This is a genomic window from Bradyrhizobium sp. SZCCHNR3119, from assembly GCF_032487775.1.
Taxonomy (GTDB): Bacteria; Pseudomonadota; Alphaproteobacteria; order Rhizobiales; family Xanthobacteraceae; genus Bradyrhizobium.
The window spans coordinates 5472485-5583981 of sequence record NZ_JAUEUV010000001.1; the positions used below are offsets into that span (position 1 = coordinate 5472485).

General features: G+C 63.2%; 115 protein-coding genes and 4 tRNA genes (2 of these 119 running past the window's edge). 53 read left to right on the forward strand and 66 right to left on the reverse strand.

What is annotated here, in order from left to right; genetic code table 11:
* The 4 genes from QX034_RS25145 to QX034_RS25160 all read right to left on the reverse strand — a co-directional run.
* Positions 1-578 carry the 5' portion of a crotonase/enoyl-CoA hydratase family protein gene (locus tag QX034_RS25145; protein WP_316195910.1) on the reverse strand. The gene continues 313 nt to the left of window position 1, outside the view, so only the first 578 of its 891 coding nucleotides appear in the window; the start codon lies at positions 576-578; the stop codon falls past the left edge of the window.
* Positions 579-750: 172 nt separating this feature from the next.
* Positions 751-2169 carry an amidase gene (locus QX034_RS25150; RefSeq protein WP_316195911.1) on the reverse strand — a complete coding sequence of 473 codons (1419 nt, stop codon included), beginning with the start codon at positions 2167-2169 and terminating at the stop codon, positions 751-753.
* Between the two features lie 6 nt (positions 2170-2175).
* On the reverse strand, positions 2176-3336 hold the full coding sequence (locus QX034_RS25155; protein WP_315704985.1) for a M20 aminoacylase family protein: 1161 nt from the start codon (positions 3334-3336) through the stop codon (positions 2176-2178).
* A 33-nt stretch (positions 3337-3369) separates the two neighbouring features.
* Positions 3370-4866: a M81 family metallopeptidase gene (locus QX034_RS25160; protein WP_315704986.1), complete on the reverse strand. Its 1497-nt coding sequence runs from the start codon at positions 4864-4866 to the stop codon at positions 3370-3372.
* Between the two features lie 421 nt (positions 4867-5287).
* On the opposite strand from QX034_RS25160, the gene QX034_RS25165 reads away from it, so the two are divergent.
* Complete coding sequence (locus QX034_RS25165; RefSeq protein ID WP_315701447.1) at positions 5288-6244, forward strand: IS110 family transposase; 957 nt, start codon at positions 5288-5290, stop codon at positions 6242-6244.
* Between the two features lie 56 nt (positions 6245-6300).
* On the opposite strand, the gene QX034_RS25170 is transcribed toward QX034_RS25165, so the two are convergent.
* From QX034_RS25170 to QX034_RS25190, 5 genes are all read right to left on the reverse strand, one after another.
* Positions 6301-7947, reverse strand: coding sequence for an ABC transporter ATP-binding protein (locus tag QX034_RS25170; RefSeq protein WP_315741397.1), 1647 nt, complete (start codon positions 7945-7947; stop codon positions 6301-6303).
* Between the two features lie 118 nt (positions 7948-8065).
* Positions 8066-8953: an ABC transporter permease gene (locus tag QX034_RS25175; RefSeq protein WP_315704988.1), complete on the reverse strand. Its 888-nt coding sequence runs from the start codon at positions 8951-8953 to the stop codon at positions 8066-8068.
* A gap of 12 nt (positions 8954-8965) precedes the next feature.
* Positions 8966-9907: an ABC transporter permease gene (locus QX034_RS25180; protein ID WP_315704989.1), complete on the reverse strand. Its 942-nt coding sequence runs from the start codon at positions 9905-9907 to the stop codon at positions 8966-8968.
* Between the two features lie 164 nt (positions 9908-10071).
* Complete coding sequence (locus QX034_RS25185; RefSeq protein ID WP_315704990.1) at positions 10072-10758, reverse strand: DNA-3-methyladenine glycosylase I; 687 nt, start codon at positions 10756-10758, stop codon at positions 10072-10074.
* 84 nt (positions 10759-10842) lie between these two features.
* The gene (locus QX034_RS25190; RefSeq protein ID WP_316195913.1) at positions 10843-11973 is read right to left on the reverse strand and encodes a M20/M25/M40 family metallo-hydrolase; all 1131 of its coding nucleotides are present in this window, start codon (positions 11971-11973) and stop codon (positions 10843-10845) included.
* A gap of 256 nt (positions 11974-12229) precedes the next feature.
* Here QX034_RS25190 and QX034_RS25195 point away from each other — a divergent pair, with 256 nt between their 5' ends.
* Entirely contained in the window at positions 12230-13843 is a 1614-nt protein-coding gene (locus tag QX034_RS25195) for an ABC transporter substrate-binding protein (protein ID WP_316167110.1), read from the forward strand.
* A gap of 86 nt (positions 13844-13929) precedes the next feature.
* Here the strand turns inward: QX034_RS25195 and QX034_RS25200 are convergent, their stop codons facing one another.
* On the reverse strand, positions 13930-14070 hold the full coding sequence (locus QX034_RS25200) for a hypothetical protein (RefSeq protein WP_316190388.1): 141 nt from the start codon (positions 14068-14070) through the stop codon (positions 13930-13932).
* A 296-nt stretch (positions 14071-14366) separates the two neighbouring features.
* Here QX034_RS25200 and QX034_RS25205 point away from each other — a divergent pair, with 296 nt between their 5' ends.
* From QX034_RS25205 to QX034_RS25230, 6 genes are all read left to right on the forward strand, one after another.
* On the forward strand, positions 14367-15974 hold the full coding sequence (locus tag QX034_RS25205; protein ID WP_315704993.1) for an ABC transporter substrate-binding protein: 1608 nt from the start codon (positions 14367-14369) through the stop codon (positions 15972-15974).
* A 129-nt stretch (positions 15975-16103) separates the two neighbouring features.
* Positions 16104-16436 carry a metalloregulator ArsR/SmtB family transcription factor gene (locus QX034_RS25210; protein WP_315704994.1) on the forward strand — a complete coding sequence of 111 codons (333 nt, stop codon included), beginning with the start codon at positions 16104-16106 and terminating at the stop codon, positions 16434-16436.
* Entirely contained in the window at positions 16429-16908 is a 480-nt protein-coding gene (locus QX034_RS25215; protein ID WP_315704995.1) for an SRPBCC family protein, read from the forward strand. Before QX034_RS25210 ends, QX034_RS25215 begins: the two co-directional genes overlap by 8 nt.
* A gap of 14 nt (positions 16909-16922) precedes the next feature.
* Positions 16923-17582, forward strand: a complete 660-nt coding sequence (locus QX034_RS25220; protein WP_315704996.1) for a glutathione S-transferase family protein — start codon at positions 16923-16925, stop codon at positions 17580-17582.
* 220 nt (positions 17583-17802) lie between these two features.
* Positions 17803-19527 (forward strand): tyrosine-type recombinase/integrase, encoded by a 1725-nt coding sequence (locus QX034_RS25225; protein WP_316195915.1) that lies wholly within the window; start codon positions 17803-17805, stop codon positions 19525-19527.
* Between the two features lie 173 nt (positions 19528-19700).
* On the forward strand, positions 19701-20255 hold the full coding sequence (locus QX034_RS25230) for a hypothetical protein (protein ID WP_316195917.1): 555 nt from the start codon (positions 19701-19703) through the stop codon (positions 20253-20255).
* 214 nt (positions 20256-20469) lie between these two features.
* On the opposite strand, the gene QX034_RS25235 is transcribed toward QX034_RS25230, so the two are convergent.
* From QX034_RS25235 to QX034_RS25270, 8 genes are all read right to left on the reverse strand, one after another.
* The gene (locus QX034_RS25235) at positions 20470-20829 is read right to left on the reverse strand and encodes a hypothetical protein (protein ID WP_316195919.1); all 360 of its coding nucleotides are present in this window, start codon (positions 20827-20829) and stop codon (positions 20470-20472) included.
* A gap of 278 nt (positions 20830-21107) precedes the next feature.
* Positions 21108-21320, reverse strand: a complete 213-nt coding sequence (locus QX034_RS25240; RefSeq protein WP_316195921.1) for a hypothetical protein — start codon at positions 21318-21320, stop codon at positions 21108-21110.
* 306 nt (positions 21321-21626) lie between these two features.
* Entirely contained in the window at positions 21627-22598 is a 972-nt protein-coding gene (locus QX034_RS25245; RefSeq protein ID WP_316195923.1) for a hypothetical protein, read from the reverse strand.
* Positions 22599-22707: 109 nt separating this feature from the next.
* The gene (locus tag QX034_RS25250) at positions 22708-24912 is read right to left on the reverse strand and encodes a hypothetical protein (protein WP_316195925.1); all 2205 of its coding nucleotides are present in this window, start codon (positions 24910-24912) and stop codon (positions 22708-22710) included.
* Positions 24909-25247, reverse strand: a complete 339-nt coding sequence (locus QX034_RS25255) for a gene transfer agent family protein (RefSeq protein WP_316195927.1) — start codon at positions 25245-25247, stop codon at positions 24909-24911. Before QX034_RS25255 ends, QX034_RS25250 begins: the two co-directional genes overlap by 4 nt.
* Positions 25244-25636 (reverse strand): HK97-gp10 family putative phage morphogenesis protein, encoded by a 393-nt coding sequence (locus QX034_RS25260; protein WP_316195929.1) that lies wholly within the window; start codon positions 25634-25636, stop codon positions 25244-25246. The genes QX034_RS25255 and QX034_RS25260 overlap by 4 nt, the downstream gene beginning before the upstream one ends.
* Positions 25637-25639: 3 nt before the next feature.
* The gene (locus QX034_RS25265) at positions 25640-27166 is read right to left on the reverse strand and encodes a terminase large subunit (RefSeq protein ID WP_316195930.1); all 1527 of its coding nucleotides are present in this window, start codon (positions 27164-27166) and stop codon (positions 25640-25642) included.
* A gap of 43 nt (positions 27167-27209) precedes the next feature.
* Positions 27210-27560 (reverse strand): phage terminase small subunit P27 family, encoded by a 351-nt coding sequence (locus QX034_RS25270; RefSeq protein WP_316195932.1) that lies wholly within the window; start codon positions 27558-27560, stop codon positions 27210-27212.
* Between the two features lie 101 nt (positions 27561-27661).
* On the opposite strand from QX034_RS25270, the gene QX034_RS25275 reads away from it, so the two are divergent.
* On the forward strand, positions 27662-28321 hold the full coding sequence (locus QX034_RS25275) for a hypothetical protein (RefSeq protein ID WP_316195934.1): 660 nt from the start codon (positions 27662-27664) through the stop codon (positions 28319-28321).
* A gap of 5 nt (positions 28322-28326) precedes the next feature.
* Here QX034_RS25275 and QX034_RS25280 read toward each other — a convergent pair whose 3' ends face one another.
* From QX034_RS25280 to QX034_RS25345, 14 genes are all read right to left on the reverse strand, one after another.
* Positions 28327-28644, reverse strand: a complete 318-nt coding sequence (locus QX034_RS25280; RefSeq protein WP_316195935.1) for a head-tail adaptor protein — start codon at positions 28642-28644, stop codon at positions 28327-28329.
* Positions 28644-29069, reverse strand: a complete 426-nt coding sequence (locus QX034_RS25285) for a DUF3168 domain-containing protein (protein WP_316195937.1) — start codon at positions 29067-29069, stop codon at positions 28644-28646. Before QX034_RS25285 ends, QX034_RS25280 begins: the two co-directional genes overlap by 1 nt.
* Positions 29057-29338: a head-tail connector protein gene (locus QX034_RS25290; protein WP_316195939.1), complete on the reverse strand. Its 282-nt coding sequence runs from the start codon at positions 29336-29338 to the stop codon at positions 29057-29059. The genes QX034_RS25285 and QX034_RS25290 overlap by 13 nt, the downstream gene beginning before the upstream one ends.
* A 15-nt stretch (positions 29339-29353) precedes the next feature.
* Positions 29354-29737: a hypothetical protein gene (locus QX034_RS25295; RefSeq protein WP_316195941.1), complete on the reverse strand. Its 384-nt coding sequence runs from the start codon at positions 29735-29737 to the stop codon at positions 29354-29356.
* Entirely contained in the window at positions 29712-30014 is a 303-nt protein-coding gene (locus QX034_RS25300; protein WP_316195942.1) for a hypothetical protein, read from the reverse strand. Before QX034_RS25300 ends, QX034_RS25295 begins: the two co-directional genes overlap by 26 nt.
* On the reverse strand, positions 30011-30352 hold the full coding sequence (locus tag QX034_RS25305; protein ID WP_316195943.1) for an HNH endonuclease: 342 nt from the start codon (positions 30350-30352) through the stop codon (positions 30011-30013). Before QX034_RS25305 ends, QX034_RS25300 begins: the two co-directional genes overlap by 4 nt.
* Entirely contained in the window at positions 30352-30939 is a 588-nt protein-coding gene (locus QX034_RS25310) for a hypothetical protein (protein ID WP_316195945.1), read from the reverse strand. The genes QX034_RS25305 and QX034_RS25310 overlap by 1 nt, the downstream gene beginning before the upstream one ends.
* A 14-nt stretch (positions 30940-30953) precedes the next feature.
* On the reverse strand, positions 30954-32093 hold the full coding sequence (locus tag QX034_RS25315) for a phage major capsid protein (RefSeq protein ID WP_316195946.1): 1140 nt from the start codon (positions 32091-32093) through the stop codon (positions 30954-30956).
* A 14-nt stretch (positions 32094-32107) separates the two neighbouring features.
* Entirely contained in the window at positions 32108-32599 is a 492-nt protein-coding gene (locus QX034_RS25320) for an HK97 family phage prohead protease (RefSeq protein ID WP_316195947.1), read from the reverse strand.
* A 2-nt stretch (positions 32600-32601) separates the two neighbouring features.
* The gene (locus QX034_RS25325) at positions 32602-32874 is read right to left on the reverse strand and encodes a hypothetical protein (protein ID WP_316195948.1); all 273 of its coding nucleotides are present in this window, start codon (positions 32872-32874) and stop codon (positions 32602-32604) included.
* A complete protein-coding gene (locus QX034_RS25330) occupies positions 32875-33189 on the reverse strand; it encodes a gene transfer agent family protein (protein ID WP_316195949.1) in 315 nt (104 codons plus the stop codon).
* The gene (locus QX034_RS25335; protein ID WP_316195950.1) at positions 33186-33872 is read right to left on the reverse strand and encodes a hypothetical protein; all 687 of its coding nucleotides are present in this window, start codon (positions 33870-33872) and stop codon (positions 33186-33188) included. Before QX034_RS25335 ends, QX034_RS25330 begins: the two co-directional genes overlap by 4 nt.
* Entirely contained in the window at positions 33869-35071 is a 1203-nt protein-coding gene (locus QX034_RS25340; protein WP_316195951.1) for a phage portal protein, read from the reverse strand. Before QX034_RS25340 ends, QX034_RS25335 begins: the two co-directional genes overlap by 4 nt.
* Before the next feature lie 235 nt (positions 35072-35306).
* A tRNA-Leu gene (locus QX034_RS25345) sits at positions 35307-35393 on the reverse strand.
* Between the two features lie 262 nt (positions 35394-35655).
* Here QX034_RS25345 and QX034_RS25350 point away from each other — a divergent pair.
* Positions 35656-36138: a hypothetical protein gene (locus tag QX034_RS25350; protein WP_315705080.1), complete on the forward strand. Its 483-nt coding sequence runs from the start codon at positions 35656-35658 to the stop codon at positions 36136-36138.
* Positions 36139-36165: 27 nt separating this feature from the next.
* Here QX034_RS25350 and QX034_RS25355 read toward each other — a convergent pair whose 3' ends face one another.
* On the reverse strand, positions 36166-37368 hold the full coding sequence (locus QX034_RS25355) for an FAD-dependent monooxygenase (protein WP_315705081.1): 1203 nt from the start codon (positions 37366-37368) through the stop codon (positions 36166-36168).
* Between the two features lie 7 nt (positions 37369-37375).
* A complete protein-coding gene (locus QX034_RS25360; protein ID WP_315705082.1) occupies positions 37376-37618 on the reverse strand; it encodes a zinc-finger domain-containing protein in 243 nt (80 codons plus the stop codon).
* Positions 37619-37896: 278 nt separating this feature from the next.
* Between QX034_RS25360 and QX034_RS25365 the strand changes: the two genes are divergently transcribed.
* Together QX034_RS25365 and QX034_RS25370 are read left to right on the forward strand one after the other, a co-directional pair.
* Complete coding sequence (locus QX034_RS25365) at positions 37897-39036, forward strand: hypothetical protein (RefSeq protein ID WP_315705083.1); 1140 nt, start codon at positions 37897-37899, stop codon at positions 39034-39036.
* Positions 39037-39079: 43 nt separating this feature from the next.
* On the forward strand, positions 39080-39832 hold the full coding sequence (locus tag QX034_RS25370; RefSeq protein WP_315705084.1) for an alpha/beta hydrolase: 753 nt from the start codon (positions 39080-39082) through the stop codon (positions 39830-39832).
* A 1-nt stretch (position 39833) separates the two neighbouring features.
* Here QX034_RS25370 and QX034_RS25375 read toward each other — a convergent pair whose 3' ends face one another.
* The gene (locus QX034_RS25375) at positions 39834-41222 is read right to left on the reverse strand and encodes a hypothetical protein (RefSeq protein WP_315705085.1); all 1389 of its coding nucleotides are present in this window, start codon (positions 41220-41222) and stop codon (positions 39834-39836) included.
* A gap of 524 nt (positions 41223-41746) precedes the next feature.
* On the opposite strand from QX034_RS25375, the gene cysE reads away from it, so the two are divergent.
* Together cysE and QX034_RS25385 are read left to right on the forward strand one after the other, a co-directional pair.
* Positions 41747-42574, forward strand: a complete 828-nt coding sequence (gene cysE / locus QX034_RS25380; RefSeq protein WP_315705086.1) for a serine O-acetyltransferase — start codon at positions 41747-41749, stop codon at positions 42572-42574.
* Between the two features lie 249 nt (positions 42575-42823).
* Positions 42824-43036, forward strand: a complete 213-nt coding sequence (locus tag QX034_RS25385; protein ID WP_006611186.1) for a DUF3126 family protein — start codon at positions 42824-42826, stop codon at positions 43034-43036.
* A gap of 55 nt (positions 43037-43091) precedes the next feature.
* Here the strand turns inward: QX034_RS25385 and QX034_RS25390 are convergent, their stop codons facing one another.
* Positions 43092-43811, reverse strand: a complete 720-nt coding sequence (locus QX034_RS25390; protein WP_315705087.1) for a hypothetical protein — start codon at positions 43809-43811, stop codon at positions 43092-43094.
* Between the two features lie 209 nt (positions 43812-44020).
* On the opposite strand from QX034_RS25390, the gene QX034_RS25395 reads away from it, so the two are divergent.
* Together QX034_RS25395 and QX034_RS25400 are read left to right on the forward strand one after the other, a co-directional pair.
* On the forward strand, positions 44021-44347 hold the full coding sequence (locus QX034_RS25395) for a DUF6949 family protein (protein WP_315705463.1): 327 nt from the start codon (positions 44021-44023) through the stop codon (positions 44345-44347).
* Between the two features lie 85 nt (positions 44348-44432).
* Positions 44433-44963, forward strand: a complete 531-nt coding sequence (locus QX034_RS25400; RefSeq protein WP_315705088.1) for a gamma carbonic anhydrase family protein — start codon at positions 44433-44435, stop codon at positions 44961-44963.
* A gap of 11 nt (positions 44964-44974) precedes the next feature.
* On the opposite strand, the gene QX034_RS25405 is transcribed toward QX034_RS25400, so the two are convergent.
* Complete coding sequence (locus QX034_RS25405; RefSeq protein WP_315705487.1) at positions 44975-45145, reverse strand: hypothetical protein; 171 nt, start codon at positions 45143-45145, stop codon at positions 44975-44977.
* A 978-nt stretch (positions 45146-46123) separates the two neighbouring features.
* Between QX034_RS25405 and QX034_RS25410 the strand changes: the two genes are divergently transcribed.
* Both QX034_RS25410 and QX034_RS25415 read left to right on the forward strand, forming a co-directional pair.
* Positions 46124-46516: a hypothetical protein gene (locus QX034_RS25410; protein ID WP_315705089.1), complete on the forward strand. Its 393-nt coding sequence runs from the start codon at positions 46124-46126 to the stop codon at positions 46514-46516.
* A 123-nt stretch (positions 46517-46639) separates the two neighbouring features.
* Positions 46640-46774, forward strand: coding sequence for a hypothetical protein (locus tag QX034_RS25415; RefSeq protein WP_315705488.1), 135 nt, complete (start codon positions 46640-46642; stop codon positions 46772-46774).
* Between the two features lie 75 nt (positions 46775-46849).
* Here the strand turns inward: QX034_RS25415 and QX034_RS25420 are convergent, their stop codons facing one another.
* The 6 genes from QX034_RS25420 to QX034_RS25445 form a co-directional block, all read right to left on the reverse strand.
* Complete coding sequence (locus QX034_RS25420) at positions 46850-47662, reverse strand: dienelactone hydrolase family protein (protein WP_315705464.1); 813 nt, start codon at positions 47660-47662, stop codon at positions 46850-46852.
* Between the two features lie 381 nt (positions 47663-48043).
* Positions 48044-48562, reverse strand: a complete 519-nt coding sequence (locus QX034_RS25425) for a hypothetical protein (protein WP_315705090.1) — start codon at positions 48560-48562, stop codon at positions 48044-48046.
* A 246-nt stretch (positions 48563-48808) separates the two neighbouring features.
* Positions 48809-49087, reverse strand: a complete 279-nt coding sequence (locus tag QX034_RS25430) for a hypothetical protein (protein ID WP_315729722.1) — start codon at positions 49085-49087, stop codon at positions 48809-48811.
* Positions 49088-49411: 324 nt separating this feature from the next.
* Complete coding sequence (locus QX034_RS25435; protein WP_315705092.1) at positions 49412-50038, reverse strand: transglutaminase-like cysteine peptidase; 627 nt, start codon at positions 50036-50038, stop codon at positions 49412-49414.
* Between the two features lie 331 nt (positions 50039-50369).
* Positions 50370-50984 (reverse strand): PilZ domain-containing protein, encoded by a 615-nt coding sequence (locus QX034_RS25440; protein WP_315705093.1) that lies wholly within the window; start codon positions 50982-50984, stop codon positions 50370-50372.
* Positions 50985-51205: 221 nt separating this feature from the next.
* A complete protein-coding gene (locus QX034_RS25445) occupies positions 51206-51763 on the reverse strand; it encodes a PAS domain-containing protein (protein WP_315705094.1) in 558 nt (185 codons plus the stop codon).
* 493 nt (positions 51764-52256) lie between these two features.
* Between QX034_RS25445 and QX034_RS25450 the strand changes: the two genes are divergently transcribed.
* Positions 52257-53057 carry a rhomboid family intramembrane serine protease gene (locus QX034_RS25450; RefSeq protein WP_315705095.1) on the forward strand — a complete coding sequence of 267 codons (801 nt, stop codon included), beginning with the start codon at positions 52257-52259 and terminating at the stop codon, positions 53055-53057.
* 226 nt (positions 53058-53283) lie between these two features.
* Entirely contained in the window at positions 53284-53712 is a 429-nt protein-coding gene (locus tag QX034_RS25455; protein ID WP_315705096.1) for a CBS domain-containing protein, read from the forward strand.
* Here the strand turns inward: QX034_RS25455 and QX034_RS25460 are convergent.
* Positions 53699-54715: a patatin-like phospholipase family protein gene (locus tag QX034_RS25460; RefSeq protein ID WP_315705097.1), complete on the reverse strand. Its 1017-nt coding sequence runs from the start codon at positions 54713-54715 to the stop codon at positions 53699-53701. The two genes, QX034_RS25455 and QX034_RS25460, sit on opposite strands and share 14 nt — an antisense overlap.
* A 329-nt stretch (positions 54716-55044) precedes the next feature.
* Here QX034_RS25460 and QX034_RS25465 point away from each other — a divergent pair, with 329 nt between their 5' ends.
* From QX034_RS25465 to QX034_RS25475, 3 genes are all read left to right on the forward strand, one after another.
* A complete protein-coding gene (locus QX034_RS25465; RefSeq protein WP_315728607.1) occupies positions 55045-56124 on the forward strand; it encodes a hypothetical protein in 1080 nt (359 codons plus the stop codon).
* Positions 56125-56487: 363 nt separating this feature from the next.
* Complete coding sequence (locus QX034_RS25470; protein WP_315728609.1) at positions 56488-58962, forward strand: putative bifunctional diguanylate cyclase/phosphodiesterase; 2475 nt, start codon at positions 56488-56490, stop codon at positions 58960-58962.
* 890 nt (positions 58963-59852) lie between these two features.
* Positions 59853-60935: a YncE family protein gene (locus tag QX034_RS25475; RefSeq protein ID WP_315728611.1), complete on the forward strand. Its 1083-nt coding sequence runs from the start codon at positions 59853-59855 to the stop codon at positions 60933-60935.
* Positions 60936-61058: 123 nt separating this feature from the next.
* Here QX034_RS25475 and QX034_RS25480 read toward each other — a convergent pair whose 3' ends face one another.
* Positions 61059-61682: a TetR/AcrR family transcriptional regulator gene (locus tag QX034_RS25480; protein WP_315705102.1), complete on the reverse strand. Its 624-nt coding sequence runs from the start codon at positions 61680-61682 to the stop codon at positions 61059-61061.
* A gap of 133 nt (positions 61683-61815) precedes the next feature.
* On the opposite strand from QX034_RS25480, the gene QX034_RS25485 reads away from it, so the two are divergent.
* Positions 61816-62697 (forward strand): alpha/beta hydrolase, encoded by an 882-nt coding sequence (locus QX034_RS25485; RefSeq protein WP_315728613.1) that lies wholly within the window; start codon positions 61816-61818, stop codon positions 62695-62697.
* An 8-nt stretch (positions 62698-62705) separates the two neighbouring features.
* Here QX034_RS25485 and QX034_RS25490 read toward each other — a convergent pair whose 3' ends face one another.
* Positions 62706-63269 carry a nitroreductase gene (locus tag QX034_RS25490; RefSeq protein ID WP_315728615.1) on the reverse strand — a complete coding sequence of 188 codons (564 nt, stop codon included), beginning with the start codon at positions 63267-63269 and terminating at the stop codon, positions 62706-62708.
* Positions 63270-63468: 199 nt separating this feature from the next.
* Positions 63469-65544, reverse strand: a complete 2076-nt coding sequence (gene thrS / locus QX034_RS25495; protein ID WP_315728617.1) for a threonine--tRNA ligase — start codon at positions 65542-65544, stop codon at positions 63469-63471.
* A 190-nt stretch (positions 65545-65734) separates the two neighbouring features.
* Here thrS and QX034_RS25500 point away from each other — a divergent pair, with 190 nt between their 5' ends.
* From QX034_RS25500 to QX034_RS25510, 3 genes are all read left to right on the forward strand, one after another.
* Entirely contained in the window at positions 65735-67003 is a 1269-nt protein-coding gene (locus QX034_RS25500) for a hypothetical protein (protein WP_315728619.1), read from the forward strand.
* A 103-nt stretch (positions 67004-67106) separates the two neighbouring features.
* On the forward strand, positions 67107-68282 hold the full coding sequence (locus tag QX034_RS25505) for an MFS transporter (protein WP_316195954.1): 1176 nt from the start codon (positions 67107-67109) through the stop codon (positions 68280-68282).
* Between the two features lie 227 nt (positions 68283-68509).
* Positions 68510-68878, forward strand: a complete 369-nt coding sequence (locus QX034_RS25510) for a hypothetical protein (RefSeq protein ID WP_315766575.1) — start codon at positions 68510-68512, stop codon at positions 68876-68878.
* A 63-nt stretch (positions 68879-68941) separates the two neighbouring features.
* Here QX034_RS25510 and QX034_RS25515 read toward each other — a convergent pair whose 3' ends face one another.
* Entirely contained in the window at positions 68942-70228 is a 1287-nt protein-coding gene (locus QX034_RS25515) for an alpha/beta hydrolase (RefSeq protein WP_316195956.1), read from the reverse strand.
* Positions 70229-70644: 416 nt separating this feature from the next.
* Here QX034_RS25515 and QX034_RS25520 point away from each other — a divergent pair, with 416 nt between their 5' ends.
* Together QX034_RS25520 and QX034_RS25525 are read left to right on the forward strand one after the other, a co-directional pair.
* Entirely contained in the window at positions 70645-72021 is a 1377-nt protein-coding gene (locus QX034_RS25520) for an APC family permease (RefSeq protein WP_316195958.1), read from the forward strand.
* Positions 72021-73256, forward strand: a complete 1236-nt coding sequence (locus tag QX034_RS25525) for a hypothetical protein (protein WP_316195959.1) — start codon at positions 72021-72023, stop codon at positions 73254-73256. Before QX034_RS25520 ends, QX034_RS25525 begins: the two co-directional genes overlap by 1 nt.
* A 5-nt stretch (positions 73257-73261) precedes the next feature.
* On the opposite strand, the gene QX034_RS25530 is transcribed toward QX034_RS25525, so the two are convergent.
* Together QX034_RS25530 and yidD are read right to left on the reverse strand one after the other, a co-directional pair.
* On the reverse strand, positions 73262-73444 hold the full coding sequence (locus QX034_RS25530; RefSeq protein WP_315705112.1) for a hypothetical protein: 183 nt from the start codon (positions 73442-73444) through the stop codon (positions 73262-73264).
* A gap of 124 nt (positions 73445-73568) precedes the next feature.
* Positions 73569-73919 (reverse strand): membrane protein insertion efficiency factor YidD, encoded by a 351-nt coding sequence (yidD, locus tag QX034_RS25535; protein WP_315768153.1) that lies wholly within the window; start codon positions 73917-73919, stop codon positions 73569-73571.
* A gap of 268 nt (positions 73920-74187) precedes the next feature.
* Between yidD and QX034_RS25540 the strand changes: the two genes are divergently transcribed.
* On the forward strand, positions 74188-75084 hold the full coding sequence (locus tag QX034_RS25540) for a hypothetical protein (protein WP_315705114.1): 897 nt from the start codon (positions 74188-74190) through the stop codon (positions 75082-75084).
* Positions 75085-75297: 213 nt separating this feature from the next.
* Here QX034_RS25540 and QX034_RS25545 read toward each other — a convergent pair whose 3' ends face one another.
* Positions 75298-75765, reverse strand: coding sequence for an iron-sulfur cluster assembly scaffold protein (locus tag QX034_RS25545; RefSeq protein ID WP_315705115.1), 468 nt, complete (start codon positions 75763-75765; stop codon positions 75298-75300).
* Between the two features lie 185 nt (positions 75766-75950).
* Here QX034_RS25545 and folE point away from each other — a divergent pair, with 185 nt between their 5' ends.
* From folE to QX034_RS25565, 4 genes are all read left to right on the forward strand, one after another.
* Positions 75951-76661 (forward strand): GTP cyclohydrolase I FolE, encoded by a 711-nt coding sequence (gene folE, locus QX034_RS25550; RefSeq protein ID WP_315705116.1) that lies wholly within the window; start codon positions 75951-75953, stop codon positions 76659-76661.
* Between the two features lie 38 nt (positions 76662-76699).
* Complete coding sequence (gene hisI, locus QX034_RS25555; RefSeq protein WP_315705117.1) at positions 76700-77131, forward strand: phosphoribosyl-AMP cyclohydrolase; 432 nt, start codon at positions 76700-76702, stop codon at positions 77129-77131.
* 151 nt (positions 77132-77282) lie between these two features.
* Entirely contained in the window at positions 77283-78275 is a 993-nt protein-coding gene (locus tag QX034_RS25560) for a transglycosylase SLT domain-containing protein (protein WP_315705118.1), read from the forward strand.
* A gap of 287 nt (positions 78276-78562) precedes the next feature.
* Positions 78563-79738, forward strand: coding sequence for a DUF2336 domain-containing protein (locus tag QX034_RS25565; RefSeq protein ID WP_315705119.1), 1176 nt, complete (start codon positions 78563-78565; stop codon positions 79736-79738).
* Positions 79739-79861: 123 nt separating this feature from the next.
* Here the strand turns inward: QX034_RS25565 and QX034_RS25570 are convergent, their stop codons facing one another.
* The 5 genes from QX034_RS25570 to QX034_RS25590 form a co-directional block, all read right to left on the reverse strand.
* Positions 79862-80446, reverse strand: a complete 585-nt coding sequence (locus tag QX034_RS25570; protein ID WP_315705120.1) for an Hpt domain-containing protein — start codon at positions 80444-80446, stop codon at positions 79862-79864.
* Positions 80447-80572: 126 nt separating this feature from the next.
* On the reverse strand, positions 80573-81118 hold the full coding sequence (locus QX034_RS25575; protein ID WP_316167206.1) for a response regulator: 546 nt from the start codon (positions 81116-81118) through the stop codon (positions 80573-80575).
* A gap of 121 nt (positions 81119-81239) precedes the next feature.
* Entirely contained in the window at positions 81240-82019 is a 780-nt protein-coding gene (locus QX034_RS25580; protein ID WP_315705121.1) for an NAD kinase, read from the reverse strand.
* A gap of 226 nt (positions 82020-82245) precedes the next feature.
* Entirely contained in the window at positions 82246-84399 is a 2154-nt protein-coding gene (locus QX034_RS25585) for an adenylate/guanylate cyclase domain-containing protein (protein ID WP_315741372.1), read from the reverse strand.
* 13 nt (positions 84400-84412) lie between these two features.
* Complete coding sequence (locus tag QX034_RS25590) at positions 84413-85075, reverse strand: hypothetical protein (protein WP_315705123.1); 663 nt, start codon at positions 85073-85075, stop codon at positions 84413-84415.
* Between the two features lie 251 nt (positions 85076-85326).
* Here QX034_RS25590 and QX034_RS25595 point away from each other — a divergent pair, with 251 nt between their 5' ends.
* Positions 85327-86901, forward strand: coding sequence for a S10 family serine carboxypeptidase-like protein (locus QX034_RS25595; protein WP_316195961.1), 1575 nt, complete (start codon positions 85327-85329; stop codon positions 86899-86901).
* Positions 86902-87061: 160 nt separating this feature from the next.
* Here the strand turns inward: QX034_RS25595 and QX034_RS25600 are convergent, their stop codons facing one another.
* A complete protein-coding gene (locus tag QX034_RS25600) occupies positions 87062-87613 on the reverse strand; it encodes a tetratricopeptide repeat protein (RefSeq protein ID WP_315705125.1) in 552 nt (183 codons plus the stop codon).
* 292 nt (positions 87614-87905) lie between these two features.
* On the opposite strand from QX034_RS25600, the gene QX034_RS25605 reads away from it, so the two are divergent.
* From QX034_RS25605 to QX034_RS25620, 4 genes are all read left to right on the forward strand, one after another.
* Positions 87906-88319, forward strand: a complete 414-nt coding sequence (locus QX034_RS25605; protein WP_315705126.1) for a hypothetical protein — start codon at positions 87906-87908, stop codon at positions 88317-88319.
* A 189-nt stretch (positions 88320-88508) separates the two neighbouring features.
* Positions 88509-88904 carry a hypothetical protein gene (locus QX034_RS25610; RefSeq protein ID WP_315741368.1) on the forward strand — a complete coding sequence of 132 codons (396 nt, stop codon included), beginning with the start codon at positions 88509-88511 and terminating at the stop codon, positions 88902-88904.
* Positions 88905-89206: 302 nt separating this feature from the next.
* Positions 89207-89920 carry a porin family protein gene (locus QX034_RS25615; RefSeq protein WP_316195962.1) on the forward strand — a complete coding sequence of 238 codons (714 nt, stop codon included), beginning with the start codon at positions 89207-89209 and terminating at the stop codon, positions 89918-89920.
* A 206-nt stretch (positions 89921-90126) separates the two neighbouring features.
* Complete coding sequence (locus QX034_RS25620; protein WP_315705128.1) at positions 90127-90366, forward strand: hypothetical protein; 240 nt, start codon at positions 90127-90129, stop codon at positions 90364-90366.
* A 147-nt stretch (positions 90367-90513) separates the two neighbouring features.
* Here the strand turns inward: QX034_RS25620 and QX034_RS25625 are convergent, their stop codons facing one another.
* Positions 90514-90768 carry a hypothetical protein gene (locus QX034_RS25625; RefSeq protein ID WP_315705129.1) on the reverse strand — a complete coding sequence of 85 codons (255 nt, stop codon included), beginning with the start codon at positions 90766-90768 and terminating at the stop codon, positions 90514-90516.
* Between the two features lie 360 nt (positions 90769-91128).
* Complete coding sequence (locus tag QX034_RS25630; RefSeq protein WP_315729721.1) at positions 91129-91683, reverse strand: hypothetical protein; 555 nt, start codon at positions 91681-91683, stop codon at positions 91129-91131.
* Between the two features lie 333 nt (positions 91684-92016).
* Here QX034_RS25630 and QX034_RS25635 point away from each other — a divergent pair, with 333 nt between their 5' ends.
* From QX034_RS25635 to QX034_RS25645, 3 genes are all read left to right on the forward strand, one after another.
* Positions 92017-92595 carry a TetR/AcrR family transcriptional regulator gene (locus tag QX034_RS25635; RefSeq protein WP_315705131.1) on the forward strand — a complete coding sequence of 193 codons (579 nt, stop codon included), beginning with the start codon at positions 92017-92019 and terminating at the stop codon, positions 92593-92595.
* 168 nt (positions 92596-92763) lie between these two features.
* Positions 92764-93426, forward strand: coding sequence for a DUF3313 domain-containing protein (locus tag QX034_RS25640; protein WP_315705132.1), 663 nt, complete (start codon positions 92764-92766; stop codon positions 93424-93426).
* Positions 93427-93430: 4 nt separating this feature from the next.
* Complete coding sequence (locus QX034_RS25645) at positions 93431-94063, forward strand: DUF2147 domain-containing protein (protein WP_316195964.1); 633 nt, start codon at positions 93431-93433, stop codon at positions 94061-94063.
* An 850-nt stretch (positions 94064-94913) separates the two neighbouring features.
* Here the strand turns inward: QX034_RS25645 and QX034_RS25650 are convergent.
* Complete coding sequence (locus tag QX034_RS25650; RefSeq protein ID WP_315705468.1) at positions 94914-95132, reverse strand: helix-turn-helix transcriptional regulator; 219 nt, start codon at positions 95130-95132, stop codon at positions 94914-94916.
* A gap of 121 nt (positions 95133-95253) precedes the next feature.
* Here QX034_RS25650 and QX034_RS25655 point away from each other — a divergent pair, with 121 nt between their 5' ends.
* Positions 95254-95583: a hypothetical protein gene (locus tag QX034_RS25655; RefSeq protein ID WP_315768144.1), complete on the forward strand. Its 330-nt coding sequence runs from the start codon at positions 95254-95256 to the stop codon at positions 95581-95583.
* Positions 95584-96074: 491 nt separating this feature from the next.
* On the opposite strand, the gene QX034_RS25660 is transcribed toward QX034_RS25655, so the two are convergent.
* Positions 96075-96149 (reverse strand) — tRNA-Thr (locus QX034_RS25660).
* 193 nt (positions 96150-96342) lie between these two features.
* The gene (locus QX034_RS25665; RefSeq protein ID WP_316190366.1) at positions 96343-96837 is read right to left on the reverse strand and encodes a hypothetical protein; all 495 of its coding nucleotides are present in this window, start codon (positions 96835-96837) and stop codon (positions 96343-96345) included.
* A 342-nt stretch (positions 96838-97179) separates the two neighbouring features.
* On the opposite strand from QX034_RS25665, the gene QX034_RS25670 reads away from it, so the two are divergent.
* Both QX034_RS25670 and QX034_RS25675 read left to right on the forward strand, forming a co-directional pair.
* Entirely contained in the window at positions 97180-97638 is a 459-nt protein-coding gene (locus QX034_RS25670) for a hypothetical protein (RefSeq protein ID WP_316195967.1), read from the forward strand.
* Positions 97639-97699: 61 nt separating this feature from the next.
* A complete protein-coding gene (locus QX034_RS25675; RefSeq protein WP_316195968.1) occupies positions 97700-98161 on the forward strand; it encodes a hypothetical protein in 462 nt (153 codons plus the stop codon).
* 36 nt (positions 98162-98197) lie between these two features.
* On the opposite strand, the gene rlmB is transcribed toward QX034_RS25675, so the two are convergent.
* Positions 98198-99037, reverse strand: a complete 840-nt coding sequence (rlmB, locus tag QX034_RS25680; RefSeq protein WP_316195969.1) for a 23S rRNA (guanosine(2251)-2'-O)-methyltransferase RlmB — start codon at positions 99035-99037, stop codon at positions 98198-98200.
* Between the two features lie 213 nt (positions 99038-99250).
* Between rlmB and QX034_RS25685 the strand changes: the two genes are divergently transcribed.
* Positions 99251-99336, forward strand: a tRNA-Tyr gene (locus tag QX034_RS25685).
* A gap of 196 nt (positions 99337-99532) precedes the next feature.
* Complete coding sequence (locus QX034_RS25690) at positions 99533-101431, forward strand: acyltransferase family protein (protein WP_316167064.1); 1899 nt, start codon at positions 99533-99535, stop codon at positions 101429-101431.
* Between the two features lie 2 nt (positions 101432-101433).
* Here QX034_RS25690 and QX034_RS25695 read toward each other — a convergent pair whose 3' ends face one another.
* Positions 101434-103329, reverse strand: coding sequence for an acyltransferase family protein (locus tag QX034_RS25695; RefSeq protein WP_316195970.1), 1896 nt, complete (start codon positions 103327-103329; stop codon positions 101434-101436).
* Between the two features lie 235 nt (positions 103330-103564).
* Between QX034_RS25695 and QX034_RS25700 the strand changes: the two genes are divergently transcribed.
* The 5 genes from QX034_RS25700 to QX034_RS25720 all read left to right on the forward strand — a co-directional run bounded on the left by QX034_RS25700 (position 103565) and on the right by QX034_RS25720 (position 108391).
* Positions 103565-104356: a hypothetical protein gene (locus QX034_RS25700; RefSeq protein ID WP_316167062.1), complete on the forward strand. Its 792-nt coding sequence runs from the start codon at positions 103565-103567 to the stop codon at positions 104354-104356.
* Positions 104357-104506: 150 nt separating this feature from the next.
* Complete coding sequence (locus QX034_RS25705; protein ID WP_315705141.1) at positions 104507-105109, forward strand: TMEM175 family protein; 603 nt, start codon at positions 104507-104509, stop codon at positions 105107-105109.
* Between the two features lie 354 nt (positions 105110-105463).
* Positions 105464-105537 (forward strand) — tRNA-Gly (locus QX034_RS25710).
* Positions 105538-105844: 307 nt separating this feature from the next.
* The gene (locus tag QX034_RS25715; protein ID WP_315705142.1) at positions 105845-107827 is read left to right on the forward strand and encodes an autotransporter domain-containing protein; all 1983 of its coding nucleotides are present in this window, start codon (positions 105845-105847) and stop codon (positions 107825-107827) included.
* A gap of 123 nt (positions 107828-107950) precedes the next feature.
* On the forward strand, positions 107951-108391 hold the full coding sequence (locus tag QX034_RS25720) for a hypothetical protein (protein WP_315705143.1): 441 nt from the start codon (positions 107951-107953) through the stop codon (positions 108389-108391).
* A 177-nt stretch (positions 108392-108568) separates the two neighbouring features.
* Here the strand turns inward: QX034_RS25720 and QX034_RS25725 are convergent, their stop codons facing one another.
* Positions 108569-109762: a urate hydroxylase PuuD gene (locus QX034_RS25725; RefSeq protein ID WP_316167059.1), complete on the reverse strand. Its 1194-nt coding sequence runs from the start codon at positions 109760-109762 to the stop codon at positions 108569-108571.
* An 89-nt stretch (positions 109763-109851) separates the two neighbouring features.
* Between QX034_RS25725 and QX034_RS25730 the strand changes: the two genes are divergently transcribed.
* Positions 109852-110124, forward strand: coding sequence for a hypothetical protein (locus tag QX034_RS25730; protein WP_315705145.1), 273 nt, complete (start codon positions 109852-109854; stop codon positions 110122-110124).
* A gap of 35 nt (positions 110125-110159) precedes the next feature.
* Here the strand turns inward: QX034_RS25730 and QX034_RS25735 are convergent, their stop codons facing one another.
* Positions 110160-111497: the end of a molybdopterin-dependent oxidoreductase gene (locus QX034_RS25735; RefSeq protein ID WP_315705146.1), read on the reverse strand. It continues 1386 nt past the right edge of the window; only the last 1338 of its 2724 coding nucleotides appear in the window; its start codon lies beyond the right edge, outside the window; its stop codon occupies positions 110160-110162.

Sequence of the window (111497 nt, forward strand, 5' to 3'; positions counted from 1 at the left end):
CGCCCCGCAAGTGCCTCCTGCGCCGGGAAGACGCGGCCGGTGTAGCACCATTCCAAGGCTTGCGAGATGCCGACGATGCGCGGCAGGAACCAGCTGGACGCCGCCTCCGGCACGATGCCGCGCTGGGAGAACACGAAGCCGAAGCGCGCCGCTTCCGAGGCGATGCGGATGTCCATCGCGAGCTGCATGGTGACGCCGATGCCGACGGCAGGGCCGTTGACCGCGGCGATGACGGGCTTCAGCGACTTGAAGATGCGAAGAGTGACCTGTCCGCCGCCATCGCGGACCTGCGGATCGGAATAGTCGACGCGGCCGTCGGCATGGCGCTTGACGGGTCCGCGCCTGGCGTCGCGATCGAAGGTGTCGGCACCGGAGGACAGATCGGCGCCGGCGCAGAAGGCGCGGCCCGCGCCGGTGACGATGATCGCTCTGACCTCGTCGTCCCGGTCGGCGCGATCGAAGGCGTCGATCAGTTCCTTCTGCATCGTCGGCGTGAAGGCGTTCAGCTTCTCGGGACGGTTGAGCGTGATGGTCAGGATCTGGTCGGCGACGTCGTAGAGAATGGTCTCGTAGGCCATGGGCGTTTCCTCGCGCTTGTTTGCTTTTGTTGTCGTCGTTGTAGCTGCTCACGTCGTCATTCCGGGGCGGCGCGAAGCGACGAGCCCGGAATCCATAACCACCATTGTGAATTGGCTAGCATGGATTCCCGGCTCGTCGCTTCGCATCGCCCCGGAATGACGGCGGAAATATCTATGCCTTCGGCGGCGCCGGCCAGGGGCGCTGCTCGCCGCGCAGGCCCTCGAAGGTCTTCGCCAGGCCGAGCACGCCGAGATCGTCGAAGCGGCGGCCGACGATCTGCAGCCCGATCGGGAAGCCGTGGGCGTCATAGCCGGCGTTGATCGAGACCGCCGGGTTCTCCGACATATTCCACGGCACGGTGTAGGTGATGTGCTCGAACGGCAGCTGCGGGTCGTTGATCGGGGATGCGAACTCCGCCGGAAATTTCACGCCCGGAGAGGTCGGCGAGATCACGTAGTCGAACTCGCAGAACATCTTGGCGGCGGCGGCGCGGATCGCCATGGTGACGTTGAAGCCGCGCACGACCTCGACGCCCGAAAGCGTCGCGCCGCGCTCGGCCCATTGCAGGATATAAGGCAGCGTCTTGTTGCGGATCTCGGGCGTGAGCCGGGAGAGATCGTCCCACAGCCGCGCGCGCCAGAAATTGTCGAGCCCGTCGAGCATCTCGCGCGTGAGGAAGCCCTTGGCTTCGCCGACGACGGCGCCTGCGGATTCGAACGCCTTTGCCGCCTCGAGCACGACCGCGCGCACCGGCTGCTCCAGCGGCTGTCCGACGCCGGGCTCGAGCATCACGCCGATGCGGAGCTTGCGCGGCGATTTCTCGGCGAGCTTCCAGTTGAGGTCGCTCGGCGGCAGGCTGCTGCCGTCACGACGATCGGGCTTCGACAGCACGCTCATCATCAGCGCAGCGTCATCGACGGTGCGCGTCATCGGCCCGGCGACGCGGCCGACATAGGGCGGATCGATCGGCACGCGCCCGTGGCTCGGCTTGAGGCCGACCAGGCCGCACCACGATGCCGGCAGGCGGACCGAGCCGCCAATGCCGGTCCCGAGGTGCAACGGGCCATAACCGGCCGCGGCGGCGGCTCCAGCGCCGGCGCTCGAGCCGCCGGGATTCATCTTGAGGTCCCAGGGATTGCGGGTGAGCGGATGGAAGCTCGACAAGCCAGAGGACAGCATGCCGTAATCCGGCATCGTGGTCTTGGCGAAGATGATCGCGCCAGCTTCGCGCAAGCGTGCGACGGGCGGGGCGTCCGCCACGGCCGGCGCCAGCGTGACGCTCGCCGAGCCGAGCGGGATCGGCTGGCCCTTGGTGGCCATGTTGTCCTTCACCGTCGTTGGTACGCCGTCGAGCGCACCGATCGGCTCGTCCTGCGCCCAGCGCGCCGTAGAGGCCGATGCGGCGGCGCGCGCCGCATCGGGATCAAACAGATAGAGCGCCTTGATGTGCGGCTCCCAAGCCGCAGCACGTGCCAGCACCTCCTCCATCACCTCCGATGGCGAGAACTGGCGCGCGCGATAGCCGGCGATCAGATCGACCGCGGAAAGGTCGTGCAGCGAGGTAATCTCGTCCGAGACCGGTTTATGCATGGGCGCTCACACTGGGAGGCGGGTTTCGATGATACGGGCGAACATGCTGGCGCCGACCGGCAGGATCTTGTCGTCCAGCACGTAACCGGGATTGTGCACCGGGACCGAGCCGTCATGGCCAACCCAGAAATAGGCGCCCGGAATCTTCTGCAGCATGTCGGCGAAGTCCTCGCTGCCCATCTTCGGGGTCGAGCGGGTCACGACCTTGGACGGCTCGACCACGCTACGTGCGACCTCTTCGACCACCTTGGACTGTTCTTCCTGGTTCACCAGCACGCTGAACGTATCGCGGATATCGACGTCGATCTCGCAATGGAAGGCGGCCGCCACGCCGGCGCAGAGCGCGCGCATGCGCTCGCGGATCAGGGCGCGGACGGAATCGGAGAAGGCGCGCACGGTGCCGCACAGCCAGGCATCGCCCGGAATGACGTTGTAGGCGGAGCCGGCATGGATCTGCGTGATCGAGACCACGGCGGCCTGCAACGGATCGACATTGCGGCTGACGATGGTCTGGATCGACTGCGCCACGGTGGTTGCAATGACGACCGCGTCCTTGGAGCGCTCGGGCATCGCGCCATGGGCGCCATAGCCGGAGATGCGGATATCGAAGAAATCGGCGCCGGCCATCGCGGGCCCCGGCAGGATGGCGATCTCGCCGTGGTTCAGATCGGGCGCGTTGTGCAGACCGTAGAGCTCGTCGCAGGGAAACTTCTCGAACAGCCCGTCCTTGATCATCGCCCGCGCGCCGCCGAGGCCTTCCTCGGCGGGCTGGAAGATGAAATGCACGGTGCCGTCGAAATTCCGGGTCTCGGCCAGATACCGCGCAGTGCCGAGCAGCATGGTGGTGTGGCCATCATGGCCGCAGCCATGGAAGCGGCCCGGAATGGTCGAGCGCCAGGGCAGGTTGGTGTTCTCTTCCATGGGCAGCGCGTCCATGTCGGCGCGCAGACCGATCGTCTTGCCATTGGCGCCCTTGCCCTTGAGCACGCCGACCAGGCCGGTACCACCGAGGCCGCGATGCACTTCGATGCCCCATTGCGCAAGCTTCTCGGCGACGATGCCGGATGTGCGCGTCTCCTCGAAGCCGATCTCCGGATGAGCGTGCAGGTCGCGGCGGATCGCGGTGAGCTCGTCGGCGTAGCCTTCAATGCGGTCGATCAGGGGCATGGATATCTTTGTCCGTTGCGAGATGATGAGATGTTAAGGCGCGAACGTCGGGCCGTTCGGTTTGAGGCGGATGCCCGGACGCAGCCGCGTCCAGGGCAGGGTGGCGGGATCGGCCGCCATCGGGCCGGGCGCGGCGCAGATCAACAGCTTCTCCGCGATCGGCTCGAAGTCGGCGCGGAAATGCACCGAGCTCTTGTTGATCAGGATGGCCTGCTCGGTTGGCTCGATCCCGACGAAGCGGTACATCGCCTGATCGGCGAGCTGCGCCTTGTGCGAGCAGACCACGACACTGATGTCACCGATGCGCAAGGCGGCCGAAGGGCCCATGTCCATCTTGCGGCCGCCATAGAACGGACCCGGCGCCACGAAGCGGCCGTCCGACAGTTTCTCGACGATGAAGCTCTCCGTAAAGGGCGCGTCGCCGGGAATCCCGGACTTGCCGCCAAGGGAGAGCGTGACGGTGGCGCCTTCGCCGGCGGCGTGCGCTGCGAGCGCCGATTGCGGATCGTAGATCATTCCGATCGCGGCGCGCTGCGCGCGGTTACGCACCAGTGCACGCAGCATGCCCGTGGTGTCGGAATCGCCACCGGCGCCGGGATTGTCCTGGGTGTCGGCGATGACGATCGGTTTCGACGCATTCCTGGCAAGCTCCATCGCGTGGCGCACGCCCTCGTCCGGCGAATAGATCCTGCCGTCGAAATCGTCCTCATGACTTGCGACGAGGCTTGCGATCGCATCGGCCGCGGCATCGGCATCGGCTTGGGTCCGGCCATAGGCGAAGACGCTCGGCCCGCAATGAATGAAGTCGGCGGCCGGAAAGCCCGGCGCGAAGGATAGCGTCGGCACGGTCTCGCTCTGGTAGCGTGCGAGCGTCTCGTAGATGCCCTTGGCGGGATGATCGTTGGTGCATTGCCAACTGATCGGAATCAGGAAAGGCAATTGCCGGAATGATTTGGCGAGGCGCTGCTTCGAGTCCAGCAGCAGCGCGAGATGATGCGCCGAGGCGCGGCCGGTGTCGGCCATATCAGTATGCGGATATTTCCGATAGGCGATCAGCGCATCGGCATGCGCGATCATCTCAGGCGTGACATTGGCGTGCAGGTCGAGGCTTGCGACCAGAGGCACGCTCGGGCCGATCACCTTGCGCACGCGCGCCAAAATCTCGCCTTCGCCGTCGTCGAAATGTTCGGTGACCATCGCGCCATGCAGGTCGAGATATACGCCATCGATGGCGCCGGCGGCCTTGATGCGATCGACCATGACGCCAACGATGCGCTCGAACGCATCCTCCGTGACATGAGCCGATGGGCTTGCATGACAGGCGATGGTCGGCACCACGTCCCACCCGCGCGACGTCGCGACATCGATAAATCCGGACTGGCCCGCATTGATGCCGCGCATGATCTTCATCACGTTGGCGGCGTCTGCGATCGTAGCGCCGCCTTCGTGCATGAAGTCGTCATAGGTCGCCTTGGTCGGCGCGAAGGTGTTGGTCTCGTGCAGGAAGCCGCCGATGGCGATGCGGGTCATTCGGGTCATCTCAAGCCGTTGACGTGATCGGCGACGTTAGACCGCTCCTCGCGCGGGGCGCAAGCGAGGGAGCGATGCCGATTTGCATGCGCCGGGCGCGCCTCACGCGTGTTGGCTGGCCCACCTGCTTCTACAGCGTCATTCCGGGGCATCGCGTAGCGATGAGCCCGGAATCCATAACCACAGCAGGATCTGTGTGGCATGAGCGTCGATCAGCCGATGTTACGACATCCGCCTGTGAGTATGGATTCCTGTATCTGACCGGGTGTCACTGTCATAGTGGCGGCGGGTAGAGACAGCTCGTTGGATTCCCGGTTGCCTCGGCGACCGTAACCCGGCTTGGGCGTCTCCGCTTGCCTTGTCTGATCGAACAGTCGCATGAGCGCCGATTTCCGGTAGCTCGCATACAGGTCTGATCCCCATGACAGCTCAGTCTCTTGCGCTCGCGGCCGGCATCGATGTCGGTCAGCGCTTTCTTGATGTCGGCCTTGCTCCCTCGGGCAAGACTTTCCGGGTTGCCAACGCTGCCGAAGGCGTCGCCGCCGTGGTCGAGCGGTTGACCCAGGCCGGCGTCGGCCGTGTCGTGCTGGAGGCGATCGGCCCCTATGCCCGGCAACTCGTCAGCGCTCTCGGCGCGGCCGGGTTCGAGGTCGGTCTCGTCAATCCGCGCCGCATCAAGGCATTCCGTGAGTTTGAAGGGCGCCGTGCCAAGACCGACAGGCTGGACGCGCGGCTGATTGCGCGCTTCGCTCTCGCCATGACCGACGCCATTCGCCCATTGCCATCCGCCGAGCAGCTGACGCTCAAGGCCCTCACCACACGTCGTCGCCAGCTCACGGAAATGATCGCCATGGAGAAGACACGGCTGAAACAAACCGCCGAGCCACTCCTATTGGACAATCACCGTGCCACCATCTCTGTTCTGACGACCCAGTGCCGCCAGATCGAGACCGAACTCGACCGCCGGATCGCCGCCGATCCGCAGCTTGCCTGCAGCTTCGAGATCCTCACCTCGATCCCCGGGATCGGCGAGCGCGTGGCCACTGTGCTGATCACCGAACTGCCTGAGATTGGCCGCGTCGATCGCAAGGCTGTCGCCAGCCTGGCCGGCCTCGCGCCGCATGTCAGCCAGTCCGGCAATGCGCCGCCCCGTGCCGCCATCTCGGGCGGCCGCCCTTGCGTGCGCACGGCGCTCTACATGGCCGCCCTCGTCGCCAGCCGTCACAATCCCCGAATGAAAGCCGCCTACCAAGCCCTGCGAGAACAGGGCAAGCCCGCCAAGCTCGCCCTCATTGCCATCGCCCGAAAGCTGTTGGTCACCGCAAACACCATGGTCAAAAACAACACCCGATATACCCAGCAATCGCTTGACAGCTAAGACAGTCGCCGGGCTCGTGCTGCGCACGCCCCGGAATGACGAGGAGGACGAGGCTGCTACGCCACCGCCTCGGCCACGGGGCGGAAATTGGCAAAATCCCAGTTGCGGCCGGGCGCGGCCTCGAGCAGCGCCCGAGTATAGGTCTCCTTCGGGTGCGTGAGGATCTCGCCGGCCGGGCCCTGCTCGACGATGCGGCCCTTCTGCATCACCACGACCTCGTCGCAGATCTGCGCGGCGACGCGCAGATCGTGGGTGATGAACAAGATGGCGATGCCGAGCCGGCGCTGGATCTCATCGAGGAGGTCCAGCACCTGCGCCTGCACGGAAACGTCGAGCGCGGAAACCGCTTCGTCCGCGACCAGCACATCCGGATCGAGTGCCAGTGCGCGGGCGATCGCGATGCGCTGGCGCTGGCCGCCGGAGAACTGATGCGGAAAGCGCGAGATGGAATCCGCGGGCAGTCCGACCAGTTCCAATAGCTCCCGGGCGCGCGCCATCGCCTTGTCACGCGACGTGCCGTAATTGATCGGCCCCTCGGCGATGCTTTCGCCCACGGTCAGGCGCGGGTTCAGCGAGCGGTAGGGATCCTGGAAGACGATCTGGATGCGCTTGCGGTGCGGCTGCAGCAGGCGGCGCGTCAGGATCGAAATTTCGTGGCCGGCCAGCCGGACCCCGCCCGAGGTCGGATCGATCAGACGGACGATGCAGCGCGCCACCGTCGACTTGCCCGAGCCGCTCTCGCCGACGATGCCGAGCGTGCGGCCCTTGCGCAACGTGAGAGTGACATTCTGCGCCGCGACCACCTCGCGCGGTTTGCCGAGGAAGGAACGCTCACGATAGACCTTGCCGAGATCGGTGGTCTCCAGCACCACCGGCTCCTTGGTCTCGGGGCGGGCAGGGCGCGGAATGAGACTGGGGACCGCTGCGAGCAGGTTGCGCGTGTAGTCCATTTCCGGCTTGCGCAGGATCTGGTCGAGCGCACCGGTTTCGACCAGTCGGCCCTGGCGCATCACCGCGACGCGGTCCGCGATCTCGGCCACGACGCCCATGTCATGGGTGATGAACAGCACCGCCGTGCCATGGTCGCGCTGCAGCTCGCGGATCAGGGTGAGGATCTGCTTCTGCGTGGTGACGTCGAGCGCGGTGGTCGGCTCGTCCGCGATCAAGAGTTTTGGTTCAAGCACCAGCGCCATCGCGATCATGATGCGCTGGCGCTGGCCGCCGGACAGGCGGTGGGGATAGGAGGCGAAGATGCGCTCGACATCGGGCAGGTGCACCTGCTCCATCATGTTGAGAATGCGCTTGCGGCGGGTGCGCGCGTCCAGCGAGGTGTGCGCGCGCAGGACCTCGTCGATCTGACGGCCGACCGGCACCACGGGATTGAGTGCGGTCATCGGCTCCTGGAAGATCATCGCCATGGTGGTGGCGCGGAGTTGCCGCAGCCGGCGATCGGTCGCGGTCAACAGCTCCTCACCGACCAGCTTGATGCTGCCGCTGACCGGGTGCAGCGTGTTCTTCGGCAACAGGCCCATCGTCGTCAGCGAGGTCACGGATTTGCCGGAGCCGCTTTCGCCGACCACGCACAGCGTCTCGCCCTTGGCCACCTTGATGGAGATGCCGTCGATGATCCGCGGGCCGGTGGAGCTCTTGGTCTTGCCGAGGGCAACGACGAGATTGTCGATGTCGAGGATGGTATCGGTCATGATCGTACTCTCTGCCGTCATTGCGAGGAGCGAAGCGACGAAGCAATCCAGTTCAATGTTGCAAGGCGATTCTGGATTGCTTCGCTTCGCTCGCAATGATGGTTAGGGGAAGACGGCGTCATTTCCCCTCCCGCTGCTTCATGCGCGGATCGAGCGCATCGCGCGCGGCGTCGCCGATCAGGTTGATCGAGAGAATCGCGATCGACAGCAGCAGGCCCGGCCAGAAGATCAGGGACGGCTTGATCTGGAAGTAAGCGCGGCCCTCGGCCATGATGTTGCCCCAGGTCGGCGTCTCCGGGCTGATGCCGGCGCCGAGGAAGGAGAGGATCGCCTCGGTGAGGATCGCCGAGGCGCAGACATAAGTACCCTGCACGATCAGGGGCGCGATCGTGTTCGGCATCAGATGCCGCCACATGATCTTGGGTAGCGAAGAGCCGACCGAGATCGCGGCCTCGACATAGGGCTCCTCGCGCGCGGTCAGCACCACCGAACGCACCAGCCGCGCGACGCGCGGAATTTCCGGAATGGTGATCGCGATCATCACGGTGGCGATGCTGGCGCCGGACAATGACACCACGGCAATGGCGAGCAGGATGCTCGGAATCGCCATCAGGCCATCCATCACGCGCATCATCACGGCATCGACCCATTTGAAGAAGCCGGAGACGAGGCCGATGAACAGGCCGATCGCGATCGAGAATACGGCGGCGCCCACACCGACCAGGAGCGATACGCGCCCGCCATAGATCGTGCGCGACATCAGATCGCGGCCGTAGGCGTCGGTGCCGAGCAGGAACTGCGCGCTGGCCGGCTTCAGCCGCTGTGCCGGCGCCAGCAGGACCGGATCATGCGGCGCCAGCAATGGCGCCAGCACGGAGATGAGCACGATCAAAGCGAGACAGACGGTTGCGACCGCGATGATCGGAGTCGAGGTGAGAAAGCCGAACCGCGGGCTCAGCCGCGAGGTGACCGGCAAAGACGGCTCGGGATGGGTGACGATCGCCATCAGGACAATGCCTCAGTAACGGATACGGGGATCGAGCAGGGTGTAGGCGACATCGATCAGCAGGTTGACTGCGAGATAGATGAAGGATGTCAGCAGAATCATGCCCTGGATGACCGGATAGTCGCGCGCCAGCACGGCGTCGACCGTAAGGCGTCCGATGCCCGGCAGGTTGAACACGCTTTCGGTGACGACAACGCCGGAGATCAGAAGCGCAAAGCCGGATCCGATCACGGTGATGACGGGCACGGCGGCATTGCGCAGCGCATGACGCAGCAGCACCGAGGTTTCGCCGATGCCCTTGGCGCGTGCGGTGCGGACGAAGTCCTCGCCGAGGACGTCGAGCATCGCCGCGCGCGTCATGCGGGCAATCAATGCGATGTAGATGAACGACAGCGTGCAGGTCGGCAGGATGATGCGGTCGAAGAACGGCCCGAAGCCGGCCGACAGGCTCTTGAAGCCCTGCACCGGGAACCAGCGCAGATTGATCGCGAACACCTCGATCAGCACGTAGCCGATCACGAAGACGGGGACCGAGAAGCCGAGCACGGAGAGCCCCATCACGAAACGATCGATCCAGGTGCCGTGCTTCCAGGCGGCGATGACGCCGAGCGGCACGGCGACCACGATCGCCAGAATGATCGTGGAGATCGCGACCGAGATCGACGGCTCGATGCGTTGGCCGATCATCTGCAAGACCGGAACTTTGGAGATCAGCGAGACGCCAAGATCGCCATGCAGCAGCTGATTGATCCAGGTGAAGAACTGGACGTACAGCGGCTCGTGCAGGCCGAGCGAGACGCGAATGCGTTCGAGCTGTTCGGGGGTGGCGTTATCGCCCGCCAAGATGGCGGCGGGATCACCGGGCGTTAGTCTCAAAAGAAGGAACACGAACAAGGCGACCACGCCCATCACGGGAATGGCGGCGAGTACGCGGCGAACCAGATATCCGATCATCGGGTGAGGACTGCCTTCATCCTAGGCTTGGGCCGGTTACACGGCACGGTGAATGCGCCTGCATGTCACTGATATCAGTCACTTTCAAGAACTCCCGGTAATTTCGCACTGCAATGTGCTGCAAGCTGCGTGCCATGTACCGAAGCACATTGCGATGCTGCACATCATGTTTGACGGTTCTCGCCGACCGAGAGCGCGCAGATGCGGGACAAATGCGTATAGGACAATCCTGTCTCCTTGGCCCACGCATTGAACTGCGCCTGCACCTTGGCGAGGTCGCTCTTGGACTTGACCTCATCGGCAATGTCCAGTCCAGAGTCACGCAGGCAGGCCACGACGTCCTTTGATGTCACGAAACCATCCCAGCCGAGGAAGCGTAGCAACAGCTGTCCGGTGTTGCCGCCGAGCCGGCTGCCGCGCTTATCGAGGATTGCCAGGAGTCCGACCTCATCAGAGGACGGCCAACTCGCCAGGAACTTGCCGAAGCTGCCGTGCTCCTTGGCGATCTCCTGCACGAAGGCCGCATTCTGCCGCACCGACATGATCTTTGCTGCGTTGCGCACAATGCGGCTGTCCCGCAACAGGCCGTCCCAGAAATCGTCCGGCTGAAACAGCAGCCGCGCCGGCTGAAAGCTTAGGAACGCGTCCTCAAATCCCGGCCATTTCGACTCGATCACGCTCCAGGCAAACCCCGCGGAGAACACGCGCCGGGTCATTTCGGCCAGCACGCGATCATCACTCAGCTTTGCGACTACCGCGATGTCGGGCGCCGGCGGCAGCAGCGTGATCAACGCCTGTGTGCCGCCCTTGCGCTTCTCCGCCCGACTTCTGATGGTTTTGAACGAGGTCATGTACGCCGCGTTTTTGCCTGTGCCGAACACAGCAGAGTTCGCGGCGCACGTAAAGCTGCGAGGCCCTAATCTGATGCTGCCATATTACGCCAGCGTGGCCAGCAAGCCGGCCATGAGTCGCCCACGTTCGACGAGGCTTTCGACCTCGATGTGCTCGTTGAGAGTGTGAGCATCGGCGCCGCGCACGCCCAAGCCGTCGAGTGTCGGGATTCCGAGGGCGCCGGTGAAGTTGCCGTCGGATCCGCCGCCGGCCGAACCGTGTGGCAGCTTCATCCCGAGCTGTTCGGCGATGCCGCGCGCTTTGTCGTAGAGTGCCATAGTTCCGGAATCCGGCTCCCACACCGGACGCGTCACGCCGCGGGTCACCTTGAATGCGACGTCGTTGCTGGTGCCCGACAGCGCCAGCATTCGTTCCACCCCGCGATCGAGATCGTCCTGGCGCTTGGCCATGCTGAGGGCTTCACCGTTGCAGGTTGTTGCGACGCAGTTCACCCATTGCCCGCCGTGAACGATGCCGACCGAGAAGGTGCAATCCTCCGTCGTCATCGCATCGATCGCGAGGATCTGTCGCGCCATTTCCCGTATCGCGGAACGGCCAGATGACAATGTTGCTCCGGCGTGGCTCGGCCGTCCCGTTGCTTCGAGATTGAAGCGGGCGATCGCATAACGCCCGGTGACGACGCCGTTGTCGGGCCGGCCGGGCTCGGGCACCAGCACGTATTTGTTGCGCGCGGCCTCCGCTTCGATGATATCGCGCGTCGAGGGCGTGCCGACTTCCTCGTCGGGAGTAAAGAGAACGGTAATCGGCAGTGGCGTGGCGATGGAGGCGCGCATCAACTGCCTGATCGCCTCGAGCGACAGATAATTGCCACCCTTCATGTCAAAGATGCCGGGGCCATAGCATTTGTTGCCTTCGCGCCGCCATGGCAGCTTGGCGATCGCCCCGATGGGATGGACGGTATCGAGATGACCCGCAATCAGGATGCCGGGCTCGCCCTGTTTCGGATGCGGAAAGCGGGCGCGGACGCAGCCTGCGAAGCCCTGGCGTCCGGCGATGCGCTCGATCGTCGCGCCCATGATCGCCATCTCGCGGGCTGCGATATCGAACATGCGTTCGACCGCGGGAGCGTCCCAGGTCGGGCTTTCGCATTCCACCCAACCGCGCAAACCTTGCAGCATGGCCTCGGCATCGAAGGGAAGATTGGCTGGATTCATCAGAGCTCTCGCTGGTTTGCCGGCGTTATCGCGCGGCGGCGGAATGGTCGGCATTTTGTATAACCAAGTCATGCCCGCGTTAACGTCATTCCGGCCGACGTCACGCATGCGCCGAATGCGGATTGACCTGTGCAGCATCCTGGTGCAACTGTCGAAATCTAAGGGTTTACAGCCTGTTAGTTCGCCTAAAGAACGGACTACATGCATAAACAGTGACCGCGTCGTGACCGCTTTTACGCCAAGTCAGGAGATATCAATGTTCCACATCTCGCGCCGGAAACTTCTCACGCTCGCGGGGGCTGCCTGGTCGGCGCTCGCGCTCTCCGGAGCAGAGCCGTCCGACGCCCTCGCGGCATCGGGCAAGAAGATGATCACCGCGGTGATGCATTCGGATCTGCGCGTCATCGATCCCGGGTTCACCACCGCCTATATCACGCGCGACCATGGCTACATGGTTTATGACACCTTGCTGGCCACCGACTCGAACTTCAAGGTCCAGCCGCAAATGGCCGACTGGAAGGTCAGTGACGACAAGCTGACCTATACTTTCACCTTGCGCGACGGCCTGAAGTGGCATGACGGCACGCCGGTCACGGCCGAGGATTGTGTCGCCTCGCTGAAGCGCTGGGGCCGCAACGACGGCATGGGCCAGAAGCTGATGGATTTCACGGCGAGCCTGGAGGCTGCCGATGCGAAGACCATCGTGCTGAAGTTGAAGGAGCCCTATGGCCTCGTGCTGGAGTCGATCGGCAAGCCATCCTCGCTGGTGCCCTTCATGATGCCGAAGCGTCTTGCCGAGACGCCGGCCGGTCAGCAGATCCCCGAGCAGATCGGCTCCGGGCCGTTCAAATTCGTCAAGGAGGAATTCCAGCCGGGCGTCAAGGCGGTCTATGAGAAGAACACCGACTACGTCCCGCGCAAGGAGCCGGCGAGCTGGACCGCTGGCGGCAAGGTGGTGAAGGTCGATCGGGTCGAATGGATCACGATGCCGGACGCGCAGACGGCGGTGAACGCGCTGCAGTCGGGTGACATCGACTTCATGGAGAACCTGCCTTACGACATGCTGCCGGTGCTGGAAGGCAATCCGGATATCCAGATCGACGTCTCCAACAAGTTCGGCTTCCAGACGCTCGGACGGATGAATTTCCTGCTGCCGCCGTTCGACAATGTGAAGGTCCGCCGTGCAGCTTTCCTGGCAATCAATCAGAAGGATGTGCTCGACGCCCTCGTCGGCAATCCGAAGTATCAGAAAGTCTGCGGCGCGGTGTTCGTCTGCGGCACTCCGCTGGAGACCGATGTCGGCGCCGAGACGCTGATCAAGGGCAACGGCCTGGAGCAGGCCAAGAAGGCGCTCGCGGAGTCCGGCTATGACGGCACGCCGATCGTGATCATGGCGCCGGGCGACGTGACCACGCTCAAGGCCCAGCCGGTGGTCGTGGCGCAGCAGCTGCGCGAGGCCGGCTTCAAGGTCGACCTGCAGGCGACCGATTGGCAGACCGTGGTGACGCGCCGCGCCAGCCAGAAGCCGGTCAAGGAGGGCGGCTGGAACATGTTCTTCACCAACTGGGTCGGCGCCGACGTCGCCAACCCCGTGGTCAACGTCTCAGTGGGCGGCCGCGGCACCAAGGGCGGTTGGTTCGGCTGGGCGACGGATGAGAAGATCGAGAAACTGCGCGACGACTATGCCCGCGCGACCTCGCCGGAAGAGCAGAAGCGGATCGCGACCGAGATCCAGAAGGAGAACTACGAGCAGGTTATCTACATTCCGCTCGGCCAGTATCTCCTGCCGAGCGGCTGGCGCAAGTCGCTGACCGGCGTACTCGACGGTCCCGCCACGCCGGTGTTCTGGAACATCGACAAGAGCGAATAGCGAATTTGTCGCAGGAATGAAGAAAACACGGCGGAGCTTCTCCGCCGTGTTTGTTTATGAGCCTTGGTGCGTACGGCCCCGAGTCCTTAGCAATGGCCGTCGCGCACGGCTTCAAGGCCGTCGACGACCAACGGCGGCGCGATCTCGCGCGCGGGCACCTGTTCGCGCTCGGTGCGGCCGCTGCGGGCTTGCTCGCGCTGTTGCGGTTCGGCGCATTTGTCGGACATCATCTCGCTCCTTTGCTTGCACCGACACTGATCGAAGGGACAGGTAGTTCCAAAATGCGGGAGTGACGAAGGGGTGATCATGATGATCTCATCTCATCGCGCCAGGATGAGGTCGCGTTTGGAGACTGGCGAAAGCGGATTGACGGGCGCGGGAACAGCTGCAAGTCTCGGCATCGTAAGACATAGAACGCTGCCTATCGGTCAGCGTCGATGCGCGGACGCGATGCACAATGAATCGCCGGGTCTTGATCAGTTTCGCGCCATCAATTCCACATCGTCACGTTAAGAGAGATCGCATGCCACATCATCCGCGTCGGATATTTCCAGCGCTCGCGTCCTGCCTCGTCGCCGCTGCCATAGCCTTGTCGGTGAGCGCGGTGCCCGCGCTCGCCGCCGCCAAGAAGACCATCACGGCGGTCATGCATTCGGACCTGCGTGTCATCGATCCGATTTTCTCGCCGGCCTACATCACCCGCGATCATGGCTACATGGTCTATGACACGCTGTTGGGAACGGACTCCAATTTCAAGGTCCAGCCGCAGATGGCGGACTGGAAGGTGAGTGATGACAAGCTGACTTACACCTTCACTTTGCGCGACGGGCTGAAATGGCACGACGGCACGCCGGTGACCGCGGAGGATTGCGTCGCCTCGCTGAAGCGCTGGAGCAGCAATGACCCGATGGGCCAGAAGCTGATGGAGTTTACGGCCAGTCTGGAAGCGACCGACGCCAAAACGATCACGCTGAAGCTGAAGGAGCGTTATGGCCTTGTGCTGGAGTCGATCGGCAAGCCGTCCTCCTACGTCCCGTTCATGATGCCGAAGCGGCTGGCGGAGACACCAGCGAACCAGCCGATCCCCGAGCAGATCGGATCCGGCCCGTTCAAGTTCGTACAGGCGGAATTCCAGCCCGGCGTAAAGGCGGTCTATGAGAAGAACACCGACTATGTGCCGCGCAAGGAGCCGCCGAGCTGGACCGCGGGCGGCAAGGTCGTGAAGGTCGATCGCGTCGAGTGGGTGACGATGCCCGACGCGCAGACCGCGGTGAACGCGCTGCAGGCCGGCGACATCGATTTCCTGGAGTTTCCGCCGCAGGATCTGGAGCCGGTGCTCGCCGCGAATCCCGACCTCACGATGAACGTGCTGAACAAGTTCGGCTATCAGACCTTGGGACGCATGAACTTCCTCTATCCGCCGTTCGACAATGTGAAGATCCGCCGCGCGGCGTTCCTGGCGATCAATCAGAAGGATGTGCTCGACGCGCTGGTCGGCAATCCGAAATTCTACAAGATCTGCGGCGCCTTGTTCGGTTGCGGCACGCCGCTCGAGGCCGACGTCGGTTCGGAGACGCTGGTCAAGGGCAATGGCCTGGAGCAGGCCAAGAAGCTGCTCGCCGAATCCGGCTATGACGGCACGCCGCTCGTGATCCTCGCGCCGGGGGACGCGATCACGCTCAAACCCCAGCCGATCGTGGTGGCGCAGCAACTGCGTGCCGCCGGCTTCAAGGTCGATCTTCAGGCCACCGACTGGCAGTCTGTGGTGACGCGCCGCGCCAGCCAGAAGCCGCCGAAGGAGGGGGGCTGGAACATGTTCTTCACCAATTCGGTGATTGCCGATGTCGGCAACCCGCTGTCCAGCACCTTCCTCAGCGCGCGCGGTCTCAAATCCTCCTTCGGCTGGCCGGATGATCCCAAGATCGAGGAGCTGCGCGACGCCTTTGCTCGCGCCACGACGCTCGACGAGCAGAAGCGGATCGCGGCCGAACTGCAGAAGGAAGCCTACGACCAGGTGATCTACATTCCGCTCGGCCAATGGTTCAGCCCGAGCGCCTGGCGCAAGTCGCTCACCGGCGTGCTGGAAGGGCAGGCGGTGCCGGTGTTCTGGAACGTCGACAAGAGCGAGTGATCCAGGGCGAGCGATCCTCGCACTCACATCATGGTTTTCCAGACGCGCGGCGGGGCATCTCCGCCGCGCTTTGCATTTGCGGATTTTGTTTGCGCTTGACGGTCAGTAAGTCGTGGCTTACGGTAAGTCATGGCTTACCAAAATGCCTTGACGGTGCTGGCCGATCCGACGCGGCGGCAGGTGTTCGAACGGCTGCGCGATGGGCCGCAGCCGGTCAAGCTGATCGCGGCAGGACTGTCGGTGTCGCGGCCGGCAGTGTCGCAGCATCTGAAGGTGTTGAAGGACGCGGGGCTGGTTCAGGAGCGTAGCGAAGGCACACGCCGCATCTACTCGGTGAGGCGCGAGGGCCTATCCGAACTGCGCGATTGGCTCGACAGTTTCTGGGACGATGCGCTGCTCGCATTCAAGATCGAGGCGGAGCGATCGCATCGAAAAAGCAAAGGGAGGAAGCGGGATGAGTGACGTCGCGGCGATTGCCCCGGTGCACAAGCAGGTCCTGGTCCGGGTGCCGATCGGCCACGCCTTCGAGGTCTTCACCAGCGGCTTGACTCGCTGGTGGCCGCATACGCATGGCGTCGGCAAGCAACCGATCCGAGCCGTATTGATGGAGCCGCGGCTCGGCGGGCGTTGGCTCGAAGTCGGCGAGGACGGCACCGAGACGCCGGTTGCCACGATCATCCTGTGGGAGCCGCCGCATCGTGTCGTGATGCTCTGGCAAATCAGCGCGCAATGGAAGCCGGACGCGACGATGCGTTCGGAGGTCGATGTCCGCTTCATCGCCGAAGGCACAGAGCTGACGCGGGTCGAGCTCACGCATCATAAGTTCGAGACCATGGGCCCCGAGGCCGGCGCTTCGATGCGCAAGGATGTCGACGGCGGCTGGCCGGGACTCATGCGGCGCTTTGTCGAGGAAGCCGAGCGTAGTCGGTCATAATCAGGGAGGTCGTCATGTCGGAGTTCGTCGTCCATTCCGTACCAGGAAGCCCGTTCGGGCGTTGCGTTCTGATCGCGCTGGAAGAGAAGGAGACATCGTATCGCCTGGCGGCCATGGCCCCCGGCGCTTCGAAGTCCGCGGAACATCTGGCGCGAAATCCGTTCGGCTGTATCCCCGTGCTGGAGCATGACGGCTTCATGCTTTACGAGACCCAGGCGATCCTGCGTTATCTCGACCGGATCCTGCCCCAGCCATCCCTGACGCCTGCCGATCCCAAGCAGGCGGCGCGGATGGATCAGGTGATGAATATCAGCGATTGGTATCTGTTCCAGGGCGTCTGCAGCGTCATCGTCTTTCAGCGCATCGTCGGCCCGCGCCTGCTGGGACTTGCGACCGATGAAGCAGCCATAGAGGCGGCAATGCCGCGCGCACGCACCGTATTCGCTGAGCTGTCGCGCCTCCTCGGCGAACAGCCCTTCATGGCGGGTGATGTTCTCACGCTGGCCGATCTGCAGGCCGGGCCACAGGCCAGCTTCCTGGCCGCGACACCTGAATGGGCTACGCTCACTGCGGCGTATCCCAATCTCGTAGCCTGGATCGACCGGCTGGAAGTGCGGCCGAGCTTTCAGGCCACGACCTGGGAGAGGCTGCTGGAGCGCGCGCGAGCCGCGTGAGAATTCGCGCGAACTTGTCGACGGAAATTTGAGTGACCGGCTTGCTTCCGTCCATCGGCACCGGCTCCGGACGAGAGATGATTCTGGTGCGGGCGGTGGGACTCCAATCACTACAGAACTTTTCTTCTGAAATTTGAAAAACTTAAGTGTTATTAGTGGCTTAATTCCCAGAACGTTACTACAATTCTCTACTCCAAAATTTTTTCAAGTGAGCATTTTTATGCCGGCGAAATCGTCCACCAAGCACCGGTATCTCGTCAGCCAGGGAGGCCGCTATTGGGCGCGGCTGAGCGTGCCGAAGGACCTGAGATCGATCATCGGGCAGAGCGAGCTCTGGGAGGCGTTGGGGCCGGACCTGATGCAGGCGAGGCGGAAGCTGCCCGGAGCCGTGGCGCGCATGCACGTCCGGCTTGGCGAGGCCAGGGAGGAGCTGGAGGCCGGTCGGAAGCCACTGAGCCGCCCGCCGCGGGAGGGCCGTATCCTAAGCGTCCGCAACCTCGCCAAAGCGCATTTCGAGGAGCAGCTACAGAAGCAGGCGGAGGAGCGCCGGGCTGACTTATCGCGATTCGCGGAGACGATTCGGTTTCAACGGGACGTGGTGCAGCCGTTCTATGCCGAGAAGCTCCGGAGCGTCGTGAACGGGCTCGCCTCAAACGAGGAGGCCGACGCGCTCATTGGCTGGTCGATTGACCGCTATCGAGAGCAGGGGAACACGGACGCGGTTTTTGGCACGCCTGAATGGCGGGAACTGGTCCAAGCGCTCGCCGGGGTACATCTCGAAACGATTCGCCTGAATCAGGCGCATGATTCGGGCGACTTCTCCGCTGAGCCGTCGCATCCGCTGTTGGTGAAAAAGCCCGCTTCGGAGGATCCTGCCTCGGTTCGTATTCTTGGGCCGGACAGCGAGCGCACTTTGAGCGATCTCGCGGAACAGTTCGCGAAAGAGAAGGCGACCAGCGACCGCACCCGCCACGACAACCGGGTGACGATTCGGATGCTGGAGGAACAGATTGGCGAACCGCTGCCAATTTACCGGCTTACGCGCCAGCACGTTCACGCGTTCAAACGGATGCTTGCCGATGCGCCGGCCAACTATACGAAGCGGTTTCCGGGGATGACGCTGCCGGAGGCGGTCAAGGCGAACAAGGGGAGGGCGAAGCCTTACCCGCTGCTGGATGCGCGAACGGTCAACGACAAGTATCTGGCGCGGCTGCACGCGTTCCTGAATTGGGCGGTTCGGGCTGACATTATCCCAGACAACGCCGCCGCCGGTATCAAGGTCGAGGCGGTCAAAGCGTCAACCCCGCCACGCGTGCCGTTCTCGCCCGGTGATCTGACACGGATGTTCGGTGAGCATTTCGCCCCAGGCGGCAAATGGGGTGAGGATCAATGGGCTATGGTGCTTTCGCTCTTTGGCGGCATGCGCGCTAGCGAGCTCGCTCAAGTAAGACTGGATAGCGTTCGGCGCGAGCGGGGCGTTCTGGTGATCGCGATCGAGGAGCAGACGAAGAACATGGGCTCACGGCGCCTGATCCCGGTCCACAGCCAGCTCTTGGGGTTTGGCTTCGAACAACTCGTTGCTGGATTGAGACAGCGCAAAGAGACGCACCTGTTTTCGAACTGGTATCGCCAGGGCATGGAAGCCAAGGCCAAGGCGCCGAAGGAGACCGCGACCATCGATCACTACTTTCCGCGGTATCTGCCGCGGCGATTTAACGTGACCTATCTAGCGAAGGTCGGGATCATTGACGATCGGAAGTCGTGGCATTCGTTCCGGCACACGTTCAAGACCGGGCTGTCCATGGCTGGGGTTGGGAAGGACATGCGGGATCAGCTATGCGGGCACGCGGATAACTCGGCCGGAGCGGGTTACGTGCACGGCGCTTCGATCGAAGCTATGGCAGAAGCGGTCCAGAACCTGAAGTTTGACGGATTTCCACTCTGAAGGCCAATGCGCCTTTCGTGTAGCTGTTCTGTGTAGCGGCGCCGGGCGTTCGGCTTCGAGCATAAATGTTCAGAGTACAAATGGCCTGTGACAATTGAAGGGCTGACATTTATGCGCTAATTAGTGTTGCGCACACGCAGAGATGGTGAAATTCGGATATTTATGGATAACCAATGCCCGTCGATCCAGATCAGATTTTCCGCGACCTATCTTCCAATTCATATTTGGCGAGTTATGAGCTGCTAAAGCGTCTGGAAACTTCACTTATTCAGGGGGCGCCGAGTTCATCGGATTACACGGAGGCATGCGGGATTTTGGAGGCATTCTATGAGGCGCAAGCTTGGAAGCCACCGCCTCCACTGAATGCCAACAACGTCTCGGTCCGCGATATTGATGACACTGCTAACATGTCTAGAGCCCGTCCGCGTCTTCAGTATGAAGCGTTCGTCGCTCAGATCATGCAAAATTACAGATTTGTGATGAAAGAGAAGGCGACTGCGGCCCTCAAGTCAACATTGGCGAACGAGCCTGGATACGCAGTCCTAGAGGGTGAAGAAAAGAAAGAACTACACCAGCACATCCAAAAGATAAGGAGACCATCATTGAAGGTTCGTCGCTTGATGATCGCAAGAAGAACAGCTTGTTTGAACGGCTCAACGAGCTTGCCCGCGAGATCGACCGAAATGGTACGCGCACAGATAGATTTTTCGCATTTGCAGGCGAACTAAGCTTCTATGTTGGTCAGTTCGCTAAGAATGCAAAGCCTGCCATAGATGAGGCAAAGGCCATTCTCAAGATCATCTGGCGCGCACGCGAACGGCACGATGGGACGAAGCTTCCAAGGCCGGATGATGTTCTGTTGCTGCCAGAGCCTGAGAACGTAACGGAATAGAGCTGCGGACGAAGTAGGCGCGGCGACGCGCGTGCCTTTCCTTATGACTTTCAACGTTGGCCGAGAAGAGTTTGGGCTAGTGGGGAGAGAAGGTCCTTCGCAAGAAGTCTTGTCTCTCCAATGCTTAGCTGTCTCCTTGCGCCAGCTGGAGAGTGGACCAGAACCTTATCCCCCTCAGGCACAATCCGTATTGGGTTGCCCTCATCGAGTACGATCGAGGGCGCTTCGCTGCCAGCAGCCGCTTGAATTAGAGCTTCCGCAAGGTGGTTTGACTGCGGATGTCTAAAATAGGGGAAGTGTTCATCATCAAGCACGAGCGCGAATGCTCCACGGCCCGGCCGATCGCCGTCCTTCTGCCAAATCTCCTTCAGAGACCATCGCTCGCGACGAATATCAAAAGCTTTGCTCATTTTGCGGCTCCCAAATTCTGCTTCTGTTTCTGATGGAGCTACTACCCTTTCGGTGTCAGGATTGTGTAGCCTTTTCTCTCCATACAATCTGTGATCATCCCCGCATCGCCAATCCATCCGTGGGCGCGTTTGGCCTCGATGCACTCGTGTTGGTCTTTCGCGAGCTGCTCCGGGGAATGGCCATAGGAGTCGACCGCAGGCGGTTCGTATCGGCCGTGGCCTCCACCGCAGCCACAGAGTGCGAGCGCGGCAAACATGAAAAGAGCTTCACGCATTGCTCAATTCCGCTTCTTCTTTTCTGCGTCTTCAAGCTGAGCAATGATCACGTCGCCCCGGATTTCGAGCGGCCAAATGTCGCCGGCTTCGCCAAGCACGCGCTTGATCTGATCCTCCGTGATCCGGCCTTCGAATGGACAGGGCTCCAGGTTTGCGAGCGCGGCCGTGAGCCGGGTGTAGCGGTCGTAAGGCAGAAAGATATCGTCCTGCGTCATTTGGTGCCCCTTCTGTGATGCAGGAGCGATAGACTCATATTCGCGGAGTCGCGTCAAGCCATTGAAACAATTAAAGATTGTAAGTCAAGACTGACTTATAGAGCAGCGACCCGAGCTCTAACCTGCTTAATGACGTTCACGCGCAAGATTGCCCTATCGCGATTGCTCGCGGCGAAGGTCGTGTTTGGAGCATTCGAGAGCTTAACCTCTTTCATTGCTCGCGCTAGTTCATCGTCGATGGCAGCCAAGGCCTGCTGAACACCTTCGGCGCGCGCGGCATCAAGCTCCTGTTGCGTGCAGGACATCCTAGTCTTCCCCTTTCGTCATCCGCCGGAACTCAGCGTAGACCCATCTGGCATCACGTCCAAGCGGCTGCGTGATCGTGAAGGTCCGGGGATGGCCGATCGCTTTCTGAACGGCCTTGATGTTGCGAAGGCAATAGGTCGCCCAATCGTCGTCTCGCAGCGGCTGGAAGTGTAGTTGCTTGTGCTTTCCAGGACTGGTCCATTCGCCCCAGCTCGTTTTCATGGTCCGTCTGATTTGGTCGGTAAGGACAGGCGAGAGCGTTGGGGCCGGATACCGGAAAGCCCCATGGAGATGAAGACGGCCGTCTTCATCGATATCCACGGCAAAGAAATAGGGAAGCACAATCCCGGCTCTCCGGAGGTTCTGATCAAATGGACGCTTCAGCGGGTCCAGGAAGCCCGCGGGATCGCGTTTGGCGTTCTCTATGGCCTCAGGGGTCAGATTGAAGGTGAAGGCTATAGCGGGGTTGTCCTCAATCAGGAGAGCCGCCGCGGCGCATACTGCCGTTACAAGCTCTCCAGTGAGAGACCAGACGGGAAGGTTGTCGTTTGATGGCTTAGAGTGGGTAGGAGAGGGGCTGGGAGGGGACAGAATAGGGGGTGAGGGATAGCTAACTAAAGATCCGTCGCCGGCCGCGGCGTCGGGCAGCCGAAAGCTCCTCATTTTCGCGACGGTTTTCCTATCATTTTCAGGAGAGCGGCGCTTCGTGCCTGAAACATTTTTCGACTCCGGCTTTGAAACAATTTTCGACACCGGGGCTGAAACATTTTTCGACAGCTTTTCGACGGCCGATGCGGGTTCATCCTCCATCTTCTCGAGCGCGGCAATCACCTCCTCGTCGGTCTCACCGCCGACGTTGTCCAGGTTCAGATCGAAGTCGAAATCGTCGCGAGGAGACTCTGAAGAAATATCGCGCGTCGGCGCTGAAGTCTCGGGATTTGTGCTATTATGTAGATATTCGAGCGACGGCACGTTCGGATGACTCCTTGTTAGCCGCCCACCATCGTTTGATCGCCGTGGTGGGCGGCATTTCTTTTCGTTTCAGCTCGTCGACTATAGCGAGATCGCCCGGGGTTGATCCCTAGCGCCTTAGAATGCCGCCCGGCCGCATTTGGGTCCGCAGCTCCTGTCCGATCGCCGCACGCGCCGCGTCCTGGACGTGCTGGGCGATCATCGCGGCGAGCTCTCGGTTTTGGACTGGGGTGCCGTTCGTGGCTCCCCCATGAACGTGGATGTCGCCCATGGTGATGCTGGAGCCGCCGTCGGCCCTGCCGATCAGCGGGGCTGGCGATCCGCCACCGATCACGCCGCCGTCGGCAAAGGCAGGAATGGCGCGAGCGAACTGCATTGAGACATGGTTCGGATAGACCACGGCGCCCTTGGGCAGCCGGACCAGCTCCGGCCCGCGCTCGCCAACCCAAGCGAGACCGCCCGGTGCGCTGTCAGTGCCGCTGGCAAAGCCGGGGATCGCCGCAGCCGTGGACGTTGAGGCTGAACCGCCCAAGCCGAACAGGCCGCTAAGGCCGGAAAGCAGCGGCTTCACGATCAGCGCCTGGTTGACCATCTGGAGCAGCGAGCGAATGAACTGCTGCTCGAAATCCTTCATGGCATCGCCCGCGGTCTTGGCGCCTGTCTCGAAATCGAGGAGCGGGCCGTTGATCGAGTTGCTGAAGGCATCGGCAGTGCCCTTCAGGGCGTTGTTCAGCCGCATGGCAGCGGCCTCGCTGCTGTTGAGCGCAGCGGGCACGTCATTCCCATAGATGCTCTTGAGCTGTTGAGCGACCTGGACGTCTTCAGGCGACATAAACGCGGTCTGCCGGCCGAACGAAATGTCGCTGTTCACCTTGGCCTTGGCCAGGGCGTCCGCCGCGGCTGCAGCTTGCGCCTGCAGCGCTTTGAACGCCGCGGCTTGTGCTGCGGTCTCTTTGCCGCCATTCGCCTGAACTGCCGAGAGTTCTGCCGCTTCGGCCCGAAAACGGGCGGTTGCGGCCTCGCCGAGACCAACAGCCCTGGTGTCCGCTTCTACCTGTTGGGTGTGCTTTCGCAGCGAATTGATTGCCCGGTCTACCGCGTCGGCTTGGTCGCCGGTCGCCTTATCGCTCGGAGCCTTCGAAGTATCGCCGCGGAGTGCCGATTGAACCGCGGTGGCGTCCTGCATGCTTCGGGTGACGTTGCCGTAGTTCTGGAGCGCGGCACGGAGCTTGGCATTTGCTCCCATCATGCCGATGTCTTTCGGATCGCTGGAGATGCCGTGTGCAGCCTCTGCAGCGGCGCGGCTCTCCGGCGTGGTCGTCGCGTCCGTGATCGATTTCCAAATGGACGCGTTGCCAATCCGATTGGCAAACCAATCCGGGACTTGCTTGAGGGCCGTATAGAGCTGAGTGGCATAGCCGACGGCCGCAGCGAGATCCTCGGTGATGTTCACCCAGCTCTCATGGTAGTTCATGCCGAGCTTGGCCAAGTCGTCCTGAATCGGCTTCCACCGCTCGGCAAGAATCTTCTGAGCAGCGTCCATCCGGTCTTTCAGCTCGATTGCCCGGCCGATGTCTTCAGGCGAGATCAACTTGGCATTTGACATCGTGTCGGCGCGCTGGATCATCTGGTCCAAGAGGCCGCTGTTCGCCCTCAAGGCGGCGGCCACAGGCTCGCCGAAAGCCCGGCCGGCAATATCGAGCGCGGCCAGCCGCTCGCCCTTGGTCGTGGCCTGATCGATCAGGCTCACGATGGCCCGCAATCGTTGCTCGGTCGTCGTAGCGCTGGCGAAGGCGGTAACACCGGAGTTGCCGGCGAAGTTGCCCGCATCTACCAGCTCTTTCATGCGCTGCTGAATCTCGCTGCCGCCGAGCTTGTCTGCTGCCGATTGGTTGAAGCGCTGCAAGGCCTCCGAAACTTGATCAATCGATAGCGCTGCGGCCGGCGCCGAGGTGGTGAAGCGCTGGAAAAAGTCAGCGCTCACACCGGCCGAATTCGCCTTTGCTGCAACATCGTTGAATTCGGCAATCTTGGCCTTGGCGAGATCGGTGGCATAGCCCATCAGCTTGAACGCGTCAGTGACGGCCGTAATGCCGAGTGCGATCGGCCCTAGAAAGCCGAGAAACCGGCCAAAGGCGAGCGTAGCCACACCGGCCGCGCCTTGCGAAGCCAGGAACGAGGCGTTCATGCTGATGACTTGCCGGGCGATCGTGCGGGTGACCGTGCCGGCGAGCGCCGACGTCTCGGACATCTTCTTTTTGAAGTCGTCGAAGCCGGAAACGGTGATCGGGATGTTGAGACCGGATGTCGTCATTGCGGGTTCCCGAGATAGAGCGCAACTAAAAGGCCCATCGCGTGGCCGGCGTTATCGCCAAGCGGCAAACCGCGGACATGGCTGTCCAACAGCCGTTCGGCCTCGCGTTCCGGCATGCCGGCGCCGATCAATCCGAGCTCGAGCACGCGTTCCACGTCTTCGATGCTTGCCGTGCCGTTCTCGAAACGGGAAATGCAGGCAGTTGGCGAATTGCCGTTGTGCCCGGGCAAGCCACGGAAGCTGAGGACCCTCCGGACCCAGGGGTGATTTAGGTTGAGAGGGTAGGTTGTCTCTCCCCAAGTGACGGCGCGGGCGCAAGGGTTAGTATCGGTCATTTCAGAACCTCATTGAGTGCATCGTTGATCGCTTCTCGGATATCGTCCTTCATGGCGTTGTACGTAGGATAGAACCACGGGCGGGCCGGCTGGCGACTGGTCCCGAACTCGAAAGCCTCGGCATAGTCATAAGAGACGCCGCTACCTTCCCGCACTTCTTTGGTGGTCATGTCGCCACCGGCTTGGACCAGATATTCCAACTCGTTGGCGCCGGGCGCGACCGTGCAAGACGCCTCCAGAGCGCCGGTTTCTGGATCCTGCTCTAAGCTCTGCAGTGCCGCCCGTTGCGCATCCGAAAGGCGGAACGCCTGTTCGCGGAGAACGTCGCTCAGTCTCTCCCGCAGTTGTTCGGGAAGCGCATTCAAGTGGGCTTCAAGATCATCGGCCATAGTCTACCAGCTCAGCAATTCGACAGCGTCGGGGTGATCATAGAGAGAGCGGGTGGTCCCGCCGGCAGCAGCACGGCTTACGGCCATCGCTGCAGCCACCGCGCCGTCAATGCTCAGCCACTTCTTGGATTTGTAGAAGCGAACCGCGTGCTGTTGCTTGTTCCGCTCAACTTCGGCGTTGGCAAAGCAGAAGCGCAACACGGGATGTCCGCCGTGACGGAAGCGCCGGGCGATGATCGCGCGCTCCAGCTCAGAGATCGCGGGCATCATCAGGCTCGGCACCTGCCGGAAGTCGACGACCGGCAATCCCTTTTCCAGTAGTGCGGACTGCATCATGCGCGCCAGATAAGGGTCGAAAGCGATTTCCTGGACGTTGAACCGGTTGCAGATGTCTTCGATCGTGGCCTGAATGGCATTGAAATCGATCACGCTGCCTTCGGTGGCTGTGATCAGTCCATCGCGCTCCCATTGAGCGTAAGGCGCGCCGGTCTTGTTCTCGCGCTCGCGGAGGTTGGCGCGGGGGCAGAAAAAGAACGGGTGGACGTCGTAGCCTTCGGCACTATCTGGCCAAGCAGCCATCACGATGGCCAAATCCGTGTTGCTGGACAGATCAACACTAAGCCAGCACGGCTTAGAGGCGAGCGCGTCTAGATCAACGGGAGCCGCACCCTGATCATAGACGGCCATTTCAACGAACGGCGCCGACGCGCTGTCGAGCCACTGATTGAGGTTATACTGACGGAAATCTTCGCGATCGGCCGGCTTCTCTTTCGCCTCTTCGGCAGCCTGCCGCATGCCAACGATGTCGGGGAAGCCGTATTTGAGGCCGGGATTGACCCGATGCCAAACCTTCTCGTCTCGCCAATCAAACTTGGCGGGTGGCTCGAAGATGATCGGCAGGTAAGACCGATTGATGATCTCGCCGGCTGCGATTTTCTTGGCATAGCTGTATTCCTCATAGCCGAGATTGTCCTGACCACGGCCCGCGGTGGTGATGATCACGAGTAACGTGTTCGGCACCTTAAGCAGGCCGCTCTTGAGCGCTCGCCACAAGCGCCGGTTCTTCCAGACGTGCAATTCATCGATCAGCACGAAGTAGGGCGTCTTGCCCTGCTGAACGTCGCCTTCGGCTGGGATCGCCTGGAGGGTTGCACCGGAAGCAAGGTGTTCAAGCTCCAGCTCGGAGTCGACGATATGGGTTGCACGGGTGAGGGCAGGGGTCGCCTTGATGAAGGCTTTGGCCTCGTCAAAAGCCAGCTCGGCTTGATCCTCTGCGCTCGCGGCGAGAATGCAGGCACCGCCCGGGACCTTCTCATGGCCGCAAGCGTGCAGAAGCCCCAGGCCGGCGCCGAAGGTGGTCTTGCGGGCGCCGCGGGGAATTTGGATGTAGACCGTCCGAACCTGCCGATTGCCGTTGGCGTCCGAAGGCCCATAGATGCGGCGCAAGATGCGTTCCCAAAACGGCGCCAGCTCAAAGGCATGCTTGGGCGCCGTCGACTTGGGATGCTTCAGCGCGCGGAAGAACTTCACGGCGCGCTCGCCGCGGCCGTGCGGGTCCGGAATGGGCGAGCTGTCAAACACCCAGGTCGGATGCACTGTCATCGTCGTTCTGATCGGTTCGCATGGTCGGGCGGTTGCGGGAAACGGGCGTCAAGCCAAGCTCGGCAGCCAAGAGGCGGGCGCGGGTCATCGCGTCGGACTGGATGCGGACGGCCGGATGCGCGCGGAGGCCGCGATCGGTGATGATCACGCTGCCCTCTCGCTTGATTATTCGCTGCATCTCGCGAACCTGACCGGATGCGATGCAGTAGCTTTCCAAGCTGCCAAGATCGGCATCGGTGAGGATGCGGCGTGCGGAAAGGATGGGCATAACTCGTCGCCATTCCGCCTTGGCATCTTTGCTTAGCCAGGAGGATGCCTTCAACGGGGCTGCGACCGCGCTTGCGTCTGCGGTAAGTTGTGGTTTTCGGCCTCTCATGCCGCAGCCCTCTCGACAAAAACGGAAGGACGCGGCAGGTTCGCGCCATGGAGAGAAACAACCTTCCAGGCCTCACGCCCGTCTGGATTATTGCGCTTGCGACCGTCTTGGCAGCATTTTTGTCGGCGGGGGTGCCCTTCATTTTCAAAGACGATATTCGGCCCGCCGACTGGCTGGGATTTGCGGGCAACATCATAGTGGCAGGTGTGGCGCTCATAGCCGCGGTTATCGCTTGGAGGGCCGTTCAAGCTCAGATCGCTGCACCTGACGAAGCTCGCGTCAAGGCACAGGCGGAGGCTAAATCCATCGCTGTAGTTGCTCTCGCTCAGCCGGTGCATGCTGCCTCCGCTCTGCTTCGTGCGGTGCAGATTGCGGAAGCTGCAAATACCGATGCTGGTAAGACTCAATGGGATGGAATTGTTGCGATATGCTGCGAGCAAGTAAGCGCAATGCTGGATCACTTTGCGCTGCGCGAAATTTCCGGCGAGTTGGATCCGAATGACCGAGCTCTCTTTTTGATTATCATCCTTCAGCTTTCTTCGATGATTAATATCTACAGGAGGCCATTCGGGCTGATCTCGCGAGAACAGGCGCTTAAAAATTTTGCGAATCAATTGAGAGGTTTGGAGAACTACTTGCCGCACTTCGATCAAGAACTGTGGGACGTATTTGTAAGAGATTCGAACCCTGCGGCTGCCCATCAGTAGAGTAGTCATTTCCCGACCCTCTCACACGTGAGTTCCAGCCCCACCCTTCGGCCGACCTCCTTTGTCTGGCTGATCGTTAACTGGCTGCCTTGGTAGACGACACGATTTTCCAGCGTCACGCCATCAACCCACCTCGTCCGGAACGTCAACACCGCGTTGGTCGTCTTGCCGCGCGGGCCCTCGCGATCGTCCGTCGCGTTCTGGAGCAACTGCGCGCGCATGGTCGCGAACGTGGTCCAGACATCGATAGGCGTTCCCCAGGCATCGATCCCGGTGGACCGGCGCTGCAGCTCTATGATCCGATCGAGGTTGCCGGCGCGCATCAGTTGGCCTTCATGATGCCGGCAACGGTGACGATCCCATGGCTATAGGAGCCGTGCACGTCACGCATGAACCGAGTTTGGGTGACAGCCAGGTCGTGGACGACGAAGCTGTCGAGGTTCAGGACACCATTGATCTGTGCATCGACGCGGAGGGCCTGGACGATCGCAGAGATTGCCGCCTTGGCGTTCACAAGGCCGGGCTCCTGGAACCAGACATGCAAGGTCGCGTAGGAAGTCGAGTCGAACCGCCGATAGACGGTCTGGCCCTCGCCAATATTGAGGCAGGGGACGCGCTCGGGGCGTCCGTTGGTGTCGAGGATGTTATCGGGCGGCACAAGCGCCATCAGCTCAGCGCTCGCCAATAGGCGCGCGCGGATGGCCTTCTGCAGCTCTAAAGAGGGCTCGAAACTCATCAAAACACCCATTGCCGCTCGTTTGCGAGCAGGTCCAGGAAGCCGAACGGGAGCTGTTGCGCCGTGATGCCGACCAGCGAGGCTTCCCGGTTTTCGAAGAGGTGCGCGGTAAGCTGGCGCACGGCCTCATTGACGCAAGCCGGGATATTCGGCGCGTCTGCAGGGATCCCCGTGTATTTCGCGACCCAATCCGCCGCGGCTGCGAGCTTTTCGGTGATCAAAGCGTCGTCGAAATCGGTCGTGATGTTCAAATGCGCCTTGACGTCGTTGAGGGTGATCATCTGAAAAAACTCCAATTAGACGCCATCTTGCGCGACGGGAGGGCCCCGGTCGGCGACGGTTTCGGCAAAGTCGTTTGATACCCCAGGGGTAGCGTTCTCAACCAACAGCTCCAGCCTAGATGCGAAGCTTGAGAGGGAGCGGTCTATTTCCCTGACGAGCTGATAGAAGTCGCGGCGCAGCGCTCTGGCGTCGGCATTCAATGCAGCAAGCATGGCCCGTTGCTCTGCGTTGGGCATGCGCTTTCGTCCGCGGTAAGTCGGCGGGGCGGACAGTGCTCGTTCGATGGACCATCCCGCATTCAAGCGGTAGCGCAACATCTGGGGCGATTGATGGGTGCGGGCTGCCCATTGGTGGATGGTCAAGGTGAGACCGTCATGCGTGATGGTTCGGGCTGCCATTGGCTTTCCTGTTGGCGAGGCGTTGGGCGGATCGGGTTTGCAATGGCCGGTCGTGCTTCGACGCGTCCGCGATAAGGTTGGCTGCGAATGCGCGGACGCGTATCGGCTCCATACCTGCGAGTGCGCAGACAGCGTTGAAGTCTTTGTTCGGCTTCGTGAGCCAATCGCGGCTTCGCAGTTGGTCGAGTCTCTCCGCCGCCTTGGTGGTCGAGAGCGGGGTGGTTGCGTCGATGATTGCTTGCTGGATCACAGCGCACCACAATTGCTGTTCGCTCATTCCCGGCGCTCCAGGCTTTGCTTGCGGCTGGAATGGCAAGGCGAGCTCGCAAGGGCTTGCCAGTTGCCGCGGTCCCAAAAGAGCTTTGGGTCTCCGCGATGGGGAGTTTTGTGGTCAACGCAATCGGCGAGCCGGCCGCAGCCGCATGCGCAGAAGCGGTTCTCGGGCAGGGCGAGAAACGCTTTGCTCTCGCGGCGCCACTTGCTGTCATAGCCGCGGTCATGCGCGGAGGGCCGGCGCTTGTCGGCTTCGGCTTTGCGGCGTTGCTGGCAAAGGCAGATGACGTTGGCGGGAACGATCTTGCCGCAGCCACAGATGCGAGGGGGCTTAATCGGCATTAACGGCCGCCCCTTGCTCTGCCCATCGCGTTCAGTTCAGCGCGCATATCTGCGGTCAGCTCGCCGGCCGATGCATCGATCGTTGTGCCATCCTCGCGCGTGCCGAAGAGCGCCTTGAGCATGTCCAGGCGGCCTTCATAGGCATTGAGGATTTCGCTTGGTTTGGCTTCCCAGGTGTCTTCCGGTGTCCAACCGAGCCAGCCCGTTCCGAACTGGTAAAGGCGGGTGTGATAGTCTTCAAAGCTGATGGGTTTACCGGCTGGCTTCGCGTCGGCTTCCGTGCCGGCCGCTCCAGCCAGCACAGCGACGAATTCGAGCAGTTCGTGACGGCTGCCTAGAATGGCCTCGCCCAATGGCGAGACATCGGCATCCGGCGCATTGAACGGCTTGAGGAAGGCGGGATCGTTGCAGCCAGCGGTTATGACATCTTGATAGGCGCCAAACTGGCCTTCTTGGATTGCCTTCGCGAGCTTGGCGAAGCCACGATATTTGAGATTCAGACAGAATGCAGCCCGCAGCGTCGCCCGCAACGTGAAGAGTTGAGAGCAAAGCACGATATGGACGTCTGCTTCCGTTGCGAGCCGCATGGGTCGATCCTCAGTTAGGTCGCCGAAACCTTCAGCTTCACGAAGCGGTCGGGGTTGGTCACGTCGGCCCCGACGCGACGGCGCGCATGGAAGCGAACCTGTCCCTTGGTCGCGAGCGTGTAGGGATCGCGGAGGATCGAGAGGCCGATACGGTCGACAATCCGGTATCCCTTGAGGTCGCCGAACAGGATCGGATATTTGTTCGCGCCGATGTCGTCCATATCGATCGCTTCCACGATCGGACGGCCGAGCAGGGTAGTCGGTGCACCGTCCGAAATCGGGTCCACGACCAGATAGCGGCCCATGCTGTCCTTCCACGTCCGGATCGATCCCAGCGTATTGCGGTTCATCAGCCACACGCCGTTCTGAGCATGGACACCCGGAAGCTTGTGGAACATGTTGATCAGTACGTCAGCTGGTGCCGAAGTCGGAAAGCCGGTGCCATTGCCGGTGATCATGGTCTGGATGCTGGCGGCATTCATGATGCCTTTGGGCTTGCCAGTGCCGCTGCCGGTCACGAAAGCGGAGCCTTCCGCGATGCCAAAACTTTCCGCAAAGTCCGAGGACAGCTCGCCTTCGAGATTGTAGGCGTTGTCTTCGAGGAGCTGATTGGAAACGTCGGTAAAGGTCGCCAGCTCATACGGAGCGAATGCAACCTGCTCATAAGCGGTTTCGCTTTCGGTACGGTCATCCGTCTCGCCGACCCAATAGGCCGTCGTGCTGCTCGTTCGGCGCGGATACTTGATCTCGCTGCCGCCGATGGTGATGACGCGCGCATACTGCCGAATGGGCGAGAACTGGCGAAGAGCCTTCAGAATCTCTGCACCGAACTGTTCCGGGGCGAGGTAGCCTGCCGCAGAGTCCGTCGCGACCGTCAGGGCTTTCGCCTCAAGCGGGTCCATGCGTTCCACGCCGCGACGAATGAATGAGTTGAAGGCCTTCGTTTCAAGCCTCGGCTCGTTATCGTTCGCCGGCCCATTCTGCGGCCGGTTCATCTTGGCCTCGAGTCGATCGAGGCGCTCGGTCAGCTTGTTGTCGTTCGCGGCCTTGGTCTCGAGCTTGGCTTTCAGCTCTTCGAGGGCCTTGCCGACCTGCGCTGCTGGATCTTCGTTTTCGAGGCCGGTATCCTTCAATTCGAGGGCGTTCATGTTCATGGGGACGTTGCTCCTTAGTTCAGCGCTGCCGTGAAACGCTTGATGAGATCGGCTACGGCACGCGCCGTATCGTTGGACTTGGCGCTGAGGATGCGAGCGCGCGGATGCGAGGGATTGCGAACAACGCTGATCTCATAGAGATCGAGCGCGGAGATGATGCGGTTACGGCCTTGCTGGCTTGAGGCCTTGGTCCTAAAGCCAATCGACAGCCCGGAGACGAGCTGGCCCTTGATCAAGCCATGCACCGCGCGGGCGCGCGGCCGGTCCATATGGAGCTTGCCCTTAACAACAAGCCCGTCGTTGGTTTCGGTCGCATCGGTCCATGAGCCGATCAGATCATCCGGATTGTGGCCGTAGAGCATCGGCAGTTCAGGCACCGCGAGATTAAAGGCGCCTTTGGTGATGATGTCGTTCGCGCTGTCCGGAGAGCCGAAAGGCCACGCGTTGCCGACGATCTCGCCAGCATCAGAGACCGAAAGCGTTGCCTTCAGTTCGAGATGATCCATGCTCATATCGAGCACCAAACAGCCGGGGTGGTCGCGCCGGTGAGGCTGAACCGCAGCAAGCACAGTCCGAGTTCGAAGCCGCCGGAGCCGTTCGCCGTGAATGAGACGAAGGTCTCCGCGGCCTTGTCGACATTGATCCAGGTCGTGCCGTTGTCCGGTGACATCTGCAGCGCTGCAGTGCCGCCGCCGAAAGTGCCCCAGGCAGCTGCGGTGCCACGGCCACCGCTCCAGGGGATCGGAGCTGTCGCCCCGTTCTCGGTGAGCTTGACTTGCACTTATTTCTCCTCACGCGGGTTGCCGCACAGCAAGCGCTCAAGCGTCTTGGCTGCGACGGGGTGTGAATCGAGAAGGGGGCGTTCGGCGGCATACAGTGCGACCAGTTCGGCCGCCCGCTTCGGCGAGATGCCGCCGCCAACGAGCGCGAGCCGAATGGTTTCCGTGATCTCGGCTTGAGAGCACTGCTTCGCAAACACGCGGTTGCTGATCGCGAGAATGCCGGCGCCGCATTTGGTTTCGAGTTCGGTCACGGTAGCCGGTGTGAGCTTGAACTGATATTCGGCATCGCCGAAGAACTGAACGAATGGCTTCATGAGCCGCTCCAATGAGAGGGATTGTCTCCAAAGGCGGCTTCGATTGAGCCGGCCGAGTTCGCGTAGACCGAGATGTCTTCATTGTCGGATGCGACAGAGATCGGAATTCCGGGGGCGAGAACTTCGCCATAGATCAGGGGAATGGCCATGCCTTGCGGGCCAGCTTCGCTGCCGCTGATGCTGCCCATGGTGCTCGAGTCATTTGAAGTTGCTTGCTCAGCGGGCTTGGTGAGAAGAGTTGAGACGCCGCTGAGCGCGAGGCCTATGCCAATAGCTGCGACCGTGCCGTAGCTGATGCCTGGAATACTTAAGCTGCCCATCGTGAGCGGCGTGGCGAGCGTGCCCCCGGACAGAAAGATCGCGCCGCCGATCAGCGCGGCGCCAAGTACGATCTTGGTGGTGCCTTTCGCGGTCTGGTTCGATGCGCCCTCGATAACCGGTATCAGATGGAGATCTGCAGCGCCGAGCCTAAAGCCATTCACCAGCTCGAGATCCAGATCCATGCCCCTATCGAAGTCGCCGCGGATAAGCCGATAGGAGCGGCCCTCAAGCGCTTTGACGAACTTGCCGGGGAAAGCGCAATTGAGAGCGCGCAGGGCCTCGCCCGCGGTCTCCACGTCGAAGCGGAAGCTCTCGCCGAATTCCGCGCCGAGCGCGCCATATAGGTAGATTGTCCGCATCATGGATTGAGCACCTTCGCCGCGGCGGTTGTCTCGATTGCGGGATTGATGAACTGCTCGCCGCCGGCGTAGGGCGGTTCGTCGATTTTGGCGCGCGCCTCATTGGGGTTGAGGATGCGGGCCGCGACGGCCTTGCCGAGACCTTCGATCAGCTGGAGATAGTCGGGCCGCGCGAACTGATCGGTTTGGAATTTCGCGACGTAAAGGCGCCGCTCTTCGGGTGTGAAGAGCTTCAGCGCGATCTCCGCTTCCCATCGCCGAATCCAGGGCAGGAGGGTGTAGATCAGGAATTCAGCGCCCATCTGCTCGGAGTTGGACCACGTGGCGCGGTCCATTTCGAACAGCATGTGAGGCGGGACGCGGAAGAGCCGGGCGATCTCATTGATCGCGAACTGCCGCAGTTCCAGGAATTGGCTATCGACCGAAGTAAACGTGAGCGATTGCCAGGACGCTTCGGAGGGAATGACGGCGGTGCCGCCCGAATTGGTGCCGCCGTGCGCGGCTTGCCAAGCCGCCTTCGCTCGGGTGAGTGCGTCCGGAGTGAGGTTGCCTTTCAGCGCCAGAACGCCGCTGGGGCGTGCGCCGTTGCCGAAGAGGCGGCCGGCGTGCCGCTCCAGGGTCAGGGCGAGGCCGATCGCCTCGCGGCCCTCATGGATCAAGCCGCGGCCGCAGAGTGACGGGCTGGGGAGATGCAAAAGGTTCTGGCGATCGATGATATCGGCGCCGACCTTGTAGACCGGCTCGCTGTTTTCGTAAGTGACGCTGACCGGGGTCAGCTCTGGATCGATCCGGATCAGCTCGGCAGGCTTGCCGCCGTCCACGCGGTTGACGAAGGCGAAGCCGCCGAAGGGATAGAGGAGCGCGTCCCGGGTGATCTGCTCCCGGAAGGTGCCGGCGGCGGTCCAGTCGTTTGCCGCGTCGTGAAGCAGCGCATAGGCCGGGTGATTCGTGTCGGCGGTCTTGGCGCCGTCCACGGCCCGCTTATAGACCGGGACCGGCAAGCCGCCGATCGCCTCGCTGATCAATTGGACGGCGCAATGAACCGGCGCGCATTCCATCGCGATGCGCGGCGTGACGACGATACCGGCGCTGCTCGGGCGCGCGCCGAAGAGATCAAACAGCCACGGTTCGGGCGCGGCGAGGCTGCCTTTCTTCTCCAGTCCAATGAGTTGCCGAAACTTCGAAGCGAGCGCGATTGGCATCAAACAAAAGGGGGCTGCCGCAGCCGCGAGCGCGGTTGCGTGGTTCAGTGTTCCCCTTGTTGAGAGAAAGCCCTTTCTCGCCGATCAGCGGAGAAGGTCGGCTTCTACAAGTAATATTGTCGCAGCAATTTCCTTTGCGCGCAACTCAATCACCCCAAAAACGCACCCACATTTCTACTACAAAACGACCTGATAATCCCAAGCTAATGGAATGATTTTATTGGTAAATTTTTGCTGGTGCGGGCGGTGGGAGTCGAACCCACACGACGTTGCCATCGAGGGATTTTAAGTCCCTTGCGTCTACCAATTCCGCCACGTCCGCATTTGAGATCAGGGACTTAGCGCCTCATTCGGCGAAAGGGAATGAGGTCTGCTAGCATCCTTGCAGCTCACGCAATGCTTAAGCCAGCCGGGCCGCCTCGGTAAAGCCTCAATCCGGACGTCTGCACCTGCTTGAGAACGGGCTCAGGCCTTCGAGGCGACTTGGGATCGGGGCTGCCTGGTTGGTCAGGCGCCTTGTGGGACGGGCGCCTTTGGATCGGACTTGAGACGATGTCTTAAGCTTCATGAACTATCGAGGTGGAATGACCGTCGCCGGATACCGCTGTGCCCCATCCCTGTTGGCCCCCTTTGCGGGGCTGCTGCTGCTTGCGCCCTTGCTCGGAGCTTGCGCAGGCATGAGCGACAGCATGTCGACCGCCTTCGCCGACCCCGCCAAGTACGAGCTTTACGATTGCAAGCAGCTCGAGGCCGAACGCAAGACTCTCGCGTCCCGCTCGGCCGAATTGCAGGGCTTGATGGCAAAGGCGGAAACCGGGGCAGGCGGCACCGTGGTGGCGGAGCTCGCCTATCGCAACGACTACGTCGCGGTTCGCGGACAGTCTCAGCTTGCCGAAGAGGCTTGGCGGCGTAACCAATGCCAGGAGACGCCTCCATCTCCGCCAGCCTCCGCCCATGGAAAGACGGCGGCCAAATCGGTCAGGTCGGTAAAGCCGGCCAAGCCCGGGAGCCGATCCGTTCCAGAGGCTCCGGTCACGACACTGCCGAAGGACGGCTCGACCTACTGACCGGTCGACCTTTGCGCCGCGGCGGTGTCACAGCCGCCAGTCATAGATCCAGCTCTGCCGCTTGAGCAGGCGTGCCGGACCGAGCGCTTTGATCGCGAGGTCGCGGGCGAGCGCCAGCGGCCCGGCCATGTGGTAGATGCGGCCCTGGCTGCGCGCCGTACGCTGCACCTGCGTCACGCGGGGACGGCGCAGCTTGGCATAGGTTTTCAACGCCGCGGCGACGTCGCGTGGCCCCTCCAGATGCGCTTCGCTCAACGTCTTCGCCAGGACGGCGGCGTCCTCGATCGCCATTCCCGCTCCTTGCGCGGCGAAGGGAAGCATCGCGTGCGCGGCATCCCCCAGGAGGGCGATCGACCCTTCGGCCCAGTCGCTGCCTTCGGGCACGCCGAACAGAGCCCATTTGCGCCAGCTGCCGACCGCATTGAGCAGCATGCGCGCCGGGCTTGGCCAGCGCGGTGGGGCAAAAGCAGCCATCAGCTCGGCGGCGCTGCCTTCGGTGCTCCAGCCTGGCCGATTCCAGGTTCCCGGCACTACGGCCACGACGTTGATCTGCCGGCCGCCGGAAATCGGATAGACCACGAGGTGGGCGTCCGGCCCCATCCACAGCTGCACACGGGCTGCGGTCAGTTCGCGCGGCAACTGCTTGGCGTCCAACGTGCCGCGCCAGGCGATCAGGCCGGAGAATTGAGCTTGGACCTGCGGAAACAGATGATGTCGAACAGTCGACCAAACCCCGTCGGCCCCGATCAAGGCCAGCGCGAGGTCCTGTCTGCGATCATTGCCACGGCGGTGGACGACGGTCAGGCCCTTGGCGTGGCCTGCGGCGTCCTCGAACTGGCAGCCGAGCCGCAGATCGATGTCGGGATGAGCCATGGCCTCGGCCGCGAGCGCCCCCTGCAGGTCGGCGCGGTGGATCACCCAATAGGGAGCGCCGGCCGCTCGGCTTGCAGCCTCGCCCAGCGGCAGCCGCACGATCTCACCGCCCGCCCGCGCGCTCATGATCGCGATCGATTCGGGAACGACGGCGCATGCCGATAGCCGCGGCTTCAGTCCGAGATCGATCAGCACGCGGCTGGCGTTGGGCGAGAGCTGCAGGCCGGCGCCCACTTCTTCGAGACGCTCGGCCTTTTCCAGCACCACGACGTGGAAGCCCTTGGTCGCGAGCGCCAGCGCCGCGGTCAGCCCGCCAATCCCGGCCCCTGCGACGAAGATGGTGCGAGATGGCGCCACTGCTCGATCAGGCGACGTCCTTCAGCACGCATTCCGGCGGTCGCGCTTCGCCCGGCGCGAGGTCGGCTGCATAGCGATACAGCGTCGAGCAGTAAGGGCAGATGATCTCCTTGTCGTTGCCGAGGTCGAGGAAGACGTGCGGATGATCGAAGGGCGGATTGGCGCCCACGCACATGAACTCATGCGAGCCGATCTCAATGACGGGAACACCGGCATCATTGTGGAAGTGCGGGACGATGTTATCGGCCATCGAGTTCACCTTGGGTGGCAACGGGAGCAGACGCAAGAATCAGGGCAGCACGCGGGACTCCGGTGGCCGCCGTCGAAACGGCGCGCACCATACTGGCGGGCGCAGGCAATTCCTAGGGTGGGGAACCCGCGTTTCGCGCGACACTCGCCGTTAATTTTTACATGTGGATTCGACACAATCGCGGTCCGATCGAGAAGCCCTTCTTTCGTCGGGGCCGTTGTGTCTTGATACCGGAGCACTATGTCTTGCCAAATTGCCGTGAGAAGGCGTGAATCGGCGTGAAAGCAGGACGACTCAATCTGGCTCTGGCCGGAGTTGCATTCAGCGTGGCCATCGGCGGCGCGTTGTGGCCGCACGCCCGGCAGGCCGGCGCGATGCTCGCCGCGCAGGACGATCCTGCACTTCTGTCTGATATCCAGCTGAGTTCTCTGTTGCGGAACAATGAGGCTCTGATCGCGCAGAACATCGACGCCGCGCTCGATGCCGGCGATGCGGATCTTGCGAGCAGTTTCCTGGCGCTCGCACAGGACAAGCAGGTGAACGTCAGCGACGAGCAGGCCCGGCGAGTGGCAGATGCGCTCGCAGCGGAAAACTCGACGCCACATTTTGCCAAGCGCTTTGCCAGCGGGCTTGTGACCGGCCAGGCGGACGATGTCGCGAGCCTCTCGGGAACCGTGGCCGGCGATCTTTTTGTGTTCGGTGACATCCGAGATGCGGTGCGCGAAGGCAAGCATCTGGTGATGGGCGAGGCGACCGACCGGCTGGTGCTGGGTCTCGCCACGGCAGGACTGGCCGTGACCGCGGCGACCTATGTTTCGGCCGGCACGGCAACGCCGGTGCGCGCAGGGCTGACGCTGGTGAAGGATGCCCGCAAAGCGGGCCGGCTGGGCGAGGGGCTCGCCGCGTGGGCCGGCCGCTCGGCGCGTGAGGTGGTGGATACGCCGGCGCTCGAGCAGGCGGTTGCCTCCAGCTCGGTGTTGCGTCCCGGCGAGACGGCGACCGCGATCAAAGCGGCATTCCGGGCCGAAAAGGCAGGTGGACTGGTGCGGCTCGCCAAGGATGTCGGCCGTATCACCGAGAAGTCCGGAACCCGTGGCGCGCTCGATTCGCTGAAGCTCGCCGAGGGCCCGAAAGACGTGGCGCGTGCGGCGCGCCTCGCCGAAGCCAAGGGCGGCCAGACCCGGGCGATCCTGAAACTGCTCGGTCGCGGCGCGCTGCTCCTGCTGACGGGAACCTTCAACCTCGCGCTCTGGCTGTTGAGTGCGCTTATGATGGTGTTTGGGTTCCTCTCCTCGATCAAGGCCACGACCGAGCGGGCGACGCAATCCTGGCTCGACCGGCGCAAGCGACGCCGCCTTCGCCAGGCGCAGGCCGGTTCCGCTGCTGCGGTGCTTTCTCCGGCGGCGAGCTGCGGCTAAGTTTGCCTCCCATTCTCCACGCCAACTTCGGGGTCAATCGCCGATGCCGAGCTTTCACAACGGCACAGTCGAAATTGCTTTTCTGGACGAGGGGGAGGGCGATCCGATCGTCCTGGTGCACGGCTTCGCCTCGAGCAAGAACGTCAACTGGGTCTATCCGACCTGGGTCAGCGACCTGCGCAAGGACGGGCGGCGCGTGATCGCGCTCGACAATCGCGGCCATGGCGACTCGACGAAGCTTTATGAACCCGCGCAATATTCCATTGCGGAGATGGCAAGCGACGTCACCGCGCTGCTCGATCATCTCGGCATCGCAAGCGCCGACATCATGGGTTATTCGCTCGGCGGACGCATCGCCGGTCACATCGCGCTGACCGCGCCCCCCCGCGTGCGCTCGGCGATCTTCGGCGGCATCGGCATGGCGATGATCGAAGGCGGCGGCCCCGGCGAGAATGTCGCAGCCGCGTTGGAAGCGCCATCACTGGACGACGTCACAGATCCTGTCGGGCGAACGTTTCGCGCTTTTGCCGATCAGACGCGATCCGATCGGCTGGCACTCGCCGCCTGCATGCGCGGCTCACGCGGGCTAATGTCGCGCGAGGACGCGGGACGCATCGACGTGCCCGTACTCATTGCCGTGGGTACAGCAGACGAAGTGGCAGGGTCCGCTCCGGCGCTGGGGGCGCTCATTCCCGGCGCAGACGTGCTCGAGATTCCCAACCGCGACCATATGCGCGCCGTCGGCGACAAGGTTTACAAGGCCGGTGTGATCGACTTCCTGTCACGCCGAAAATAGCTCACGCCGATCGCAGCGACGGAGCCGGCTTGTCCGCACCGGAGAGATAGCGAGCGGCCGCGATCAGCCCGGTGAAGGTTGCGATCCAGACTATTCGCGCACCGTAACGATCGTGCGGTCCGGAGATCACCCCGCAGATCACCGCATTGCCGAGCAAAGCCAGCGTCACCGTTGCTGCGAGCAGGGCGACGTCATCCCGTCGCCGCCGCCAGATCGCGTGGCCAACGATTGCGACCACGGCCAGCATCGAGCCGAGCGCGACCGGCACATGCAGCCAGTTCACCGGCGCGAAATTGATCTCCCAATGCTGCTGATGCGCGGCATGCATCGCCTGAGACTGCGCGGGGACATAGCGGTCGATGATGCCATAGGTATGCGGCAGCCAGCCGTTGGTGCCTTCACCCGTCGCGACATGCACCAGCTGCTCCGCGGTGGCCACTGCGGCCGCCTTGACCTGCCAGAGCGGATATTCGGCGAGCGAGCGCTCGACGATGAAACCCATCTCGTCGTTCAGCCCGTCGAAGCGACCGAGCTTGTCGAACATGCTGTGGCCCCACAGGAAGTCATCGGCAGTGGGCGGCAGCTCATTGCGATAAGGGCACAGCTTGAGCTTCTGCTGCGGGCAGTGGTCGCGCAGGTATTGCGTGACGATGCCGTCCTGGAGCATCCGGCCGAAGGCGACGCCGACCCCGCCCGGCGTCCAGGCGAACTGTCTCGAGAGTGCAGCGTTGGCGGCGAGCAGCATCGCCGCGCCGACCAGGATCGTGGCGCTTGCCTGCACCAAGCCTGAGAACGAAATCCGGTCGCGAAGGAAGGGCTTGGCGACCCAGCCGACGCAGCAGAGCCCGAACAGGACGCCAAGCGTGGCGCTATGGGTGGCGGACGCAAACGCCGTGAATACGAACAGCGCGGTCTTTTCCAATCCGGACGTCCGGTCTGCCTGGGTGACCAGGATGAACAGGGCGAGCACGGCCAGGCCCGCGAAAATGTCGGTCAGCAGCATGCTGGCGAGCCAGGGCAGGGCGGTGGTGAGGATCAAGAGCAGTCCGATCCAGAGCAGCCGTAACGGCTGGCTCAATCCCAGGACGCGCAATGTGAGCTGCAGGATCCAGAGCGTCGCCAATGCCTGAAAGGTGAGATTGAGCCAGAAACCCGAAGCTTCGCCGTAATGCAGATACAGGCCGAACACCGTCGAGCGGCTGGGAACCAGATAGCCCTCGTACCAACGCGCCAGATAGCCGCCCGTATCCCATTGCAGAAGCGGGTAGCCGTTCCACAAGGCCGGTGCGACCAGGAAAAGTGGAATGATGACGAGGGGGAGCCAAACCGAAGCGGTTTCGGCCGTCCGCGCATCCAGGGTCTGTGTGTTGCTGATGCCAGCATCCCCCATCTGGCCACCGCGGCTCGGAATTGGGCCCAAGTGCGGTGGGATCGACATTCGCTTCGGTGCCGCCTCGGATCCGCTCAGCGAACGTCAAATCCAAGACCACTGCAGAATCGATGCTGCCAGCGTTGCTTCGGCTCAGACGTTCGTATGAGACGATGCTCCGAGAAGACACGAATGTCGGAGCCGGAACACTGGCGGGCTCATCAATAGTCGCAGAGTAATGGATGGTAAAGGTCGGGTGGATACCGGAGGCGCCCTGCCATCTTTTCGGAGTTTGCAGTGCAGCATTGATGCGCTGGAGGGGCAGCGCTTGATTTCCGGTTCCCAAAGACCACCTTTGACCTGCGCGCTTCTTTGGCCGGAGCGGTGTTCGCGCGCCGGTCAGGGAAGTGTGTCAAATTTGGTGCTGCCAGTGCCGTGATCGCCGGTCTTTGAATGCCACGCAGGTTGGCTCGAAGACGGCGCGCCTGAAGGACACAAGGCGGGCTCCGTGCTATAATGATATTTGTTGAAGTTGAGGGCAGCCCATGGCCATGCATCAGACCCATCCGCACGCCGGCAAAGTGGCAGCACTCGATCCGATCTGGGATCGGATTCGGCAAGAGGCGGAAGATATCGTCCGTCGCGAACCCGAACTTGCGACCTTCATCTATTCGACCGTGCTGCATCACGACCGTTTGGAAGATTCGGTCGTACATCGCATCACCGATCGGCTCGACCACTCCGCACTCTCGGGCGACCTGATCCGGCAGACCTATGACGATGCCTTGCGCGACGAACCGGATCTCGGCCACGCGTTCCGCGCCGATCTCGTCGCTGTCTACGACCGCGATCCTGCAACATCACGCTTCATCGATCCGTTGCTCTATTTCAAAGGCTTTCACGCCATTCAGACGCATCGGCTGGCGCACTGGTTGTATCGGAAGAACCGCAAGGATTTCGCCTTCTACCTGCAAAGCCGTTCGTCAGCCGTGTTTCAGACCGACATCAACCCCGCCGCGCGGATCGGGCGCGGCATCTTCCTCGATCATGCTACGGGATTTGTCTGCGGCGAGACCGCTCTTATCGAGGATAATGTCTCGATCCTGCACGGCGTCACGCTCGGCGGCACCGGCAAGGAGAATGAGGACCGTCATCCCAAGATCAGGCACGGGGTACTGATCGGCGCCGGCGCGAAAGTTCTCGGCAATATCGAGGTCGGTCACTGCGCGCGCATTGCGGCCGGCTCTGTCGTGGTGAAGCCGGTTCCGAACAACGTCACGGTCGCCGGCGTGCCGGCCAAGATCGTCGGCGAAGCAGGTTGCGCCGAACCGTCACGGACGATGGATCAGATGATCAACGCCATGGGTCTGTGAATGGTCTGTGATCCCCGGCAAAGGCGAGATGGAGTCAAGAGCTTTTCAACGCCGTGATTTCGTGCGACCACGTTGATGGGCTGTGGATTTGATCGTCGCCGCGTTTGTTTCGGCGGCGTGAATCTGTGATCCACAGCGTCCTTCCGGTCCGGCGTTCCGATGCGCGGATCGGAATGTTGAATCGGGACACTGGCGGTTCGCGCCATATCGTCGTAAATCCCGCAACCTCGATGCCGATTGGAGACAGCCGTGGACGTTCAAGAAGTCAGGAAGTTGGACGCGTATCTCAAACGCGTGTTCGGCAATCCCAAGATCCGCGTGGTGCCGCGGCCCAAGAAGGAAGACTCGGCCGAGGTCTATATCGGTGAGGAATTCATCGGTGTGCTGTTCGTCGATGACGAGGACGATGATCGCTCGTTCCAGTTTCAGATGGCGATCCTCGAGGACGATCTGGTCGAATAGATCTTTGCGGCGCGGCTGGGGGCTCAGTGCGAGCTGAGCGACTTATCCGTACGACTTATCCCTTGGCATGGTGGAGCTGCGACGTCAGCCGTTCGATTGCATCGGCGACGTCCTGCCAATGCGACAACCAGCTTCGCGGAAAGCGGAAGGTGAGATCGGCAGCGTCGACGCGCCGCTCGCTCAAGCACATCCCCGGTGTCGCCGCGTCGCGCGTACAGCGAGCCGCGAGCGGCGGCTGCTCCGCCTGAAACAGATCTTCGCTGTCGTAGGGCGTGCCGGCGCGAAAGCTGCGCATCGTCAAGCCATCCTGCACCGACACGATGGCCGGATCCAGATAACGCGGATAGATGGTGCGCAACCGTGTCTCCGGCGAGAGGGCGTCGTGATGGGCCGCGATTGACACGAAAATGCGGTCGATCGGTTGCGGTCCCTCGTCCAGCTGCTCGACGCTGACATGCCGTGGCGTCTCGGGTGCGGACAGCGAGGGATAGGCGAAGCCGAGATCGACCCGTTCCTGTGGTCCGCTATGGCGCTGGATCTTCATGCGGACCGCCGCGGTCGGGACGTTGAACAGTGTGCCGCCGACGCTGACGGGCAGCTGATCGGGGCCTTTCAACGGGGCCGCGCCCCAGGTCGGCCACAGCAGATAGGCGACCAGGGCGAGTGCCGCGGTCGCGAGCAGTCCCCCCGCCGCGATCGGCAGGGCGTGGGCGTAACGGCTCAACGGGGCGCCCATCGTGCGGCTGCGGCGTTGGTTTGCCGAAAACATCGTCATCAGCGAAAGAAGGCTCCGGATCGAATCAGCGCGGACTATGCCACGGAGGCGTGGCATTCCGGAGAACTTCACCCGCAAATGTTGCAAGGTGAACCGCCGCGCCAAGCGCAGCCGGTATTAACCTTTCTTTAAGGATAATCTGGCGCCGGTCCCCGATTTTTGCGAAACCGACGGTCGGCAGTCCTGAAATGTACGTGGGTGCGTTTGCAATGTCGGTCGAGGCATTCAATTCCCTGTTCTCGCTCTTGATCGGCTTTGCGCTCGCCGGCGCGCTGACGAGCGCCTACCAGGCCTGGGCAGAACGCCCCGCCGGCTTCGAACTTCTACAGCAGGGCGTGACGCCTCAGCGCTTCGCGGCCGTACCGTTCCTGGTGTTCGCGGCGCCGTTCATCATCATGCGAAACACGCTGCGTGGAGCCCGCATCGAGCGGCGACGCTTCGAGTTCGTGATGATGGCGACCGTCATCGCCGGCTTCTGGAGCATGATGTCAGGCACCTTCTTTGTGATGACATTGCGCGCGGCCGGATTGATCTAGTTCCGCCTTCCCTCATGAGGCGTCGCGCTTGCTTGAAAACTTTGCGTGGGCTGTGCCAAGGTCGTCTCCTTGAAGGAGACGCTTGATGGCTATCTACGAGCTCGACGGGCAGGCGCCCGAGCTTCCGGCAAACGGAAATTACTACATCGCCGAAAGCGCGACGGTGATCGGTCGCGTGCGCCTGTTGAATGCGGCGACGGTCTGGTTCGGCGCGGTGCTGCGCGGCGACAATGAATGGATCGAGGTCGGCGAGGGGGCCAACATCCAGGACAATTCCACCTGTCACACCGATCTGGGATTTCCGCTGCGGATCGGGACGAATTGCACGGTCGGCCATAATGTGATCCTGCATGGCTGCACGATCGAGGATGACGCGCTGATCGGAATGGGATCGATCGTGATGAACGGGGCGCGGATCGGGCGGGGCAGCGTGGTCGGCGCCGGAGCGGTCATCACCGAAGGCAAGGAATTTCCCGAGTATTCGCTGATCATCGGCGCCCCGGCGCGCGTGATCCGCACCCTCGAACCGGCGCAGGTCCAGAAGATGGGAAGCGCTGCGCGCTTCTATGTCGCCAATGGCCAGCGCTATGGCAAAGGCTTGAAGAAGATCGGCTGACGAAATCGTCGTCAGGTCCCTTCGCTCTCGTTCCTTTCGACCGCCGTAGCGACACGCTCGTGACCCGCGGCCCAGAGGGCATATTGTTCGCTGCCTTCCTGGTAGGGATTGGCCTCGGCTGGAATGCTCTCGCGCGCGGCGCGCTGGCCCTGCTCGAACGGATCCGGGTCGGTGGTCACCATGTCCTATTGTCCTGGTCCCTGTTTCTCTCGGTTCTGATCGTCACTACCAAAGCGCGCCGCACCTCTGACCTCTATGCAAAGCGTGTGAGGTCGCGGCAAGCCGTACTTCTCGCTCAATCGAAGACATCGCCTCGGCAAGTCCTGCAAGCTCGGTGTTGATCGAGAGGCCCTTGCTTGTGCTCATCCAAATATCCTCGTCGAGAGCGCTCAGGTTGTGCACGGACCGTTGCTTCCTTGCAGTATCAATCGCCCTCGATACTGATCTGTTCCCGGAACGGGGCGCTCTCCCGACCGTTGCACGGCAAAGGGAGTTCGCCAGATGACGATATCTTCGTTGGGGACATTCGTTGCGATTGCCATTCTTGCCGGATCGACAACGGCCTTCGCACAAGGCGGTGGGGGCGGCGGAGGTGGTGGTTCAGGCGGAGCTGGTGGTGGCGGCGCCAGTGGCACGAGCACAGGTGCTTCCGCCAGCGGACCGTCGGTCGGCAGTCCGAGTGCTGTCGGCAGCCCGAGCGCCGGCTCGGCAGGTACGGGATCGGCTGCGTCGAGCGGCATTCCACCCGGGCCTGCCAACGCAGCCAGCCTCAATAATTCAGGTCATGACCCCAGCGGGGCCGGTAACTCATCTAAATCTGCATCGCCTCCGAAGCCCGGCACCAACAGCTCAGGCACGGCTCAGTCGTCTGGACGATCGTCATCGGGAGCGTCCGGCAATTCGCAAGCTGGTGTCACCACTGGCGCCGGACCAGGCGCGGGGCAGGGTGCCACGGGACAGGCGACTGATGACACAATCAAGGCAGAGGATCAGGCGATCGATCGTAAGGTGAAAAGCATCTGCCGCGGTTGCTGAATGTTGCCGGTCCGTCGCGCAGATGTGAGTAGGAATGCCCGACGCCCGTTCCAAATACATTCTAAGTAAGGGTCCATTGCGGTGACGGGATCATCGCAACGCGTGTGTTTGGAGAGGGTGTGTTGATGCGCAAGACGATGGTTGGGCTGCTGGCAGCAGCATCACTTGCAATGGCCTCGCCTGAGGTCGCTTTGGCCGCAGGCGGCCATGGTGGTGGCTTTGGAGGCCACGGTGGTGGCTTCGGCGGCCATGTTGGAGGTTTCGCAGGTCCGCGCGGCGGCGGTTTCCAGGGTGGGGTCGGAGGCTTCCATCCCGGTGGCTTTCACCACGGCGGCTTCCACCATGGCTTCGGTCCGGGCTTCGCCTTTGGCTTCGGCTATCCCTACTATTACGGCTATTACGGCGGTTACTACCCCTACTATTATGACTATGAGGGTGATGGCGGTTGCTACGTGGTGCGCCAGCGGGTGCATACGCGTCATGGCTGGCGCTATCGGCGTGTCGAAGTTTGCGAGTGATCAGGAGCGCGTCGTCACGGGCTGACGCCGGTCATCTCTGATTTGCGTTGGCCTGATGCCGGTATCCCGGCGTGAAGCTCGCCGGGTGCTGGTATGCAGCTTGCAGACAAACGGGAATGATGATTGTCGATGACATCCCCGGAACTTACGCTGCTATTTCTCGGCATCGTCGTCAGCCTCGGCGCCGCCCTGGTCTGGATGATGTGGGAGGTCGAGCAGTCGACGAAAGCGCGCCGGAGCAGTTCCCGTCTGCGCTAGATCGGCAGACGGCGCGCAGTTCGTCCGCCGCGCGCCGTGCCTTCGCTATCGGTGCCTTTCGCTTCCCGAGAACGTTTAGCCGAGCACGTTGTATTTCTTGAACCAGCTCTGCATCTGATTCCAGGCATCCTCCGCTGCTTCCTTGCGATAGCTTGGACGATAGTCGGCGTGGAAGCCGTGCGGAGCCCCGGGATAGATCTTGAACTCCGCAGTCTTGTGGTGTTCGGCCAGCGCCGTCTTCATCGCTTCCACCTGCGCTACCGTGATGCCGGTATCCGCTTCGCCATAGAGGCCGAGCACAGGCGCTTTCATGTCCCCCGCAAGCTGGGTCGGGCTCTTGGGCCAGGCAGGATTTGGTGGATCAACCAGCGGTCCATAAAAGGCGACCCCGGCCTTCAGTGCGCTGCTGTGGGCGGCATATTCCCAGACCGTGCGTCCGCCGCGGCAGAAGCCGACAATGCCGAGGCGCGAAGTATCGCCACCTTGCGATTTGGCCCAGGCCACGGCGCTGTCGAGATCGGAGAGGAGTTCAGCGTCCGGCTTTGCGTTCACGATCGGCAGCAATTGCTGCATGTCGGTGATCTTGGTGAGATCGACGCCTTTGCGGAAGTAATAATCGGGCGCGACTGCGAACGCGCCAAGCTTGGCAAGCCGCCGCGTCACGTCCTTGATGTATTGGTGAAGGCCGAAGATCTCCATCGCGACCAGGATCACCGGAGGATTGCTGGCGTTGGTCGGCCGCGCGAAGTAGGCCGGCATCTCGCCGTCGGCAACCTTGATTTTGGCGTCGCCGGCATTGAGTCCGTTAGTGTCGGTGGTGATGACCTCGGCGCGGACGGGGCCGGCGGCCAGCGTGTAGCCAGCGGCCACCGCGGCAGAGGCGCTCATGAATCCGCGTCGGGAGAACGGAGCGGATGTTGTCAGTCCGATGACATCGGATGGTGCAAGCTCGGCAGTCATGGGGGCTCCTCTCCAGATGGGAGCCGCATTCAGCAAAGAAAATTTCCCGAAAGGCAAGTCACCAGGGCGAGAGACGCCACCCCGCTGCCGCGGTTGGCAGGGCAAATAGGGAACTGGCAAAAAACAAGGCCGCTGGCGCAGTATGCCGCCAACGACCTTGCCAGCCCCGGACATTAAAATTGGCCCTGCGCCATCCTGAAATTGGCTAACGCCATCCGGTGAGTTCAGGATGGACCGAAAGCCTGCGGTCATCTGTGAAACAGTTCACAAAGTTCCGGGAAAATTCGGTGGCGCTTCTTCTCCTGACTTTCAGGTCCGGCTTCGCCGGTGACGATGCACGCTCCGGCTGGCATGAGCGCGGGTGCGAACCGCTCTGTTGCGGGCCGCAGGTTCTGAAGGCTCGGCACTCTGCACGCTCGCAAAGGACTGTCGCAGACCGCTGACGGCGTCAGTCAGTGAGGCGACCTGGTCCGAGAGCCGCTTGGTGTCGGCTTGCTGCGCAGCCAGAAGGTGGCGCAAGGTCTGCAATTGATCCTGCACCATCTGCAGCTGATCGATGGATTCCTGCTGTGTCGCTTCGAGGCCCTTGGTCTTTTCCACCAGTTGCTCGGATACTTGCGCTGTGTGTGCCTGTACCTGTCGCGCGATGGCAGTGCGATCGAGCTCAGGCGACGCTCCGCCATAGGCACGCCACAGCGCGATCGCGCCCATGCCGGCCACCAGCATCAGCAACGTTGCGGCGGCGAGTGCGACCGGCTGAGCGCCCATCAGCGGAAGGGCATTTGATTTGGGAAGCTGTGGTCTGGTATCGCGCGTCAAAGGATGCATCGGAAACCAACCTATCGAAAAGCGCCTCAGATGCCCCCGGATCGAAGCGGGGTGAAACTACGAAAAGCAACTTCGACATCCGCGGGGGCCGCTGTCGCCCCTGCACTGGTAAGCTTCTATTAGCAAATCTGACAAAGGAGATGCCTGCAAGCCCCAATTCGCGGCTGCAGGACGGTTGTACGGTATGAAAAAACCGTCAGTCCCTCGCCGTCCGCATGAGTTGCAATGCGCCAGGGACGGGAGGGGCTACTGGGCGGAGGAGCAATTCCGGCAGATGATCAGTTTCTGCTTCAACCGGTCTTCGTCAGCCTGATCGAGCACTTGCTGCTCTTCAAAGTCGGGATCCTTGCGGTAGCCGGTGCTGGATCGCGCTGACATGATATCGACGCCGTCAGCCCTGCGCTTAGCCTGCTTGCGCTGCGGCTGCACCGCAATGGGGTCAGTCTCCATTGCGGCCGCTTGGGGCGCGCTGAAGCCGTCCCAGTCCGGCGCGGCAGCCGCGACCGGAGCAGCGGTCGCCTGCACGGGGGCTCCCGCGGCCGCCAGCGGCGCGTTGCAACTCGTGGAGGAGAGGCAGCAGTTCGACAGGGTCGCCGCCGCAGCGAATAGCATTGCGCTTCGCAATATCTTCATGCCCAACCTAAGACGTCCGAGATGTGAAATTTCAAGGCTGAGCTTGCGGATCAGCCGCCAATCCACGCCATACGTTCAAAGCAAGGCCGAAAAAAGTTGCGGCCAGCCCTTGGGGGAGAGCTGGCCGCGCGCGAACCGGTCTGGGACGGGGAGGGGTGGGGATGTGACCGGGTCGCGTAACTCGTATCTCGTGGCGATAGATCGCAGGACTTACTATCAGCGCTCCTTGGCGCTGGCGGTGGCCACTGCCGGCCGGCCATCACCCAGCGAGACCCACACGTTGGGATCGCTCTGCGATTGCCGCTTGACGAAGCGGTAGCCAGTCTCGGTCCAGGCGACCACGTTCTCATTCTGATTGTCGAGAATGAACTCGCCCTTGTCGGTCTTGACGGTCAGCACCGCGTGGCCTTCGCCCTTGCGGTCGCGCACCACCGTGATCAGCAGGGCCTCGCGCGGCCACCCTGCGTCGATCAGGAGCTTGCGCTTCAGCAGCACGTAGTCTTCGCAGTCGCCATAGCCGTCGGTCGGCAGGGACCATTTCTCGACCACGCCCCAGTGATCCATGTCGGTCAGCGGTTTGACGTTCTCGTTCACCCAGTGATTGACCTTCAACAGGTCGCGCCAAGCCGTCTGCGACAGGACGATGTCGCGGGCTTGCGACGGGCCGCCGCGGCATTCCTCGGCATTCTCAGTGCAGAATTCGATCCACCCGATCGGCGCGCGCGTGGTGTCGCCCAGGCTTGCGTAGAGCACCCGGTCGTCCCCGGCATGCGCTGCAGCGCCCATTGCTAACAGGATGGCTCCCACCGCCAATCCGATCCTCAGTCCCGTCCGCTTGACCATTGTGGCCCCCGTTATCGTTGGGACCACGTGTCGCACAAAGATTTTGCCCGGCAGCTAAGTAGTCAAAGTAGATTTGAGACGAATCCAAGTAAAACTAAAATCTCATTCGAGCTTTACTTGAAGCTTATTTGATTAAAATTTGAGAGGACTCTATTTGATTAAAATGCGTCGGATCGAGCCGGATCGTATTGATCTTGCTGCTTTTCCTCCCGCCGAGATGCGCCCGCTTTGCCCACGCCGTGACGGAAGTGGATGCGCGCAACAACCAGCAGTCGGCGTGGGCCGGCCCTGGTTGTCTTCCGAGATTGGCGGAATGTAGAGGGGCTTCGCTTTACCGCGCGCTAACGCTCTCTTCGAGCGTGTCTGCGAGCTGCGGATGAACGAACTCGATCGCGAAGCCGTCTTCGAGATTGCGCACGACGCGCGAAGCCACACGGCCGAGCATCACCTGCGACTTCAAGGGAGGCTTGGTCTCGGCAGCGATCGCGGCGCCAGACAGCGACAGGTCGATGATGCGGCAGGTCATCTTGGTGCCGTCATCGAGCGTGAGCACAGCGATCGGATTCCGCGGCACGATACGATCGTGGCGGCGGTCCTCCGGCAAATTGAGGATGTCGCGGTTGGCGAGCCAGGTCAGTTGTGCGGCGAGCTTGTCGCGCTTGCGCGCGGTCGCCCCGATCGTCATCGCAAAGCCGTTGTCGATGATCCGGGTGATCTTGCCCTCGACGCGGCCGATATGGTCGAGATAGGCGATGACGCGATCACCGACATTGCCGATGCCGGGGGCCAGCAGGGCAAGTCCGCCTGGCGACATGTTGATCACCTGGCAAGGGAATTCGCGGCGATCCGGCAGCATATAACGGCCGAGCAGGTGAACCTTCACCCTCTGGAAGCGGCGACGCTCCTCGGCGGCCGGAAGAGTCAGTTTTTTGTTCGGCAACGCCATATTTCGCCACTCAAGCCGGCTCTGCGGGATCACATGACCCTACGTCTTGCAGGGTTAATGCGGCGTTACAGGATACTACCGGCAGCCGTGCAACGAGGGATAGACGCGGGTCGGGTCGGTCAAAGCTGATCATCCGGTCGATGAGGTGTGCTCATCGCGGTTCTTGCCAGCATACCATCGGAATGCCCCAGCGTGCCGGGCTCAACACGCAGCGAGCTGATCTACCGCAAGCCCTCGTAGACCATGAGGCCACGCGCGAGCGCCAGCTTGCGCAGGGCGCGCGGCACGATGCGCTCCGGTGGCGGTTGGATATAGCGCCAGGAGACGATCTCAAGCGGGCCCAGCGTGCCCTGCGGTCGCTCGAACGGGGCGAGCAGGCCGGTGAGGCTGATCGGCTCGTGCGCGCGAGTGTTGAATGGAAGCAACAGCAGTTCGAGATGCATCCGCGAGCGGTCGGGCGAAGGTGCCGTCACGCCGGCGATCGCGGGCAGCATCTCCTCGGAAACGACCGTCACGATCTCCTGGATCTCGCTGCGGCTTTCCGGTGCGAACTGCGCCGGAAAGCTTTTATCCTTCATATCGCCGCCGAGCAGCGCGCAGAGTCGCGTTCCGGCCATCCGGAACGGGAAGCCCGCCTCGGCGTCGCAGGACAGCACGAAAATATCGCCAAGCAGCTCGCGGACCGCGGAAGGCTCGATCTCGCTACGGTCCGGGGCCCGGCCAAAGCCGCGCTGGGCGTTCCAGTAGGCGAAGAAATCGCGGTTGGACGGATGTTTCATCTCGATGGCCCTCCCGCCCCGCGATCAAGCGGGGACATCTCTGTCCTGCTTTCAGCCAGGCGGCTCGTTGGAGTGTTGTGCAGGAGGGGCTTTGCAGCGTCTATGCCGATGGTCTGATTGTGCCTGGTTTCCCCGGGGCTTCCGCGCGTTAAGGTTAAATTAACGATGTGCTTGGCGGCAGCGGAACAACACGTAAGATCGTGCGTATCAGGCCCGCGCCGGAAGGTGGAAGGTCCGGTGCGACACGGTGAAGCGAAGACACGAGGCGGCGTCAAATAGTCTGGTCATGCGACGGGGAGGGGTGGGGATCGGATCCCGACGGCTCCCCGAGGGCTTAAGACCGGCAGAGCCAAGCAGGGAGGGCTTTCTCAGAGCCCTCCCTATTTCTTTGGCCTATCGCCATGCGATCAACGGACAGCTTGTGCGCTTGCGCAAGGCAGCCAAAGCCGCCTATCTGGACGTTCCGATCCACACGCTGAAGGCGTCCGCCCCCTTGGAATCGTCGCCAGACCTCTTGCAAGAGCTCCCGCCGGATACTCCGCGAGAGCCGATCCTGACGCTGCCCGGCGCATTGACCAGTTATGTGCTTCTGATCGCGGTGATCCATTTGCGCGTCCTGCTACCCCCCGAGTGGGAGAACTGGACCGTCGATGTGTTCGGCTTCATCCCCAAGCGCTACGATTCGACGCTGATGGACGTGGATTTCCCTGGTGGCGCCGGGGCCAAGATCTGGACCTTCGTCACCTATTCGTTGCTGCACGCCAATCTCACGCACATTGCCTTCAACGTGCTTTGGCTGCTGCCGTTCGGCAGCGCATTGGCGCGTCGTTTCGGCGCTCTGAGGTTCTTCCTGTTCATGGCCGTGACGGCCGCGGCGGGTGCGCTGGCACACCTGCTCACGCATGAGCACGAAATCGCGCCGATGATCGGCGCCTCGGCTTCCGTTTCGGGCACCATGGCAGCCGCGATGCGCTTTGCGTTTGTGCAAGGCAGCTTCCTGTCCTTCAGTCGCGGCGACGCGGATGCGGCGGCCAAAGTTCCCGCACTGTCGCTGTCGCGTGCGCTGCGTAATCCGCGGGTGCTCGGTTTCCTCGGCGTTTGGTTCGCCGTGAACATCGTCTTCGGCGTGTGGTCGCTTTCGATCGGGACGGATGGCGCCAGCGTGGCATGGCAGGCGCATATCGGCGGCTTCTTCGCCGGCTTGATCCTGTTCGCGCTGTTTGATCCCGTGTCGCACACGCGGGATGTTGCACCTGCGTCGTCTCCGGAAGCTCCTGAGCGCGAGCTGCAGTGATCGTGTGCTTGCGATAGCAGGCGATTTCATTCATCATCAAGAACTCGCGAAGCGGGTAAAAAAGGCCCCACACGAGCGGGCGGCAGCGTCGTATGCGGATAGGCGCCGGCCTCCCTCGCTCGGCTGCAAATGCGTGCAGCGCCCGACTGTTGATTAAGACTCGTGCAACGCCAAGCCGCAGCCGCCTCGCAAGAAGGGCGGGATCGGCTTCTCAAGGAGACGGTCCATGACAGTACGCGCAATTCTCGATACCAAAGGCCATCACGTTGAAACCGTCGAGCCGGAAACCAGTGTCGCCGACACCGCCAAGCGTTTGGCTGAGCGCAAGATCGGCGCTGTTCTGGTGATGACGGGAGCGCGCATGGAAGGCATCCTGTCCGAGCGCGATATCGTCCGCGCGCTGGGCGAGCGGGGCGCCGACGTGCTCAGCGAGCCGGTTTCCAGCATCATGACGCGCCGTGTCGTGAGCTGTCGGCCGGCCGATACGGTCGCCGCCATCATGGAGACCATGACGCTCGGCAAATTCCGGCATCTGCCGGTGATCGAGGGCGGCCTCGTCGTTGGCCTGATCTCGATCGGCGACGTCGTGAAATGGCGCGTCCAGGAATACGAGAACGAGCAGGAAGCGTTGCGTCAGTACATCAAGACGGCGTAGCGCCGTTCGGCGGTGTCATGACGCCGATCGCCTCCTGGAGCGAATCCAGCGCGCGATCGGCCGCGCGGGTGCCGGCCGCGATCAGGTCGGAAGCACGATGGAAGTCGAACCAGCCGATCTGGCCGACGCGTGGCGTGATCAGGAGGTCAGGCGGATCGCCGGCCAGCCGCGCGCGGGTGATGCGGTCCTGCATGATGTTGAAGGCATCCACCATCACGGAGGAGATGCCGGGTCGGCCGCCGCCGCCAAAGAACTCCCGCTTCACGGTGCGTTCGGGTGAGAAGAATTTCCCGAAGCGCCGCTTCGGTGCGGTGGGCTCGATCACGGTTTCCGGCACCTCGACCGGTTGGCCGTGCGAATAGATCGTCGTTGAATGCGTAAAGACGTCGCTGGATAGGTTGGCGGCAATTACGATCTCGGCCCCTAACGCGCGCGCGGCCGACACCGGCACCGGATTGACCAGCGCACCATCGACCAGCCAGCGATCGCCGATCAGCACCGGCGCGAAGATGCCGGGCAGCGCATAGGAGGCGCGCATCGCATCGACCAGGCTGCCATGGGTTAGCCAGATCTCGTGGCCGGTACGCACCTCGGTCGCGACGGTGGCCACCTTCATCGGGAGTTCTTCGATCGTGATACGGCCGAGCGAGGCCTCGAGCTGCGCGGCAAGTTTCTCCCCGCCAATCAGGCCGGAACCGTTGAGGCGGATGTCGAGATAACCGAGCACGCTTCGGACCTGCAGGCTGCGCGCCCATTCCTCCAACGTATCGAGGTGACCAGCGGCGAAAGCTCCGCCGACCACGGCGCCGATCGAGGTGCCGACGACGACGTCGGGCACGATGCCATGGGCCGCCAATGTGCGGATCACGCCGATATGGGCGAAGCCGCGCGCCGCGCCGCCACCCAAGGCGAGACCGATCACCGGTTTGCGGATCGCGCCAAGCCCAACCTTGCCATTTTCTTCAGTGCCGCTCTGACGGCGCCCGATCAGCAGATCCAACACGACAACATCTCCAGGGCGTACGCTCGTCGTCCGTCTTGCGGCAGACTACGCGGCCACGCCGGCTGCTCGCCAGACCCTATCCGAAGCATGGTTTATGCCGGTTGGCGCCTGAATTCCGAGTTCCGGGGGCGGCCGTCATGGGGGCGCACCTGATGCCGCCGATTTGGAGTTCCCGCAAGCCCTCCCGCTGCCAGACAGCATCGTGCCGAGCCTCAGGGCAGGGGAATGCACGAAGATGTGAGCGCTGAGCCCGAAAGGCGTGGGCTCCGCGGCCACCGTGGCGACACAGGCTTGAATTCGCCGCGTTTTCGGTGAAAAGCAGGACAATGATGACGAAACGTGGCGGCACCACTTCAGACCGGCGCGGCAGAGGCCTATTGCGGCTCGACGCCGCGGTTTTGGCCGGGGCCGCGCTGCTCGGCGCCGTTGCGAGCAGCCCGGCTGCGGCACAGTTCTTTACCGACCGCCCGCCGCCGGTGCCCCCGGCCGCAGTGCCGGATCCGGGCGCTGCCGTCAGTCTGGCCCCGCCCTCAGGCCCGGGGGCCGGATCACCGCCGCCGCCCATGCCGGCCACGCCTCCCTCGGTCGCGGTGGTGCCGCCCGTCGCAGCCCCTGCAACGGTGCCGCCGGGACAGCCGCCCAGCGCGCCCAGCCAGGGCGTGCTGTCGCTGTCGGCGCGCTACGGCAAGGACCAGCCCGCCATCAATGGCGGCCTGGTTTGGCGGGTGTTTGCGGACCGGCCTGACGAGACCGGCACTTTCAAGATGCTGCGGGAAGATCGCACTGCGAGCCCGAACATCACGCTGCCGCCCGGCAACTACGTCGTCCACGTCTCGCTCGGACTGGTGAGCGCAATGCGCACCGTGAGCTTGAAGCCGGAGACCGACCGGGAAGCCTTCGTGCTGCCGGCCGGCGGGTTGCGGCTCGAGGGACGTGTCGGCAGCAGCAAGATCCCGCAGAACCAGTTGTCGTTTGCGATCTACAAGGGCAGCCAGTTCGAAGGCGGGGACCGGCCGCCATTGGTGCCGAGCGTGGCGGCGGGCGACGTGCTGTTGCTGCCCGAAGGCACCTATTACATCGTCTCCAACTACGGCGACGCCAATTCGGTGGTGCGTTCCGATATCCGCGTGCAAGCCGGCAAGCTCACCGATGTGACGGTGACACACCGCGCCGCCGTGATCACCTTGAAGCTGGTGTCCGACAATGGCGGCGAGGCACTTGCCAACACGGCGTGGTCGGTCATCAACCCCGGCGGCGACGTGATCAAGGAATCGATCGGCGCCTTTCCGAAGGTCGTGCTGTCGGAGGGCGAGTATCGCGCCATCGCGAAGAACGAAGGCAAGGTGTACGAGCGCACCTTCACCGTCGTGAACGGCGTCGACGGCGAAGTCGAAGTGATTGCGCGCTAAGCGCAGGGTTTTCGCGCGTACTACCAGCACGCAGAAGATGCCAGTTCGGTATGGATTGGTAGTTAAACTGCAATAACCATCGATCGACTTAAAACTGTCATAATTGCTGGTTTGCGCAGGAATTGTTTGCATTTTTACACAGCATTAAGTCACCCCTCATTGGATACCGGTAACGCCAACCTTGTGCAGTGCGTGGTCGTGACGTGACTTCGCTATGCGAACAACGCAAGGCATTGGCGCTCGCAAAGCTTGGGGCCGCTTCGGCCTGGCTTCCTGGGAGGGAGTGCTCGTGGGGCAGGACGTTCGGGGCAACGGCCCTTGCGCTGAAAGGCGCTTGCGCGTGCGGAATTGCGTGGGGAATGTATGAGTGCCGTCAAGAAGAAGCCGTCCGCCAAGATCAATCATGATCTGTTCGAGGATATCCCCGTCCTCCAGCGCAAATGGCAAGCCGCACTGAAGCCCGGGCAGGCGCTGCCGCGTTACGAAGACGTGATGCTCGGCAGTCTCGGCCGCCTGGCGGATCACATCGCGGTCCTGAAGCACGAAAACGGTGCGCTGCAGATCTCCCGCACCGGCCGTTATGTGCAGCTCTGGCTCCAGGACGAGCGCTGGGACATCGCGGTCGACCTCGTGCCGCCAGACTGCGCGACGGCCCTCAGCGAAGCCGCGAGCTGCGCGCTGGCGAGCGGGCGTCCCTATCTTGCCGCCTGTCATTGTGTGCGCGACGGCATGGTGCGGACCTACGATGTGTTGGCGATGCCGACCAGCTCGCGCTGGGGCAGCATCCTGATCGGAACCTACGTCAACGAACGGGCGGCGCAGTACAATCTGCTCGATGCGATCTTCTCGACCAGCGAGGATGGCGTGGTGTCGCTGGCGACCATCCGCAACGCGGCCGGCGCGCCGTCCGATTTCCAGATCGTCCACCACAACCAGTCGGCCGCGAAGCATCTGAAGCTGCCATCGTCGCGCCTGCAATGGAGCCGTCTGAAGGAGGGCGGCAACATCCTGTGCGCCGACGAAGTCGTGGCGCGGCTGTTCGACGTGGTTTCGCGCGGCGGCCACGATCAGTTCGAAGTCGACAGCGACGAGCGCAATCTGCGGCTCGGCGCGCATGCCTTCGGCGACATCGTCTCGCTGACCATTGCCGACGTCACGGCGCTGAAGCGCCGCGAGGCCTCGTTCCGCCTGTTGTTCGATACCAATCCGGTGCCGATGTGCATCTTCGACCGGAAGACCGCGGAAATCCTCAACGTCAATGACGCTGCCGTGGGTCACTACGGCTACGCCCGCGCGCAGTTTCTGCGCAAGACGATCTGGCAGCTCTGGCCGCCCGGCGAATGGGAAAGCCTGGACGATGCGCTGGAGCTGCTCGCGGAGACGGATGAATTTCATCGCGACTGGCGCCACCTCAAGGCCGACGGCACCGAGATCGAAGTCTTGACCTACGGGCGGCAGGTCCCGTTCGACGGCCGCGACGGCTTTCTGGTTGCCATCGTCGACATCACCGAGCGCCGCAAGGCCGAAGCTCGCATCGCCTATATGGCGCATCATGACGGGCTGACCAATCTGCCCAATCGCGAATTCTACCAGCAACGCCTGAAGCAGGCGCTGGAACAGGGCGCCGCGAATGGCAAATGCGTTGCGATCATGTGCATCGACCTCGACCTGTTCAAGAACGTCAACGATTCGTTCGGACACCCGGTCGGCGACCGTCTGCTGCAGGCGGTTGCTAACCGGCTGAGCGGGGAAGTTCGCGGCGGCAATCTGGCGGCGCGACTTGGTGGCGATGAATTTGCGATGATCCTGAGCGATGCGGGACCGCAGAGCGAAACCGGCGAATTCGCCGCACATCTGATCGACGTGCTGAGCGCACCCTATGAGATCGAGGGCGATGAGCTGGTGGTCGGCGCCTCGATCGGAATTGCAGTTTCGCCCAGCGACGGTTCGACCAGCGAACAGCTGATGAAGAACGCCGACATGGCCTTGTACCGCGCCAAGCAGGAAGGCGGTGGTGTCCACCGCTTCTTCGACAAGGAGATGCATCGCCAGGCGCAAAAGCGCCGCGACCTCGAGCTCGATCTGCGCCGGGCCTTTGCTCATGGCGAGTTCGAGCTGCATTATCAGCCGCTCGTCGATGTCGCGTCGAACCGTATCAGCGGCTTCGAGTCGCTGTTGCGCTGGCGCCATCCTGACAAGGGCATGGTCTCGCCCGCCGATTTCATCCCGGTGGCCGAAGACATCGGATTGATCGTGCCGCTCGGCGAATGGGTGCTGCGCGAAGCCTGCAGGGAAGCCGCCAAATGGCCCGACGGCGTCAAGGTGGCGGTTAATCTCTCCGCGGTGCAGTTCCGCAGCCGCAACCTGGTCCAGATGGTGGTGTCGGCGTTGGCGCAGTCCGGACTTACACCGACCCGGCTCGAACTGGAGATCACCGAATCGATCTTCCTGGCGGAGACCGAGGCCAATCTCGCGACCCTGCACCAGCTCCGTCAGCTCGGCGTCAGCATCTCGATGGATGATTTCGGGACCGGCTATTCGAGCCTCAGCTATCTCCGCAGCTTCCCGTTCGACAAGATCAAGATCGACCGGTCTTTCGTCAAGGATCTCGCGCATCGCGCCGACTGCGTTGCGATCGTCCGCGCGATCTCCGGGCTCGGCCGCAGCCTCAACATCACCACCACAGCCGAGGGCGTGGAGACTATCGACCAGCTCGACTGGTTGCGGGCAGAAGGCTGCAACCAGGTGCAGGGTTTCCTGTTCAGCGCCGCCAAGCCGGCGTCCGAGGTCGAGGAGTTGTTGGTTCGCTTCGGGGCCCGCGCGTCGAAGGCGGCTTGAACGCCGGTCCGCGTCATCTCCTATTGCGCGCGCCAAACAGCGTGAAGAGGCCACCGTCAGTCACTCCCAAGAGACCTCCGACCGACCACCCGACAGCACACTCGCAAGAACGCGCAGCTCTGCAGTCTCGCGGCACATCGTGCCCGAGTGATGCGATCAGCATGTCCCGCTCGAAATCCGAGAGGGAGCAGGGAAGGCCGGGAGCTCGCCGCCCCCATGGCCCGCCTGCATCAAAGAAAGCAGGCGGCAGTCACCACAGGTTCGGCCGAGACATCCCGGCCTTCCCCGCGCGATGGGTTACGGCTTATACGCGCTCTCCCCAGGGACCGGCTCTCTTGCCCCTGTCGCCGGCGTGACGCGCAGGCATCATCGCCAACTTGACGTCAGCACCGGGACGCCAGGACCACACGATTTCGCCGTCCGCGATCTGGCACGATCGTCTTGCGCACCACTCCGCGGCCACCGCTCCCCGCACTCCACGTATCGTGACGACGCGTACGCCCCTGTTCGATGAGGCGGGATGACGATAGATAAGCACGGTTTCTGAAAAAAAGAAATAGAAATTTTATTGCCTGAGAGCATCGCAACCGCGTTCTCGTTCAAATCGCTTCCAAACTTCGCATTTGGGCGCGATGGCTCTTTTACCCGCGCTTCTTCCCTTTGAGTGCCATTGGTTGCGACACGCCTATCAGCTCGAGCCGTTGTCCAGAAAGGGATCGAACCGCTGGCGAAGCTTTGCTTCCAAGCGTAGTCTGTTCAGATCGGCCCTACAGAGGCCGGGTTGAAATGGGGAGGATGCCCGAATGCCGGCTTACCGTGCCGCGGGACTGCTATCTGCAGCCGCGATTTTGCTGTGCACACACCTGAGCGTTGGACAGGCCAAGCCACTCATGATCGTTGGCCTGGACGAGAAGACCCTGTGGGACGATAGCGGCAAGCCGCTGCTGTTCCCACCGGGCAAGGACCAGGTGCTGATCGTCGATCTCGCGGACCCTGAAAGCCCGAAGATCGTCGCCTCGCTGCCGCTCAAGAATTCCGTGGTCGGACCACCGGTGAACGTGGCGATCGATCCAACCGGGAAGGTTGCGCTGGTCGCCGACTCCGTCGATGTGGTGAAGGACGGTGACGCGCTCAAGCAGGTGCCTGACAACAAGATCTACGTGATCGATCTGCAGGCCAGCCCACCGAAGCTGGCCGCCACGCTGAGCGGCGGCAAACAGCCCTCCGGCCTGAGCTTCAATCCTGATGGCCGCATGGCGCTGGTCGCCAACCGCGCTGACAATTCGATCAGCGTGCTTTCGGTCAATGGTTCCGACGTCAAGATTGTCGATACGGTCGCCATGCCGGACAGCGTCGCCCATGTGACGTTCACGCCCGACGGCAAGCGCGCGCTCGCCGCCCGCTTCCCGGCTCACAAGATCTCGATCCTCGATGTCGCCGGCGACAAGGTGTCCTACAGCAAGATAGATCTTCCGGCCGGGCAATGGCCCTACAACGTCGCGGTCGTGCCGGGTGGAAAGGTTGCGCTGACCTCCGACAACGGCAATGCAGGCGCCTCGGATGGCAGCGTCGATACGACGAGCGTCATCGATCTCGAAGCCGATCCGCCGCGCATCATCGATCGCGTGGTCGTCGGTGACGGGCCGGAGGGGCTGGCCATCAGTCCGACAGGCGATCTCGCGGTGTCGGTCATCCTCCGCGGTTCCAACGCAAAGAACGCCTACTTCTACCAAAAGAACGGAAGCATCACGGTTTTGAAAATCGACGGCAAGAAGGTCAGCAAGACCCAGGAGATCGAGGTCGGTGGACTTCCCGAGGCTGCGGTGTTCACGCCCGACGGCAAATACCTCCTGGTCGGCAACTACCTAACCCAGGATTTTTCGATCCTGAAGGTCGAGGGCGGAAAGGTCGTGGACACCGGCAAGCGCTTTCAGGTGTCGGGACATCCCGCGTCGGCAAGGATGGGACCGTAGCGCGCGTTACCAACTCCAGAGCAGGCGGTGAAGGTCCGCTTCATCTCGGGCCTTCATCCGTCGCATACTCACCATCCAGCCGGTACGGTGTGCGGCCCGCGCCTGAGACAACAACGGACAACATCAGGACGGCTTGTTTCGCTGCTTCCGCGAGCGGGGCGCTTTTGGCCAATGGTGAAGAGCGACGTCGGCAACCCCCTGCAGTTCGCCGCGCCTAGTCCCGCCGGCCGCCAGCACGGCCATGCCGTAGATCAGCGCGGAGAGATAGCGCGCAAGGTCCGCGGGATCGTCATCGCCAGGCAGGTCATGGTCTTTCGCCGCACGCTGAAGGCGGCGTCTTATCGCTGCTTCTCCACGCTGTCGGCGCGAAGCGAGATCGCTGCGGATCGTGTCCGACTCGACCCCGCAGGCAAGCGCGCCCTGAACGCCGAGGCAGCCGGGTGGATTCTGCTTGTCGCCGTGAAGCGCGACAGGCCCGGTCAGCCAGAGGCGCACCGCTTCGAGAGATGTCGCCGCCTGTTCGGCGGCGGTTCTGTAGCCGCCGGCCTTCGCCTCGTAGCGGTCCATCACGCGCTGGAACAGGCCCTCCTTGTTGCCGAACGCGGCATAGAGGCTGGCACGCGTGATGCCGAGGGCCGCGGTCAGGTCGGCCATCGATGTTCCCTCATACCCCCGACGCCAGAACAGGCCCATTGCGCGCTCGACAGCCTGATCCATGTCGAATTCGCGCGGTCGTCCAGCACTCATGATTCATCCTCGCGCGCCACTTGATCTTCGGCTTGTCTATTATAGATCGGTCGTTCTATAATCACACCATTGCCGGCCGAAACATACATGATAGGGGGTGCCGGTGGGCGCAAGATGCCTCGCAATTCTCCTCATGCTGCTCGCTCCTGCGGCCCGAGCCGAGGTCGAGCAGTTCCCCTCGGGTTTCAAAACCAGGACGATCGCGGCCAATGGGACGCAAATCCATGTTCGTGTCGGCGGTCAGGGGCCTGCCGTGATCCTGATCCATGGATTCGGCGATACCGGCGACATGTGGGTCAAGCTCGGGGCTGACCTGGCGCGCGACCACACCGTGGTCGTTCCGGATCTGCGCGGCATGGGCCTCTCGGGCAAGCCCGACAGCGGCTACGACAAATGGACCCAGGCCGCCGATATGCGGGCCGTTTTAGCCGCGCTTGGCATCGACAAGGCGGCTGTCGTCGGACACGACATCGGAACCATGGTGGCTTATGCCTGCGCGGCGCGGTATCGCGACATGACCGAGAAGCTGGTCGTCATGGATGCCCCGGTGCCCGGCGTGCCGCCTTGGGATGAGATCGTTCGCAGCCCGCAGCTGTGGCACTTCGATCTCGGCGGCCCTGATATGGAGCGGCTGGTCAAAGGCCGTGAGCGCATCTACCTCGACCGTTTCTGGAATGAATTCGCCGGCACGCCTTCGAAGATTGGGGAAGCGACACGCCGCCATTACGCAGCGCTCTATGCGCGACCGGGCGCGATGCGTGCTGCATTCGCTCAGTTCAGGTCGATCCGCACCGACGCAGAGGACAACAAGAAGGCGATCGCCACAAAGTTGACCATTCCTGTGCTTGCCGTCGGCGGCCAGAAATCCTTCGGCGCGATGGAAGCCGTCGTGATGCGCAATGCCGCGTCCGACGTCACCGAGGTTGTCATTCCCGACGCCGGACACTGGCTGATGGAAGAGCAGCCGGAGGCGACCATCAAGGCGATACGCCAATTTCTTGACGGAAGAAATTAGCGGTCGGCCTAAAACCGCGTCACGATCTCCGAGAGCGCCGGACGCGGGCGGTCCTCGCTCGGCTTGGTCGGCGTGCCGATATGGATCATGCCGGCGAGCTTCTCGTCCGGCTTCAGTCCCAAGCGGTCGAGCACGTCGCGGTCGAAGCAGAACCAGCCGGTGAGCCAGGCGGCGCCATAGGCGAGCGCAGTGGCGGCGGTGACGATGTTCATCGCGCTCGCGCCGGCCGACAGCTCCTGCTCGAACGGAGGGACCTTCGGGTGCGGCTTGGTGCTGCTGACCACGCCGATCACCAGCGGCGCATCGGTCAGCCGCTTCTTCTCGGTCTCGATCTCGGCTTCGCTCGCTTGCGGGTGTTTCTCAGAAAACACCTTGGCGATGATCTCGCCGGCGCGCTGGCGCGCATCGCCCTCGAAGATGATGAAGCGCCAGGGGGCGAGCTTGCCGTGGTCGGGCACGCGGGCGCCGATGGTCAGGATGGTGTCGAGCTCGGCAGGCGAGGGGCCGGGGCCGGCCATCTCGCGCGGCTTGACCGAGCGGCGGGTCTTCAGGAGTTCAAGGGCGTCGGGCACTTGCATGTTCTCGGTGGCTGATGTCTCGCCTTAGATAGCATGCCGATCCGCCTGCAACAGATGGCTCCGGCGGTTTTGATCGACTCTAAAGCGGCGACAGGCGAGCCCCCGCAGCTGATGGCTTCCGGGCCGCTTGCTTTGCAAGCGCTCCCGGAAGCACGTCGTGACAAGTGCGGTCGTTTGTAGCCTAGGGCAGTATCTACGCCGCCTCGCGCGCCCGCCGTGCGACGTCCGGCGGCGTCGCCTCCTCGACCAGCGCCGCGATCGCCTCCGCGGTCGGCATTACGGTCTGACCGTCGCGGCCGAGCCGTCGCACGGAGACCGAATGCGTCTCGGCCTCCTTCTTGCCGACGACGAGCAGCGCTGGGATCTTCTGCAGCGAGTGCTCGCGGACCTTGTAGTTGATCTTCTCGTTGCGCAGATCGATCTCGGCCCGCAAGCCCACAGCGCGCGCCGCCGCCAACACCCGCTTGGCGTATTCGTCGCCCTCCGAGGTGATGGTGGTGACGACGAGCTGCGTCGGCGCCAGCCAGAGCGGGAAGTTGCCGGCATAGTGCTCGATCAGGATGCCGATGAAGCGCTCCATCGAGCCGCAGATCGCCCGGTGCACCATCACCGGCGGCTTCTTGGCGCCGTCGGCGTCGATGTAGAACGCGCCGAACCGCTCCGGCAGGTTGAAGTCGACCTGCGTGGTGCCGCACTGCCAGTCGCGCCCGATGGCGTCGCGCAGCACGTATTCGAACTTCGGCCCGTAGAACGCGCCTTCGCCCGGGTTGATCTCGGTCCGGATGTTGTTGCGCTGGGTCTTGATCTCCTGCAGCACGGTGGCCATCACTCGCTCGGCGTGATCCCACATCTCGTCGGTGCCGACGCGCTTCTCCGGACGGGTCGAGAGCTTCACCGTCAGTTCGCCCTCGAAGCCGAAATCGGCATAGGTCGACAGGATCAGCTCGTTGATCTTCAGGCACTCGTCCGCGAGCTGGTCCTCGGTGCAGAAGATGTGGGCGTCGTCCTGGGTGAAGCCGCGCACGCGCATCAAGCCGTGCATCGCACCGGAGGCTTCGTAGCGATGCACGACGCCGAATTCGGCAAGGCGCAAGGGCAGGTCGCGATAGCTCTTCAATCCGTGCTTGAAGATCTGCACGTGCCCCGGGCAGTTCATCGGCTTCAGCGCGAACCAGCGCTTGTCCTCGGCCTCGTCACCGGCCGACTGGGCCGCGAACATGTTCTCGCGGTACCAGTTCCAGTGCCCCGAGGTCTCCCACAGCGACTTGTCGAGGATCTGCGGCGCGTTGACCTCGCTGTAGTCGCCCGCCAGGCGCCGGCGCATATAGGCGATCAGCGCCTGGAAGATGCTCCAGCCCTTGGGGTGCCAGAACACGACGCCGGGGCCTTCCTCCTGGAAGTGGAACAGGTCGAGCTCGCGGCCGAGCTTGCGATGATCGCGTTTCTCGGCTTCCTCGATCTGCTTCAGGTAGGCGTCGAGCTGCTCCTGTTTCGCGAAGGCGGTGCCGTAGATGCGGGTCAGCATCGGATTGTTGGAATCGCCGCGCCAATAGGCGCCGGCCACCTTCATCAGCTTGAACGCATTGCCGATCTTGCCGGTCGAGGTCATGTGCGGACCGCGGCAGAGATCGAACCAGTCGCCCTGGAAGTAGATCTTGATCGGCTCGTCGCCGGGAATGGCATCGACCAGCTCGACCTTGAACGCCTCGCCCTTGTCGCGGAACACCTGCTTGGTGTGCTCGCGATTCCACACTTCCTTGGTGAAGGGTTTGTCGCGCGCGATGATCTCGCGCATCTTCTTCTCGATCGCGGCGAAGTCTTCCGGAGTGAACGGCTCGTTGCGGAAGAAGTCGTAGTAGAAGCCATTCTCGATCACCGGGCCGATCGTGACCTGGGTGCCCGGCCACAGCGACTGCACGGCTTCGGCGAGCACGTGTGCGCAGTCGTGCCGGATCAATTCCAGCGCGCGCGGATCGTCGCGATCGACCAGCTCGAGCCTGGCATCGTCCGCGATGGGGTCATTGAGGTCGGCCAGCGTGCCGTCCAGCGCCATCGCGACCGTGCGCTTGGCGAGCGAGGGCGAGATGCCCTTGGCGATGTCGAAGCCGGTGGTGTTCTTGGGGTATTCGCGCTTTGCCCCGTCGGGGAAGCTGATGGTGATCTTCTCGACCGGTGCGGCGGGCTTCAGATTGCTGAGGCTGTATTGGAAGCCGGATTCGGCTTTCGGCTGGTCGGATTTGGACTGGTCGGGTTTAGACTGGTCAGGCATGGCGTTCTCCTAAAGCTCACTCCTGCGAACGAGCGCAGGTAAGCGGGAGCAAGCGGTATAGCAGCGGATTCGGAGCCTGCAACCCGCCACGCGTGGGAAAGCTGCCAGTTCCGGCCGCGATGGCCTGCCAGCCTTGCGGCGGTAGGGCGGTGTGATACAACCGAAAGTGCTGGGGTCGTGCTATTTTCCGATGCTTGTCTTCCATCAACGTGTGGGCGGGATCATTCCGCGCCTCGCTCTGCTTGCGGCGCTGGTCCTGACGTGCAGCCGCAGCCTTGCTGCGCCAGCAGCCTCGCCGGCGCGGCACCTTGCCGATCATTCGCCGCCGATCTCATTCTACCTGGTCAAGGGACAACCGGGCGCCTGTGGCGAGGGGTGTGACAGCTGGATCGCGGCCGAGGGGCGGATCGACAACATCGCCGTGGCGCGGTTTCGCAAATTCCTGAAGCAGGTCGGTGACCGCCGGCTGCCGATCTATTTCGAGTCGCCGGGCGGCAATCTCGAGCAGGCGCTCGCGATCGGCAACCTCCTGCGGGAGAGAAAGGCCATCGCGCGGGTCGGCCGGACCATGGTCCGCGACTGCGGCCTGGAGGCTCAGGACAGCGAGGTCTGCGTCAAGCTCAAGCAGTCCGGTCGTGAGTTGACCGGAGACGTTTGGACCCGTGGTGCGATGTGTGCCTCGGCCTGTCCCTATCTCATCCTCGGCGCGCCGACTCGCGAGATCGCGCCCGATACCATGCTGGCCGTCCACTCGCCGCGGGTGATTTTGAACTTCACCACCGGCGTGCCGCCCCCGGAGCTGCGGACGCGCGCTTTGCAGCAGGCGAGCGCGCGGGCCGATCGCCTGGTGCTCGATTATCTCAAGAAGATGGGGATCGACTCCGGCCTGCTCGCCGCTTCGCGCTCCGTGCGTTTCGAGGGGCTGCACATCCTGAGCCGCGAGGAGATCGCCAGGTTCGGCCTCGACCGGCGCGAGGTGGCCGAGACGCGCTGGATGTTCGAGAACGCTAGCCTCGGCGTTGCGTATAAGACGGTGATCTCGCGCAAACCCGGCGATACCAGCTTCCGCACGACGCGATTCCAGCTCGTCTGTTTCGATGCCGACCGGTTCGAACTCGATTTCCAGCGGCCCGCACTGGCCGCGACGGGAACGGCCTCGGTCGCGATCGTGAACGGGGCCGAGCGGCTCAATTTCCTTTACCCGCCGCGCAGGGGAAGCGGTCAGGAGACCTGGGGCGCGCGCTTGAACGGTGGCCAGCTTCGCGCGCTCGCGGCCAGTGCTGCGACCGACCTCACCGAAGGCGAATTGCGTGAGGGCAACTGGCAATTCGCGTCGTCCCGACTCTCCACGGACGGTCTGCCGGCGGCGCTGCAGCGCCTGCTTTCCGGCTGCCCGCAGGCAAAGGCGACGTCAGCAATGTCCGCAGGACGCGAGCAGGTAGCCGGAGCAGTCCGCTGATTGCGCCTCTTCGGCCGACACGCGTGCTCATCCAAGAAGATGTCATGCGGGACATGACAATGTTTCAAGCAAATGCATGGACGCGGTCTGGTATCAATTGGATATGACCGATCATCTCGAATCCCATCGTTTCGCACCCACGGCCCTGATGCTGGGCAATCTCGTCACCGGCTGTTCCGTGCTGGCCCCGGCCGGGCTGTTGCCGGAGCTCGCCGGAGATCTCGACGTCAGCATCCGGACCGCGGGCTTGCTGATCACCTTCGGCGCAGTGATCCTGTGCATCGGCTCGCCGTTGACGGCCTGGCTCACCAGCCGGATCGATCGCCGCAGCCTGCTTGCGGTCACGCTCGCGGTCATGGCGCTCGGCAATCTGGCCTCGAGCGTGGCGCCCGGGTATGCGAGCCTGCTCGCGATCCGCCTGGTGATGCTCGCGGTTGGGGCGCTCTATACGCCGCAGGCGGCGGGTACCGCAGCGCTGATCGTTCCGGCCGAACGGCGCGGTGGCACCATCGCCTATGTGTTTCTCGGCTGGTCGCTGGCGGCCGCCGTGGGCCTGCCGCTGATCACTTTCGTCGGCAGTCATCTGGGCTGGCGGACGGCCTATCTGCTCGTCGGACTGACCGGCGCGGTGAGTTGCTTGCTCCTGGTCTGGCGCCTGCCAAAGGGGCTGCTCGGCGCTCGCGTCGATCTGAAGACCTGGGCCGAACTCGGCCGCAATCGAGCGGTCGTGCTGCTGCTCTTGATCACGACGCTGCAGATGTCCGGGCAGTTCGTCGTCTTCACTTTCATGGGCCCGCTGTTGAAGACGCTGACCGGCGCGGACGCGAACGAGATTGGAGTCGTGTTTGCGCTCTATGGCGTCGCCGGCTTTGTCGGCGTCGTCATTGCCACCCGCATCGTCGATTCCTGGGGCGCATTTCGGACCTCACTGCTGTTTACCTGCCTGGTTCTGACCGGCATCTTCTGCTGGACGCTGGGGGCGGGAGCTTATCCGGTCATGGCGGCCGGGGCGGCGATCTGGGGACTTGGCTTTGCTTCGTCGAATTCCATGCAGCAGGTCCGCCTGGTTGCGGCCGCGCCGCCGCTCGCGTCGGCCTCAGTCTCGCTGAACACCTCGGTTCTCTATATCGGTCAGGCCATCGGTTCGGCCGTTGGTGGAACGCTGTTTGCGCGCAACCTGCTGGACAGCACCGGCTATGTTGCCACGGCGTTCCTGATCATGGCGCTGCTTGCCATTCTGTCCAGCCGGCCGCGCGTGCCGGTAGCGGCATTGGCATGAGTTCTCGGGCATGAGTTCTCGCAGGCGCGAACGGGGTGTCCCCAAGAAAGCCAGCCGGGGATGCCCCGGACGTCGGGGCTTGGCCAATAGGCGCTTGGCAAACGCTGCAAGACTGGCTTAAAGCCGCTTCATGCGGGAGGCGGGCTGTCGCTGATTTCGCCACAACCGGCGGCTAATCAGGCTGACGCCCGAGGGCCCTCCGCACGTTCATATGAAAGCGATATGACATGAAACGGATAACTTTGAGCTTGGCCGTGGCGTTGATTTCGACGGCCGCCCTTGCCCAGGCCGACCCGCCGATGGTGGGGGACCGGCCGTTGGTCCAGGTCAAGCCGCACACGATGGCTGCCGCCAAGCCGCAGTCGGCCGCCGTGCGGCTGCAGGCCTGTCTGGAGATCGAGGATGGCACCAAGGAGCGGCTGAACTGCTATGACGCCGTGATCCCGCCGGCGCCGAAGCCGAAGGCGATCAAGGCCAAGACGGTGGCCGATTGCAAGTTCACCAAGGAGGAGGACGAGCGGCTCGCCTGCTTCAACGGCTTCGTGGACAAGATGCCGAAGCCGAAGGCCGACGAAAAATCCGGCGAGAAATCCTGATCTCGATCGCCCTGGCATAGCCGAGAGCAGGGCGGGCTCGGCGCCGTTAGGCGGGGGGCAGGGTCAGCGGCTGGTCGCCGTCGAACTGCCAGCCGCGATCCGGATCGGCGGCCGGGCGGCGGCCATCTTCGTCAGCACGTCCTTGATCGGATTTCTCGTCCAGGCCAGCGTGACGTAGTCCCGATGCGTCACGCCCTCCGGCGTCTCGACGAACACCACGCTGCCGGGCTTGAGCGGCCCGTCAATGTCCTCGGAAATCGCAATGCCGCGCTCTCGCAGCGTTGCCATCAGCTCGCGGTCGTGGCGGGCCGTGTAGTGCGTATAGGACGAGACGAAGAAGCCGGAACGATTGCGCTCGATCCAGCCCGCGAACTTGTCGAGCTGGCCATACACGGCGTCGAGCAGCACGACACCGCGGACGCGATCCGTGACGCCGCCCACCTCGAGACTCCATGCGGTCGGCAGGAAGCCGCCGCTATAGCCGACGATGACGATCGGCATGGCTGCAAACGCCTTTGCCGCGCTCGGCTCTCCCGTGAGACGGGCGAGGCTGCCGGCGGCCTCGTCCATGAAACGCTTGAAGCCGCCGGGCTGCCAGAACTTGCCGGCGCTGGAATCGGCGGCATCCACGGCCATCTGCGGGGCCAGCAGCACTGCATTCACGCTGGAGTCGCTGATCTGCTGCGGAACCAGCTGTCGGTCTCGCACGTCGCGCTCCAAGGTCGCGCCGTTACCGTGGAAGAACACGACGATCACGCCGGGTTTGCGAACGTCAAAATGTTCCGGGACGTGCACCAGCACGCGGCTGTCATTGTAGGTCTGGTCCTGCCAGTAGACGCGTCCCGACAAGCTGCGATGGCCGCGGCGCTCGCCGCTCGTGACGTTGAGAAACGGTGCGTCGGAAGCAGGGTTAGTGCCGTAGTAGGGGAACGCCGACGATTTCATGCTGACCAGCGTCGTCAGCTCTTCGCGTGTGTGCGAGGCCGGCGCCTGCGGTTCGAGCGACGCGACCTGATAGGACGCAGGCTTTGTCTCCGCCGGCTTTGGTGTGAAGTCCTCTGGGCTATGCAGCGCGAAACTTTCGGAAGGCGAGGGGAAGCGGTCGCGGAATTGCGGCGTGGGAAAACGCTCGTCGAAAGTCGTCAGCTGAGCTGGCGCTGCATTGGCGGCCAGAACGCCTGCGTTCGGCGCCTTGCTGCACTGAGCAAGCGGAAGCGACAGCAGCAGCGCGGTGGTGGCGGTCGTGACTCGGCGCGGCGCGATGGGAAGCCAGCGGCGCGCGGGCAGGTTCAGCCGACCGGGCGCGCGCGCACGACGATATCTCAGGCTTTTCGGATAAGATCCGAGCATCCGCCCCTGCAACCCCCAAGACCCCCTAACAAGCTCACCCAAAAGACCTAGACCCAAGATCGGCGCTGCGACCGACAGCGCCAGCTTCAGTCCCTCAACTCTGAGCCGGCGATGTTGAGGTGGCGTTAAGCCTGAGCGCCGGACCACACCCCGCGTTCTCGAGCCGGTTTGCCGCGCTGTAGAGACGCTGGGCGCCTCAAAGGTGTCCCAATCGCGCGACACAGCACGAGATCGTGTCGCGATTGTGGGCTTGGTCGCGCCGCAATGCAACGCCCTCGACCGCCGAACCTGGTTGAGTGGTTCTGAAATACCTCCTTATTGAGGCCTTATTTAGTCCCTGTTAACTATGTTTGAATGGTTTGGGTCGAATCTGGGGCTGGAGCTAAGGGGAGGGGCGTTCAACGCCCCTGCGCGAAATGGCTGCCTCCGACACGGATGGTGCGACTTGGCCCGAGCGGGTGCCTGAGAGCGCCGTGCCGTCGGTGTCGGTGCCGATCGCCACGGCCCTCGTGGTGGCCGACATGGTCGGGGTCGGCGTCTTTACCAGCCTTGGCTTCCAGGTCAGGGATATCCCGTCCGGCTTCTCCATTCTGCTGTTGTGGACCATTGGCGGGATCGTCGCGCTCTGCGGTGCGCTTTCCTATGCCGAATTGGGTGCAATGTTTCCGCGCTCGAGCGGCGAATACAATTTGCTCTCGCGCGCTTTCCATCCTGCCATTGGCTTCATGGCCGGCTGGGTGTCAGCAACGGTCGGCTTCGCCGCGCCGGTTGCGCTCGCGGCGATGGCGTTCGGCGAGTATGGCAAGGCTGTCATTCCGGGCGCACCGTCACTGGCGCTGGCGGTCGGCGCGGTCTGGCTGGTGTCGCTGGTGCAACTTGGCGGCATCAGGCAATCGAGCAGCTTCCAACTGATCTCAACGCTCCTGAAGGTGGGCCTGATCGTCGCCTTCCTGATCGCAGGCTTCGCTTCTCCGTCGCCGCAGCCGGTCACGTTCAGCCCGGTAAGGGCCGATATCGGCTACGTGTTGAGCGGACCGTTTGCGATCGGGCTCGTCTTCGTCATGTACGCCTTCTCCGGCTGGAACGCCGCGACCTACATCATCGGCGAGCTGCGAGCGCCGGAACGGACGCTGCCGCGTGCGCTGCTCGCGGGCACGTCGCTCGTGCTCGTGCTCTATGTCGCGCTGAACGCCGTGTTCCTGCTCGCCGCGCCGATCGACAAGCTGTCCGGACAGCTCCAGGTCGCAAGCATCGCCGGCACCTACATCTTCGGTGCCACCGGCGGGCGTATCGTCGCCGGCATGATCTGCATCGGACTGGTGTCTTCGATCGCCGCCATGATGTGGATGGGGCCGCGCGTGTTGATGACGATGGGTGAAGACATTCCGGCGCTCGCATTCTTTGCCCGGAAGTCGCGAGGCGGCGCGCCGACCTACGCCATCCTGTTTCAGCTCGCGGTGGCGAACCTGATGTTGGTCACCGAGAGCTTCGAGGCGGTGCTCGATTTCATCCAGTTTGCGCTGCTCACGTGTTCTTTTCTCACGGTGCTTGGGCTCATCAAGCTGCGCGTCACCCGGCCGGACCTGCCGCGGCCGTATTTGGCTTGGGGCTACCCGCTGACGCCCCTGGTGTTCCTGCTCGTGACCGGCTTCATGATGTACTCCCTGTTTGCGGAGCGGCCATTGCAGGCCGGCCTCGGCACGGTGGCGATGATGTCCGGCGTGCTGATTTATCTCCTTGCTAACAAGCGGCCGGGTCGGGATGCCGCGACAGCATTGCCAGGTGCGGATTGATGGTGCGATTTCCCAACGTGCAGACGCTGGTGCTGTGGATCGTCCTGTTGGGGACCGGTTCAGCCCATGCGCAGACGGTCTCGCCTGACGACACCGCGCGGGTCCTTGCGGGGATGCAGCCGTCGGCCGGATCGCCACTGGCTGCATTGACGCAGGATCCGTCGTGGCAGCGCCATGCGAAATTCTTCGACAATGCGTTCGGCCAGCTCGAACAGCGTCAGCTTTCAAAAATACGTGCCTGGGCGGATACCAATCTCGCCGCGCCCCGACCGACGATGTTCTACTTCTTCTCGGGGCCCGACTTCCTCTACGCCGACGCGTTTCATTCCAAAGCGACGACCTATGTCATGGCCGCGCTGGAGCCGACCGGTCCGGTGCCCGACCTGACGCGGCTGCCGCGCGGCGGCATCGGGCCGGCCTTGGCCTATGTCGAGCACTCGTTGCAATCGATCCTGAGCTTTTCCTTCTTCATCACCAAACAGATGAAGACCGACCTGCATGAGGGTGACGTCAACGGCACGTTGCCGATCCTCTATGTGTTCCTGGCGCGAAGCGGAAAGACCATCCATACGGTCGAGCTGGTTTGGCTGGATGACACCGGTGCTGTGCATGGCAGCAACGAGCAATCCAACCCGAACGCAACGCGCGGCGCGCGCATCAGTTTTGCCGGCGGCGACGGGGTGGAGAAGACGCTTTACTACTTCTCGACCGATCTCTCCAATTCCGGGGTCAAGAGCAGCGGTTTCCTGAAGTTTTGTGAGCCGCTGGCGCCCGGCAACAGCCTGCTCAAGAGCGCATCCTATCTCCTCCACTCCGGCAATTTCTCGGTGGTGCGCAGCTGGCTGCTCAAGAACAGCGCGACGATCGTTCAGGACGATTCCGGGATTCCGCTTGCCAGCTTCGACTCGCGGGCGTGGCGTTTCTTCCCGTTCGGGCGCTACGCGGGGCCGATCGAGAAGTTTCCCAGCATGTATCAGGAACGTTATGTCGACCTGTTCGATCGTGCGCAGCCGCTCGACTTCGGTATCGGCTATCGCTGGCGCACACGCGAATCCAACGTGCTGCTGGCGGTCAGGTTGCCAGCCGCGGAGGCAACGTCATCGGCCGAGGCGATGTTACCCGCCGAGCCGGCCACCCAGACTGTGCGACCGCGCCGCGGGCCGCGGCCGCCCGAGCCGATCCCGGCCTATCCGCGGCGGCAGCGTAGCGGTTTCTGGTTCTGGCCGGGCTGGTGAAGCGCTCACCAATGCACGTTCTGGCTGGGAACGATGAATCCCGAGGTGTTGGGAGGCAGGGCGGTGGAGTCGTCGAAATAACGCCACGCGGCGACGATCACGATCAGCAGAGCGACGATAGCGATGAGATCGAGCTGTCTGCCGTCGCGGCGGACGGGCGAGAATTTGGGGCTGATTTTCCAGCGCATTGTTGTGTCCTCCCATCGGGAAGCATCAAATCAATGCGAGGATCGGAACAAAGTTCCAGGGCGCGGTCTTTGGTCGTGAATGCGCCGCAGCAAATGGAGCGATCGTCCTGGCTGATGCAGGACGTCACCTCGGTGTCGAAGGATCGTTGACGCCGCGCCAGCGCGCATAGCGCCACGGCAGATACCAGCGCGCGCCAGCTGGCGCGGCAAGCGGAACATTGTCGATGCCGGAGGTGCCAAATGGCTGGCAACGCAGCAGCCGCGCCAACGTCATCCAGCCGCCGGCCCACAAGCCGAACCGCTCGATCGACTCATCAGCATAGACCGAGCAGGTCGGCAGATGACGGCAATTGTATCCGACCAGAGGCGAGAGCGTGTGCCGATAGACCCAGATCAGCGCGCGGGCCATCCGGCGTGGCACACGGGACAGGAGCGCCGGCTCGTGATGGTGAGGATGGGAACATGCGTGCTTCATGGGTGAATGCAGGACTCGTGAGCGGAGCGGTGCATAGTTCCCGAGCGGGGAACCGGAACTCGCGTATTTTTGTGCTTATGTGATGCAACTATCACACGTTTTTAGGGGCAGCGCAGCGATCCGCGGCTGGACGGTAAGGAATTGCCCGGATAGTTTTTCCTGACGTCGGTGTGACAGAATAAATAATGCATCGAGGTGGAACTTGCCACGTTTTGACTGGCCACGCGTGACGGCGCGGTTTGGATCTGAGATTGGGTAGGGGGGCGAATTGGACGTGAAGCTGCTGCGGTCGCGTATTTTGCGCTGGACGCTTCTGAGCGTTGCAGCGGTCGGAACCGCGCTCGGCGGCGCGATGATGTCAGCCTCCAACAGTGCCCAGGCAGGGTCCTCACTTGAGGAGCGCAAACAGCCGATGCGCTTCAGCTGGGTCGCCTGTGAGCCGAATTGCGGCTGGGTCAGTGCGGTCGGCATCATCACGGGGGACAGCCCCAAGGATTTTGACGATTTCTCCAAAACCCGCGATTTGACCGGCACCACCGTGGTGCTGGATTCGAGCGGCGGGTCGGTCAATGATGCGATCGCGCTCGGGCGCCGGTTCCGCGAATTGAAGCTGCGAACCACGGTAGGCATCAGCGTGCGTGGGCGCCGTCCGGGCGAGGCCGCGCGGATCACGCCAGAGGCCTATTGCGAATCGATGTGCGTGTTCCTGCTGCTTGCCGGCACCACACGTTACGTGCCGGAGCGGGCGCATGTCCGCGTGCACCAGATCTGGATGGGCGATCGTGCCGACGATGCCAAGGCCGCAAGCTATACGGCGCAGGACATGATGATCGTCGAGCGCGATATCGGCCGCCTTGCGAAATACACATTCGATATGGGAGGCGCCGGCGATCTGTTGTCGCTCGCGCTCAACGTGCCGCCGTGGGAGGACCTGCATGAGCTGTCGCACGGCGAACTCGGGCTCACCAACCTCGTGACGACCCAGATCGCTGCCGACGTGTTGCCCCAGGGGAGGCCCGCAATTCCGATGGCGGAGCTCACGCCAAAGGGGCAGGACCGTTTTGGTGCTGCGAGCCCTGACGCCGACAAGGCGCCGCTCAAGTCGACGCGGACCGCGGAGGCGGTTGCCCCCGCTAGCACGGGCGCCACGACGCCGGCGCAATAGCTTCCTGCATACGGCCCAAGCCCGGACCGGCCTCATGGTTCGAGACGCGCCGCAAGCGGCGCACCTCACCATGAGGGTTTGCCATTTTTCGCAAAGCGGGCCTCGTCCTGAGGAACTCGCCGGAGGCGAAGTATCGAAGGACGGTCGCGGAGAGAATCGGCGGCCGCGTTTCTTCCCATATGCGATAACCCTGCCCTGAGAAGGGCCGGCCATTCACCCCTGCGCCGCCGCCGGCTCCTTGCCCTTCGCCGCCGCTTTCGCCTCGATCTGGTTGATCGCATCGACCACGGCATCGAAGGTCAGTAGCGTCGAGGCGTGTCGCGCCTTGTAATCGCGTACCGGCTCGAGCAGGGCGATGTCGGCCCATTTGCCGTCCGGAGGGGCGCCGTTCTCCTTCAGCATTTTGCGCACCGTTTCGCGCAACTCGCGCAGCTCCTGCGCGTTGGAACCGACGACATGGCGGGCCATGATCGAGGAGGATGCCTGGCCCAGCGCACAGGCCTTCACGTCATGGGCAAAATCGGTCACCACCGGCCCCTCCATCTTGAGATCGACCTTGACGGTCGACCCGCACAGCTTGGAATGCGCCGTGGCGCTGGCGTCGGGGTTCTCCAGCCGCCCCAGCCGCGGAATATTTCCTGCCAGTTCGATGATCCGTTTGTTGTAGATGTCGTTCAGCATGTGCCTGACGTCCCGGAATTACCCACCCGGGCGGCCTTGGCGGCCCGGTTTCATCGCCCTATATTGGGACTATATGGAAACGATTGGCGGAAAAACCAGCCAAATCCTTCAGGCGTCCGGCGCTGAGGCGCCCCGTCTGCCGGTGACACTCCGGTCGGATCGCCGGCCGGTCGAACGGAGTTGAGATGGACGCTTTGATCAAGACCCTGCGTACGAACAAGCAAGACAACAAGGCGCTCGAAGGCAAATTGCCGGAGGCTCGCCCCGCCGACCTCGATCCGACGGAATTCCTCGCGGCCGCCGTGCGCGCCGACCGGGCGCGTCCGTCGCGCGCCGAGGCCGAAGCCGCCGTCTATACGCTCCTCAATTATATCGGGGAGGATCCGTCCCGCGAGGGGTTGGTCGATACGCCGCGGCGGGTAGTTGAGGCCTTTGACGAGCTCTATCAGGGCTACCATCTGTGCCCGGCCGAGGTGCTCGACCGCACCTTCGGCGAGACCGCCGGCTACGACGATTTCGTGCTGGTCCGCGACATCGAATTCACCTCGCAATGCGAGCACCACATGATGCCGTTCTACGGCAGGGCGCATATTGCCTACACGCCGGTCGAGCGGGTCGTGGGACTCTCAAAGCTCGCGCGGCTGACGGACATCTTCGCGCGTCGCTTGCAGACTCAGGAACATCTGACCGCGCAGATTGCGGCCGCGATCGACGAGGTCCTCAAGCCGCGAGGCGTTGCGGTCATGGTCGAGGCGGAGCACACCTGCATGTCGGTGCGCGGTGTGGCCAAGCATGGTGCGGTGACCTTCACCAGCCGTTTCACCGGGATGTTCCGCGACAATCCGGCCGAACAGGCGCGCTTCCTCTCCATGGTGCGCGCGCCGCAACGTTATTAGCGCCAGGGATTGGCGCCAGAAGGCCCAGGCAGAAATTCGTGTCCGCGACCTCAGATCACCTTGAGCGCGAGGAGGGGCTTTCCTTCCTTCCGCGATTCGACGCCTCCGGCCTCGTCACCTGCGTCACGACTGATGTCGCGACCGGCGAGGTGCTGATGGTCGCGCATATGAACGACGAGGCGCTGCGGAAGACCGTCGCCACCGGCGAAGCTTGGTATTTCAGCCGCTCGCGCAATGCCTTGTGGCGCAAAGGTGAGACTTCGGGTCAGACCCAGCGCGTCATCGAGATGCGCACCGACTGCGATCAGGATGCGGTCTGGCTCCGGGTCGAGCAGCTTGGGGCGGCCTGCCATACCGGCCGCCGCTCCTGCTTCTACCGCAAGGTGGACAACGCGGGCGACGGCTCGGCGCGCCTGTCCTTTGTCGATGCCGACCGGCTGTTCGACCCTTCGGCGGTGTACCGCAAGTAAGCCAAAGGCCGCATCCACTGCGGAGGCGCTCGGTCATTGGCCCGCCATATCGGGCAATCTTAACCCGTCATTAACCATGCCCGCCGCAAGTTGCCGGAGGTTTCCGGCGCGTTGGTCTGCCAAGATTCCTCTGCGAAAAGCGGGTCACCTGATGTCGGTCGACGCATCCAATTCCTCGTCCACGGGAATCCTCGATACTGTCCGGGCGCGCGTCGCCGGCGCGATCAAGCAGGCCGCCGACACGGTCGGCACGAGCTTCGAATATCTCTTGTCCACCGCCAAGATGGAGTCGGACTTCAATCCGACCGCGGGCGCATCGACTTCCTCGGCGCACGGCCTCTACCAGTTCATCGACCAGACCTGGCTCGGCACCGTCAAGGAGGCCGGCGGTCAACTCGGCTATGGCGACTACGCCGATGCCATCACCAAGACATCGTCCGGCGACTATACGGTCAACGATCCCGCGATGCGTCAGGCGATCATGAAGCTGCGCGACGATCCGCAGGCGGCGTCCGCAATGGCTGCGGCGCTGACGCAGTCGAACAGCTCCCAACTGACTGGGCTGATCGGCCGGCGGCCGAGCGATGCCGAGCTCTACATGGCCCACTTCATGGGGGTGGGCGGCGCGGCCAAGCTGATCACCAGTGCGCAGGACTCGCCGCAAGCATCCGCGGCGCGGCTGTTTCCGAATGCCGCCGCCGCCAACCGGCCCATCTTCTATGATCGCGACGGCCGGGCGCGCAGCGTGTCCGAGGTCTATTCGGTCCTGACCTCCCGCTATTCCGGCGCAGCCAACTCAACGGCCACCCGCGGCGCACTCGCGCTGTACGGCGGTTCGTCAGCGGGCTCAGGTGCGCTGCCGACGACGGACACTGCGACCTTCCTGTCGATGTTTCCGGACGTGCGCGGCTCCGGGCAGGCCGCTCCGACGAGCGCGGACGGTTCGAGCGCGAATAGCGCGCCAATGGATCCGACGTTCCGCTCGCTCTTCCAGGTCGACGGTCAATCGTCGCAGGCGGTGTCGGCATCGGTACGCGAATTGTGGGGCACCTCGTCGGTCGCCAGTACCTCGTCGACGGGGCAGGGCAGTGGCGCACGTCCGCTCGATCTATTCAGCGATCCCCAGGGCACATTCTCCGGTTGACGCACCGATTCTCGGCCGACAACTTTCTTCGCAGTCTTCGTGGACAGCGGGCGGCCTTCGGCTGCCCGCTTGCTATGTGTGCGCGAGGTGTCTCCGAATTGCGCGCAGGAGTGCGCAAAGAACGTCGTTGATCTGTATCATGATACAGCTTCGGACGTGGTCACTTAATAAAACGTCAATAATACCAGTCACTTATGGTGAACGCTTTGTTAAGCGTCGTGGTTTATTTTCGGTGCTGTTGAGGCCAAGTCAGGTCTCCTGAACAAGTTGCGTAAGCCGGAAAGACCATGATCGTTCGGCAGTTTCTTAGTTGGGTTAGAACCGCGCCAGCCGGTGAACGCGCAGAGGCGGGCCGGGCGCTGGCGCGGGCCTGGCTGATCTCGGACCTCACCGATGAGGACCGCGCCGCCGCCGAAGGCGCGCTGTTGATGCTGCTGGACGATCCTTCGCCGCTGGTGCGGCAGGCCATGGCAGAGGTCTTTGCCCGATCGGGCGAGGCGCCGGCCGCCATCGTTCAGGCGCTCTCGTCGGATCAGCCCTCGGTCGCCGTTCCCATCCTCGAGCACTCGCCGCTGCTGATCGATGCCGACCTCGTCGACATCGTCGCGACCGGCAATTCGGAAACCCAATGTGCGATCGCCCGGCGCATCAAGTTGCCGGCTCCCGTCTGCGCGGCGATCGCGGAAGTCGGCAGCGCTGCCGCTGCACTCGAGCTGATTGAAAATCCCTACGCCGAGCTTGCGCCGTTCTCTTGGGATCGCATTGTCGAACGTCACGGCCACCTTGCTGCGATCCGCGAAGCCATGCTCGCGCTCGACGACCTGCCGGCGGCGACGCGGGCGGCGCTGGTCGACAAGCTCTCCGAGACCTTGGCGCAATTCGTCGTCGCCAAGAACTGGCTCAGTCTCGACCGGGCCGGGCAAGTCGCCAGCGAAGCGCGCGATCGCTCGACGATTACGATTGCCGCGCGCTCGCGCGGCGAGGAGCTGCTCGGCCTGGTGCGGCATCTCCGGACCACCTCGCAACTCACTGCGGGCTTGATCTTGCGGGCGCTGCTCTCCGGCAACATCGAGCTGTTCGAGACGGCGCTCTCGGAGCTCGCCGACATGCCGCGTGCGCGGGTGTCCGGATTGCTCAGGGATCGCGGCACGGCCAGCCTGCACGCATTGTTGCTCCGCGCCGGCATCCCGGAGACTACCTTCGATGCCTTCCGTGTCGCGCTCGATGCCTGTCATGAAACCGGGTTCACCGACACGCTGAGCAGCGCGGCCAATCTGCGGCGGCGGATGGTGGAGCGGGTGTTGACGCATTGCGCGACGGAGCGCGATGCGGCCGAGCCGCTGCTGATCCTGCTGCGCCGCTTCGCAACCGAATCCGCCCGGGAAGAGGCGCGTCTGCTGTGTGACGAGGTGATGGCCGAAGATTTCGTGGCCGGCATCGAGCTGGGGCTGATCGCCGCGTGAGCGACGACAGCGCATCCGGCGCGGCTCGACCTGTTATCGCCTTCCCTTAAGGACCGTGGCGATGGCGTTACAGAAGATCAACAGATCGGTTGCGCGCGGCTGAACGACGCGCTCGGCACCCCATCAAAGATGATCGCCAGGGACGATGCTGGGCGCCAGGATCGCTTCGAGATGTTCGGGGCGGTCGCGGTTGACGTGGATGAGGTATTCGTCCGCAACCTTGCGCAATTTGCGGCTGAGCTCGCGTGCCATGGTGACGCTGTCGAGCTTGGTATGATCGTGCACGATCGCATTGATGGCGTTGATGTGGTGAGTGAACAGCTCCGGCGGCACGCTGTCGAGGTCCGGGGCGTGCTCGATGATCCGGCACAGGCTGTCGGCGGCGGCGCCTGCTGAGGGATAGCCGAAGGTCGACGCATCGCCCTTGATGTCGTGGGCGGCGCGAAACAGTTCGTCGCAGGCCTCCTGGTCAAAGCCGTTCTTCACGATCGCCGCATAAGCCCTCGACAGGCGTTCGGCTTCCGTCACCATCCAGGACTTGAACTCACCGGAGAGGTCGGCGAGCGCAGCTTCCGCGCGGGCGACCGGATCGTCGAGATCCTGGTCGTCGACGGGGCGCAGGACCTTTTTCAAGGGGTTCGGCTGGGTGATGACGTGGTGATTGGCGTAAGTCTTGACTTCGATCGCCGGAGCTTTCTGTTTCGCCATCGGATTTCCTGCGCTGCGCCTTCCTAAGAGAACGCGTTCGACTGCTCGCTCAATCTGATACCTGAGTTACGCTTACGCGGAGCGCCGTTTCCCAGTTTGCGTTAATGCCGCCTCACTGGTCCGCCGCTAAAGCACTGAACGCGCTTTATCCAGAAGTGACGGTTGCTGAAGGATTTCGGCTTCGCCGCCGATCCGGCGCTCGGGGCCGATATAGGCGGTGCTGGTGTTGCGGCGACGATCTGGACCGAAATAGGTCTTGGTCTTGATGAAGGGCCGGGGATTGGCGACCACGTTGAGGATGCGCTGGTACAATCCCTTGGCGGAGATCGGCTTGGCCAGGAATTCGGTCACCCCGGCATCGCGGGCTACCGTCACGCGCCGTTTCTCCGAATGCCCCGTCAGCATGATGATCGGCGCGAATGGATTACCCTTGGCTTCGGGCTGGCGGATCATCTGCGCCAGTTCGAGCCCGTCGAAGATGGGCATCGCCCAGTCGGTGATGACGATGTCCGGAACGTAGTGGGTATACATTTCCAGCGCGGTGGCACCGTCTTCGGCCTCGTAGACTTCGCGCGCGCCGAACGAGTGCAGCAGCGTCCGCAGGATGCGGCGCATGTGGGGATTGTCGTCGCAAACGAGGAAGCGCAGCTTGTTGAAATCGATACGGAACATTGGCCGGCCTGCAGGGGGGACCGATTGAAGCGGTATACCTGCATTAACCATAAAGGTTCGCGGGTTAACGAACGGTTTGCGGCGCAGACGAAAGCGTCGAAGGCCGCCGGCAGCGCGCGGCTCAATAACCGAATTGTTCGCGCAGAATGCGCTCTTCGAGGCTGTGACCGGGATCAAACAGCATCCGCATCGAGATGGTCTTGTCGGACAACACCTCGACGCGACGCACGTCGCGCACTTCGTCATGATCCGCGACCGCCGCAACCGGCCGCTTGTCGCCCTCGAGCACCTCGATGATCACGTAGGCCGTGTTCGGCAGCAGCGCGCCGCGCCAGCGCCTCGGCCGGAAGGCGCTGATCGGCGTCAGCGCCAACAGGGCTGCATTGATCGGCAGGATCGGGCCCTGGACCGAGAGATTATAGGCCGTGGAGCCTGCCGGGGTTGCAACCAGCACGCCGTCCGCGACGAGTTCAGGCATGCGTTCGCGCTCATCGACCAGGATGCGCAGCCGCGCGGCCTGATAGCTTTGCCGGAACAGGGCCACCTCGTTGATGGCGTGATGAATGTGAATTGTGCCGTCGACATCGGTCGCCCGCATCAGAAGCGGGTGAATGAGCGATTCCTGCGCCGCGGCCAGGCGTTCGCGAAGGTCCACCGTGCTGAACTCGTTCATCAGGAACCCGACGGTGCCGCGATGCATGCCGTAGATCGGCTTTCCCGTGCGCATGTGTTCGTGCAGCGTCTGCAGCATCAGCCCGTCGCCGCCGAGCGCGACCACCACGTCGGCCGTCGTGGGATCGCAACTGCCGTACAGTTCGGTAAGCTGCTTGAGCGCGGCCTGGGCTTCGGCACTCGAGCTCGCGACGAAGGCGATGCGCTCATATCGCTTGGGCGTTGTCATGCAGTCGCAGGCTCGCTGGTCGGCTTTCGGTTGGTTTGTCGTCTAACCGACCTTGGCCTTGGTTGTCGAGATGACCGGGCCGCGAATCGTTCTTTCACGACCATCGGGCAGCATTGCGTGCCCTGCCGGCCGGGAATGAGGCTGCGGTGCGGAATGTTGCCTTGCCCAGGTTTTCAGGCCGGCGGCGGCGCGACGAACTCCTTGGATTTGCCCTGTTATGGTCTTGTCATTTCTCCTGCAGGCTCCGCACGGGATCCCAGCCGGGGCAGGGGACTTCGCACCCGGCCTGGCGGGCCCGTTCGGCGAACAGCGCGCTGGGACGGTCGGCATCGGCCGAGCGTGCGAAGCACTCGACGGCCTCTTCGCATTGGCCGGCCCGCCAATGTCCGAGACCTGCCGCATAATCGGCGAGCACGCGCTTCTGCTCTGGCGTCAGCTCCTGCGCGAAACAGACCAGCTCGAAGATCGTCAAAGACTGTTCGCGGCCCTTGACCCTGACGGTGTCGAGCTCGCGCCAGGCAAATTCGGCGCCCGCGGCTGCGACGGTGCTGTCCGAGGCGATGATGACCGTGCCATAGAACTTGTTGGCGCCTTCGAGCCGCGAGGCCACATTCACCGCGTCGCTCATGACGGAATAGTTGAAACGACGCTGCGAGCCGAAATTGCCGACCAGGGCTTCGCCGCTGTTGATGCCGATGCGCTGGGCTACCTTGATGCCCTGGAACGCGGCCGAGGTCTGGTTGAGCTCGTCGAGCCGCGCCTTGCACGCGAGGGCCGCGCGCGCCGCATTGGTGGCATGGCGCGCGTCGTCGATCGGTGCGCCGAACACGGCGACCACGGAATCCCCGATATATTTGTCGACGTAGCCGCCATGGCTCTCGATCACATCGGTCATGGCCGACAGGTATTCGTTGGTCAGCGCCATCAGCGCCGCAGGCGGCATCCGCTCGGCGATCTGCGAGAAGCCTTCGATATCGGAGAAGAAGACGGTGATCTCGCGGGTCTCGCCGCCGAGCTGGGGCAGCTTGTGGGAGACGAGCATGCGGTCGATCAGATGCGGCGCGAGGTAATAGGCAAAGCTCTTCTGCAGGAGCCTGCGGTCCTTGTCGCTGACCATGAATCGATAACCGATGATGGCAGCGAGCGCGAGCGCTGCGGCCCCGAACGGCTCGCCGAGCGGTAGAACATAGGCGTGGTTGAACAGTGCTGTTGCGAGGCCGGTATAGAGCACGGCCAGCCCCAACAGCGCGGCTGCGGCTGTGGCGGGCTTGGCCAGGCGTGCCAGCACGGCGGCAAGAACCGCAAAGGCGAGGGTGAGTGCGAATGTGCTGGGCCATCCAAGCTCGATTGCGGCCTCGTGCCGGATCAGGTTGTTGATCGCGGTGGCGTGGATATAGACGCCCGCGATCGTGCTCCGCGCGAATGTCGCTGCGGTTTTTCGCTCGGCCAGAGCGCAGCGCGGCCGTCGTGCCCCTTCGGCCCGGGTGGCGAAGCGCTTCGAGGTCAGACGGCGGTCCTCGATGCCGACCGTGCCGATCAGGACCACCTTGCCGGCAAACTCGCGGCGGAAATAGTCCTTGTCCCCGTTAACCGCACAGGCGCGCAGGTCGGCAAAGGAATAGGTCGGGATGTCGTCGGCGCCGCCGGCGAAATTCAACGTGATCGTATTGGCGATGCGACCGGCCGTGCCGATATCGCCGAGGCGCACCGTCCCGTCCGCATCGATAGCGGGTGAGTTGCCGCGTGCGCGTGCGGCCAGCTCCAGCGCCAGGCTCGGCACCCTCAGGCCATCGACGGCGACCGTCAGGGGGTGACGACGCACGACGTCGTCGCTATCGGTATAGGTGTTGAGCGGGCGCAGGTTTTGCTGCCGGCGGACGGCGATGCGCTGGCCCGGCGAGGGCACGATCGGCTGCTCCGCGAACACTTCGCCCAGCACGACCTTGCCGGCGGCGGCGCCTGCGGCGAGGGCACGCAGGAACTCGCGATCGAAACCACGGGTCTTCTCGCCCAAGGTGCTGTCGCCGAGCGGGATCTCGGATTGTTCGATCGAGGTCGGAAAGACGATGTCGAACCCGACCACCTTTGCTCCGCCATCGATCACCGCGCCGAGGACGCGGCCGATCTCTCCGGTCCAGGTCAGCAGCGGCGAGCCGCTGAACGGCGGCGTCGCGTAGCTTTCCTCGTCGATCGCGACCACGACGCTCGGACTTTCCTCCGGCGCGTGCCGGTTGCCGAACGCCTCGAAGCGCAGCCAGGTCAGGATGTCGAGCGACAGCCCGCGGCCACGCTCGAAGGCGGGAGAGACGAACAGAGCCGCGCTCACGAGAGCGATCGCTAGAACGGCAAGCGTGTCGCGCGCCCGGCGGCCGATCGTCACGGAGCCGCTTCCATCAATTCATCCGAATGAGGCGCCCGACCGCCGGTCCCGGGCCGGCCTTGGCCTGCGGATCCACCCGGAACACGATGCGCGAGGTTCCGAAGCTCGCGACGTAAGTGCCGCCCGGCGTCAGCGGATGGCTGGTGCCGGCGAAATCGTAGAACCTGCCTTTGAACTGCCGGCCGGAGATCTCGACCTGCTGGCGGTCGCCGGGCTGATCGAGGCGTTCGACCACCAGGATGCCCCGGCCGTTGACCTCGAAGATCGGCGATGCGCCATAGACGATCGCCTGCGCGATCGGGGCGCTGTCAGGAGCGATCCCGCGGACGATGGTTGCTGCGACCTCGCTGGTCTCGGGCGCGGTAGCCTCGGCGTGAGCAGCATCGCAATTGACGATGTCGTTCTTGAGCGTGGCGCCTTCGACTTTGCTCTCTCCAACTCCCACGGTGACGCCGCCCGGTCCGCCGATGGTCTCACGGCGGCAGGATTTCAGATAGCTGATCACGAGCGCGCCGTCTGGCCCGAGCTTGATGTGCTGTCCTGGGACGACATAATCCATCAGTTCCGCCCCGGTGACGTCGCCTTGGATCTCCTCGACCAACGCGACCGGCGGAGCGGCGAAGGCCGGCGTCGCCAGAGCGATCCATCCCGCGACCATGAGCGGCGCTGTCTTCATTCATGAACTCCGTGAGCGGCGGCAGGTGGGATCCCCGATGCCCCTGGATTTAGACGCGACAAAGGGGCGATCGGTTCGAGCGCATACCATACCCGATCGCACCGGGCACTCGCCTCGATGTGACCGTCCGGGTGGACGACATGGTTTAGGTTGGCCGCACAGCTTCATTCATCTGTCGTAAGAGATCGTAACTTTCGGCCGCAAGAGTGCCGCTGTAGTGAGGGGAGGTGGTCCCCCCCTGGAGGAATGACATGGTGGTTTCGAGTTCTAAGTTGCAACGCGCCGGCTGTGCGGCCTTCGCCGGCGCTCTGTTGGTCTGGGCAGGAATTGCGCGCGCGGAGGACCAGCCACCGCCTCAAGCGCAGCAGACGACAACGCCGGCTGGACCCCGGGCGGGCTCGACCGGGGCCCGCGCCGCCAACACGCCGGCTTCGCCCTCCGCCGCCGAACAGCACAAGCTGCCGCCGGATTCCACGACCAAGCACAAGATCGAATTGCCGGGCCGCACGCTCGCCTTTACCGCCACGGCCGGCTCGATTCGTCTGTTCGACGACAAGGGCGAGCCGCAGGCCGATATCGCCTATACCTCCTATCAGCTCGACGGTTCCGATCGTGCAAGCCGTCCGGTCACGTTCTTTTTCAACGGCGGGCCGGGAGCGGCGTCGGCCTGGCTGCAACTCGGCAACACCGGGCCATGGCGGCTGCCGATGAACGCCGACAGCGTCACCCCGTCGAGCCCGCCCGCGTTAGAGTCCAATGCCGACACCTGGCTGGACTTCACCGATCTCGTCTTCGTCGATCCCGTCGGCACCGGCTACAGCCGTTTCGTGGCGACCGGCGAAGACGTGCGCAAGAAATTCTTCTCGGTCGACGGCGATGTCAGCTCGCTGGCGCTGGTGGTGCGGCGCTGGCTGGAAAAGCATGACCGGCTCTCGTCGCCGAAATTCCTGGTCGGCGAGAGCTATGGCGGCATCCGCGGGCCGAAGCTCGTGCGCAATCTGCAGAACGAGCAGGGGGTCGGCATCAAGGGATTGATCCTGATTTCGCCGGTCCTCGATTTCCGCGACTATTCAGGATCGAGCCTCCTGCAATATGTCGCGAGCCTGCCCACATTCGCGGCGGTGGCACGACAGCTCAAAGGCCCGGTCACGCGTGCCGATCTCGCAGATGTCGAGCGGTACGCCAGCAGCGACTTCCTGCTCGATCTGGTCAAAGGCGAGGCGGATGCCGATGCGACAAATCGGCTTGCCGATAAGGTCGCGAGCCTCACCGGGATCGAGCCTTCAGTCAGCCGGCGCCTTGCAGGCCGCATCGACATTGCCGAGTTTCGTCGTGAATTCGACCGGCGCGATGGCAAGATCACCGGGCGTTACGACGCCTCGGTGCTGGGATTCGATCCCTATCCAGATTCCAGCTTCTATCATTTCAGTGATCCCTCGGGCGATGGGCTGACCGCGCCGATGACCAGCGCGATCGTCGATCTCACCACCCGCAAGCTCAATTGGCGGCCGGACGGCTCGTATGAGCTGTTGAGCGGTTCGGTGAACAAGGCCTGGGATTTCGGCCGCGGCCTGCATCCCACGGAATCCGTCGGCGATCTCCGCCGGATCCTCGCGCTCGATCCGAAATTGAAGCTCCTGGTCGGCCACGGCCTGTTCGACCTGGCGACCCCGTACTACGGATCGAAGATCAAGCTCGATCAGCTGCCGGCCTTCGCGCAGCCGCCACGGACGAAGCTCGTGGTCTATCCCGGCGGCCACATGTTTTATTCGCGCGATGACTCGCGGCACGCGTTCCGCGGCGAGGTCGAAGCGCTGATGAAGTAGGGGGAATCACGCGCCGTTTCGGTGCCTGCGGCCTTCGCATCGCGGGCATCGGATCGGGTCGATCCGATGCCCGCAAAACATCCGATGCCGCAAAACAAATGGCGCAACCCGAAGGTTGCGCCATTTTTTCAAGGAGGCGACGAGGAAGGAACCTCGGCGCTTAGTAGACGAGGCCGGTGCCCGGCTGCTTTTCGAGGGCGGCCGCCAGCGAGCGATATTCGTAGCTGTTGGTGCCGGCGAGCTGCGCCACCTTGCCCAGGTGATACTGCGCCTGTTCGCGGTTGCCCTGTTCGAGCTGCCACAAGCCGAAATACTGCCAGGTGCGGACGTGGTTCGGATCGTCCGCCAGCGCCTGTTCGTAGTACTGCTTGGAGGCCTCGTAGTTGCCGAGCTTGCGGTAGGAGTAGCCGATCAGGTTGGCAACGTCGGCAACGTCTTCCCGATGCAACGCCTTGAGTTGCTCGATCGCCGAGGCGTAATCGCCGCGGTCGTAGATCGTGGTGTAGGCCGTACGATAGGCGGCAAGGAATTTCGGATCCTCGATGCTCGAGCTCTTGTCGCCCTTCTTCTTGCTCTTCGTCGAATCAGAAGCCGGCGGCGCCGACGGGGTGTCGCTGCCCGCCGCGTACGCCTTCGACAGCAGCAGCGGCCCGGAGGCCACGGCCATCGAGAACAGCGCCAGCGTGGCAATCCTGATCGCAGACTTATTCATTCATCTCTCCCGAGTTCGATTGGCGATCCAACGGTAACAACTGCGACATGAACCTTCGCAGCGCGGAAATATTCCCGGCTATTTGCGCGGATTTTGCGCCGCGATCTGTGCATTATACCGGCGGGAAGGTGACAGGGCGGTCATTTAGGTAACAAGTCAGTCATCAACATGAACGCTAGGCTGAAACCCGCTTCAGGATGGGTTCAGTGCAGGCGCCTTACGCTCCTTTGCATGATCGATGAGGCCGGCTGATCGGGCCGGTCCCTCTCAGATCCATCCGAAGGAGATGACCATGCTGAAGAAGATGTCAGTTGCACTGCTCGCCGCATCGATCCTGGCTGCGCCCGCCGTTGCCGCCGGCCGCGCGAAGACGGACGTGTCCCCCAAATCCGGTCAGGCTCAGACTCAAACCCAAACCGCGCCGAACACCCAGCTCACCACCGGTACGGCCAATGCCGGGGCAGCGAAGACCGGCGGCGTGAACTCGACTGTCGCGAAGTCGCAAGCCAATCCGACCAAGGTGACCCGCCAGCACCGCGCGCATCGGCATTACGCCCATCGCCATCACAAGAAGGTGAATGCGATGCGGGCTTCGATGAAGGTGCACGGCGCGCCGAAGGCCAAGGTCGGGTTCAACAAGACCAGCCACAAGGCCATGCCGAAGGTCAGTTTCAGGCCGGTGTCGCCGACAGCCCGCCGCGGCTGAGATCGGCTAGCTTCGGCCAACCATGAAGAGTTGGGGTCTGTCGTCGGGCGCACAGCATGTGCGCTCGACAGAGGCGGGGGGCTTCGATCAGAACCGATTTCCTTTGCGTCGCGGATTGTTTAGAACGCCGGGCGACGAATCTCAGTCTTGAACGGGGCGAGCCAGGTGATATCGCCGAGGGCTTTGGTGATGCTGCTGCCGCTGCTGCTTGCGGCCTGTGTCACCGACGGGGACAGCAGCAACACGCTTTCGTTTACCAGCGACCGCGGGATTTCCAGCCAGCCGTTCCCGAACAATTACCGCGCCGAGATCCTGGCGTTCATGCGGACCTATTTGAACAACCCGGTCGGTCTGCAGGACACGGCGATGGCCGAGCCGGTGCAGCGGACCGTCGGCGGCAGGCTGCGCTACGTCAGCTGTCTGCGATATTCCGCCCGCGACACCGACGGTTCCTATGGTCCATCGAGCGACCGGGCCATCGTCTATGTCGACGGACGGCTCGACCGGGTGGTCGAGAATGCCGGGGAACTCTGTGCCGGCGTTACCTTTGCGCCCTTCCCGGAACTGGCGGCCATGACCCGCTAGGGCCGGGCTCTAACGCGAGCCATCCTTGGCTGTCGAGGCTTGCCTCGTTCTCGGGGGCGCTCCTTGCGCTCGCCCACCACGCATCACAATTAAAGGAGGGGTTGAACAAATCCCGCCTTTGCCGGACCAAACCTGTGGCAGGGCGCGCTTCACGAAAAATTCGGGAAGCCTATGGAACAAAAGGCCTTTGTTGCCCGGGGGTGACAGGCGCCGCCCATTCACAGCTGCGTCAGCGCCATCGGGCAACCCAAATGCGGCCACGATGTTCGATAGATGTCGCAACTGAATAACGGGGACTTTCGATGAAACGAGTTTTGTTAAGTGCTGTCGCGTTGTCGGCCTTGGCGGCCCCGGCTTTCGCCGCCGACATGCCTGCGCGCACCTATAACAAGGCGCCTGTCTATGCCCCGCCGCAGGCGATCTATAACTGGACCGGCTTCTATATCGGCGGCCATCTCGGCGGCGCCTTCTCGCAGAGCAACAGCCTGGAAGGCAATAACGGCCGTTTCCTGGGCGGTGTGCAGGGCGGCTTCGATTATCAGTTCGCGCCGAACTGGGTGCTCGGCATCGAGGCTCAGTACAGCTGGATGGACCGGAACACGACCAATTTCGGTTTCCCCGGCGCGACCGTGGTCACCTCGACCGGTGCCGACCAACTCGGCTCGGTGACCGGCCGGATCGGCTACACCTGGGGACCAGCGCTGCTCTACGCCAAGGGCGGCTATGCCTGGCGTGACGGCAATGGCCTTGGCGTCTCGGTGGCAGGCATCCCTGCGGCCTTTACCACCAACGGCAACCACAAGGACGGCTACACCGTCGGTGGCGGCCTCGAATACATGTTCGCGCCGAACTGGTCGGCAAAGGCCGAGTATCAGTATTACAATTTCGGCAATACGACCTTCACGGGCGGTCCTGCGCCGATCGTCGGCAGCCGCTTCAACAGCGACGAGCACACGGTCAAGGTCGGGGTGAACTACCGCTTCGGATGGGGCGGCCCGGTTGCCAGCAAGTACTGATTGTCACGACGGCTGCTGGGTCCTCCGGCTCGACGCCTAAGCCAGGAAATTGCTCACGCCCGCGACCCTCGCGGGCGTTTTGCTGTCGCTATTTGCCCACGTCACGGCGGGCTTCCTTCGCCGCTGCAAAAATTTTTTCAAAGCTTCGTGAAACTTTAGCCGACGATCGGTTATTATGGGGCCGCCGGTCTGATGGATCATCCCCCATGCGTATTTTGGTGTCGGTGCTGTTGTTGTCCGCGGCAGCCTTGCCGTGCTCTGCCCAAACCATTCTCAAGTCCGAGCCGCTGATGCTGGCGCCCTATGAGGTCGCGTTCGTCCAGAACGCATCGTGCCCGCCGGGCAAGGTGCTGAAGGTGACGGGCGTCATCCGCGGCCTGAGCCGCAAGCGGACATGCGTCGCGCTTCCTGCCGAGCAGGCGTCGCTGGCCACGGCGACGCCGTAAGGCGAGCGACCGCTGCGGTGGATCGACCGCGGACAGCCTGTGCTGTCCGGGGGCGGTTGAAGTGTCTCTTCTATTCTCCCCTGGATCTCCCTCGGAGCATTCCTCCCAGGGGGGGGAGGGTTCGCAGCGCTCAGGGCGAAGCAGCGCTCAAGATGAAAATGGGATGTGGAGCGGCAGCTGCTGCTCGGCCTCTGCGCAATTCTGCCACGGATCTTCTTCCGGCTCGACGGCACAAGGCCTGATCTCGTAGTCGTTGTCGAGACAGAGGTGGACGTCAGAGCGACGCGTACCGGTCGTGACGTCAACCACAAGTCCGCTTTGCCGGGCCAGTCTCCAGACGTCGGCCTCGGTCGGATAGGCCTTGCTCAACTTGGCTTCGTTGCAAAACAGCGCGTAGGGCATTCTGAACGGCTCCGGTCGACTCAAGATGAACCGAGGATGAACAAAGCTTGCGCCGAGACGCAGGCGGGGCTTGGGCAGGAAAGCGGCGATTTCCAGTTCGGCGAGTCGTAAACGAGTCCTAAATTTTGGAAAAAAGAATCTCTGGGACTCGTCGCCTAGAATCGCCGGATGGTTAACCCCATGGGGACCGACCTCCACATCTTTTGCGGGCGAATACAGCTGACGCTCGCCTTCGGGCTGCTGGTGGCTTTGGCGGCCAATGTGGCGCTGCTTTGCGCTTGGCTATCTGCGCGTTAGGGCGATCGCTTTCATCCATTCGGTCTCCCGAACGCAAGAGACGGTCTCGCGCAAAGCGTCACGCTATTTGTTGTCGTTCCGCGAGGTCTGCTCGATCGACGCGCGCAGCCGCGCCAAGGTCGTGGTGAAATATTCCTGGCGCTCTCGGTTGAAGCGCTCCTGATGGGCGCGAAAGCTCGCGATGCGGGCACGGATTTCGTCCTGCATGTTCCGCTGAATGCCGAGTTGTGCGGTAAGGGCAGGGGAAGGCGTGCTTTTGAAGGGCGTGGCCCGGAACGAGCCGGCAGCCGGTCCTTCGTCCGCGACCGGAGCGAATTCGGATGGGTTGGAGCTATCCGGCTCCGGTGCCGATGATGAAGACACCGCTTCGCCCGCATCATTTGCTGCGCTTAGCTCAACAGATCCCTCTACAGCGAGGATGTCCTGTTCGGCCGGGGCAGAGGCGGACTCGGACCCAGCGGGCTCGCTCCCGCCTGCGCCGGACTGCGGCGGGGTCGACACCGGTGCCGCCGATGGCTGATGGGGGGCGCTGACAGGTATCGAAGGGGGAGCCAACTGGGCAAAATCGACGGGTTTGCCCGTGACCTGCTCGACGAAAGCCAACGTCTGCGCAATCAAGGCGTCGCGTTCCTCTTTCCACCCCATGGCGCTTTACCCCTCAGCCTCGCGCTGTGATTGCAGCAAAGTCTTCGGCCCAGATCAAGTAGCCGGGCCAGTGAGTTCTGGGGATGAATGAATGTTGCGGATGAAATGGGGCAGTACGACTGCCGCATTCCCGTCCCCATTGCGCCCCCAACGATCACCAGCCCAGCTGAACACGCTCGCGTCGGAATAGTTCCAAACCGCGCTGGGACGCACAATGCACGGCGGCTCTCTGGTGTCTTGACGAGCCAAGCTCGCTTCCATCAAGTGCGAGGTCGTGAATGCCTCGCCATTTCTCCAAGCCGGATCATGGATAATCCTTCCCGTTCTGAACGGTCGCGCAAAGCGGCTTTATCGGCTGCTCTCACCATCATCGCACGCGACGGGCCGGGGCGGCTGACCCTGGACGCCATCGCGCGCGAGAGCGGCTTGAGCAAGGGCGGCTTGATGCATCAGTTCCGCAACAAGGAAGCGGTATTGAGGGCGCTGCTCGAGCAGCAGTTCGTTCATTTCGGCGAGTTCTCCAAAGAGTTCAGGCGCAAGACGGCCGGCGCCACGAAACAGCCCGAACTCGCGACGCAGATCGCGACCTCGCGTGAGCTGATCGCGCAGCAATTCTCAGTCGCCCAGGCGATGCTGGGCGCCTTGGCCCAGGATCCAGGGCTGCTGGCGGACGCGCGCGCTGGAGACGCTGAGCGAGTCGCCGAGATCAGGGCGGAAGCATCCGATCCGGACCTTGCAGTCCTGCGTTGGGCGGCGGCGCGCGGCCTGGCGTTGATGGCGATGCTGCGGATCTCCCCCATTGCGGACGAGGAGATGGAACGGCTGTTCGGCCGCCTGGCGGACGACACCCAGTGGACCGCCCTGGAGCAGACGTCAGCCTCCTGAGGCCTCTTGGCTCAATGGTTGCGAGCTGGGGCGCCTGATCGGAGCCCCGTGTGCTGCAGCCAAACACAACCGGCATCTTCTCTGGCACTTTACAAACCGTCTAGTCGGTTTTATGATGCGGCGCATCAGGATGCTGCCGCAGGGGCCATCTCGCGTTTTGGAGGGAAGATGAAAGGTCCAATCCGGACCCGCAGCGTCCTGGCGCTGCTGTGGTCCGCCGCCGTGGCAGGATGCAATAGCGTCACCCCGGTGGCCTATTCTGAAGTGGCATCGGCGCATTACCTCGCACCGAACGCATCCGATACCTCGGGACGGGTGCCGTATCGCTACGCTGCGCCGGTCGATTGGCGCGGTTACGACAAGGTCATGCTGGATCCGGTCGTGATCTATCGCGGCCGCGACCACCAATTCGGCGATATGCCCGAGCAGGACAAGGTGAAGCTCGCCACCTATATGCGGGCGCGTTTTCTGGAGCGACTGAGTACGCGCTTTGCGACCGTGAGCCAGCGCCAGCCGAACACGTTGCGCGTGCGGCTCACCTTGACCGGTGCGGTGACCAACACGCCCGTGTTGGGGACCATGTCGCGCTTCGATCTGGCAGGTGCGGTCTATAACGGCGTGCAGACCGCGCGCGACGGCGAGGGGCTGCTGACCGGATCGGTGTTCTACGTGGTCGAGATTCTCGACGCGCCGAGCGGGCGGCTCCTGAGTGCCTTCGTCAGCAAGCAATACCCCAGTCCCTACGACATCCAGGCCAGTGTCGGTGCGCTCGCAGCTGCGGAGGCGGGCGTCGACAAGGGGGCCGATGCGCTCCTCGCCCAGCTCAGGTGAGCGCATGCGAGGCAGCGCATGGCTCGAGGCGGACACAAGGACAAGGTCGATCGAGGTGAAAATAGGATTCCTGCTGCGTGTGGTCCTGCGTCTTGCCCTGAGCATGCTGCTCTCGGTGGCCGAAGGACGAGGCCAGGCCGCGACCGTCAGCGACCCCGGCGGCACTTGGCTGACTGAAGATGGCCGCGCCCGGGTGCGGTTGGAACGTTGCGGCGCCGCGCCCGAGCGCATCTGCGGCTACGTCGTCTGGATGAAGGAGCTGGTGGACAGCAGAGGTCAGCCATTCCGCGATCGGCTCAATCCTGATCCGGCCAAGCGGCCGCGGGCGCTGCTCGGCCATCAGATACTGCTCGGTCTCAAGCCAACCGCCGACGGCCGCTACGCCGGCGAGGTGTACAATGCCGAGGACGGCAAAACCTACGGCGTCTCGGTCTGGCGCGACAGCCCGGGCCGATTGGCCGTGAAGGGCTGTCTGCTCGGGCTATTTTGCGCCACTCAGAGCTGGACCCAGACGCGAGACGCGGCGCCGGGCCAATTGCTCGGGCCGACCGGCGATCCCACTGGCCCCGTCGCCGACCCCGAATGGGCAGCGCCGCGGCTGCCGGCTGCGACTGCCGCCAAGACGCGAGCGCGGTAGTGTCGTGGATTTGGCGTTTGAGTTGCTCTGCCGCGCGGCCGCGGCGACATCTATGGAACTCGCAGCGGGGCATTGGGTTCTCCGAGTGGGGGCGATGAGGAGCGTCGCCATGAGACAGAGCATTGTTGCAGCCATCGCCATCGCTGCGGTTGCTGCTGGCGCCGGGTGGGCGGTCCATTCGACCAAGATCGCCGACTCGTGTCCGTCCCCATCTGCGGCTTCGGTCACTGCACTCTTTGCGCCATGCCAAGCCGTCGAGACGGCGACGGCGCCCATGATCTCCCGCAAGAATGCCGTGCAGATGGGCCTGATGCCCGCGGATGAACGGAGTGGGCCGGGAGCGGGTTCGCCAACCCTGTTTGCGGAGAAATAGCGCGAGGTTGGCTGGTGCCGCTAGCGGTCGCCCGAGCCCGCCTTGGCCAAACGTCCGGCGTCAGGTTCGGACGTCATCTCGGTAGCAAGCGCCTCGAAGGGCCGGCAGGTCGACAAGCCTGGCGCCATCGAACGCGCTGACCGGGATCGCTAGCACCAGCCCGGAAGTGTTGGCGGAGCGACAATCGACGGCGCTAGCAAAGGAGCCGGCGAGTTGGGCTCGACCGCCGCCATCACGCCAATCGAATGTCCCCGCGGGTCAAGGAGAGAAGGCCGCCCATACGTCTTTGGTGATGGTGGTGGTCTCGTGCGGCATTGGTCCACCCCAGATAGTCGTCAATGCGCTCGCGCTGATCAGCGCGCACCTCAGCATATCAGTGCAGGGGGCTTCGATCCCTCAGATTCAGTCCCTCAGATAAAGGGGCAGCAGTCTACTCGCCTCTCTTTCGGGCGGACGCACCTTCGAGGACGCCTGGAGCTATCGTCGTTCGGCGCGCGGCCGACGAAATGGCTCTTCCGTGCCGACGCCCAACGCAGCCACGACACGTTCCAAAACGCCGATCGATGGATTGCGCTTGCCGTCCTCTACGCCTGACAAACAGGTTTGGTGGACGCGTGCCCAGTGCGCAAGCTCCTCCTGCGAGAACCCCTTGTCGCGCCTTATCCTTTGTAGATTAAGCCCAGCCCGCCTGCGCACAGAGCGCAACAAGGTGCAACAAAATGCGACCTTACGAAAGGTTGCTACGGTGCAAGACTATCATGTAGGGTTGTCCTGCTTTTTGACGGTTCGACCAACGTCCTGACAGAAGGAGGAGGCTATGGAGCTTGAACAATCGCCACGGCAGATCGCTCTTTGGCAAGAACGCCGATCGGACACGATCCACCGCAGCCTCGATGATCTCTTGGCCATGGCGCACCAGTACCGCCATGAAGGTTGTTTGTGGCAGGCGATGGAGATGTATTGGATGTTGTCGGAAGACCATTACGGGACCGCCCAGGCGATGGAGGCGGAAGGGAGCCTGCTGGAACTGGCTGATGCCTATAAACACGAAGGTGCGCGACATGCGGCGCGCGCTGTCTATGAGCGCCTGTCCAATTTGGATGGCATAATGCGTCGCCATGAAGTGGAGACTGTGCGGCAAGCTTGACATCCCAGAGACGGGCTTGCAGGGCGGCGAAGCCCAACGAATGTGGCAAAGTGGAGCCCTCAATACCCAAGCCGCGGCGTGCCGCGCCAAGGGTGCCTTTGCTCATCGGCCGCATGTGTGACCGCGAGGACGGAAACACGAACTCGCTTCTGCCGGTCAGCTCGCGCAACTCGCCGGGGATGGCGACCGCTTGGCTGTTGAGGGGCACACGCGCGGCCGACGCATCTTCATGATTTCGGCCGGCAGCGAAATGGCTGGGGCGTTGTCGTGTGCACTAACCCAGCTCCGTCGCAACTGACGCAACTCGCCCGGTCGGAGCGCGGTCAACGCGGGCAGTCTCGTACCGTCATCTGGGCCGTCACCCAGGCTTGTCATCAAATGCCATCGCAGGGATTTGGTAGCATTTCGGTGGCGTCAGATAGCTACGCCATTGACTGTGCTTTGCTTTCGGATGGCTGTGGATTTTCGTTGATGGCAGCGGATGAACAGGATGGTGCCGGCTGAGGGGATTGAACCCCCGACCTTCGGTTTACAAAACCGCTGCTCTACCGCTGAGCTAAGCCGGCGAACGCATCGTCTGGATCAAGCCGCCTTCCGGATCTCAGCTTGCGCTGGCAGGGGCGAGCGTCGGCGCAGTTCCTAGCAGAGTTGCCGTGGCGAGGCTACTCCCCGTCCTGCCATCGGGTTGGGGGCTGAGGCTGGAGGGCGGCCAGTGCGCCGCCCTCCGCCGAAGCGCTTCGATCGCGCCTTGCGACCTCGTTACTGACAGAGGTGCATGGCCCCGTCGGCGCCCTTGAACATCGTCCCGGGCCGGCAGGCCAGCCCGTTGCGCGTGGCATAGCTGTTCCAATCGCCGTAATAGCCGTTCGGGCCGCGGTCAAAGGTTGGCTGGCTGTAGTGATAGGGGCCGGGATCATAGGCATACGCATCGGCCGTGCGGAATGGAGCGGTGGCAATCGCGCCGGCCGTTCCGACTGCGACGCCAGCGATTCCGGCAGCCGTTCCGACCGCGCCCGCGGCGACATCGGCCGGCCAGAAGCCGCTGCTGCGGCGATCCCAGCCGTCGTTGTTCCAGCCGCTATTCCAGCCATTGTTCCAGCCGGCATTGGCCTGCTGCGGCATGGTCTGCGTCCGCTCGCGCATGGTCTGCTCGCGCACCATGTGGCGGTGTTCCTTGACGTGCTTGGCCAGCGCCGGCCCTGACAATGCCGTCGCGAGAACTGTCACCGCCCCGACAATAGCGATCTTATTCATGGACTACTCCGTCGTTGTGCCCCGCCTGCTAAGCGCAACCTCGGACCGCGGTTCCGGGGTTCGATTTCCGGCTGTTCAAACCGACGTGAGGCGCTTTGCGAATTGCCGCGGCGCTCGTCGCCCGGCGTTTGTCGGCGCGAGGCGCGCTCTCGCAAACACGCGCACGCATGCGTCACAACCGCTTCTCGGCGAAATGGGAAATTAGGTCGCAGCGACGATCGGCGGCATTAACTCGGGAGGAATGCCCGCCGCGTTAGGCTTACCGCCAGATCGAGGTGCGCCCTTAACCCTTATCGGCGGCCATTGAGGTAATTTGAACAGGACAACCGGGACGTGAACTCAATGCGTTTTACCATGGCTTTGGCCATTCTGATCGGAACGGTCTCCGCATCCTTCGCCAGCGAAGGGTTCGAGATCGTCAGGCCCATGCGCCCGGGTGTACCGATCATCATCAACGGCATCGATGCATCCTACGCCGTGGTCGAGGGGCAATTCGGGCTTGGCCGCGGCTATCAAATGCAGCCCACCATCTATGGCGGCCGCTATGTCGATTCGGAGCCGCCGGTCGGCCACTACTATCCGAGCCTCGGCTCCAAGCCGGGCTATGGACGGATGGAGATCGAGCCGCCGGCCAACCGCAAATTGCCGAAGCCGGCGGAGAGCTATCATCGATCATGGGGCGCCCAATCCATGATGCAGCCGCCGCAGCCGGAGGTGCCGATGTACCCACCTGCGGTGATTCTGGCGCCGCCTGGGGGCCAGCGCGATTTCGGCGGCCCGCCGATGGACTATCGCCGGTAACGGCGAGGGTTTGAGACCAATAAAACGAGATCAATAAAAAGCTGATCGACAGGAGAGAGTAATGCGTCAAACGATTTCAGGACTTGTTGCCGTTCTTGGCCTTGCTGTCGTGGGCACCGCGCCCGCGGCGGCCTGCGGATTTACGACCTGCGGGGCGTGCCCTGCTTACGCTCCCTGTGCGCCGGCTTACGTCTATCAGCCCGCTTATACTTATCAGCCGACCTATACCTACACTTACTCCGGCTGCGGCGCCTGTGGCGCGCGCTATGAGCGCCTGGTCGAGCCGACCACCCAATATTACTACGTGAACCAAGGCCCGACCTACAGCGGCCCGGGCGCCTTCGCGCCCTATCCGGCCTACAGGGAGACTGCGCTGCCGGCCTATGGTTATGGCTACCGGCACTACTATCGCGGCGCCGGCGTCTCCGGCCCCGCCGTGTACGGCTACCGCCATCACAGGGCGTATCGTTGGGGCTATTCGCGGTACTATCAAGGCCGCCCGGTGCTGCGCCGCTACGACTGATCGCGGATGCACGAGCTTCAGCGGCCGCCGTGCGGATCAGGGCATCAGGCCAAGCTGGCTGGCGCCGATATAAAGCGCCAGCACTGCGGCGTTGGAGACGTTGAGGCTCTTGATGTCGCCCGGCAGGTCGAGCCGCGCCACCACGCTGCAGGTCTCGCGGGTCAGCTGCCGCAGGCCCTTGCCTTCGGCGCCGAGCACCAGCGCGAGCGGCTGGCGCAATTCGATCGCGGCGAGCTTCTCGGATCCTGCGCTGTCCAGGCCGACGGTCTGGAAGCCGCGCTCGTTCAGTCGGCTCAGCGCGCGGGCGAGGTTCTGCACGGTGACGATCGGCACGAGCTCCAATGCGCCGGAGGCGGACTTTGCGAGCACACCGGTTGCTTCCGGGCTGTGCCGCGCGGTGGTGACGATCGCCTTCACCCCAAACGCCGCGGCCGAGCGCAGAATGGCGCCGACATTGTGCGGATCGGTGATCTGGTCCAGGACCAGGACCATGCCGGCCGCTTCCAGGGTCTCGACATCGGGCGAGGGCAGGGGATCGGCTTCGGCAAGCAGACCCTGATGCACCGCATCAGGCCCGAGCTGGCGATCGATCTCGCTGGGGCGGACGATCTCCGGTGTCACCCGGGTCGGGATCTGTTCCTCGGCGAGCCGGCGTGCGGCATTCTCGGTCAGATACAATTTGCGGATCCGGCGCTGCGGATTGGCGAGCGCCAAACTCACCGTATGCCAGCCATAGAGGATCACCGGCCCGTCATGATCGGATCCGCGCTCGCGCCACGCCGGCGGCCGGCCGAAACCACCGGGTTTACCGAAGGATTTGCCGGCTGGTTTACCACCGGGGCGCCGGGCGGGGGGCTTTCGATCGCGTTCTTTCATGAAAGGGCTTGTGTCATGCGGACCAGATTCTGGCAATTTGGCAGTGTGGGACCCGGAAATTTGCCATTCCCTTGGTTGACTTTGCGGTCCGCCTTCGACCATAACGGCCCCGGCCGCGCGCGCCCGCTTTGAGGGCCCCCGCGGCCTTACCGTCTTTATGGCGCTGATGGTCGAACGCCGCTCTTTGCGGAAGGCCGCCGATGCCATTGAAACGGGGGAGTGTCCCGAGTGGCAAAGGGAGCTGACTGTAAATCAGCCGCCTCATGGCTTCGCAGGTTCGAGTCCTGCCTCCCCCACCAACCCCGCCGGTAGCTCAAGTCAAGCCTTTCGGACAATCCGTTCTCCGAATGTCGGTAGGCTCGGGTAAATTTGGCCGAACTTGCTCGGCAATGGCGCCGCCAAGCCGCCGGGCTTGATGGAGCCAACTGTATCCAGATATTGCCATTTGTGTCCTGATGTGCTTACCGACCGCTCGGTATTGCGCAGTGGTGGGCGGTGGGACGCTGGTATCGGGCAGATATTGATGGTCTGCGGGCGATCGCGGTCGGCATCGTCGTGCTGTTCCATCTGCGCATCAGCGGGTTCGAAGCAGGCTTTGCCGGCGTCGACATCTTCTTCGTCATCTCCGGCTATCTGATCACCGGCCATATCCTGCGCGACATCGCCGCGAAGCGGTTCTCGTTCGCCGAGTTCTACCTGCGGCGGGCGCGCCGGATCCTGCCGGCCTTGATCGCCACCATCATGCTGACCTTTGTCGCGGGCTGGCTCTTTCTGGCGCCGGAGTTCCTGCGCCAGCTCGCCAAAGAGGCAACGCACGGCCTGCTGTCGATCTCCAACATCCAATATTGGCGCGAGGCGAACCAATATTTTGCGCCGACGGCGGACCAGTTGGCTTTGCTGCATCTGTGGTCGCTATCGGCCGAGGAGCAGTTCTATCTCGTCTCGCCGCTGCTTCTGGTTCTGTTCAGCCGGACTGCTTACGCGTTTCCCGCGATTGGGCTGACCGGGCTGATGTCGCTGCTGGCCGCCATCATCTGGTTGCCGCGCGATCCCGGGGCGGTGTTCTTCCTGACGCCCTTCCGTGTGTTCGAATTCGTGCTCGGGGCACTTGCCATTCAGCTGGAGCGGCCGCTCGCCAAATCGTCCGTGGGGCGCGCCGTCGTTGCGGCCGTCGGCTACGTCGTGCTGATCGGCAGCCTGTTCTTGATCGGCCGCTTTCAGGAGGCCGCGGGGATCGCTGCGTTGCCGCCGTGCATTGCGACCATGATGATCGTCGCAGCCAATCGGCCGATCCGCCTGCTCGCCAACCCAGCGGTGCTTGCCATTGGGCGCGCCTCCTATTCGCTGTATCTCGTTCACTGGCCGGTGATCTTCTTCGCGCGCTTCATCTTCGGGGATCCGGCGGAAACGCCAGGCGGGATCGCGGCCCAGCTTGCGGTCATGGCGGCGCTCACGGCTCTGCTGTTCTTCACAGTCGAGCAGCCGCTGCGGCGGCTGCAGCTGGCAAGATGGAAGCAGGCAACCGGATTCGGCGTCGTGATCGCCGCCTGCGTGGCGATCACCTATGGAAGCTTCAGAGCCGATGGCATCATGTCGCGGATGCCGGCCGACCGGCTTGCATTATTGAAGCTGCAGAGTTTTGGCTTGAACGTTTGTCGGCAAAGAACCGATGTGAGTTGCGCGTTCGGCGATCCCAGCGGATCGCGTTCGCTCGAACTGGTTGGGGATTCCTTTGTGCAGCAATATGTCGCTGCGTTGGATGGCCCGCTGAAGGCACGTGCGATGGCGGGCCACACCTCGACCATCGGTGGCTGCCCCGTCTTGCTTGACGTCACCCTGCCAGGGCCGCGCGCGCAGACATGCGCGGAGCATCGCGACCGAGAGCTCGCGCGCGTCAAGCAATCGCCGGCCGAGGTCGTGGTGATCGGGCAGGCTTGGCAGGTCTATCTTGAGATGTTGAGCGGAGCGCATGTCCCGATGTCAGCCGCCGATCTGGCCGATCATGTCGCCGCCACCATCCGCTTTCTCGACCGCCCGGGACGCCGTTTCCTTGTGATCGGGGCGCAGGTCCGGCCCGTTGATTGCAGCTTTGATCGCTTGCGCATGATGCCCGGGCCGATCTGGCACAGGCTGCCGAAGCCATGCGAGCCGCTACCGAAGCAAGCGGCGATCGCGGACGGGAGCGCCATCGACGAGGCCTTGGGCAAGGCTCTGGCGAGCGACACGAACGTGACGCTGTTGAGGCCGTCCGAGATCTATTGCGACGAGGACTGTCCCGTCGTGAGCGATGATGTCTGGCTCTTCCAGGACGCCGGCCATTTCACGGTCGCCGGCGCGCAACGGATGGGAGCGCGGGCCAGCGCCATCTTCGCCAAGGTTCTCTCGGGCGAATAGCCTCATTGGGACTCGGCCGTTGGCGCCCGTTCCAAGACCGACTGCAATGCCGTCGATGTGTCCACAATCCGCCTGGCGAGCAACACCGAGCCCTCCGCGGTCAGATGACCTTGGTCCCAGGCGATCGGCGCCCCTGTCGCGACGACCGGGCAAGGTGCGTTTGGCGGGCACAGGAGGCGGAACGGTGACACATACTCCGTCAGCGGCACGTCCTTGAGCATGTTGCGCAGGATATCATCCGATCTCTCGACGAAGGGGAGCAGATGACTGTCCGGCGCCGCGCCGAAGTGCATTGCGGACACGACGAGGCGCGGCAGGGCCGTGTCATATTGCAGACTCGGGCCGACCAGCACGACGCGGCTTCCGGAGGCGGTGATCGAGGCAATCGCCGCGAGCAGGCTTCGGCGTGTTTCCTCAGCTTCGACCGAGCGCGCCCAACCGCCCGAAATCAACACGACGTCCGGCCTGATCTCGCGGATCAAGGCCGGAACCTTGCGGTTGAAGGCAGCGCATCGCTCCGTCTGGCCGTAGCTGATGGCGGGAAGGCATTGGGCCATGGTTGCCCTCAGGACGCTGCCTGGCGGGAGGGCTTGTCGCAGGCCGTGGGTGAGGTGCGCGGCGTGGCTGTCGCCCCATACGAAAACGTTGGGCCTGGGGCCGGCCGCGATGCACGAGGGCGAGAGCTCCTCGACTGTCTGGGTTGGATCCAGGAAGCAGGAGCGATCTTCGTAGACCGGTCGATAGTCGTAATCGAGGAAACTCGCCATCGCCAGCTCCTGTGGCGAGAAGCGGAACGGCAGGCCGGCGGACCAGATCATCGCGGCCGCAAAGGCGATGGCTGCAATGCCCGTCGCGCCGAGCGCCCGCCATGTGATGCGCCACTCGGCCCGACGTGCGGGCCGTTCGACGAGATAGTAGCTTGCGACCGAAAGCGCCGTGCAACAGACGACGAGTGCGAACTTGTCGAAACCGGACGTCGGCGGTCCCCAGACTGCATAGACCAGAGACAACAGCGGCCAGTGCCAGAGATACAGCGAGTAGGACCAGAGCCCGACGGTGATCATCGGCTTCGTGACCATCAGCACGGCTTTGCTCGGCGCCGGATTGGCCCAGATCACCGCGGCAGTAGCGAGACAAGGCAGCAATGCGGCTTGTCCAGGATAGGGCGTTCGCGGCGAGAACACGTTGACGGCCGCGCCAAGCGCAATCCACCCGAGCGCGGCCGCTACGATCCTCAGCCGTTGCGTGGGAGGCTCAGGCAATGCCTCGATGGCCAGCAGTGCGCCAAGCGCGAATTCCCAAATGCGCGCCGGCAACAGATAGAATGCGCCTGCCGGCTGTAGCCGTGTTTGCAGGACACAGATGGCAAAGGATGCAAGCGCTGCGATCACGAAGCCGAACAGCGTCAGCGAGCGGCGCAGCGCGAAGGCCGCGACCGCGGCGGCCGGGAAGAGCAGATAGTACTGCTCTTCGACCGCAAGCGACCAGGTGTGCAGCAGCGGCTTGGTGATGGCCGCTGCGTCGAAATAACCCTGCTGCGACCAGAACAGGATGTTGGAGGAGAAGGTCACGACGGCGAGCGCCTGTTTCGCAACGGAGACCGTATCCTGCGGCAGCAGTAGGACGCTGGAGCAGGCCAGCACCGTACAAAGCATCGCGAACGAGGCTGGCAGGATGCGGCGCGCCCGTCGCTTATAGAAGTTCGCGAAGGAGAAGGTGCCGGCGAGAACCTCGGCCCGTATGATCCGCGTGATCAAGAAGCCGGAGATCACGAAGAAGACGTCCACGCCGACATAGCCGCTTCGGAACGGCGAGATGTCGTAGTGGTAGGCGATCACGGAAATGACCGCGAACGCTCGAAGACAATCGATATCCGGTCGGTAGGAGAGAGGGCTCAAATCACGGTCCACAGCGGAAATGTTGCCCCTGGCGGTCGGGACACATGCTGCAACATGTTACCCTGAACAGGACGAATACGTCACCCTCATTGGCACACGCGCACCGCGAGTATTGCAGAATCAGCACAGTGGCTCGCGATCGCCGTTGCCGCTCACGATTTGGTGCTTGCGTTCACAGACTTGCCCCAATGCCATGTTGGCCTTTGCTCCCTGGCAGTTTGTAGAGTGTCGTGTCATGCGTAAGTCGAGTCCGAAGGCCGGCCGTGCCGTAATAATTGGCGGCGCTATTCTACTTAAAGTTGCGTGCGGGACGGCGTGGGCCGAGACCGCAGATCCCCCAAGCGCTCCGCCGGCATCGCCCGGCGAAACAGCCAAGGACAGTGGTCCGTTCGGCGGCTGCGAGCCGATCGGCCTGACGGCATCCGGCGAACTCGTGTTCCCGCTGGAGTGCAAGAAGGCGATCAAGAAGCCGGCCGACGCCCCGGTCGCGTCGGATGAGAAGGCTCCGTCCGCCGATAAGTCGGTCACGACCGACGCCAAGCCGGCGGCGGCGGACAAGTCGGCCGCGACGCCCGAGAACTCCACGGCCGAAGCGAAGCCCGCAACGATCGAAACCGGAACTGCGGCGAAGGAGGAAGTGCCGAAGGCTGCGGCAGCGGAGACGACCGCGACTGCGACTGCCAAGCCCGTGAGGGAGGCGGCGGCAGCGGCGGCAAAACCGGCTGCTGCCAAGCCTGCCGTGTCGTCCGAGAAGAAGGCCGTAGCGCAGGCGGGTGGATCGAAGAAGGCGGGTGGTCACGCCGCTGCAACCGAGCATGGCGCGGGCGAGGCCAAGTTGGTCCCTGCGCTGGCCAAGCGGCTTGCGATGGTCAAGCCGGCTCAGCCTGCGGCGGCAAAGCCGCCAGCCGACGCCAAGGCCAAGCTCCAGACCGCTGCGGCTGTTCCAGCTTGCACGCACTATCGTAGCTACAATCCCACGACCAAGAGCTATCTCGGCTTCGACGGCCATACATACGCCTGCCGCTAGTAGCGGGGCGGGCGCCTGCCGGTACCGCGCAAGGTGCCGGGGCTGCCGCGCGAGTTTCGGAAAGTCGGGAGCATGCTGCTATAAGGAACGAGAGTCCTCGCTGTTCCAGCGGGGCCGAGCCCTTGCTGCGTGCTGCCGCGCTGTTCGATCATGAGCAAAGCCGAGTCCGAACTGTTCGAGATGCGCCGGCTGGAATCGCTATCCAACACCATTTTCGGTGTGGCGATGACCCTGCTGGCCTACGATCTGCCGAAGGCCAATTTCGACAAGCTGCCGAATTGGGACGATCTGGTCCATGTCTATTCCGGCCGGCTCTCGGCTCTGATTCTAAGCTTCATTATTGCGGGGCTGTTCTGGGTCAGCCATCACCGCCGTCTCGCCCAGCAGCCGTATGGCGGGCGAGGGACCGTCATCCTCAATCTGTTCTTCCTGCTGTCGATTGTCCTGCTGCCGGTGACGAACGGGCTCTATGGCAATTACCGGCTGAGCAGTGCCGTCGCCGTGCTCTACGGCGCGCATTTGACGACCATCGCCGCCCTCAACGCCGTGCTCTGGTGGACGGCCGGCCGCGACCGTCCGGCTGAGATCGCCGGCGCCATCTTCCCGGTCCTGGTGTTCGTTCCAGGCACGGTGATCGCCGCGTTCCTGCCTGGCTATGTCCAGTATTTCTGGCTGCTTGGGTTCGGGGGGCTTTTGGCCCGGCGTTTCGTGCGCGCTCGGCCCGGTGGCGAACAGGCTGTCCGCGGTGGCTGATGCAAAACGCGGCGGGCTTGCGCCCGCCGCGCTCGGTTCTTGAACTCGCTGGTCCAGGGCTGAGATCGCCCCGAGTGCCGAGCCGGCGCATGATCCAGACGAATCATGCGGTCAAAACATGCTCAGCGGGCGATCCCAGCGAGGTGACAGCGCTTGGTATAAGACACTGGATCACCTCCTTTCGTTGTTGATGGGCCCCTCAATATAGCGTGCGGTGCCACGCGCCGAAAGGGCGGCGACGCCCGAGGCCAGACGGAAGGGGGCGCCCGGGTTCCCGCGCCCACAGGACAGATTGCCCCGCGCGTCAGGAGAGGTTGAGACGGGCGTTCCGCCATGTTAGGGAGAGCGCCCAACGCGGGTGTAGCTCAATGGTAGAGCAGCAGCCTTCCAAGCTGAATACGAGGGTTCGATTCCCTTCACCCGCTCCAATGGTTTCAATGGCTTGGGCTAGGCTGCGAACGATTCGGACTTCCGACAAGCCAGGCTGGACACTTCCGACAAGCCTTCCCGGTCTGTTCGAAAAGTGCGCCGGAGCGATTACGCCCACTTGCTACGCTTATTGATGCGCTTCAGCTGAGTCTGCTGCCTGGCCTCGTCGTCGCGGTGCAGGTAGCTCACCGCCGCCGTTCTGCCGTCGATAACCAGCATTCTCATTCGAACTGTCTCCTGCGTGCAACAATGATCTTGCCCCTCTCATGATACAACTTCAAGTCGTTGATGTCTGGGAGGACCATCATGAGGGGCGCCTGTTTGCAGTGGCCCGCCGGGCCGATCGTCGACAGGACAGTGCGCAGGCGGCTGCAGCTTTGTTTGATGTTCCTTTGCCTCGTGGTCATTCAGACCGTCGCTGGCATTCGTCCCGCGGCTTCCCAGATCGGGACTCTGCCCCCCGGCCAGATCGTTTTTGGTCCCGTGGTGCGCGGGCAGAGCTTTTTCAGGTTGGGCCTGCAGGGTACGGCGGTCCCGGAAATCATCAATGGCTATGAAGCCAACAATTTCCTGGATGGTCTCATAACTCCGTCCACGCTGTCATTCGTCAATACGACAGGCTCGCAAGCGGCTGTCGTATTGACGGCGGTGCCGACGCAGTTCGTTCGCTTCTATGCCCCGAACGCAGGGATCGGCCAGATCGGCAACTTCATCGTTGGTACCAACGCGGTGCGCGGTCTGACGCCGGAACAGATTCGCGACCTCCTGGCGCTGCCCGCAGTCCCGACGATGCAGACGCTGGTGCAGGTGCCCGCAGGGACGTGCCTTCTGTTCGGCACGGCCGGTGCGATCCTCAATTCGCAGGCTCCGCCGCTCGGGGTATGGGGCCACGGCGGCGCGGTGCAGGAATACATCATCGGGCAGCAACAAAACGGAGCGGGATGCAGCTCTACGGCGCAACCTCCTCTGTTCATTTCGACTGCCGACTACATCAACGCGCAGCTGATCGGTGCCCAGGCTCTGCTCTATACGCCGCGGGCCGGCGGCGGCAACGCGGGAGCCGTTGCCGGAGCGCTCGACCGGGGACCTTATCCGGCGCTCTTTACCGCCATGGACAGCATGTACAACGCTCTCGACGTGCTCAATTTCGGAGATGATCCCCGACCGTTGCGCTCCGCGCTCGTCCAGCTCGATGGAGAGGTCCATGCCAGCGCTCGCACGGTGATGTTCGGCGACAGTGTCTATTTGCGCGAGGCGGTGCTCGGACGCATGCGCCAAGCCTCGTTCGCCGGCGAGCTCGGCCCGATGGCCGCTCTCGGTCTCGGAGGCCCCATGTTGGCCCATGCGGACGGGGCCGGCTCATATTCTCTCAGTCAGGAGCGGGACTCTGCGCTCGCCTATGCCGACCGGTCCAGGCCTCCGTTTCCGGTGAAAGCAGCAGTGCCACAGCCACCCAACCCTGAGAATGTATTCTGGGCTCAGGGCGTTGGTGCCTGGGGCAGGTTTGGTGGCAAGGGAGATGCGTCGAGCGTGAACCGCGATCTCGGTGGATTCTTTGCCGGCGTCGACCGCCGCTTCGCGCCCGATTGGCTCGCCGGCTTTGCCGTCGGCTATACCAGCTCTTCCCCGAGTATCGCCGACCCGAGAAGCTCGGCCGGCATCGATACCGCGCATGTCGCCGGCTACGTCGGAGGCCACTTCGGCCCCTGGAACCTGCGCGGCGCGGCTTCGGGCAGCTTTAATACGGTCGATACCAATCGAATAGTCATCTTTCCCGGATTCTTCGACGCCGACGGTGCCCGTTATCATGCGACCACGACTCAGGTCTTTGGCGAAGTGGGGTACGGCACGTCATTCGGGCAAATCGCGACCGAGCCGTTTGCCGGGCTTGCGTGGGTCCATCTCGACACCGACAGCTTCGCGGAACAGGGAGGTGCTGCGGCGCTGAGCGGTTTCGGCAGCAGAGAAGACGTCGGCTATTCCACGCTGGGAGCGCGCGCGGCCGACAATTATGTCCTCCAAAGTGGTCTGGTACTTACGCCGCATGTCTCGGTCGCATGGCAGCACGCCTTCGGCAGCGTGAACCCTGGGGCTGCGCTTGCCTTCGCTACCAATGGTGCGTCCTTCCTTGCCGCCGGCGTGCCGCTCGCGCGCGACGCAGCGCTAGTCAACGCCGGATTGGATCTGACTGTTACGCCTCAGGTCGTGCTGCAGCTGGTCTATTTCGGACAACTCGCCGACCGCGTTCAGGATAATTCGGTAAAGGGCACGTTGAAGTGGCGGTTCTGACACGTCACGGTTTGGGAACAGCTGGCCGCGATCTCGTGCGGTGAAGCAAATGAGTCCGGCAGCCAGGACCGGATCGTCGTGTTCAAATCGAACCCGACCGCTTCGGACCGAGTCCGGTCGAATATGTCAGCGTTCTTCCGGGAGCGCGCCGCGCGAACGGCGGATCGTGGCGCAACGGACACACAACCGGCCCAAGAGAATGGTCCGAGTTGGAATTCCAGACACGAAGCTCTATTTCACCCTTCGGCGCGGCGGATGAGCCGCCCCCCAAAACCTCCCGAGGATCCGATGAAGAAAATCTATCACACGCTGCACTTCGTAGTGCACGACGAGAAGGTCTTGCATGAATTCGTTCGCAAGCATGCCGATCCGGAGGATTTCTCGGCCATGGAAGAGCACGATGCCGACGAAGCAGAGAAGGGCGAGCCGGTCGATCACGTCTACTCGGACGTCGAGTGGATCGTTGAAAACGGCCGCGTCTTCGACGCCGAAGGCATCGAGTACAGCGGCGGAGAGACGGGCGAGATCGACGAGGCGGACGAAGACGACGGGATCTCGGACTGATCTGCAACGGCGAGCCCGCTGACGGGTTCGTGTCGTTCGGACACGGACCCGTCGAAAACGGATCGTGGCTTCTGACCTTGCGGTGGCTTGGTCGTTGCCTTGCCGATCATTTTTCTGGTGCTGGATCGGCAGCGCGCAATGCGGCGGAGATGCCGCAATGGGATTGGCCTTGCGGCGCTATCGGTCTCGGCTCGCCGCCCAAGCGGCAAGCACGGCGCGCTCCTCGGGCGTGATCTCGGTGATGTTGCCGGGCGGCATGGCACTCGACCAGGCAGCGTTGCGCGCAATCAGCCGCGCATTGCGCTGGATGTGTTCGCGGCTGTCGAGCAGCACCGCTTTCGGCGCGGTGACGATCCCGTCCCACACCGGCTCGGCGGCGTGGCACATGCTGCAGCGGGACAGCACGATCTCCTCGACTTGCGCATAGGTCGGCGCGCTTGGCGCTGATGCGGCCTTGGCATCGCGCGGTCCGGCGGCGGACAACAGCGCAATCGCGATCATCCCGGCCACGGCGACACCCCACACCCACCACGGCGAGGGTCTGCCCTTGTGCCGTTCGTTGAAGAAATGTCGGATCACGGGACCGAGCGCCAGCACGATCGCGACGATCAGCCAGTTGTAGCGGGTGGCGAACAGCAGCGGATAGTGATTGCTGATCATCAGCACGACGACGGGCAGCGTGAGATAGTTGTTGTGGACCGAGCGTTCCTTGCCGGCCTTGCCGAGCTTGGGATCCGGCGCTTCGCCCGCGAGCAGTGCCGCGACGATCTTCTTCTGGTTCGGGATGATCACCGCGAAGACATTGGCGACCATGATGGTGCCGATGATCGCGCCGATCTGGTTGAAGGCGCCGCGTCCGCTTAGGACGTGCGTGAACGCATAGGTGAGCGCGACCAGGAAGACATAGCCGCCGAGCGCAAACGGCAGCTCATGCCGCGCCAGTCCGCTGCGGCAGGCGGTCTCGTAAAGCAGCCACGCCAAGGCGAGCGAGCCGAAGCTGAACAGGCCGGCCTGCAACGGCGTCAGGTCGAGGATCGACTTGTCGATCAGGAACAAGTCGGCATTGAGATAGTACACCACGATCATCAGCGCGAAGCCGGACAGCCAGGTGGTGTAGGCCTCCCATTTGAACCAGGTCAGCTCGCTCGGCATCTGCGCCGGCGCGATCAGGTATTTGACCATGTGGTAGAAGCCGCCGCCATGCACCTGCCACGCCTCGCCCATGACGCCGGAAGGCAGGCCCTGGCGCGGTTTGAGGCTGAGATCGAGATGGATGAAGTAGAACGAACTGCCGATCCAGGCGATTGCTGCCACAACATGCAGCCAGCGGAAGATCAGGCTCAGCCACTCCGATATGATCGATCCCCACATATCTTTCTCATGATTCGCGTGGTTGGCGTTGCGGTGGACTTCCTGCGCCTGATCAAGTTCAATAAGCCAGGATGAAGCGAGGCGGTTCGATGAAGAAGCTGGTTCTGGTCATGCTGTTGCTGGCGCAGCCCGCCTGGGCGCAGATGAAGCCGGTGGCGAAGGACGCCGCCGGACGCGCCGACCCCTGCGCGCCGATCGGGCGGACAGAGGATGGCAAGCTGGTCTATTCGATGAAGTGCGAGACTTTGCCGAAGCCGGCAGTGCCCCCTCAGGCCGAAGCGAAGCCGGCTTCTGAGCCGGAGCCCGAGACCGAACGCAGCGGCCTGTTCGGCCTCTCCTACGACCGGCGGCCGAAGCAATAGCGCCATCGTCTCGGACCTCATCGTCTCGTTCGCGATCAACCGCCGAACTTCTCCTGTAGCAGTGGAAATAGCCGGTCCGGCTTGAACGGCACCGCGGTGAAGCGGATGCCGGTCGCCTTGCGCAGCGCGTTGCCGAGTGCCGCCGCCACCGGGTTGTAAGGGCTTTCGCTCATCGATTTCGCGCCCAGCGGACCCAGCGCATCGGTAGTCTCGGCGAACAGCACCTCGGTGCGCGGCACGTCGGCGAATGACGGCAGATGGTAGTCGCGGAATTTGGGGTTGACGACGCGGCCGTTGGCATCGATCACCACCTCCTCATAGAGTGCCGCGCCGAGCGACTGCGCTACGCCGCCTTCGACCTGGCCGCGGCACTGCATCGGGTTGGCGACGCGGCCGGCGTCAGCGGCCTGCACGCTCTTGAGGATCTTGATCTCGCCGGTATGCTTGTTCACGGCGACACGAAAGCCCTGCACGTTGAATGCGACGGAGCGCGGCGTGCCGCGCGAGTTGCCGTTCGCCGCAAGGGCCGTTCCGTCGGTCTTGGCCTGCTTCGCAAGCTCCGCGAAGGAGAAGCGTTGCCGTCCACGCGTCACGCCGCCATCGGCCAGCGTGCACGCGTCAGGATCGACAGCCCAAAGCCGCGCCGCGAAGGTCCTGAGCCGATCGGCCAATTGCTCCGCCGCATCCTGTGTTGCGCGTCCCGCGACGAAGGTGCCGGCCGAGCCATAGGCACCGGTGTCGTGTCCGCCATGCGCGGTGTCGGATTGTCTCAGGCTGATATGATCCACAGCGGTGGCGAGGATCGTCGCAGCGATCTGACGATGCACGGTGCTGGTGCCGTTGCCGAACTCGGCGGTGCCGACGGTGAGATCGAAGCCGCCATCTTCGCGCAGTGCGATCGCCACATCGGCGATGTGGCCGTCCGGTGGCACCGTGTCGATCATGGTCAGCGCGATGCCGTCGCCGGTGAGCCATTCCGCGGAGAGGTCAGGTTTGCTGATATCGGCGGCCATCGCTCGCTCGACCAAATCGAGGCATTGATCCAGCCCATAGGAGCCATAGAAGACGTCACGGTAGCCGTTGTCCGGCGGATACAGCATGGGGTCGCCGGACTTGACGACGTTACGTCGTCGCATCTCGAACGGATCGATCTTGAGCTGATGTGCCAGCTCGTCGATCGCGGCTTCGACCGCGAACAGGCTCTGCGGCAGGCCATAGCCTCGGAATGCGCCTGATGGCACCGTATTGGTATAAGCGACGACGGCGTCGACCTTCTTGTTCGGGCAATTGTAGACGCCGAGCGATTCGCCACAGGCGTGAAACAGCACGGGGCCGGCGTGGTTGCCGTAAGCACCGGTGTTGGAGAGCACGTC

Bases quoted from the DNA above. Each gene is read 5' to 3' on its own strand.
- QX034_RS25610 (WP_315741368.1), top strand. From the start codon at position 88,509: ATGCTGCTGCCGCTGCTGCTTGCGGCCTGTGTCACCGACGGGGACAGC.
- QX034_RS25515 (WP_316195956.1), bottom strand. From the start codon at position 70,228: ATGCTCGGATCTTATCCGAAAAGCCTGAGATATCGTCGTGCGCGCGCG.
- QX034_RS25520 (WP_316195958.1), top strand. From the start codon at position 70,645: ATGGCTGCCTCCGACACGGATGGTGCGACTTGGCCCGAGCGGGTGCCT.
- QX034_RS25235 (WP_316195919.1), bottom strand. From the start codon at position 20,829: ATGAGCAAAGCTTTTGATATTCGTCGCGAGCGATGGTCTCTGAAGGAG.
- QX034_RS25190 (WP_316195913.1), bottom strand. From the start codon at position 11,973: ATGAATCCAGCCAATCTTCCCTTCGATGCCGAGGCCATGCTGCAAGGT.
- QX034_RS25395 (WP_315705463.1), top strand. From the start codon at position 44,021: ATGTCGGTCGAGGCATTCAATTCCCTGTTCTCGCTCTTGATCGGCTTT.
- QX034_RS25320 (WP_316195947.1), bottom strand. From the start codon at position 32,599: ATGGATCATCTCGAACTGAAGGCAACGCTTTCGGTCTCTGATGCTGGC.
- QX034_RS25425 (WP_315705090.1), bottom strand. From the start codon at position 48,562: ATGCATCCTTTGACGCGCGATACCAGACCACAGCTTCCCAAATCAAAT.
- QX034_RS25290 (WP_316195939.1), bottom strand. From the start codon at position 29,338: ATGATCACCCTCAACGACGTCAAGGCGCATTTGAACATCACGACCGAT.
- QX034_RS25505 (WP_316195954.1), top strand. From the start codon at position 67,107: ATGACCGATCATCTCGAATCCCATCGTTTCGCACCCACGGCCCTGATG.
- QX034_RS25525 (WP_316195959.1), top strand. From the start codon at position 72,021: ATGGTGCGATTTCCCAACGTGCAGACGCTGGTGCTGTGGATCGTCCTG.
- QX034_RS25700 (WP_316167062.1), top strand. From the start codon at position 103,565: ATGCGTAAGTCGAGTCCGAAGGCCGGCCGTGCCGTAATAATTGGCGGC.
- QX034_RS25280 (WP_316195935.1), bottom strand. From the start codon at position 28,644: ATGCGCGCCGGCAACCTCGATCGGATCATAGAGCTGCAGCGCCGGTCC.
- QX034_RS25730 (WP_315705145.1), top strand. From the start codon at position 109,852: ATGAAGAAGCTGGTTCTGGTCATGCTGTTGCTGGCGCAGCCCGCCTGG.
- QX034_RS25390 (WP_315705087.1), bottom strand. From the start codon at position 43,811: ATGACGATGTTTTCGGCAAACCAACGCCGCAGCCGCACGATGGGCGCC.
- QX034_RS25295 (WP_316195941.1), bottom strand. From the start codon at position 29,737: ATGGCAGCCCGAACCATCACGCATGACGGTCTCACCTTGACCATCCAC.
- QX034_RS25400 (WP_315705088.1), top strand. From the start codon at position 44,433: ATGGCTATCTACGAGCTCGACGGGCAGGCGCCCGAGCTTCCGGCAAAC.
- QX034_RS25575 (WP_316167206.1), bottom strand. From the start codon at position 81,118: ATGTTCCGTATCGATTTCAACAAGCTGCGCTTCCTCGTTTGCGACGAC.
- QX034_RS25170 (WP_315741397.1), bottom strand. From the start codon at position 7,947: ATGACCGATACCATCCTCGACATCGACAATCTCGTCGTTGCCCTCGGC.
- QX034_RS25605 (WP_315705126.1), top strand. From the start codon at position 87,906: ATGCTGAAGAAGATGTCAGTTGCACTGCTCGCCGCATCGATCCTGGCT.
- QX034_RS25615 (WP_316195962.1), top strand. From the start codon at position 89,207: ATGAAACGAGTTTTGTTAAGTGCTGTCGCGTTGTCGGCCTTGGCGGCC.
- QX034_RS25600 (WP_315705125.1), bottom strand. From the start codon at position 87,613: ATGAATAAGTCTGCGATCAGGATTGCCACGCTGGCGCTGTTCTCGATG.
- QX034_RS25645 (WP_316195964.1), top strand. From the start codon at position 93,431: ATGCGAGGCAGCGCATGGCTCGAGGCGGACACAAGGACAAGGTCGATC.
- QX034_RS25310 (WP_316195945.1), bottom strand. From the start codon at position 30,939: ATGCGGCTCGCAACGGAAGCAGACGTCCATATCGTGCTTTGCTCTCAA.
- QX034_RS25410 (WP_315705089.1), top strand. From the start codon at position 46,124: ATGCGCAAGACGATGGTTGGGCTGCTGGCAGCAGCATCACTTGCAATG.
- thrS (WP_315728617.1), bottom strand. From the start codon at position 65,544: ATGCCTGACCAGTCTAAACCCGACCAGTCCAAATCCGACCAGCCGAAA.
- QX034_RS25220 (WP_315704996.1), top strand. From the start codon at position 16,923: ATGTCGGAGTTCGTCGTCCATTCCGTACCAGGAAGCCCGTTCGGGCGT.
- QX034_RS25620 (WP_315705128.1), top strand. From the start codon at position 90,127: ATGCGTATTTTGGTGTCGGTGCTGTTGTTGTCCGCGGCAGCCTTGCCG.
- QX034_RS25350 (WP_315705080.1), top strand. From the start codon at position 35,656: ATGACCGTCGCCGGATACCGCTGTGCCCCATCCCTGTTGGCCCCCTTT.
- QX034_RS25330 (WP_316195949.1), bottom strand. From the start codon at position 33,189: ATGAAGCCATTCGTTCAGTTCTTCGGCGATGCCGAATATCAGTTCAAG.
- QX034_RS25720 (WP_315705143.1), top strand. From the start codon at position 107,951: ATGTCAGCGTTCTTCCGGGAGCGCGCCGCGCGAACGGCGGATCGTGGC.
- QX034_RS25420 (WP_315705464.1), bottom strand. From the start codon at position 47,662: ATGAGCGCCTCTGCCGCGGTGGCCGCTGGCTACACGCTGGCCGCCGGC.
- QX034_RS25150 (WP_316195911.1), bottom strand. From the start codon at position 2,169: ATGCATAAACCGGTCTCGGACGAGATTACCTCGCTGCACGACCTTTCC.
- QX034_RS25195 (WP_316167110.1), top strand. From the start codon at position 12,230: ATGTTCCACATCTCGCGCCGGAAACTTCTCACGCTCGCGGGGGCTGCC.
- QX034_RS25545 (WP_315705115.1), bottom strand. From the start codon at position 75,765: ATGCTGAACGACATCTACAACAAACGGATCATCGAACTGGCAGGAAAT.
- QX034_RS25565 (WP_315705119.1), top strand. From the start codon at position 78,563: ATGATCGTTCGGCAGTTTCTTAGTTGGGTTAGAACCGCGCCAGCCGGT.
- QX034_RS25480 (WP_315705102.1), bottom strand. From the start codon at position 61,682: ATGAGTGCTGGACGACCGCGCGAATTCGACATGGATCAGGCTGTCGAG.
- QX034_RS25180 (WP_315704989.1), bottom strand. From the start codon at position 9,907: ATGATCGGATATCTGGTTCGCCGCGTACTCGCCGCCATTCCCGTGATG.
- QX034_RS25205 (WP_315704993.1), top strand. From the start codon at position 14,367: ATGCCACATCATCCGCGTCGGATATTTCCAGCGCTCGCGTCCTGCCTC.
- QX034_RS25230 (WP_316195917.1), top strand. From the start codon at position 19,701: ATGCCCGTCGATCCAGATCAGATTTTCCGCGACCTATCTTCCAATTCA.
- QX034_RS25625 (WP_315705129.1), bottom strand. From the start codon at position 90,768: ATGCCCTACGCGCTGTTTTGCAACGAAGCCAAGTTGAGCAAGGCCTAT.
- QX034_RS25315 (WP_316195946.1), bottom strand. From the start codon at position 32,093: ATGAACATGAACGCCCTCGAATTGAAGGATACCGGCCTCGAAAACGAA.
- QX034_RS25285 (WP_316195937.1), bottom strand. From the start codon at position 29,069: ATGGGTGTTTTGATGAGTTTCGAGCCCTCTTTAGAGCTGCAGAAGGCC.
- QX034_RS25360 (WP_315705082.1), bottom strand. From the start codon at position 37,618: ATGGCCGATAACATCGTCCCGCACTTCCACAATGATGCCGGTGTTCCC.
- QX034_RS25465 (WP_315728607.1), top strand. From the start codon at position 55,045: ATGACGAAACGTGGCGGCACCACTTCAGACCGGCGCGGCAGAGGCCTA.
- QX034_RS25370 (WP_315705084.1), top strand. From the start codon at position 39,080: ATGCCGAGCTTTCACAACGGCACAGTCGAAATTGCTTTTCTGGACGAG.
- QX034_RS25160 (WP_315704986.1), bottom strand. From the start codon at position 4,866: ATGACCCGCATCGCCATCGGCGGCTTCCTGCACGAGACCAACACCTTC.
- QX034_RS25215 (WP_315704995.1), top strand. From the start codon at position 16,429: ATGAGTGACGTCGCGGCGATTGCCCCGGTGCACAAGCAGGTCCTGGTC.
- QX034_RS25240 (WP_316195921.1), bottom strand. From the start codon at position 21,320: ATGACGCAGGACGATATCTTTCTGCCTTACGACCGCTACACCCGGCTC.
- QX034_RS25590 (WP_315705123.1), bottom strand. From the start codon at position 85,075: ATGAAGACAGCGCCGCTCATGGTCGCGGGATGGATCGCTCTGGCGACG.
- QX034_RS25705 (WP_315705141.1), top strand. From the start codon at position 104,507: ATGAGCAAAGCCGAGTCCGAACTGTTCGAGATGCGCCGGCTGGAATCG.
- QX034_RS25200 (WP_316190388.1), bottom strand. From the start codon at position 14,070: ATGTCCGACAAATGCGCCGAACCGCAACAGCGCGAGCAAGCCCGCAGC.
- yidD (WP_315768153.1), bottom strand. From the start codon at position 73,919: ATGAAGCACGCATGTTCCCATCCTCACCATCACGAGCCGGCGCTCCTG.
- QX034_RS25655 (WP_315768144.1), top strand. From the start codon at position 95,254: ATGGAGCTTGAACAATCGCCACGGCAGATCGCTCTTTGGCAAGAACGC.
- QX034_RS25640 (WP_315705132.1), top strand. From the start codon at position 92,764: ATGAAAGGTCCAATCCGGACCCGCAGCGTCCTGGCGCTGCTGTGGTCC.
- QX034_RS25570 (WP_315705120.1), bottom strand. From the start codon at position 80,446: ATGGCGAAACAGAAAGCTCCGGCGATCGAAGTCAAGACTTACGCCAAT.
- QX034_RS25405 (WP_315705487.1), bottom strand. From the start codon at position 45,145: ATGGTGACCACCGACCCGGATCCGTTCGAGCAGGGCCAGCGCGCCGCG.
- QX034_RS25275 (WP_316195934.1), top strand. From the start codon at position 27,662: ATGGAGAGAAACAACCTTCCAGGCCTCACGCCCGTCTGGATTATTGCG.
- QX034_RS25175 (WP_315704988.1), bottom strand. From the start codon at position 8,953: ATGGCGATCGTCACCCATCCCGAGCCGTCTTTGCCGGTCACCTCGCGG.
- QX034_RS25530 (WP_315705112.1), bottom strand. From the start codon at position 73,444: ATGCGCTGGAAAATCAGCCCCAAATTCTCGCCCGTCCGCCGCGACGGC.
- QX034_RS25500 (WP_315728619.1), top strand. From the start codon at position 65,735: ATGCTTGTCTTCCATCAACGTGTGGGCGGGATCATTCCGCGCCTCGCT.
- folE (WP_315705116.1), top strand. From the start codon at position 75,951: ATGGACGCTTTGATCAAGACCCTGCGTACGAACAAGCAAGACAACAAG.
- QX034_RS25595 (WP_316195961.1), top strand. From the start codon at position 85,327: ATGGTGGTTTCGAGTTCTAAGTTGCAACGCGCCGGCTGTGCGGCCTTC.
- QX034_RS25340 (WP_316195951.1), bottom strand. From the start codon at position 35,071: ATGCCAATCGCGCTCGCTTCGAAGTTTCGGCAACTCATTGGACTGGAG.
- QX034_RS25260 (WP_316195929.1), bottom strand. From the start codon at position 25,636: ATGGCCGATGATCTTGAAGCCCACTTGAATGCGCTTCCCGAACAACTG.
- QX034_RS25445 (WP_315705094.1), bottom strand. From the start codon at position 51,763: ATGAAACATCCGTCCAACCGCGATTTCTTCGCCTACTGGAACGCCCAG.
- QX034_RS25375 (WP_315705085.1), bottom strand. From the start codon at position 41,222: ATGGGGGATGCTGGCATCAGCAACACACAGACCCTGGATGCGCGGACG.
- QX034_RS25210 (WP_315704994.1), top strand. From the start codon at position 16,104: ATGGCTTACCAAAATGCCTTGACGGTGCTGGCCGATCCGACGCGGCGG.
- QX034_RS25670 (WP_316195967.1), top strand. From the start codon at position 97,180: ATGCGTTTTACCATGGCTTTGGCCATTCTGATCGGAACGGTCTCCGCA.
- QX034_RS25250 (WP_316195925.1), bottom strand. From the start codon at position 24,912: ATGACGACATCCGGTCTCAACATCCCGATCACCGTTTCCGGCTTCGAC.
- QX034_RS25510 (WP_315766575.1), top strand. From the start codon at position 68,510: ATGAAACGGATAACTTTGAGCTTGGCCGTGGCGTTGATTTCGACGGCC.
- QX034_RS25165 (WP_315701447.1), top strand. From the start codon at position 5,288: ATGACAGCTCAGTCTCTTGCGCTCGCGGCCGGCATCGATGTCGGTCAG.
- QX034_RS25470 (WP_315728609.1), top strand. From the start codon at position 56,488: ATGAGTGCCGTCAAGAAGAAGCCGTCCGCCAAGATCAATCATGATCTG.
- QX034_RS25300 (WP_316195942.1), bottom strand. From the start codon at position 30,014: ATGAGCGAACAGCAATTGTGGTGCGCTGTGATCCAGCAAGCAATCATC.
- QX034_RS25305 (WP_316195943.1), bottom strand. From the start codon at position 30,352: ATGCCGATTAAGCCCCCTCGCATCTGTGGCTGCGGCAAGATCGTTCCC.
- QX034_RS25185 (WP_315704990.1), bottom strand. From the start codon at position 10,758: ATGACCTCGTTCAAAACCATCAGAAGTCGGGCGGAGAAGCGCAAGGGC.
- QX034_RS25225 (WP_316195915.1), top strand. From the start codon at position 17,803: ATGCCGGCGAAATCGTCCACCAAGCACCGGTATCTCGTCAGCCAGGGA.
- QX034_RS25635 (WP_315705131.1), top strand. From the start codon at position 92,017: ATGGATAATCCTTCCCGTTCTGAACGGTCGCGCAAAGCGGCTTTATCG.
- rlmB (WP_316195969.1), bottom strand. From the start codon at position 99,037: ATGAAAGAACGCGATCGAAAGCCCCCCGCCCGGCGCCCCGGTGGTAAA.
- QX034_RS25725 (WP_316167059.1), bottom strand. From the start codon at position 109,762: ATGTGGGGATCGATCATATCGGAGTGGCTGAGCCTGATCTTCCGCTGG.
- QX034_RS25440 (WP_315705093.1), bottom strand. From the start codon at position 50,984: ATGGCGTTGCCGAACAAAAAACTGACTCTTCCGGCCGCCGAGGAGCGT.
- QX034_RS25255 (WP_316195927.1), bottom strand. From the start codon at position 25,247: ATGACCGATACTAACCCTTGCGCCCGCGCCGTCACTTGGGGAGAGACA.
- QX034_RS25580 (WP_315705121.1), bottom strand. From the start codon at position 82,019: ATGACAACGCCCAAGCGATATGAGCGCATCGCCTTCGTCGCGAGCTCG.
- QX034_RS25435 (WP_315705092.1), bottom strand. From the start codon at position 50,038: ATGGTCAAGCGGACGGGACTGAGGATCGGATTGGCGGTGGGAGCCATC.
- QX034_RS25675 (WP_316195968.1), top strand. From the start codon at position 97,700: ATGCGTCAAACGATTTCAGGACTTGTTGCCGTTCTTGGCCTTGCTGTC.
- cysE (WP_315705086.1), top strand. From the start codon at position 41,747: ATGGCCATGCATCAGACCCATCCGCACGCCGGCAAAGTGGCAGCACTC.
- QX034_RS25665 (WP_316190366.1), bottom strand. From the start codon at position 96,837: ATGAATAAGATCGCTATTGTCGGGGCGGTGACAGTTCTCGCGACGGCA.
- QX034_RS25560 (WP_315705118.1), top strand. From the start codon at position 77,283: ATGTCGGTCGACGCATCCAATTCCTCGTCCACGGGAATCCTCGATACT.
- QX034_RS25335 (WP_316195950.1), bottom strand. From the start codon at position 33,872: ATGATGCGGACAATCTACCTATATGGCGCGCTCGGCGCGGAATTCGGC.
- QX034_RS25455 (WP_315705096.1), top strand. From the start codon at position 53,284: ATGACAGTACGCGCAATTCTCGATACCAAAGGCCATCACGTTGAAACC.
- QX034_RS25715 (WP_315705142.1), top strand. From the start codon at position 105,845: ATGAGGGGCGCCTGTTTGCAGTGGCCCGCCGGGCCGATCGTCGACAGG.
- QX034_RS25155 (WP_315704985.1), bottom strand. From the start codon at position 3,336: ATGCCCCTGATCGACCGCATTGAAGGCTACGCCGACGAGCTCACCGCG.
- QX034_RS25475 (WP_315728611.1), top strand. From the start codon at position 59,853: ATGATCGTTGGCCTGGACGAGAAGACCCTGTGGGACGATAGCGGCAAG.
- QX034_RS25485 (WP_315728613.1), top strand. From the start codon at position 61,816: ATGCTGCTCGCTCCTGCGGCCCGAGCCGAGGTCGAGCAGTTCCCCTCG.